116 protein-coding genes, 1 tRNA gene and 5 pseudogenes (2 of these 122 only partly in view) are annotated in these 111616 nt (G+C 68.5%); 71 read left to right on the top strand and 51 right to left on the bottom strand.

Annotation, left to right across the window (positions count from 1 at the left end; genetic code table 11):
• Together AMA02S_RS18040 and AMA02S_RS41885 are read left to right on the top strand one after the other, a co-directional pair.
• Positions 1-7 carry the end of a TetR/AcrR family transcriptional regulator gene (locus AMA02S_RS18040; protein WP_067459838.1) on the top strand. The gene continues 524 nt to the left of window position 1, outside the view, so only the last 7 of its 531 coding nucleotides appear in the window; its start codon lies beyond the left edge, outside the window; the stop codon is at positions 5-7.
• Positions 8-53: 46 nt separating this feature from the next.
• A complete protein-coding gene (locus tag AMA02S_RS41885; protein WP_218005014.1) occupies positions 54-230 on the top strand; it encodes a hypothetical protein in 177 nt (58 codons plus the stop codon).
• On the opposite strand, the gene ligA is transcribed toward AMA02S_RS41885, so the two are convergent.
• Both ligA and AMA02S_RS18030 read right to left on the bottom strand, forming a co-directional pair.
• Positions 227-2218, bottom strand: a complete 1992-nt coding sequence (gene ligA, locus AMA02S_RS18035; protein ID WP_067459835.1) for an NAD-dependent DNA ligase LigA — start codon at positions 2216-2218, stop codon at positions 227-229. The genes AMA02S_RS41885 and ligA overlap by 4 nt on opposite strands.
• Positions 2219-2356: 138 nt before the next feature.
• Positions 2357-2953, bottom strand: a complete 597-nt coding sequence (locus AMA02S_RS18030) for a MarR family winged helix-turn-helix transcriptional regulator (RefSeq protein ID WP_084265273.1) — start codon at positions 2951-2953, stop codon at positions 2357-2359.
• A 67-nt stretch (positions 2954-3020) separates the two neighbouring features.
• On the opposite strand from AMA02S_RS18030, the gene AMA02S_RS18025 reads away from it, so the two are divergent.
• A complete protein-coding gene (locus AMA02S_RS18025; protein ID WP_067459831.1) occupies positions 3021-3740 on the top strand; it encodes an SDR family NAD(P)-dependent oxidoreductase in 720 nt (239 codons plus the stop codon).
• A gap of 171 nt (positions 3741-3911) precedes the next feature.
• On the opposite strand, the gene AMA02S_RS18020 is transcribed toward AMA02S_RS18025, so the two are convergent.
• Together AMA02S_RS18020 and AMA02S_RS18015 are read right to left on the bottom strand one after the other, a co-directional pair.
• Positions 3912-4274 (bottom strand): hypothetical protein, encoded by a 363-nt coding sequence (locus AMA02S_RS18020; protein WP_157430665.1) that lies wholly within the window; start codon positions 4272-4274, stop codon positions 3912-3914.
• A gap of 262 nt (positions 4275-4536) precedes the next feature.
• On the bottom strand, positions 4537-4986 hold the full coding sequence (locus AMA02S_RS18015) for a YdeI/OmpD-associated family protein (RefSeq protein ID WP_067459826.1): 450 nt from the start codon (positions 4984-4986) through the stop codon (positions 4537-4539).
• Between the two features lie 313 nt (positions 4987-5299).
• Between AMA02S_RS18015 and AMA02S_RS18010 the strand changes: the two genes are divergently transcribed.
• Complete coding sequence (locus AMA02S_RS18010) at positions 5300-5806, top strand: MarR family winged helix-turn-helix transcriptional regulator (protein WP_067459823.1); 507 nt, start codon at positions 5300-5302, stop codon at positions 5804-5806.
• A 31-nt stretch (positions 5807-5837) separates the two neighbouring features.
• Positions 5838-6671 (top strand): alpha/beta fold hydrolase, encoded by an 834-nt coding sequence (locus AMA02S_RS18005; RefSeq protein ID WP_067459820.1) that lies wholly within the window; start codon positions 5838-5840, stop codon positions 6669-6671.
• A 175-nt stretch (positions 6672-6846) separates the two neighbouring features.
• Here AMA02S_RS18005 and AMA02S_RS18000 read toward each other — a convergent pair whose 3' ends face one another.
• Positions 6847-7185, bottom strand: a complete 339-nt coding sequence (locus AMA02S_RS18000; protein ID WP_067459817.1) for a TraR/DksA family transcriptional regulator — start codon at positions 7183-7185, stop codon at positions 6847-6849.
• A gap of 1520 nt (positions 7186-8705) precedes the next feature.
• Between AMA02S_RS18000 and AMA02S_RS43540 the strand changes: the two genes are divergently transcribed.
• Together AMA02S_RS43540 and AMA02S_RS17990 are read left to right on the top strand one after the other, a co-directional pair.
• The gene (locus AMA02S_RS43540) at positions 8706-8981 is read left to right on the top strand and encodes a MerR family transcriptional regulator (protein WP_067459814.1); all 276 of its coding nucleotides are present in this window, start codon (positions 8706-8708) and stop codon (positions 8979-8981) included.
• A gap of 380 nt (positions 8982-9361) precedes the next feature.
• Positions 9362-10846 carry an amidase gene (locus tag AMA02S_RS17990; protein ID WP_218005013.1) on the top strand — a complete coding sequence of 495 codons (1485 nt, stop codon included), beginning with the start codon at positions 9362-9364 and terminating at the stop codon, positions 10844-10846.
• Between the two features lie 261 nt (positions 10847-11107).
• Here AMA02S_RS17990 and AMA02S_RS17985 read toward each other — a convergent pair whose 3' ends face one another.
• Positions 11108-11839, bottom strand: a complete 732-nt coding sequence (locus AMA02S_RS17985; protein ID WP_067459811.1) for a DUF899 domain-containing protein — start codon at positions 11837-11839, stop codon at positions 11108-11110.
• A gap of 301 nt (positions 11840-12140) precedes the next feature.
• Between AMA02S_RS17985 and AMA02S_RS44245 the strand changes: the two genes are divergently transcribed.
• Together AMA02S_RS44245 and AMA02S_RS17975 are read left to right on the top strand one after the other, a co-directional pair.
• On the top strand, positions 12141-12362 hold the full coding sequence (locus AMA02S_RS44245; RefSeq protein WP_067459808.1) for a S8 family serine peptidase: 222 nt from the start codon (positions 12141-12143) through the stop codon (positions 12360-12362).
• A 529-nt stretch (positions 12363-12891) separates the two neighbouring features.
• Positions 12892-13116, top strand: a complete 225-nt coding sequence (locus AMA02S_RS17975; protein WP_067459805.1) for a hypothetical protein — start codon at positions 12892-12894, stop codon at positions 13114-13116.
• A gap of 126 nt (positions 13117-13242) precedes the next feature.
• On the opposite strand, the gene AMA02S_RS40425 is transcribed toward AMA02S_RS17975, so the two are convergent.
• The 3 genes from AMA02S_RS40425 to AMA02S_RS17970 form a co-directional block, all read right to left on the bottom strand.
• Complete coding sequence (locus tag AMA02S_RS40425) at positions 13243-13662, bottom strand: integrase core domain-containing protein (RefSeq protein WP_218005012.1); 420 nt, start codon at positions 13660-13662, stop codon at positions 13243-13245.
• 318 nt (positions 13663-13980) lie between these two features.
• A complete protein-coding gene (locus AMA02S_RS45030; RefSeq protein ID WP_169806843.1) occupies positions 13981-14235 on the bottom strand; it encodes a DUF397 domain-containing protein in 255 nt (84 codons plus the stop codon).
• A 149-nt stretch (positions 14236-14384) separates the two neighbouring features.
• A complete protein-coding gene (locus AMA02S_RS17970; RefSeq protein WP_067459802.1) occupies positions 14385-15032 on the bottom strand; it encodes a hypothetical protein in 648 nt (215 codons plus the stop codon).
• A gap of 417 nt (positions 15033-15449) precedes the next feature.
• On the opposite strand from AMA02S_RS17970, the gene AMA02S_RS17965 reads away from it, so the two are divergent.
• The 4 genes from AMA02S_RS17965 (at position 15450) to AMA02S_RS43530 (ending at position 19799) form a co-directional block, all read left to right on the top strand.
• Positions 15450-16319 carry a helix-turn-helix domain-containing protein gene (locus tag AMA02S_RS17965; RefSeq protein ID WP_067459799.1) on the top strand — a complete coding sequence of 290 codons (870 nt, stop codon included), beginning with the start codon at positions 15450-15452 and terminating at the stop codon, positions 16317-16319.
• Positions 16320-16990: 671 nt separating this feature from the next.
• Positions 16991-17836, top strand: coding sequence for a DUF1206 domain-containing protein (locus AMA02S_RS17960; RefSeq protein ID WP_245667628.1), 846 nt, complete (start codon positions 16991-16993; stop codon positions 17834-17836).
• Between the two features lie 766 nt (positions 17837-18602).
• Complete coding sequence (locus AMA02S_RS42920; RefSeq protein WP_067459793.1) at positions 18603-19046, top strand: hypothetical protein; 444 nt, start codon at positions 18603-18605, stop codon at positions 19044-19046.
• A 594-nt stretch (positions 19047-19640) separates the two neighbouring features.
• Positions 19641-19799 carry a hypothetical protein gene (locus AMA02S_RS43530; protein ID WP_218005011.1) on the top strand — a complete coding sequence of 53 codons (159 nt, stop codon included), beginning with the start codon at positions 19641-19643 and terminating at the stop codon, positions 19797-19799.
• Between the two features lie 195 nt (positions 19800-19994).
• Here AMA02S_RS43530 and AMA02S_RS43525 read toward each other — a convergent pair whose 3' ends face one another.
• The gene (locus AMA02S_RS43525) at positions 19995-20255 is read right to left on the bottom strand and encodes a hypothetical protein (protein ID WP_218005054.1); all 261 of its coding nucleotides are present in this window, start codon (positions 20253-20255) and stop codon (positions 19995-19997) included.
• 281 nt (positions 20256-20536) lie between these two features.
• On the opposite strand from AMA02S_RS43525, the pseudogene AMA02S_RS44240 reads away from it, so the two are divergent.
• From AMA02S_RS44240 to AMA02S_RS44235, 5 genes and pseudogenes are all read left to right on the top strand, one after another.
• A pseudogene (locus AMA02S_RS44240) lies at positions 20537-20743 on the top strand (tyrosine-type recombinase/integrase); the annotation flags it as partial.
• Between the two features lie 815 nt (positions 20744-21558).
• Positions 21559-22011, top strand: a complete 453-nt coding sequence (locus tag AMA02S_RS40405) for a peptidase inhibitor family I36 protein (protein ID WP_169806842.1) — start codon at positions 21559-21561, stop codon at positions 22009-22011.
• 4 nt (positions 22012-22015) lie between these two features.
• Positions 22016-23383 (top strand): NucA/NucB deoxyribonuclease domain-containing protein, encoded by a 1368-nt coding sequence (locus tag AMA02S_RS43520; protein WP_218005010.1) that lies wholly within the window; start codon positions 22016-22018, stop codon positions 23381-23383.
• Positions 23384-23469: 86 nt separating this feature from the next.
• On the top strand, positions 23470-23985 hold the full coding sequence (locus AMA02S_RS17930) for a hypothetical protein (RefSeq protein WP_067459782.1): 516 nt from the start codon (positions 23470-23472) through the stop codon (positions 23983-23985).
• Positions 23986-24099: 114 nt separating this feature from the next.
• Positions 24100-24207 (top strand): annotated as a pseudogene (locus tag AMA02S_RS44235) (transposase); the annotation flags it as partial.
• Positions 24208-24267: 60 nt separating this feature from the next.
• Here the strand turns inward: AMA02S_RS44235 and AMA02S_RS41870 are convergent.
• Positions 24268-24468 (bottom strand): annotated as a pseudogene (locus tag AMA02S_RS41870) (hypothetical protein); the annotation flags it as partial.
• A 711-nt stretch (positions 24469-25179) separates the two neighbouring features.
• Here AMA02S_RS41870 and AMA02S_RS17915 point away from each other — a divergent pair.
• Both AMA02S_RS17915 and AMA02S_RS44230 read left to right on the top strand, forming a co-directional pair.
• The gene (locus AMA02S_RS17915; protein ID WP_157430664.1) at positions 25180-26103 is read left to right on the top strand and encodes an RNA polymerase sigma factor; all 924 of its coding nucleotides are present in this window, start codon (positions 25180-25182) and stop codon (positions 26101-26103) included.
• Entirely contained in the window at positions 26103-27749 is a 1647-nt protein-coding gene (locus AMA02S_RS44230) for a cyclic nucleotide-binding domain-containing protein (RefSeq protein ID WP_245667627.1), read from the top strand. The genes AMA02S_RS17915 and AMA02S_RS44230 overlap by 1 nt, the downstream gene beginning before the upstream one ends.
• 258 nt (positions 27750-28007) lie before the next feature.
• On the opposite strand, the gene AMA02S_RS17905 is transcribed toward AMA02S_RS44230, so the two are convergent.
• The 3 genes from AMA02S_RS17905 to AMA02S_RS17895 form a co-directional block, all read right to left on the bottom strand.
• Complete coding sequence (locus AMA02S_RS17905; RefSeq protein ID WP_067459770.1) at positions 28008-28556, bottom strand: NYN domain-containing protein; 549 nt, start codon at positions 28554-28556, stop codon at positions 28008-28010.
• Positions 28557-28748: 192 nt separating this feature from the next.
• Entirely contained in the window at positions 28749-29093 is a 345-nt protein-coding gene (locus AMA02S_RS17900) for a hypothetical protein (protein ID WP_067459768.1), read from the bottom strand.
• Positions 29094-29134: 41 nt separating this feature from the next.
• Positions 29135-29518: a hypothetical protein gene (locus tag AMA02S_RS17895; RefSeq protein ID WP_157430663.1), complete on the bottom strand. Its 384-nt coding sequence runs from the start codon at positions 29516-29518 to the stop codon at positions 29135-29137.
• 25 nt (positions 29519-29543) lie between these two features.
• Between AMA02S_RS17895 and AMA02S_RS17890 the strand changes: the two genes are divergently transcribed.
• Positions 29544-30809, top strand: a complete 1266-nt coding sequence (locus AMA02S_RS17890) for an AAA family ATPase (protein WP_067459762.1) — start codon at positions 29544-29546, stop codon at positions 30807-30809.
• A gap of 61 nt (positions 30810-30870) precedes the next feature.
• Here the strand turns inward: AMA02S_RS17890 and AMA02S_RS43515 are convergent, their stop codons facing one another.
• Positions 30871-31338: an integrase core domain-containing protein gene (locus AMA02S_RS43515; RefSeq protein WP_218005009.1), complete on the bottom strand. Its 468-nt coding sequence runs from the start codon at positions 31336-31338 to the stop codon at positions 30871-30873.
• Positions 31260-31658: pseudogene (locus AMA02S_RS45345) on the bottom strand (helix-turn-helix domain-containing protein); the annotation flags it as partial. The gene AMA02S_RS43515 and the pseudogene AMA02S_RS45345, both read right to left, overlap by 79 nt.
• 62 nt (positions 31659-31720) lie before the next feature.
• On the opposite strand from AMA02S_RS45345, the pseudogene AMA02S_RS17875 reads away from it, so the two are divergent.
• From AMA02S_RS17875 to AMA02S_RS17860, 4 genes and pseudogenes are all read left to right on the top strand, one after another.
• Positions 31721-32945 (top strand): annotated as a pseudogene (locus tag AMA02S_RS17875) (IS3 family transposase).
• Positions 32946-32991: 46 nt separating this feature from the next.
• Complete coding sequence (locus AMA02S_RS17870) at positions 32992-33429, top strand: site-specific integrase (protein WP_067459756.1); 438 nt, start codon at positions 32992-32994, stop codon at positions 33427-33429.
• 35 nt (positions 33430-33464) lie between these two features.
• Positions 33465-34280: a site-specific integrase gene (locus AMA02S_RS17865; protein ID WP_067459753.1), complete on the top strand. Its 816-nt coding sequence runs from the start codon at positions 33465-33467 to the stop codon at positions 34278-34280.
• A gap of 237 nt (positions 34281-34517) precedes the next feature.
• Positions 34518-34970 carry a hypothetical protein gene (locus AMA02S_RS17860; RefSeq protein WP_067459750.1) on the top strand — a complete coding sequence of 151 codons (453 nt, stop codon included), beginning with the start codon at positions 34518-34520 and terminating at the stop codon, positions 34968-34970.
• Between the two features lie 739 nt (positions 34971-35709).
• On the opposite strand, the gene AMA02S_RS17850 is transcribed toward AMA02S_RS17860, so the two are convergent.
• Positions 35710-35785 (bottom strand) — tRNA-Lys (locus AMA02S_RS17850).
• Positions 35786-36567: 782 nt separating this feature from the next.
• Here AMA02S_RS17850 and AMA02S_RS40390 point away from each other — a divergent pair.
• Entirely contained in the window at positions 36568-37368 is an 801-nt protein-coding gene (locus AMA02S_RS40390; RefSeq protein ID WP_084265268.1) for a CHAP domain-containing protein, read from the top strand.
• Positions 37369-37518: 150 nt separating this feature from the next.
• Here the strand turns inward: AMA02S_RS40390 and AMA02S_RS17840 are convergent, their stop codons facing one another.
• The gene (locus AMA02S_RS17840) at positions 37519-38808 is read right to left on the bottom strand and encodes a cytochrome P450 (protein WP_245667626.1); all 1290 of its coding nucleotides are present in this window, start codon (positions 38806-38808) and stop codon (positions 37519-37521) included.
• Positions 38809-38814: 6 nt separating this feature from the next.
• Here AMA02S_RS17840 and AMA02S_RS17835 point away from each other — a divergent pair, with 6 nt between their 5' ends.
• Complete coding sequence (locus AMA02S_RS17835; protein WP_067460826.1) at positions 38815-39228, top strand: PaaI family thioesterase; 414 nt, start codon at positions 38815-38817, stop codon at positions 39226-39228.
• Positions 39228-39926 (top strand): dienelactone hydrolase family protein, encoded by a 699-nt coding sequence (locus tag AMA02S_RS17830; RefSeq protein ID WP_067460825.1) that lies wholly within the window; start codon positions 39228-39230, stop codon positions 39924-39926. Before AMA02S_RS17835 ends, AMA02S_RS17830 begins: the two co-directional genes overlap by 1 nt.
• A gap of 11 nt (positions 39927-39937) precedes the next feature.
• On the opposite strand, the gene AMA02S_RS17825 is transcribed toward AMA02S_RS17830, so the two are convergent.
• Complete coding sequence (locus AMA02S_RS17825; RefSeq protein WP_067459742.1) at positions 39938-42652, bottom strand: helix-turn-helix transcriptional regulator; 2715 nt, start codon at positions 42650-42652, stop codon at positions 39938-39940.
• A gap of 101 nt (positions 42653-42753) precedes the next feature.
• Between AMA02S_RS17825 and AMA02S_RS17820 the strand changes: the two genes are divergently transcribed.
• A complete protein-coding gene (locus AMA02S_RS17820) occupies positions 42754-43830 on the top strand; it encodes an alkene reductase (protein ID WP_067459739.1) in 1077 nt (358 codons plus the stop codon).
• Positions 43831-43932: 102 nt separating this feature from the next.
• Here the strand turns inward: AMA02S_RS17820 and AMA02S_RS17815 are convergent, their stop codons facing one another.
• The gene (locus AMA02S_RS17815) at positions 43933-44526 is read right to left on the bottom strand and encodes a C40 family peptidase (protein ID WP_084265267.1); all 594 of its coding nucleotides are present in this window, start codon (positions 44524-44526) and stop codon (positions 43933-43935) included.
• Between the two features lie 1165 nt (positions 44527-45691).
• On the opposite strand from AMA02S_RS17815, the gene AMA02S_RS17810 reads away from it, so the two are divergent.
• Positions 45692-46087 (top strand): SCO5389 family protein, encoded by a 396-nt coding sequence (locus AMA02S_RS17810; RefSeq protein WP_067459736.1) that lies wholly within the window; start codon positions 45692-45694, stop codon positions 46085-46087.
• A gap of 244 nt (positions 46088-46331) precedes the next feature.
• On the opposite strand, the gene AMA02S_RS17805 is transcribed toward AMA02S_RS17810, so the two are convergent.
• On the bottom strand, positions 46332-47180 hold the full coding sequence (locus AMA02S_RS17805; RefSeq protein ID WP_067459733.1) for an SDR family oxidoreductase: 849 nt from the start codon (positions 47178-47180) through the stop codon (positions 46332-46334).
• Positions 47181-47341: 161 nt separating this feature from the next.
• Here AMA02S_RS17805 and AMA02S_RS17800 point away from each other — a divergent pair, with 161 nt between their 5' ends.
• From AMA02S_RS17800 to AMA02S_RS17785, 4 genes are all read left to right on the top strand, one after another.
• Positions 47342-48115, top strand: a complete 774-nt coding sequence (locus AMA02S_RS17800) for an SDR family NAD(P)-dependent oxidoreductase (protein WP_067459731.1) — start codon at positions 47342-47344, stop codon at positions 48113-48115.
• Between the two features lie 8 nt (positions 48116-48123).
• A complete protein-coding gene (locus AMA02S_RS17795) occupies positions 48124-48903 on the top strand; it encodes a crotonase/enoyl-CoA hydratase family protein (protein ID WP_067459729.1) in 780 nt (259 codons plus the stop codon).
• A 239-nt stretch (positions 48904-49142) separates the two neighbouring features.
• Positions 49143-51989: a helix-turn-helix transcriptional regulator gene (locus tag AMA02S_RS17790; protein WP_067459725.1), complete on the top strand. Its 2847-nt coding sequence runs from the start codon at positions 49143-49145 to the stop codon at positions 51987-51989.
• A 292-nt stretch (positions 51990-52281) separates the two neighbouring features.
• Complete coding sequence (locus AMA02S_RS17785; RefSeq protein WP_067459722.1) at positions 52282-54102, top strand: M4 family metallopeptidase; 1821 nt, start codon at positions 52282-52284, stop codon at positions 54100-54102.
• A 150-nt stretch (positions 54103-54252) separates the two neighbouring features.
• Here the strand turns inward: AMA02S_RS17785 and AMA02S_RS17780 are convergent, their stop codons facing one another.
• On the bottom strand, positions 54253-55395 hold the full coding sequence (locus AMA02S_RS17780; protein ID WP_218005007.1) for a methyltransferase domain-containing protein: 1143 nt from the start codon (positions 55393-55395) through the stop codon (positions 54253-54255).
• A 382-nt stretch (positions 55396-55777) separates the two neighbouring features.
• The gene (locus AMA02S_RS17775; protein ID WP_157430661.1) at positions 55778-56353 is read right to left on the bottom strand and encodes a DUF6506 family protein; all 576 of its coding nucleotides are present in this window, start codon (positions 56351-56353) and stop codon (positions 55778-55780) included.
• Positions 56354-56549: 196 nt separating this feature from the next.
• On the opposite strand from AMA02S_RS17775, the gene AMA02S_RS17770 reads away from it, so the two are divergent.
• The gene (locus AMA02S_RS17770; RefSeq protein ID WP_067460822.1) at positions 56550-57278 is read left to right on the top strand and encodes a phosphotransferase family protein; all 729 of its coding nucleotides are present in this window, start codon (positions 56550-56552) and stop codon (positions 57276-57278) included.
• Positions 57279-57383: 105 nt separating this feature from the next.
• Here the strand turns inward: AMA02S_RS17770 and AMA02S_RS17765 are convergent, their stop codons facing one another.
• Positions 57384-57731 carry a hypothetical protein gene (locus AMA02S_RS17765; RefSeq protein WP_067459716.1) on the bottom strand — a complete coding sequence of 116 codons (348 nt, stop codon included), beginning with the start codon at positions 57729-57731 and terminating at the stop codon, positions 57384-57386.
• Between the two features lie 81 nt (positions 57732-57812).
• Here AMA02S_RS17765 and AMA02S_RS17760 point away from each other — a divergent pair, with 81 nt between their 5' ends.
• Together AMA02S_RS17760 and AMA02S_RS17755 are read left to right on the top strand one after the other, a co-directional pair.
• Positions 57813-58403, top strand: a complete 591-nt coding sequence (locus AMA02S_RS17760) for a TetR/AcrR family transcriptional regulator (RefSeq protein ID WP_067459713.1) — start codon at positions 57813-57815, stop codon at positions 58401-58403.
• A 376-nt stretch (positions 58404-58779) separates the two neighbouring features.
• Positions 58780-59625, top strand: coding sequence for a hypothetical protein (locus AMA02S_RS17755; RefSeq protein WP_157430660.1), 846 nt, complete (start codon positions 58780-58782; stop codon positions 59623-59625).
• A 213-nt stretch (positions 59626-59838) separates the two neighbouring features.
• On the opposite strand, the gene AMA02S_RS17750 is transcribed toward AMA02S_RS17755, so the two are convergent.
• The 4 genes from AMA02S_RS17750 to AMA02S_RS44720 all read right to left on the bottom strand — a co-directional run bounded on the left by AMA02S_RS17750 (position 59839) and on the right by AMA02S_RS44720 (position 61954).
• Positions 59839-60837, bottom strand: coding sequence for an IS481 family transposase (locus AMA02S_RS17750; RefSeq protein ID WP_067460821.1), 999 nt, complete (start codon positions 60835-60837; stop codon positions 59839-59841).
• A gap of 151 nt (positions 60838-60988) precedes the next feature.
• Complete coding sequence (locus AMA02S_RS40385; RefSeq protein WP_245667625.1) at positions 60989-61423, bottom strand: phosphotransferase family protein; 435 nt, start codon at positions 61421-61423, stop codon at positions 60989-60991.
• A 14-nt stretch (positions 61424-61437) separates the two neighbouring features.
• On the bottom strand, positions 61438-61803 hold the full coding sequence (locus AMA02S_RS44225) for a hypothetical protein (RefSeq protein ID WP_067459703.1): 366 nt from the start codon (positions 61801-61803) through the stop codon (positions 61438-61440).
• A gap of 19 nt (positions 61804-61822) precedes the next feature.
• A complete protein-coding gene (locus tag AMA02S_RS44720; protein WP_281181895.1) occupies positions 61823-61954 on the bottom strand; it encodes a hypothetical protein in 132 nt (43 codons plus the stop codon).
• A 227-nt stretch (positions 61955-62181) separates the two neighbouring features.
• On the opposite strand from AMA02S_RS44720, the gene AMA02S_RS17730 reads away from it, so the two are divergent.
• The 4 genes from AMA02S_RS17730 to AMA02S_RS17715 all read left to right on the top strand — a co-directional run bounded on the left by AMA02S_RS17730 (position 62182) and on the right by AMA02S_RS17715 (position 64776).
• Positions 62182-62772, top strand: a complete 591-nt coding sequence (locus AMA02S_RS17730) for a dTMP kinase (protein ID WP_067459697.1) — start codon at positions 62182-62184, stop codon at positions 62770-62772.
• On the top strand, positions 62769-63275 hold the full coding sequence (locus AMA02S_RS17725; RefSeq protein ID WP_157430659.1) for an HhH-GDP family DNA glycosylase: 507 nt from the start codon (positions 62769-62771) through the stop codon (positions 63273-63275). Before AMA02S_RS17730 ends, AMA02S_RS17725 begins: the two co-directional genes overlap by 4 nt.
• Before the next feature lie 167 nt (positions 63276-63442).
• Positions 63443-64351: a radical SAM protein gene (locus tag AMA02S_RS17720; protein WP_067459691.1), complete on the top strand. Its 909-nt coding sequence runs from the start codon at positions 63443-63445 to the stop codon at positions 64349-64351.
• Positions 64352-64464: 113 nt separating this feature from the next.
• The gene (locus AMA02S_RS17715; RefSeq protein ID WP_169806840.1) at positions 64465-64776 is read left to right on the top strand and encodes a MazG nucleotide pyrophosphohydrolase domain-containing protein; all 312 of its coding nucleotides are present in this window, start codon (positions 64465-64467) and stop codon (positions 64774-64776) included.
• 138 nt (positions 64777-64914) lie between these two features.
• Here the strand turns inward: AMA02S_RS17715 and AMA02S_RS17710 are convergent, their stop codons facing one another.
• Positions 64915-65226 carry a PadR family transcriptional regulator gene (locus AMA02S_RS17710; RefSeq protein ID WP_067459684.1) on the bottom strand — a complete coding sequence of 104 codons (312 nt, stop codon included), beginning with the start codon at positions 65224-65226 and terminating at the stop codon, positions 64915-64917.
• Positions 65227-65323: 97 nt separating this feature from the next.
• Here AMA02S_RS17710 and AMA02S_RS17705 point away from each other — a divergent pair, with 97 nt between their 5' ends.
• Positions 65324-65518 carry a hypothetical protein gene (locus AMA02S_RS17705; RefSeq protein WP_067459681.1) on the top strand — a complete coding sequence of 65 codons (195 nt, stop codon included), beginning with the start codon at positions 65324-65326 and terminating at the stop codon, positions 65516-65518.
• Here the strand turns inward: AMA02S_RS17705 and AMA02S_RS45025 are convergent.
• From AMA02S_RS45025 to AMA02S_RS17690, 4 genes are all read right to left on the bottom strand, one after another.
• Positions 65515-66219 (bottom strand): M48 family metalloprotease, encoded by a 705-nt coding sequence (locus tag AMA02S_RS45025; protein WP_157430658.1) that lies wholly within the window; start codon positions 66217-66219, stop codon positions 65515-65517. The two genes, AMA02S_RS17705 and AMA02S_RS45025, sit on opposite strands and share 4 nt — an antisense overlap.
• A gap of 350 nt (positions 66220-66569) precedes the next feature.
• The gene (locus tag AMA02S_RS17700) at positions 66570-66791 is read right to left on the bottom strand and encodes a DUF397 domain-containing protein (protein WP_067459678.1); all 222 of its coding nucleotides are present in this window, start codon (positions 66789-66791) and stop codon (positions 66570-66572) included.
• Positions 66792-66965: 174 nt separating this feature from the next.
• On the bottom strand, positions 66966-67157 hold the full coding sequence (locus AMA02S_RS17695; protein ID WP_067459675.1) for a DUF397 domain-containing protein: 192 nt from the start codon (positions 67155-67157) through the stop codon (positions 66966-66968).
• A complete protein-coding gene (locus AMA02S_RS17690) occupies positions 67154-67984 on the bottom strand; it encodes a helix-turn-helix domain-containing protein (RefSeq protein ID WP_157430657.1) in 831 nt (276 codons plus the stop codon). Before AMA02S_RS17690 ends, AMA02S_RS17695 begins: the two co-directional genes overlap by 4 nt.
• Positions 67985-68098: 114 nt before the next feature.
• On the opposite strand from AMA02S_RS17690, the gene AMA02S_RS17685 reads away from it, so the two are divergent.
• On the top strand, positions 68099-68542 hold the full coding sequence (locus AMA02S_RS17685; RefSeq protein WP_157430656.1) for an ATP-binding protein: 444 nt from the start codon (positions 68099-68101) through the stop codon (positions 68540-68542).
• 23 nt (positions 68543-68565) lie between these two features.
• Complete coding sequence (locus AMA02S_RS17680) at positions 68566-68910, top strand: hypothetical protein (RefSeq protein ID WP_157430655.1); 345 nt, start codon at positions 68566-68568, stop codon at positions 68908-68910.
• On the opposite strand, the gene arfB is transcribed toward AMA02S_RS17680, so the two are convergent.
• A complete protein-coding gene (arfB, locus tag AMA02S_RS17675; protein ID WP_067459663.1) occupies positions 68876-69301 on the bottom strand; it encodes an alternative ribosome rescue aminoacyl-tRNA hydrolase ArfB in 426 nt (141 codons plus the stop codon). The two genes, AMA02S_RS17680 and arfB, sit on opposite strands and share 35 nt — an antisense overlap.
• 89 nt (positions 69302-69390) lie before the next feature.
• Between arfB and AMA02S_RS17670 the strand changes: the two genes are divergently transcribed.
• Entirely contained in the window at positions 69391-70206 is an 816-nt protein-coding gene (locus AMA02S_RS17670; RefSeq protein ID WP_067459660.1) for an oxygenase MpaB family protein, read from the top strand.
• A 136-nt stretch (positions 70207-70342) separates the two neighbouring features.
• Here AMA02S_RS17670 and AMA02S_RS17665 read toward each other — a convergent pair whose 3' ends face one another.
• The 5 genes from AMA02S_RS17665 to AMA02S_RS17645 all read right to left on the bottom strand — a co-directional run bounded on the left by AMA02S_RS17665 (position 70343) and on the right by AMA02S_RS17645 (position 75569).
• Positions 70343-71287 carry a S1C family serine protease gene (locus tag AMA02S_RS17665; RefSeq protein ID WP_067459657.1) on the bottom strand — a complete coding sequence of 315 codons (945 nt, stop codon included), beginning with the start codon at positions 71285-71287 and terminating at the stop codon, positions 70343-70345.
• A gap of 267 nt (positions 71288-71554) precedes the next feature.
• The gene (locus AMA02S_RS17660) at positions 71555-73111 is read right to left on the bottom strand and encodes a sensor histidine kinase (RefSeq protein ID WP_084265263.1); all 1557 of its coding nucleotides are present in this window, start codon (positions 73109-73111) and stop codon (positions 71555-71557) included.
• Positions 73111-73842, bottom strand: coding sequence for a response regulator transcription factor (locus tag AMA02S_RS17655; RefSeq protein ID WP_067459654.1), 732 nt, complete (start codon positions 73840-73842; stop codon positions 73111-73113). The genes AMA02S_RS17660 and AMA02S_RS17655 overlap by 1 nt, the downstream gene beginning before the upstream one ends.
• 87 nt (positions 73843-73929) lie before the next feature.
• Positions 73930-74481, bottom strand: coding sequence for a peptide deformylase (gene def, locus AMA02S_RS17650; RefSeq protein WP_067459651.1), 552 nt, complete (start codon positions 74479-74481; stop codon positions 73930-73932).
• 71 nt (positions 74482-74552) lie between these two features.
• Positions 74553-75569, bottom strand: coding sequence for a DivIVA domain-containing protein (locus tag AMA02S_RS17645; RefSeq protein ID WP_067459648.1), 1017 nt, complete (start codon positions 75567-75569; stop codon positions 74553-74555).
• A 327-nt stretch (positions 75570-75896) separates the two neighbouring features.
• Here AMA02S_RS17645 and AMA02S_RS17640 point away from each other — a divergent pair, with 327 nt between their 5' ends.
• The 3 genes from AMA02S_RS17640 to AMA02S_RS17630 all read left to right on the top strand — a co-directional run bounded on the left by AMA02S_RS17640 (position 75897) and on the right by AMA02S_RS17630 (position 81150).
• The gene (locus tag AMA02S_RS17640) at positions 75897-76418 is read left to right on the top strand and encodes a gamma carbonic anhydrase family protein (protein ID WP_067460819.1); all 522 of its coding nucleotides are present in this window, start codon (positions 75897-75899) and stop codon (positions 76416-76418) included.
• Positions 76419-76536: 118 nt separating this feature from the next.
• A complete protein-coding gene (locus tag AMA02S_RS41860; protein ID WP_157430654.1) occupies positions 76537-80721 on the top strand; it encodes an AAA family ATPase in 4185 nt (1394 codons plus the stop codon).
• Positions 80722-80967: 246 nt separating this feature from the next.
• Positions 80968-81150 carry a hypothetical protein gene (locus AMA02S_RS17630; protein WP_067460818.1) on the top strand — a complete coding sequence of 61 codons (183 nt, stop codon included), beginning with the start codon at positions 80968-80970 and terminating at the stop codon, positions 81148-81150.
• 199 nt (positions 81151-81349) lie between these two features.
• On the opposite strand, the gene AMA02S_RS41855 is transcribed toward AMA02S_RS17630, so the two are convergent.
• Complete coding sequence (locus AMA02S_RS41855) at positions 81350-81511, bottom strand: hypothetical protein (protein WP_157430653.1); 162 nt, start codon at positions 81509-81511, stop codon at positions 81350-81352.
• Positions 81512-81729: 218 nt separating this feature from the next.
• Here AMA02S_RS41855 and AMA02S_RS17625 point away from each other — a divergent pair, with 218 nt between their 5' ends.
• On the top strand, positions 81730-82347 hold the full coding sequence (locus AMA02S_RS17625; RefSeq protein ID WP_067459642.1) for a DUF47 domain-containing protein: 618 nt from the start codon (positions 81730-81732) through the stop codon (positions 82345-82347).
• Entirely contained in the window at positions 82344-83507 is a 1164-nt protein-coding gene (locus AMA02S_RS17620) for an inorganic phosphate transporter (protein WP_439951601.1), read from the top strand. Before AMA02S_RS17625 ends, AMA02S_RS17620 begins: the two co-directional genes overlap by 4 nt.
• Before the next feature lie 78 nt (positions 83508-83585).
• On the opposite strand, the gene AMA02S_RS17615 is transcribed toward AMA02S_RS17620, so the two are convergent.
• Positions 83586-85265, bottom strand: coding sequence for a bifunctional metallophosphatase/5'-nucleotidase (locus AMA02S_RS17615; protein ID WP_067459639.1), 1680 nt, complete (start codon positions 85263-85265; stop codon positions 83586-83588).
• Positions 85266-85383: 118 nt separating this feature from the next.
• Between AMA02S_RS17615 and mshD the strand changes: the two genes are divergently transcribed.
• The 5 genes from mshD to pstB all read left to right on the top strand — a co-directional run bounded on the left by mshD (position 85384) and on the right by pstB (position 90513).
• Positions 85384-86223, top strand: coding sequence for a mycothiol synthase (gene mshD / locus AMA02S_RS17610; protein WP_245667624.1), 840 nt, complete (start codon positions 85384-85386; stop codon positions 86221-86223).
• A 389-nt stretch (positions 86224-86612) separates the two neighbouring features.
• A complete protein-coding gene (pstS, locus tag AMA02S_RS17605) occupies positions 86613-87719 on the top strand; it encodes a phosphate ABC transporter substrate-binding protein PstS (RefSeq protein ID WP_067459634.1) in 1107 nt (368 codons plus the stop codon).
• Positions 87720-87811: 92 nt separating this feature from the next.
• A complete protein-coding gene (pstC, locus tag AMA02S_RS17600) occupies positions 87812-88795 on the top strand; it encodes a phosphate ABC transporter permease subunit PstC (protein ID WP_067459631.1) in 984 nt (327 codons plus the stop codon).
• On the top strand, positions 88792-89688 hold the full coding sequence (pstA, locus tag AMA02S_RS17595) for a phosphate ABC transporter permease PstA (RefSeq protein ID WP_245667623.1): 897 nt from the start codon (positions 88792-88794) through the stop codon (positions 89686-89688). The genes pstC and pstA overlap by 4 nt, the downstream gene beginning before the upstream one ends.
• Positions 89689-89736: 48 nt before the next feature.
• Entirely contained in the window at positions 89737-90513 is a 777-nt protein-coding gene (gene pstB, locus AMA02S_RS17590; protein WP_067459628.1) for a phosphate ABC transporter ATP-binding protein PstB, read from the top strand.
• Between the two features lie 63 nt (positions 90514-90576).
• Here pstB and AMA02S_RS17585 read toward each other — a convergent pair whose 3' ends face one another.
• Positions 90577-91290: a winged helix-turn-helix transcriptional regulator gene (locus AMA02S_RS17585; protein WP_067459625.1), complete on the bottom strand. Its 714-nt coding sequence runs from the start codon at positions 91288-91290 to the stop codon at positions 90577-90579.
• A 210-nt stretch (positions 91291-91500) separates the two neighbouring features.
• Here AMA02S_RS17585 and AMA02S_RS17580 point away from each other — a divergent pair, with 210 nt between their 5' ends.
• From AMA02S_RS17580 to AMA02S_RS17540, 10 genes are all read left to right on the top strand, one after another.
• A complete protein-coding gene (locus AMA02S_RS17580) occupies positions 91501-91761 on the top strand; it encodes a MoaD/ThiS family protein (RefSeq protein ID WP_067460815.1) in 261 nt (86 codons plus the stop codon).
• A gap of 149 nt (positions 91762-91910) precedes the next feature.
• Positions 91911-92621 carry an LmeA family phospholipid-binding protein gene (locus AMA02S_RS17575; RefSeq protein ID WP_067459622.1) on the top strand — a complete coding sequence of 237 codons (711 nt, stop codon included), beginning with the start codon at positions 91911-91913 and terminating at the stop codon, positions 92619-92621.
• Between the two features lie 39 nt (positions 92622-92660).
• Complete coding sequence (locus AMA02S_RS17570; RefSeq protein ID WP_067459619.1) at positions 92661-93185, top strand: sigma-70 family RNA polymerase sigma factor; 525 nt, start codon at positions 92661-92663, stop codon at positions 93183-93185.
• On the top strand, positions 93182-93907 hold the full coding sequence (locus tag AMA02S_RS17565) for a zf-HC2 domain-containing protein (protein WP_067459616.1): 726 nt from the start codon (positions 93182-93184) through the stop codon (positions 93905-93907). The genes AMA02S_RS17570 and AMA02S_RS17565 overlap by 4 nt, the downstream gene beginning before the upstream one ends.
• Positions 93908-94014: 107 nt before the next feature.
• Complete coding sequence (locus AMA02S_RS17560; protein ID WP_067459612.1) at positions 94015-94434, top strand: TlpA family protein disulfide reductase; 420 nt, start codon at positions 94015-94017, stop codon at positions 94432-94434.
• Positions 94435-94550: 116 nt separating this feature from the next.
• On the top strand, positions 94551-94616 hold the full coding sequence (locus AMA02S_RS45020; RefSeq protein ID WP_360610734.1) for a putative leader peptide: 66 nt from the start codon (positions 94551-94553) through the stop codon (positions 94614-94616).
• Between the two features lie 75 nt (positions 94617-94691).
• On the top strand, positions 94692-95135 hold the full coding sequence (locus tag AMA02S_RS17555; protein ID WP_067459609.1) for a DUF4395 domain-containing protein: 444 nt from the start codon (positions 94692-94694) through the stop codon (positions 95133-95135).
• 41 nt (positions 95136-95176) lie between these two features.
• Positions 95177-96016: a sulfurtransferase gene (locus AMA02S_RS17550; RefSeq protein WP_067459606.1), complete on the top strand. Its 840-nt coding sequence runs from the start codon at positions 95177-95179 to the stop codon at positions 96014-96016.
• 46 nt (positions 96017-96062) lie between these two features.
• Positions 96063-96371, top strand: a complete 309-nt coding sequence (locus tag AMA02S_RS17545) for a DUF1416 domain-containing protein (RefSeq protein WP_067459603.1) — start codon at positions 96063-96065, stop codon at positions 96369-96371.
• 107 nt (positions 96372-96478) lie between these two features.
• Positions 96479-97786: a hypothetical protein gene (locus AMA02S_RS17540; protein ID WP_067459600.1), complete on the top strand. Its 1308-nt coding sequence runs from the start codon at positions 96479-96481 to the stop codon at positions 97784-97786.
• Here AMA02S_RS17540 and AMA02S_RS17535 read toward each other — a convergent pair.
• The 3 genes from AMA02S_RS17535 to AMA02S_RS17525 are packed head-to-tail and all read right to left on the bottom strand — an operon-like array spanning position 97677 to position 99567.
• Entirely contained in the window at positions 97677-98264 is a 588-nt protein-coding gene (locus AMA02S_RS17535) for a hypothetical protein (protein ID WP_067459597.1), read from the bottom strand. The genes AMA02S_RS17540 and AMA02S_RS17535 overlap by 110 nt on opposite strands.
• Positions 98261-98860, bottom strand: a complete 600-nt coding sequence (locus tag AMA02S_RS17530; RefSeq protein ID WP_067459595.1) for a hypothetical protein — start codon at positions 98858-98860, stop codon at positions 98261-98263. The genes AMA02S_RS17535 and AMA02S_RS17530 overlap by 4 nt, the downstream gene beginning before the upstream one ends.
• A complete protein-coding gene (locus AMA02S_RS17525; RefSeq protein WP_067459592.1) occupies positions 98857-99567 on the bottom strand; it encodes a hypothetical protein in 711 nt (236 codons plus the stop codon). Before AMA02S_RS17525 ends, AMA02S_RS17530 begins: the two co-directional genes overlap by 4 nt.
• Positions 99568-99700: 133 nt before the next feature.
• On the opposite strand from AMA02S_RS17525, the gene AMA02S_RS17520 reads away from it, so the two are divergent.
• Together AMA02S_RS17520 and AMA02S_RS17515 are read left to right on the top strand one after the other, a co-directional pair.
• Complete coding sequence (locus AMA02S_RS17520; RefSeq protein WP_067459589.1) at positions 99701-100861, top strand: S8 family peptidase; 1161 nt, start codon at positions 99701-99703, stop codon at positions 100859-100861.
• A gap of 90 nt (positions 100862-100951) precedes the next feature.
• The gene (locus AMA02S_RS17515) at positions 100952-101407 is read left to right on the top strand and encodes a YbaB/EbfC family nucleoid-associated protein (protein WP_169806839.1); all 456 of its coding nucleotides are present in this window, start codon (positions 100952-100954) and stop codon (positions 101405-101407) included.
• Positions 101408-101470: 63 nt separating this feature from the next.
• Here AMA02S_RS17515 and AMA02S_RS17510 read toward each other — a convergent pair whose 3' ends face one another.
• The 4 genes from AMA02S_RS17510 to eccCa all read right to left on the bottom strand — a co-directional run bounded on the left by AMA02S_RS17510 (position 101471) and on the right by eccCa (position 107096).
• Positions 101471-101980 (bottom strand): hypothetical protein, encoded by a 510-nt coding sequence (locus AMA02S_RS17510; RefSeq protein ID WP_067459585.1) that lies wholly within the window; start codon positions 101978-101980, stop codon positions 101471-101473.
• 61 nt (positions 101981-102041) lie between these two features.
• Positions 102042-102704: a WXG100 family type VII secretion target gene (locus AMA02S_RS17505; protein WP_067459583.1), complete on the bottom strand. Its 663-nt coding sequence runs from the start codon at positions 102702-102704 to the stop codon at positions 102042-102044.
• Positions 102705-102718: 14 nt separating this feature from the next.
• Positions 102719-103030, bottom strand: a complete 312-nt coding sequence (locus AMA02S_RS17500) for a hypothetical protein (RefSeq protein WP_067459581.1) — start codon at positions 103028-103030, stop codon at positions 102719-102721.
• 91 nt (positions 103031-103121) lie between these two features.
• Positions 103122-107096 (bottom strand): type VII secretion protein EccCa, encoded by a 3975-nt coding sequence (gene eccCa, locus AMA02S_RS17495; RefSeq protein ID WP_067459578.1) that lies wholly within the window; start codon positions 107094-107096, stop codon positions 103122-103124.
• A gap of 169 nt (positions 107097-107265) precedes the next feature.
• Here eccCa and AMA02S_RS17490 point away from each other — a divergent pair, with 169 nt between their 5' ends.
• Together AMA02S_RS17490 and AMA02S_RS17485 are read left to right on the top strand one after the other, a co-directional pair.
• A complete protein-coding gene (locus AMA02S_RS17490; RefSeq protein ID WP_067459575.1) occupies positions 107266-107718 on the top strand; it encodes a YbaB/EbfC family nucleoid-associated protein in 453 nt (150 codons plus the stop codon).
• Positions 107715-108170, top strand: coding sequence for a hypothetical protein (locus AMA02S_RS17485; RefSeq protein ID WP_157430651.1), 456 nt, complete (start codon positions 107715-107717; stop codon positions 108168-108170). The genes AMA02S_RS17490 and AMA02S_RS17485 overlap by 4 nt, the downstream gene beginning before the upstream one ends.
• A 29-nt stretch (positions 108171-108199) precedes the next feature.
• On the opposite strand, the gene AMA02S_RS17480 is transcribed toward AMA02S_RS17485, so the two are convergent.
• Both AMA02S_RS17480 and AMA02S_RS41850 read right to left on the bottom strand, forming a co-directional pair.
• Complete coding sequence (locus AMA02S_RS17480) at positions 108200-109135, bottom strand: hypothetical protein (RefSeq protein ID WP_067459568.1); 936 nt, start codon at positions 109133-109135, stop codon at positions 108200-108202.
• Positions 109135-109605 (bottom strand): hypothetical protein, encoded by a 471-nt coding sequence (locus tag AMA02S_RS41850; RefSeq protein ID WP_157430650.1) that lies wholly within the window; start codon positions 109603-109605, stop codon positions 109135-109137. The genes AMA02S_RS17480 and AMA02S_RS41850 overlap by 1 nt, the downstream gene beginning before the upstream one ends.
• A gap of 316 nt (positions 109606-109921) precedes the next feature.
• Between AMA02S_RS41850 and eccD the strand changes: the two genes are divergently transcribed.
• Complete coding sequence (gene eccD, locus AMA02S_RS17470) at positions 109922-111319, top strand: type VII secretion integral membrane protein EccD (protein ID WP_067459563.1); 1398 nt, start codon at positions 109922-109924, stop codon at positions 111317-111319.
• A 9-nt stretch (positions 111320-111328) separates the two neighbouring features.
• Positions 111329-111616, top strand: the 5' end (the start) of a protein-coding gene (gene eccB / locus AMA02S_RS17465; protein ID WP_067459560.1) for a type VII secretion protein EccB. 1122 nt of this gene lie beyond the right edge of the window; only the first 288 of its 1410 coding nucleotides appear in the window; the start codon lies at positions 111329-111331; the stop codon falls past the right edge of the window.

Raw genomic sequence — 111616 nt, 5'->3', positions numbered from 1 at the left:
CCGATAGCGGTATTGATCGGCCGGGAGGCGGATGTGGGCTCCACGACCGTGCGGTGCTCCGCGGCGCGTGCCGTCCGCGCGTGCACCGGGCGCTGGCCGGAGAGGCGTTGCCCACCGACGTGCAGCGGGCGGAGAACCTGCACGTCCGGCGTTTCCGGGCCCAGTTGCACAGACTGCTGGACGCTCTCAACGGGACCGCGGCCCTGCGGCAGGGAGCCCCCGGTCTCTAGATGACGCCGGCGTCGGCGAGCCAGCGCCAGAGTTGGTCCTGGTCGACGACGGTGACTCCGAGCTTTTCGGCCTTGCCGGTCTTGGCCGCGCCGACGTTGTCGCCGGCGAGCAGGTAGTCGGTGCTGGCCGAGACCGACGACGCGGTCGTCGCCGCCATCTGCTCGACCAGGCGCGTGACGTCCGGACGGCTGATCTTCGCGCCCGAGCGCGGGTCGGTGAACGCGCCGGTGATCACGACCGACTTGCTCTTGAGCGGCGAGTCGACCGCGGCGGCCGTGTCGACCGGCCGGTCCGTATCCAGTACATCGAGGTTCACGCCGCGCTCACGCAGCGCCGCGATCTCCTCCTGGATCTCCGTGCGGGCGAAGAAGGCCACGATGCTCTCGGCGACCTTCGGCCCGATATCGCGGATCGCCACCATGTCCTCGACCGTCGCCGCCGCGATGTCCTCGATGCGCTCGTAGCCGGCCAGGCACAGGCGCTTGGCCGTGCCCTCGGAGGCCATGGGGATCGCCAGCCCGATCAGCGCGCGACGCAGGCCCATGTCCTTGGCGGACGCGATCGAGTCGACCATGTTGTTAGCGCTGACCTCGCCCATTCGCTCGTAGCCGAGCAACTGCTCGGCCGTCAGGTCATAGAAGTCGCTTCGGCGTTTGAGCACGCCGTCCTCGGCGAGCTTCTCGATCCAGACGTCGCCGACGCCCTCCATGTCGGCGGCCTGCCGCGAGGCCCAGTGCATCAGCCGGCGCGTCGCCTGCGCCGGGCACTGCAGGTTCACGCACCAGCGCTCCTCGCCGGTGCCGCGGACCTCCAGTTCGGAACCGCACGAAGGGCAGTGCGCGGGCGGGACGATCTCGACCTCGCTCCCATCGCGCTCCTCCGGCAGCGAGCGGCCCGCGAACGGGATCACGTCGCCGCGCCGCACGACCGCCACCGTGTCACCGATCCGCAGGTCACGTTCACGGATCAGCCGCGGGTTGTGCAGGGTGATGTTCTCCACCGTCACGCCGCCGACGAACACGGGCGCGACCTTCGCGCGTGGCGGAACGCGGCCGATCTTGCCGACCGGCCACCCGACCGACAGCAGCTTCGTGAGCTTCTCCTCCGGCGGATACTTGAACGCGATCGCCCCGCGCGGCTCGGCGCTGTTGAATCCCGCCGCGTCGAAAGCCGCCGGGTGGTGCAGCCGCACGACCGCGCCGTCGATGTCGTAGTCCAGCCCGTCGCGGCGGCCACCGATCTCGTGAATCGCGTCCATCACCTCCTCGACACTCACGCACACGTACTGGGCGACCGGGTCGATGCCCGCCGGGACCTCCACCGCGACGCCGTCGCGATCAGCGCCGAACGCGAAGAACCGCAGCAGTCGCTTGGCCCGCGCGGCCGCCTCCGGGTCCTTCAGCACGAGCGTCCCGGCGGCGCCCGACCGCGGGTTGGTCAGCGTCCGGTCGGGGTGCGCTTCGTTGTAGGCGGCCCACACCGACCGCAGCATCACCGCCTCGCCGCGGACCTCGATGCGTCCAGGTGCCTGGATCTCGGCCGGCAGGCCCGGAATCACGTGGCGCACCTTCGCGGTCACCAGCTCGCCGAGTGTGCCGGTGCCGCGCGTGGCGACGTAGTCGAGCCTTCCGTCGATGTAGACGACGCTGAGCGACAGCCCGTCGAGCTTCTCCGACACGCGGAAGACCTGGCCGCCGAAGCGCCCACAGAAGGTGCCGATCTGTTCCTCGCTCGTCGCCTTCGCCAGCGAGAGCATCGGGCGCGCGTGGCGCACGATCGGGCCGGTCAGCTCCGCAGGCGCGTTGACCTTGCCGAGAGGGCTGTCGGCGGGCTCGAGGTCCGGGTGCTCGGCGACGAGCGCCGCCAACTCGTCCTTCAGCGCGTCATAGTCAGCGTCCGGCAGCGGGCTGTCGCCGGCGCCGTAGTACAGGTCGTTCAGCCGCTTGACCTCGGCGGTCAGCTCAGCGATGCGCTCTCCTACGTCCACCCCTCGATTAAACGCGGTGGCACCGACAACGAGTAGGGGCGACCACTGGGTGGTGTGCGCGGGCCTGGTCTGCTTCCCGAGACGGTCGGCCCTCGCTGCACCCACCTGACCTGCACGACGGAATTGTCGGGCATGGCTTCAGTCCTGCCCGACATGCGTTATCCGGTCGTCGCCGGCGCGATGCTGAACCTGCTGGAGAAGAACGCGGAGTAGCTCCGCGAGCTGGGTCTGCTGGTCGGATGTGAGCCCGCTGATCATTTCGGCTTCCCGGTGGAGGACCTGGTCAACGGTTGCCTCGACCACCTCGTGCCCGGTGGCCGTCAGCGTGACCTGAACCGTGCGGGGGCGCCCCTGGGCGGGGTGGCGTTCCACCAGGCCTTTGCGTTCGGCACGGGCGACGCGCTGCGAGATCGCTCCGGCGGTGACCAGGGAGCGCTGACTGAGCTCACGGGTGCTGAGCGTGTAGGGGGGACCGCTTCGACGCAGGACGCTGAGCAGGTCCAGGGTGGCGGCGTCCACCCCGGCGCGGGCGAGGATCCAGCGCCGATCGTCACCAAAGAGCTTGGCCAGTTGCCAGATCGGTGTGACGATTCGGATCGAGGAGACCGGCGTGCCTGGACGCTCCCGCTCCCAAGCGCCGGCGATTTCGTGGACGAGATCGCCGGCGGTACCGGCCTCCGGCAGCGACTGTGTCGCACCGTCCTCTGTGCCCTCTGTCCTGGCCCCTGTTGCCATGCGCTTCTCCTCGGATGCTATGTTTAGATCTAAATTTAGACCTAAACAACAATGAGGAGCTTAGCTTATGCCACGCAACATCCTGGTCACAGGTGCTGGTACGGGCATCGGCCGCGCCATCGCCCGCCGTTTCGCCGAGCGGCACGAGGCCGTCATCATCACCGGCCGCCGCCCAGGTCCCCTCAAGGCACTGGCGGACGAGCTCGGTGCCCGAGCCCTGGTGTGCGACCACACCGACCCCGAGGCACTCGTAGGAGTCGTGGCAGACCTGCCCGACAGGATCGAGGTGCTGGTCAACAACGCGGGAGGGAACACCGACTTCGACGCCGACGGCAGGTCGGACCTGGCCGCGTACGCCCGGGATTTCCGCGCCAACCTTGACGCGAACCTGGTCAGTGCCGCACTGACGACGAAGGCGCTGGACGAGCGTCTCGCCGCGGGCGGCGCGGTGGTCAGCATCGGATCGATCGCCGCCGATCAGGGCGCGGGCTCCTATGGGGCGGCCAAGGCGGGGCTCGCGGCCTGGAATCTGGATCTGGCGGGCGAACTGGGCGCGCGCGGGATCACCGCCAATGTCGTTTCGCCCGGCTACGTCGCGGACACAGAGTTCTTCCGGGACCGGCTGTCGGACGAAAGGCGTGCGAACTTGGTCTCCGCAACCGCGACCGGCCGCGCCGCCTCCCCGGACGACATCTCCGAGGCGGTGCTCTTCCTCGCTTCACCGGCGGCACGCCACATCACAGGGCAAGTGCTGAACGTGAACGGAGGTGCGCACAGAACCCGCTGAACCCGCCCGCCCGAGCGGAAGCCACAGGCCTCAAGGCGTAACCCCAGACATCCGAGGTAGCGGTTGAGCAAGGTGCGGAGAGCGCCAGCACGGACCGTCCCGGCGGGCGCTTTGTTCCGGCAGCCCGGCTGGAGAGAACCCGGGGCCGAACTGCCGGAACGCATCCGGGGGCTAGGTGGTCTGGTACTGCAGCAGCCAGCTCGCTGGGGCGTTGTCGACCATGTCGTTGGGGCCCCTCTTCACCCGGCCGATGCTGACCTTCTGCGATGAGGCGGGGAGCTGGTCACCGACGCGGGGGCCGCCGGCGGTGAGGTCGTAGGTCTTGACGGTGGTCCAGGTGCTGCCGTTGTGGACGGCGACCCGGAGCCGCACGTCCGCCCAGTCGCTGCCGAAGCTGATGTAGCCGTCGCCGGCCCAACCGCCCTGGTTGGCCATCGGGACGGCCAGGACGATCGCGTACTGGTAGTGGATGAGCCCACCGTTTTCGTTGATCGCGAAGCCGTGGGGGATCTCGCCGGTCTGGAATGCCTGCATCCTGCTCCTTTCGGTCCGGTGCGGGCGCGCCAGCCGGAGCAGGGCGCCGAGCACCGGTGAGGGGCGGCCCTTTCGATCAGCGGCCGACCGGGGCCCTCCCTCAGCCGCCCGCCAAGCAGATCGTAATCAGGCGGATGCGTAAAGTCAGATACATGGCGGTGAAATGGCCGGACACGCCAGCCATCTGTCCCGTTGCGGCAACCGCCGACCGGCGCCAGGTAGATCACGGACTTCACCGAATCCGGTGGACTCCAATGCCCTCTCAGCGAGGTTTGCCCTGGCTGAGTGTCCCGATGGACTTGGCGATGCGCCGCTGCCGGGTCTGTTCGGTCTCGGCACCCTCGATCTGCAGCACGTGGTAGCGCTGGTTGCTGTAGGACAGGCCGTCCCAGGTCTGCTGCGCCGCCGGTTCCGCGGCAAGGGCCTGCGCGAAGTCCTCGGGAACCTCGACCACGCGAGGCGAGGTGTCCAGTTCGAGGACGACCTCGATCTCCTCTCCCGCCTCGACACCCGCCCGGTTCCGATTGTCGGCGGCCAACGGCAGCATGTACCGGTCACCGTAGACGGCGACCGTACTGCGGTAGCTGTGCCCGCCGATGGTCACCTTCACCTTCGGCTTCTTGCCCGCCTCCAACTGCTGGACCACCTCGGCGGGAACCTCGAAGCCGGTCGCGGTCTTACCGCCCAGCTCGACTCTGGTCCGGAACTTCATCACCGCGCAATTCCCCCGATCGTCCACTCCTCCGGGCTCCGGGCGCCGGGGAGAGCCTCCTCCGTCGAGCATGGTTTTGTCATCTTTGTCCCGCTCAGAGCCTAGTTTCGTTGCCGTGACCTGCGCCTTCGCTGCGAGGTTGGCGTCGATGCCCCTGCGGGCGAGGATCTGCGGCTGGCCTGCCACAGCGCGTCCCGATGGCGGAGCGGGCGTTCTGGTCCTTCGCCGAGGTGGGAACGGTCGGGGCCACAGAGCTTGACTCATTTCGCTCAGCATATAGCTTACTAACTAAGCGATTAAGAGAGGGGTATCAGTGCGGACAGCGGGCGAGACTCCGGTTGAGCACGACCTCGTCGAGGAGATCGTCGGGCGGCTGGCCCGGCGGTACAGCACCGCGACCGTCCTGCTTCACCAGGCGGCCGCCGAACGGCTCGGTCTCGGCCCGGCCGACCACAAGTGCCTGGACCTGCTGCGTGAGCGCGGGCCGATGACCGGCAGCAGGCTGGCCGTGCTCACCGGGCTGACCAGCGGCGCGATCACCGGAGTGGTCGCGCGGTTGGAGCAGGCCGGGTACCTGCGCCGCGAGCCCGACCCGCACGACGGGCGCAAGCAGATCTTGCATCCGGTCCCCGACCGGATCGAGGACCTGTCCGCCGTGTTCATCCCGCTGCGCCGCGATATCGCCGCGCTGCTGGAGGACTTCGACGTGCCTCAGCTCACGGCCATCGCGCAGTTCCTGGCCCGTGCCGCGGACCACTCCCTCCGGCATGCGGCCCTGCTCCGGGCGGACACGCGCTCCGGTGCCCCACTCGAAACGTGACTGCTCACCGAGCCGACCAAGGAGGAAGCGCATGAGTGCCCTGGACGTCCCCGGAGCCCGGCTCTACTACGAATGCCGTGGGAGCGGCCCCACCTTCGTCCTGGTTCCCGGGGCCAACGGCGATGCTCGGGTGTTCGGCAAGGTCGCCGAACACCTGGCGGAGCACTACACCGTCATCACCTACGACCGGCGCGGGTTCTCCCGCAGCACCCTGCACGGAGCGCAGGACTACGAACACCGGCTGAAGACCGACGCCGATGACGTCCGGCGGCTGATCGAGCACGTGGGCGAAGGTCCCGCGACCGTGTTCGGCACCAGTTCCGGAGGTGTCATAGTGCTGGAGCTTCTGGTACGGCATCCGTCGGTGGTCGCCACACTCGCCCCCTACGAGCCGGCGGCCATGAAGCAGTTGGACGACGCCCAGCATTGGCTGGATCTTCTTTTCGGCCTGTACGACCTGTACCGCCGATCCGGCATTGAACCCGCCTTGCAGGACTTCCGTGAGCTGTTCTCCGAGGCGGATCGTCCCATCATGAGCAGGGCGACCAACCGCGAGCTCAACGAGCACGCGCACGCCAACGTGACCTACTGGTTCGAACGCGAACTGCGCCAGTACACCACCGTAGACCTCGACATCGACGCGCTCACCCCCCATGCCGGCCGGATCGTGCTGGTCTCGGGCGAGCAATCACGCGGCTACCCCAATTACCGCGTCAACCAGGAACTCGGCCGGAAACTGGGACGCGAGGTGATCGAATTGCCCGGCGGCCACACCGGTTTCGCCGCCCACCCCGCCGAGTTCGCCCGCAGACTCCGGGACGCCACCATCCTGCCGCCCCATCACGACGTCACGTCCCAGCCGTGAACTAGCCTCCAAATTCTGACCTGCGCATTCTTCGCACCCACCCCGGACACCCTGTTCCAGCACTTAGGGTGTCCACTCCGCAGGGGAGGGTGCGGTAGAGGAGTTTGGCATAGGAGGCTATAGGTGATGGCCTGTTAGAGGAGGACCGAGGCATGCTGGCGGTGCCGGGAGTGGGTCAGGTATTGGCGCAGGCGAAGCAGGTACGGGTAGACGGCCGGGCGGCCAGGCGCTCCGCCCCGATGGGGCCACCGCATTGTTCGCAGGCTCCGTAGCTGCCCTCACAGAGTCGGTGCAGTGCGGCGTCTATGTCGGCCAGACGTGCGCGGGCACGGGCCAACGATGTCTCGACTTGGGCGCGTTCAAATGCGATGGTGGCGCCCTCCGGGTCGTGCTCGTCGTCCGTATTGGCCTGAGCCGAAGCCTCAACGACACCGTCCCAGTCCCCGTTCAAGGACGCCAGGAGCTTAAGAGTGCTGGCACGGTCAGCGATCAGGCGTTCCTTCGCAGTCGCCATATCAGTCACTGTGCCCCCACGCTTCTTTCACATCGGACCGGCCGCGACGCCCTGCTGCATGCGAGCACGCGCTCCTTGTCAGCACAACCGCAGGCCGCCCAGGCTGTGTTCCCAGGTTCCCGACGTCCGGCACGACGTCCACCGCCATCGCCGTACCGCCGCACACGCACTCGGGCATTGCGCGCCCGATGAAGCCACACCCGCTGCGAGCGACCTTGAACAAGAGCCGGAGGGGGAACTTTCGTCGCCCAGTCTCCGGTCATCGCGGCTAACGGACCCGGTGAACGGGTGGTGGTCCTCCAACTGGGGTGAGACCGGAACCCCGTGGGCGCCTACGACGGCGGTATCTCATTGGGCCTGGCGCCCCTTCCCAGCCGCCGCAGGGTGCGTGTCCAGGGGCGGCTCAGCACAGCGGGGGTCGCCGTTGTTGGGTGGGGTGGACGGGCTGGCCGCTGGAGTTGGCGGACCAGGGGGTGCGGGGGCAGCCCCGGGCAGCGCTGGCCCTCAAGCCTGCCCGGACCAGCCTTGTCTGCGGGTGAACAACCTCTTGATCTCCTCATTCAGGCGCTTCCGCCGCTGCTCACGGCGGGTGGGCCTGTGGTTGATCGACTGTAGAACCAGGACTGGGAGACCCCCAAGGCCCCGGAAGGCGATCGCATGCGGGATACCGAAGGCGGGTCCTCTGGGACGCGCGGCGGATGATCCTGGAGGAGTTGCAGATCGAGACCGATGCCGCCGACCCCATCCCAACGCAGCGCACGCGTGCCACCGTGCATCGCGCTGTCACCCGCCTCATCTGCTGAAACCGCCCACCACACGGCCCCGGAGACCCGAACTCGGCGCGTGTCTACGCACCGGCGGCAGACAAACGCACCAGCCGATCCCCGAAAATCTCTGCCAGTCAAGGTAGATATTCGCAGCGACGTGGGGTACTGTTCCTGACATCGACGAAGAACAAGTCCATGAGACGTGGCAGATGACGAACTGCCCGCACGGATGGATGGCGCGGGCCAGGCGTGTCGAGGTCAACGCAGTGAAAGGGACCCCGGCAGCTGGCCGCGCGCCCGGCGGCCAACAGGCCGCCGGTGATGTGAAGGCAAGTGGCAACAGCGCAGGAAACGCAGGTAAGGAAGATACGGAAGGAGGTTGGCGGCACCATCGGGATCGCCCGTCGCAGGCTCCAATCACGCCGCGCGGGTACCGCAGCCCCACAGATTGGACGGTGGTCTACGGTCACGCATCCGCGATCCCCGCGCCCCCGCCTCCGGCGGCTGGCGTGGAAGCTATCCGGCCGCAACGCCGGATAGATGGTGTTGTACCTCATGGCCCCGGCGCCGCCTTGGCGCCGGGGCCCGTCGTTTCCCCAGAACGCATTCGGCACCTATGACAGTACGGAAGGTTTTGTGAGAGCACCTCAGCCGGCTGGGTCCGGCACCCACCCAGCACAGGATGGCCCCGGCACCGAGCTCGACACCAGGCTGGACGACAAGCTAGACGATGAGGACTACCCCGCCTACAGCATGGGCCGTGCCGCCGAAATCCTCGGCGTCACCCCGGGGTTCCTGCGCGGCCTGGACGTCGCCAAGCTGTTCGTCCCGCAACGCTCGCCCGGCGGCCACCGTCGCTACTCCCGCTACCAGCTGCGCTTGGCCCAACGCGCCCGCGACCTGGTCGATCAGGGCACCGCGCTGGAGGCGGCCTGCCGCATCATCATCCTGGAAGACCAGCTCGCCGAAGCCCAGCGCATCAACACCCAACTCCAACAGCGCATCAACCAGGACGCCGAACGGGACTGATCGGCCATGGGCCCCAGCACCAACGCCTCCCGACACCGCCGCTCCCTCGATCCTCGCGATATGTGCGCTTGGTTGGGCTTGCGTGCACGGCCGCGCAGGGCGCCGCGCCGCATGAACCGTGCGCCCTGCGGCTCGTCACGACCGGCTGGGCCGAACGCACACCTCGCGTGCTGTACGTCGAGGCGCCAATCGGTGACGAGGAGGCCGATGTGGCAAGACGAAGGCGGAACCGGCACAACCGAGCAGCGGCCTTAGCGGCCAGTATCGTCGTCCTGACGGCGCCTGTGATCACAGCCGGTGCGGCAACGGGTAACGGTGCCGCGCCTGGCGGCGCAGGCAACCGGGCGACACCGGCCGACATCGCTGAATGGGTGGTGACCATGGACGCCACCAGGTTGCGCGAACTACTGGCGAGCGGCCAGGTCACCTCGGTCCGATTGGTCAAGGCGTACCAGGCGCGCATCGATGCCTACGAGGAGGCCTACGCTGACCAGCCCGGTGTCAACGCGGTCATTCGCAGGGACCCGGCGGCGATCGCCGATGCCGCCCGGCTCGACGCCGAACGCCGCCAGGGGCGTGTCCGCGGCCCGCTGCACGGCATCCCGCTCCTGATCAAGGACAACTTCGATACCGAGGACCTGCCCACATCCAACGGCTCGCTGGCGCTGAAGCACTGGCGCACCGCCGATGACGCCGAGCAGGTCGCGCGGCTGCGCGCGGCTGGCGCGATCATCGTCGCCAAGACCAACCTGCACGAGTTCGCCTCCGGCGTCGAGACCATCAGCTCGCTCGGTGGACAGACCCGCAACCCCTACGACCAGACCCGCAACCCGGGCGGCTCCAGCGGCGGCACGGGTGCTGGCATCGCAGCCGGCTTCGGCGCCGCCGGCCTGGGCTCAGACACCTGCGGCTCCATCCGCAGCCCGGCGGCCCACAACAGCCTGGTCGGGTTGCGGCCGAGCCAGGGTCTGTCCAGCCGCGACGGTATCGCGCCTCTCTCCGACACCCAGGACGTCGGCGGCCCCATCGCCAAGTCGGTCAGCGACATCGCACTGATTCTGGACGCCACTGCCGGATACGACCCGGACGACCCGTCCACCAAGGCGTCCATCGGACGGATCCCCCGCACCTACACCGCCGCACTGCACGACACCGCTCTGGTCAACGCCCGCATCGGCGTGTTCACCCCTTACCTGAGCACGTCGGGGCCCGCGCAGACGACGACAACGCTCGTCCGGACGGCCGTCCAGGACATGGCCTCGCAGGGCGCGACCATAGTCGATCTGCCGGCCCAACCCGCGCTGGTGTCGGCAGTGGACGCCTCCAGCGTGTTCACCGACGAGATCGAACGCGACCTCAACCGCTACCTGGCGACACCAGGCTCACGATTCCCGCGTTCGCTGGCCCGGCTGGAGCCACCGGCTCACATCGTGACCCTGGCCGACATCGTCACCTCCGGCCAGGTCACGCCCACGGTCCTGAAGCGGCTCAAGGAACGGCTGGGCACCTCGACCGGCCCGCAGGACGCCTACCACCAGCGGCTGGCCCGGCGCGCACAGGCGCAACGGCTGCTCCACAAGCTGTTGAGGGACAACGACCTGGACGCATTGGTCTACCCGGCGGTCTCACAGCAGGCCGCGCTGATCGGGCAGCCTCAGGAGGGGCTCAGGGTCTGCGCGCTCGCCGCCAATACCGGTTTCCCCGCCCTGACGATCCCAGCCGGCTTCACACCCGACGGAATGCCGGTAGGAGTCGAACTTCTAGGACGGCCGTTCAGCGAACCGAGACTGCTCGGGCTCGGGTTCGACTACCAGCGAGCGACAGATCACCGCCGACCACCGGCAAGTACCCCGCCCCTGAACTGATCCCGCCGTCGCAAACGCCTCTGCGCCAATGTTGTGCACAAGAGGTGTTGAGTTCGCGCTCGCTTCACCGCCTCACTGAGGAGTATCGAAGATACGAGCATATGCAGTGGTCGCCTCCGCGGGTTCGGTAGATGTGCGTGTGATCGTCCGGCCGTACCTGCTGCCATTGCGCGGGTCACGCCGCCAGTGCCAGGCGGAAGCCCAGGTTATCCGGGCGGCAAGCCGGTGGCGCGCCTTCATCTGACCCCACGGTTCACATCGCTAGGACACAGCAGACCTCGCCTGCCTCGCATCGGTGTCTCCGTCCGGGCCGTAGAGCCGGGCGACGTCGGGAGAGTCGAGCCACTTGGAATAGGTGGGCGATTTCGGCCAACCCTCGGGTGAGTCCTGCCATTCCTCCTGGCGGCCCCACGGCAGGACGTCGATCAACGCGAAGCTGTAGCTGAGCTGTTCGGTACCGCGGCCGTCGGTGTGCCAGGTGCGGTAGACCTTGCCGCCGTCGCGAAGGAACACGTTCACCGCGAAGCCCGCGCCGGGGGGCGCGCCCACGTCGGCGCCGAACGGGCTTTCCGACGACGAGTACCAGTCCATCGTGTTGCCGACCTTGGCTTTGTAGGCCAGCGCTTCTTCGATGGGCCCGTTGGTGACGATGACGAATCGGGCATCGTAGTTGTCGAGGAAGCCCAGCCGGACGTACTGCGACGTCAGTCCTGTACAGCCGCCGCACTGCCACTCCGCGCCATCGGACCACATGTGGTTGTAGACGATGAGTTGGGAGCGCTCGTCGAATACGTCGACCAGTCGGATCGGGCCGTCCGGACCGATGAGCGTGTAGTCCGGGAGCTCGACCATCGGCAGTCTGCGGCGCTGCGCAGCGATCGCGTCGAGCTCACGGGTGGCGGCCTTCTCCCGCAAACGCAGATCGTCGAGCGCGGTCTGCCAGGTCTGCCGGTCGACGACCGGGGGTAGGGCGTTGGTGATCTGCTCGCTCACGGTTCCTCCTGGGCTCGGATGGATCTGCTCTGATGTGTTGACCAGCGACGGCCGCGGAAGTCATCGCGCTCGGATCCGGTCGTTTGAACTTCGTGCCGATCCGGCCAAGCGGCTGCTGCGGCACCAGATCACGGTGCTGGAGCGTCAGGTGCGCGGGAAGCGGGTGCGGCTCGCCGGAACAGGGCCGGTACGAGCTCACCGCTGTCAAATCGGGTGACACCTACGCTTACACCCATCGCACAGGGCACGCCTGGGGGGGGCGGGGCGGCGCGCGCCGACGCTCCGGGCATGCCCGTGTCGTGTGCGTCATCGCGAGGCGGCGGCGGCCGCCAACTTGCTGCTTGCGGGGGATCTCAACGCCGCAAAGATCGGCGGCGCCGACGCGGAGTGGGGGAACCTCAGCGGCAACTCGACCACGATGAGCGGCACGTCGATGGCCTCGCCGCACGCGGCGGGGGCCGCCGCCCTCTACCTGTCAGCGCACCCGGGCGCACCCCGCAACAAATCCAGGACGCACTGGTGAGGACAGCAGAGTCCGGCAAGCTCAGCGATACCCGCAGCGGTTCCCCGAACCTGCTGTTGAACGTGGCCAAGCTCGGCTGAGAGATTCGGCGGCGGCGACCGCTGAGGCCAGGCTCACCCAGGTGGCCGCACCCGTGAGCCTAGCCTCCGGGCACATTCCCACAGGACCCAGCAGCCCTCGTGCCGAGATCGCACTGGGCAATATGCGCACGTACCTGGCACTCCCAGACTTGAGCCCATCGGACTGCGGCCATCGTGATGACGCCGCCGCGGCTCTGGTGGGAGGTCGTGCTCGGCGACCCGCGCACGCCGCGAAGGACGCCGTCCCCAACGCAGGGACTGCCGATGCGATTGAGGACCAGCTACATCGTGGCCCTCAAGCAGGATCTCCGAGTCGCGTGTCCGAAAGTTGGGTGGCGCTACCTACCCCGGCTTGTTCCGGTCTGCTGTTCACCCGATCATGGAGGCCGCAATGATCTTGAATTTGAACTCACCTGCTCTCACGTCCCGATCTCCCTGGGGATTTCACGATGCGCTCCACGAGCAACTCCACTCTCACCGCCAAGACACAACTGGAAAGCGATTTCTCCGAGTGGAGGTTTCTGATCTCCGACCGCCGCCGCTGGTGGGCATTGCGCGGCCCGCTGTCCAGCGAGCAGGTCAACGAGGTCGATACGGTGGATGCCGATACCCCTGAAGACCTCCGAGCCCAGCTCGCACGGATCACCTCGAGCTCGCGCGGCCAGGGAAGGTGAGGCTCTCCGAACAAGGGAAAGATCATGCGGATGCCGAGGATGAAGCGTTGGGTGCAGACCTGCCGCCTGTGGGGCTTCAAATTTAGATTCTGGCTTTGAGTTGCGTTTTCGTGGATGCGTTGATCGTTATGAGGCATTGCGGTATTCGTTGATCACGCCGCCGAGGAGTCGTGTCCGGCGAACGGTGGTGTTGACCTTGATGGGGATCGGTTCGGGTGGGGGAGTAGGCGGTGGTTCTCCCAGGGAACGATGTGGACGATGGCCGTTGAAATGATCGGCATAGGTCTTCAGCACGGCTTGAAGAGGGTTCCGAGAGAAGATCAGTAGCCGGTCGGTACATTCGCGGCGGACGCTGCCGACCCACCGCTCGGCATAAGCATTTGCTCGTGGGGTCTGCGGTCGTGTCCGCGGGACGGCGATGACGGCCGCAGTGAAGACGGCGTCGAAGGCGTCGGTGAGCTTGGTGTCCCGGTCGCGGACGAGGAAACGAAAACGCTGAGCGCTCTGGTCCAGGTCCGTCAGCAGATTCCGGGCCTGCTGCGTCACCCACGTGCCCCTCGGGTTGCCGGGAACCCGGCACGTGGACCCGGCGGGTGGCGATCTCCACCACGAAGAACACGTTATCCGCTGGAGGAAGACGGTATCAACGGTGAAGAAATCGCAGGCCAGAACGCCTGAGGCCGGGGCGCGCAGGAACGTGATCCAGGACGTGTCGGTCGGCACCTCGACCGAGCCGAGTCCTATCGCGGCCGTCAGGTGCAGCAACTTCAACTGGCCCGCGACATGCTCTCACCCGGAGGCCCGGAAGCCGCCCGATGTAACCTTCCGGGCCTCTGCAATTCTCAGAAAGGAGGGGTGTTTCGTCTATCTGAGGTCAAGCTGTCCGGCTTTGATACGCCCGAGGAAGCTGGCCATGACATCTCGGTCGAGTATGATGACAGGACTCGAATCGTCGAGGACACTGTCGCGGACGCCGGTCATTCCGGTACCCAGGGCGCTCACTTCGAGGCAGCCGCTGGTCGCCCCGCAGAACCGGCTCTTGCGCCACCTGTCTCGCTTCGAGTCCGGACCTGCCGGGTGGGTGTATGACTTTGATGGTTCGGTGTCTGCGGCTGCCATGTGCATGCGAATCCTCTGCGGGGATGACCTGATCTGAAGTGGACAAATGCGACCACGCTCCCTGTCGAGAGCGCTGTTGCATTCGCTACTAAGAATGTCGGACCCATGCAAGAGGTTTTTGGTGGAACAAGCGAGTCATAGTAAAATCGTTACGTACTTTCCGTAAGCACACGGAGAGAGTCGAGCGCAACCGATTCGTCGGCACCGGGGATGTGAATCCAACCGTAACGGGTCAGCCCGCAGACGTTGACCTCGACCGCGCGCTCGTACGACTGCGGACATAAGCCGGAGTATCCGTGGATGACGATCGCCTCATATATCTGCTGGGAGACGACCAGTGCGAGAGGCACGCTCGTCTCGCGTAGAGCGGAGCGGACCGCGTCGGCGTTGAGGAGGCGGAAGGCCGCGTCGATCTCCGCGCCGAACGGCCCGTGGTCGTCGCGGAGCAGATCACCCGCGTGGACGACCGCACGCATGCGCAGCCGGTGGGCGGGACGGTCGGCGGGCGGCAATGCGGTGTTGTAGTCGACCAGCAGGCGCGTAAGCGCGGGGATGAGCGGGTCCAGCAGGCGTGACCTCGGCACCTCGTCGGTCGGCTGGATGAGGACGAGGGCGCCGTCACCACGGTCCTCGATGGGCTCGCAGGACTGCTCATCGATGCCCGCCGCCTGCATCGCCTGATGCAGCAGCAGATAGAGCTGGTTCCGCAGCTCGACCTTGATCAGATCGGTGCGGGTCGACGAGCTCTCCAGGTCGAGCGCGAGGATGCTTCGGTGAAGGGGGCCGCAGAGGGGCAAGGTTTCGTCCTCCCATCCCCAATCGGCGGACGAGTCGTCCGCGACGCAGAGGTCGCCACCGCCGAGGTGGCATGTCCCGACACCGCGCCATCGCGATCACGGGCACTCGACACAGTGCTTTGCCTCGGGCGGTTGAATCCGAGGCGACCTACTCCCCTTGGGGCCAATCATGCCCGCCTCCTGGCGCTCGTGCACCATGCACGGCTTGATTCACTTGGCTAATCATGCAAATCTATCCATGTGGTGACACGCTGTTTTCGGATTGCCCTCAAGTTTGGACAAGTCCTAGAGTAATATGTGCGCTGCAACATGCATCGAGGGTTTCACGTGGAGATAGCCGATCGTTCTCCGACAGCTCAAGATCCGTGACGCCAGGTGGCCTTCGCCATTCCTGGCCGCCCTTAGGAAGAGTGGGCCGTGCCGACATCTCAAGCTCCGTCCGTGCGGCGCAGACGCCTGGGTGTCGCGCTGCGTCGCATGCGTGAGGACCGTGGTCTCAGCGCCGAGACGGTCGGACGGCGTCTGCGTTGGTCGGCCAGCAAGGTTTCGCGAATCGAAACAGCGCGGATCGGTGTCCGGGAGCCCGACATCAAGCGCATGCTCAAGCTCTACCAGGCCGAAGACCGCGCGCTGACCGAGCTGCTCGCCCTGGCGCGCGAGGCGGCGAGCCCTGGTTGGTGGGCCCGCTATGTGGGCTTGCCACAAGATCAGGCCGCCTACTGCGCGCTGGAGGACGAGGCCGACGTCGCGCTCGCCTATGACCCTCAATGGGTCACGGGGCTACTGCAGACGGAGGATTACGCGCGTTGCATGATCCTGGGCTGGGCGGAGATCGTTCCCGCACCGGCGACAATCATTGAACGCGATCTTCAAGTACGTTTGAAGCGCCAGGAACTTCTGCGGGCACCGCGTTCTCTGCGGTTGTCGGTGATCTTGGATGAGGCCGTGCTCCTGCACCGCGTAGGAGACGCTAAGATCATGCATCGGCAACTGGAATGGCTGGTGGAAATTGCGGCTCTGCCGAATATGGAATTGCGGATACTGCCGTTGGATGCCGACCACAGCGCTGCTCTTCAAGCGTTCACTCTCCTGGAGTTCGCGCCCTCCTTCGAGGTCACCTTTCCCGCTGTCGTGCACAGTGAGAGCCATCCGCTGAGCCTCGTCCAGGACGAGACGGTCACGCACGAGCATCGCCGCGTCTTCGACTGGCTGACGCAACGGAGCCTCGCTCCTGCGGACTCCGTTCACCTGATCGAGCGGACCGCCGCTCGCGCCTGGCGTGTCTGAAACGCCTCCGGATGTGCCGGAAGGCCGTAGAGGCGAGGCATAGCGCGGCGACGTTTCGACCAGGCCATGCAGTCCACGCGAGGCACGGATCCGCGAGCCCGGGAGGGCCTGCTTCTTCCCTGCGCGAGTACGCCGGACGCCCTAAGCCGACGGGCTGATCGGGGAGATCGGGGCGGTATCAAGGGCTGCGGTGCTGGCGGCTGGAGTTGCCGGCCGAGGCCCGGTCTCCGAATGTGCGACCAGCCCATCCTCACAGTCATAGCAGTCGCCGATCGAGCCCATCAGCCTGGACGCCTTGGCGCGCTGGGTGAACACCCAGGAGGTGAACTGGCGTCCCGCCTTGACCGATCCAGCACCTTCCGGCGGAAACTCAGGGGATAGCTCCGGCGCGTCCTGGGCCTCTCTCCAAGATCGAGGGCATCAGGATTCCAGCAAGCCGACCCCACCGAACCCGAGGTACATCACGGCTTCACCGAAGCCGGGAGACTCCAGCCGAGGAGGAACTGCTGCGGCTGCGCCGGGCCCACTGGTCGGCCGTTGACGGTTGTGGGCGTACTCGTTGGAGCACAGAGGTAGGTACGGGTAAACGTGCAGAGCTGATCACCCTGTTTGCCGTGGTTTGACCCTCGAAGTGCTGGGCACAGGCGCGCCGACGTTGAGGAGGGCGACCGATGACGCCGAGTATGACGCGGAGCAAGGCGCAGCGGGCCGGGCGGCAGGCCGCGGGACACGGCCTGTTCCACGCGCTGTCCCGCGCGGGACTGGCGACCCATGGGATTATCTATCTGCTGATCGGATGGCTCGCGCTCCAGATCGGGCTAGGCCGCGGCGGGGCGGATGCGGACAAGAAGGGCGCGCTGCAGACCGTCGTCGACAACCCCGGCGGCATGGTCATGCTGTGGCTGCTGGTGGTGGGGTTCGCCGGGATGGCGCTGTGGCGGTGCTCGGAGGCGCTGTACGGCCAGCCGGTGCCGGACGGGAACAAACCGACCAAGCGGCTGGCCTCGCTCGCCCGCGCTGTGATCTACACCGCGATCTTCATCAGCGTGCTGCTGTACGCGCTGGGGCGGGGCGGCAAGTCCAGCGACGAGCAGTCCAAGAGTTTCACCGCCCAGGCGATGGCCGAGCCCGGTGGGCGCTGGCTGGTGCTGGCAGTCGGCCTGGGTTTCCTCGCCTACGGCATCGCGAACATCATCAGCGCCGTGCGCCACGAGTTCCTGGAGGAACTGCGCACGGAGCAGATGAGTCGGAGGGTCCGTACCGGCGTCAAGGTGCTCGGCGTGATCGGCACCAGCGCCCGCGGCCTGGTCTTCGCCGGGATCGGCGTCTTCATCGCGCACGCGGCGATCACCTTCGACGCCGATAAGGCCAAGGGCCTGGACGGCACCTTGCGCGAACTGGCCGACACACCGGCAGGCCCGTGGCTGCTGGTCGGCGTCGCGATCGGCCTGATGCTCTACGGCGCGTACAACTTCTGCGAGGCCCGCTGGCGCAAGGTCGAAGCCGTCCGCTCCTGACCGGCGGCACGGCAGGTACGGCGCCAGCACGCACCAGCCGGGATCGTCGGTCAAGGCGACCTTGGCCTTGCCCTTCCCCCGGCCCGCGCACGACGAGGACCAGCCACTCGCAGAGGCGGCCCCAAAAGGCCAGAAGAAACTCTGCACGATTATCTATACCCGCCTCTGCACCTCTTGGAGTACCCGACAACGGTGGCTGGATGGCTGGCACGGTGGCTGGAGAGCCATCCCGGGGAGCCATGCCGGGGCGGCGTCGACGGTGGCCGGGTATGGCGATCATGTCCGCCGGTATCTGGAGCCGCTGCTGGGCGATCTGCTGGTGGCGGAGGTGTCGGTCGGGCATGTGGACCAGATGTTGGCCGCCATCGTCCATGACCATCAGCAGGCGGGCCGCCGGTTGACGGCGGCGACGCTGAGCCGGATCCGTGCGACGTCGCGGGCGGGCGTTGAATGCCGCACTGTGGGCGGGGTTGATCGAGGAGAATTCGGCGTCGTTCAGCAACCGGGTGGTCGCGCTGGACCGCACTACCGTGGCTGCGCTGCGCGCGCACCGCACCTGGTAAGAGGCCGAGCAGGCGGCGTTCGGCGACGGCTACCGCGACAGTGGGTATGTGTGCACCAACCTCAACGGAGAACCGATCTCTCCAGGCTGGCTCACCCACCAGTTCCAGAGGCTGATCGCCGAACAAGAGATGCCACCGATCTGGTTGCACGATCTGCGGCATGGCGCGGCGACTCTCGCCCTGGCGGCGGGGTGGATTTGAGAGTGGTGCAGGAGATGCTGGGCCATTCCAGCATCGTGCTCACCGCCGACACCTACACCAGCGTCCTGCCCGAGGTCGCCCATACCGCGGCGGAGAAGACCGCCGCACATCTCCTGCATGCCGCGGGCACCGTTCCCGGCACCAACCGCCGACGCGGCAAGGGCCCGGTCCGCCGCAAACGGCGCGCCCCACGCAACGGCCCGGCCCGCCTGCCACTACCCGAACGGAGGGCCACAGCCCGTCGCGTCCTCGGGCCCGACCACCCGGGTGACCCGGCGCGTCCCCATCGGCTCGACGCCGCGTCTCACTTCAGAGCCTCGGCTCCCCGCATACCGGATACCCGACTCAGGAAGGCCAACCGCATACAGTTGCCGCACCGGCCAAGCCAGTCGGTGCGCGATCCAGCCTGCCTGCTCCAGACCTACGAGGAAGACCAGTGCCCATAGGGCTTTGTCTCAAGGACTCGCCCCCAGGTGGTCCTCATCCCGGTCTCAGGCACGATCGACCGCGGGTGGTGTGAAGCCTGTTTGTGCTGGTCAGGGGTGGTGGGTCGCGTGGGACTCGACCCCTGCGCTTGCCGATAATTGCGGTCACGCAGGTGAAAGGCGTGGATGGGTGCTCCGGGTGCCGCGCTTGATCAGCTGCGAAACAGGCGGCGGCAAGGCGGTCGCCGCGGGATGATGGGCGGCTGTGTTCTTGTGACTGGCCTGCTTGACCGCGGTGAGCACCTTCGCGGTCCTGTGTCTCCTGCCGATGACCGATCGGGAGAAGGACGCCAAGATTTTGGTGCTGCGGCACCAGATCACCGCGCTGGAGCGCCAACTCGGCGGCGCACGGGTGCGGTTCACCGTCCCCGACCGGGCACTGCTTGCGACGCTACTGCACCGAGTCCGTCCCAGTGTCATTCCGGCGGATGCGGCTCGTGGTGCGGCCGGACACGGTGTTGCGCTGGCACCGCGACCTGATTGCGGGCTGGCATGCCGCCCGATCCAAGCCCAAGCGGCCCGGGGCGCCCACCGACCGTCCGCTCCATCCGCACGTTGGTACTGCGCCTGGCGCGGGAGAACCCTAACTGGGGCTACCGGCGAGTGCACGGCGAACTGCTGGTGCTCGGCGTCACGGTGGCGCCTTTCACGATCTGGGAGATCCTCAAGGACGCCGGTGTCGGTCCGGCGCCCGAGCGTTCCGCCACCACCTAGGCCAGCTTCCGGAGTTCCCATGCCGAGGCGCTGCTGGCGTGTGACTTCCTTGGAGACCGTGAGCCTCACCAGCGCCCGCATGTACGCTCTGGAGGTCATCGAGCACCACACCCGCCGTGTCCGCGTTCTGGGCGTCACCGCTCACCCCACCGCGGCGTGGGTGACCCAGGCGGCCCGGAACCTGGTCATGGACCTTCAGGGGGCGCCGGCTGCCGGGCGCGGTTCCTGCTCGGTGACCGGGACCGCAAGTTCCCTGACCTGTTCGGCACCGTCCTGGCCGATGCCGGCATCCAGACGGTGCTCACCGGGGTGCGGATGCCGAGGATGAACGCGGTGATGGACGGGTGGGCGCAGACCTGCCGCGAACTCCTCGACCGGACTCTGCTCTGGAACCAGCGGCACCTGCTCCACGCCCTCCGCGAGTTCGAGACCTTCTACAACGAGCGTCGGCCTCACCAGGGCATCGCCAACGCCCGCCCGCTGAAGCCACTGCCTCCACCGATCACCGAACCAGACCAGACCGCCCACCTGAACATCCGAAGAACGCAACGTCTGGGCGGAACCCTCAACTACTGCCGCCGCTTCTGGAACAGCTCAGAGAGCACAGGGCTGTACAGGAGGCTGAGCGTGACCGGGCGGGAGAAGGTTGGGAGGATTGGGATCTTGTTTGGTGCCTGCCGACCGGTCGCCCGATCGAACGGCGGTCGGACTGGGGAAAGTGAAAGGCGCTTCTCACGGCGGCCGGTATCCGAGTTGACGCCTACCGGCTGCACGACGCGCGGCACACGGCCGGCACATTGCTCGGAGAGCAGGGCGTAGACATTCACGTCATTCAGCGCATCCTGGGGCACGCCCAGCTCAGTACGACGCGCCGGTACACCCACCCCACGGACGGACTCACGGCTGGCGCCATGGGACGCATGGGGGATGCTCTCTGGGGCTGATCTGGCCGGAACCGCAACCCAAACCGCAACCCGGACGGGTCAGGATGGGCGTCGCACCTGGCGTTTGCCCTGGTCAGGGGTGGTGGGTCGCGTGGGACTCGAACCCACAGCCTACGGATTAAAAGTCGGCTACCTACGTATCGGCCCGGCATTATCAGTGTCGGCCTGTGTCGTTCTGTCCGCATCCAGCCCGATCTCCGTGCCACAAGATGCCGCCGTATACCGATCCGTTTCGGAACCGCCGAGCCGACAACGAGCCAACATGGTCTGTTGGCGATCTTGTAGCTTCCTCGCTGGCACCCCGCCTGACCCACCCAGACTGGTTTTCGGCATTCGTGGAGTTCGAGACCTTCGGAATCCTCAAAGAGTACAAGCGTGCAGCGTGACCTGCACGGATGGAGCTTTGGCATACGCAATGCTGTGCTTCCTCGTTTCATGGACAAGGCGACCAGCCGCAGAGTAGCCGATATAGTTGAAAACTAAAGTACTAATGATTGCAGATCCTGATCGCGAATACTTTAGATATCAAGCAGATTATCTTCGGTGGGTTTCGATCGAGTGCGGTGAAAGAAATCTTCGTCGGCTGTCACCTGGGAAGTTGCGGCAGACAGTGCATTGACTGTGGCCAATGACGATCAAGTAAAGAATACTTTACTCATCAAGATCTCAGATTACTTGATCTCGGCGGTATGAGCTCCTATGTTTTCCGTAACCCCGCATTCCAACTCCCCCAATCGAGAGGGCAAGGAATGAGGATCAGAACGGCCGCATGTGGCTTGGCGGCTTTAGTCGGGGCAGTAGCAAGTTCCCTCCCAGTGCACGCCCAGGCAATTTCGCCAGATCCCGCGCGACAAGGCGTTCAGATTCAGATCGACGAACAACTCGCCAAGTATCCAGGCGGAATGCAAACAGGAACAAACGAGGTCTCTTACGCCGACGGAAAGGTGACCATCACGTTCGTGTCCTCCGCAGATGCCACGGCAGCCAGCTGCGCCACCAGTGCGTACTGCTTCTACGACGGAGCCAACTTCACCGGCCGCAAACTGACCTTCCGTGACTGCGGCGGAAACCAATCGCTCACCGACTACGGATTCGGGAACAAAACCTCCTCCTGGGAGAACAAGACCAGGCACACGGTGGAGGTCTACGACAGGGACGTCGATCCTTTCCGGACCCTGTGGCGCGAGGCGCCCACATCGGCATCCGCGCGAGTCGCGGACGACACCTACAACAAGGCCGATTTCTTCCACACCTACTGCGGGAGGTGAGGGAGTGCGCTCAATCACCCTGGTCCTGGCCGTCGCAGGCACCCTGCTGCTGAGCGGGACATCAGCGTTCGCTGCTCCGACACCCCGCAGCAACTGGATCAAGTACACCACCACGGCCTTCGCGGTCGATGAGACCGCCGAGCAGGCCAGGCGCGGACCCAGCAACACCACCTACGGGACCGACGCCAACGACGTGCTGCGCAAGTCCGCCGCAAACGACTACGACTACATCAGCCCGGCCGAGTGCGGCACCAAGGATGAGGCCGACGACCTGGGCGGCTGGATCAAGAACCGCTTTGCGTGGTGCAAGCGGGACTACAAGACGCTCTCGGAAGCCAAGGCATGCGATCCGCAGCGACCGGACGTCTGTGTCATCCAAGGCACCCTGACGACGACGTTCACCCTCATCGGCTACGGGGAGCACACCCAAGACCCCGATCGCCCCAGCAAGACCGACCGGTACATGAGCTTCACGTTCTTTGTGACCTCAATGGTGGCTCACGGGGTGTTCCAAGCCAACTCGGAAGCCAACTACCGTCTCAGCATGGGGTGCTACACCAACAACTCCCCAGACTGCACCGCACCTAGCGCCAACGGCGCCCTCAAGACAGTGCCGCAGTGGCAGACGGACAAGAACGCCAAGGTCGAGTTCATCTCACCGGGCAAAACACCCGAAAAGCAGAACGGCGACCAGTTCACCCACGGCGAGGTAGTCGTCTTCTCCCGCGGCGAGGTCCCCGGCTATCCAGGTGCCCAGCAGGCCGAGCACCCGGCGACCAGTATCCGGTTCGACTCCTCCTGGTATAACGGAAAGGCAAAGCGTGGTTCGATCTTCTACGTGCCCGATCCGCCCGGCGAGGCCAAGCCGCACCCGTACCTGAAGTTCAGCAAAGCCAGCGACAGCGGGTACAAGCAGGTCGCGGATCACCTGGACCAGGCGCTGAACCGGGCGACGGAGACCATGCCCCCCTTCTCCGACAAGCAACTACCGGGCAAATCAATCAAGAACCCGTTGCATCGCCTGGTCCAGTCCTACGACGAACAATCCAAGAAGCGCGTCAAGGATAACCGCTACTACGCCAAATCGTTGGGATGCAATCCCTACTTCAAAGACTGGAACAAAGAAATAGATTACCCACCCGAATACCCGCAGGGACGGCCGAAGAACGAGTGCGACGAGTACCCCTTTGCTTCCACCTATGAGGGAGCTGCCCGCTTTAAGTATGACAAGGACGGCGAAAAATTCAAAGGCATGTTCTCCGCCAAGCCCGTCCACTGGCGGCATAACGGCGCAGCCGGCAACGTGCTCCTCGCGTGGTACAACTGGGACCGTATCGCCCAGGGCGACGCTTACTTCATCAAGGTCGAGTAACACGGCCGTGTCGATGTGATAGAGCCGGCAGGTGCGCAACCCCGTACCTGCCGGCCTGTCCCGACCAAGGACAGCAGGAGAGCTTGATGAGCGCCATGATGATCGCAACCGATGACTGGCTGGTACTGCCGTGGTATTCGCAGGTGTACGTCAACGGTGATGACCCGCCGTCGGACACAATCCCGGCAGCCGAGCCGATGTCCTCCAGCGCCTGCGAGGGATCCACATTGCTGATCTTCCCAAGCGGCAGTGACGTGGAGATCCGCGTCCGCGCCGAGTCCTGGACCACCGAGCCCCTCACCGGCGATCCACGATTCGATCTCGAAGCGGCCACCTGGACACTGCACTGCCCCGCCGGCAAGCTCACCGTCAGCAACGGCGGCCACGGCAGCTCCTGGTCATTCCCACTGCCCGATCCCGGCTCCTACCAAGTGCGCATCAACGCCTTTCACACCGATACCCGCCAGCTGTACGACCAGGCCCTGGAACGCTCAACCGACTCCGACGACCCCGCCTTTCAGATCGAGGTGGCGAAGCTGACCGGCCGGGAGCTGTGGCTGCTGCGGCTATGGCCGAACAAGCGCCCACAGGATGTGGCCTGACCGGTCTCACAGGGTGAGCCCAAACCAGAAGTTGATGCTGGTCATCTCGGTCCTTCCCCCTGAATCGTGGCCACCCTGAGTCCTGGATCATGGTGTCCGGGGTGGAGGGTCTGGATGGCAAAGGAGAACTACTCGGAGGAGTTCAAGGCCGACGCGGTGGCGTTGTTCTTGTCGACTCCGTCGGCGACGTATGTGTCGGTGGCCCGGGATCTGGGGGTCAGCCTGGGCGACCACCTCGCGGGGTGTCCGGCCACGCTTGAGCTCCAGGACGTGCAGGTCGCCAACCTCGTCCATGCCCAGCAGATCGACAGTGCCGCCGTTCGCCGTCGGGACCTGACGGCCGATGATCAGCAGCGGATACCCCAGGATGGCCGGATCCTGCTCGATCAGGTCCTCCAGTTGCTTCTCCAGCTCGATCCCGGCCGAGTCGATCTGCTGAGGCCTTCCGCTGTCGACCCGCCACAGCCCCACTTCGACCGGCATAATCTCTCCCTCACTCGCCAGGGCGGCCGCTGCCAGGCTGAATGCGCCCTGGAGGCCCACCCTGAGATCGCTGTTTACGCCGTCTCATGCTGTCGGGGCGAGGGTCGGTGACGGGCGCTGTGGCCACAACCGGTTCGGCTCCGGCACTCGATGAGGAGTGCACGGTCAGGACTGCCCGGGACGGTTGCTGTAGATCGTGTACAGGAGGCCGACCGCACCGACGCCGACCCCGGCAGGTAGCCCGATGGCCGGAACGAAGGCGGCCAGGCTCGTCATCACCGCACCTGCGGCCAAGATGCCTATCCAGGCCAGCACTGCGGGGGACGGGCGGCGTCCCGCCCGTCGGTCACGGGGCTGACACTGGTCGTTGAGAGCGCTGGGTGATGCGGCGAGGTGAGCCCCCGGAGCGTTAGCAGCCGGCTTGGGTGCTGATGGTGGGGACGTCGGTTGTTCGGTCATGGGTGTGTTCCCTTCTGGTCGGACCCTCGTCGCAGCGTTATAGGCCGCCGACGCCGGGTGCCCTCGTGACCGGACACGGTCACTTGCACCGGGAGGGGATGTGGGGGGCGGGGTTCTATAACGCCTACAGGCTTCCCCGCCGCGAGGAGATGACCATGACGTGCCCCATCACGGCCGCGAGACCGCCAGCCGGTGCCCGACCCTCAGGAGGAAATGCGTGGCCTTGGGCCGCGACGCTGGCGTGACTCCCGCATGTCCCGCGATCAGCAGCATGACCCCGGTCCCTCGCATTCGCCCGGTGACGAACCGTCTACCGATGGCGAAGTCGCCCAGGCCATCGCCGATGCTGAGCAGGCGCTGCAACCGGGCCGAGCACCCGTCGTTGACCCCGGTGTGGGATTAAGTGCGGACTCACCGCTGGTCGATACCCAGGGTGGCTGCCCTGACAAGGTGGGGGCCGCGGAGGCCGGGGCCGCCTCTCGGGATACCGCGGGCGCGGCGCACGGCGATGCGGTCGTCGTCGCGGCCGTCTTGCAGGAGGGGCTTGGTGGTCGCAAGCACGCCTATCTGGAGGAGCAGCTCATCATGTACGCCCTGCCGGTGCTGACCAGGCTCATCCTGGATGAGCAGATTCTGGGGCTGTGCGCCAGGCTGGGCCGGCCGTTCACTCCAGGGCCCGCTGCGCTGGCCCGCCTCGAAGGCGACACTGTCAACGAACTGGTCGCCGACATGATCGCCTCAGGACTACCGCTCTTTCGCCGCTGGGTGTTCACCTCGCGTGACTGGTCCCCGGACAAGGGGGCCTCATTGAGCACGACGTTCGTCAACGCCTGCATCCTGCAGTTCCCCGCCAAGTTCAAACGCTGGGACCGGCAGCGGGAGCGCGAGGTCTCCACCAGCGTCGAAGACCTGGATCTGCTGCGCGCGTTGTTGAACGAGGTCAACGACCCCGAGACCCAGGTGGTGACGCTCATGACGGCCAAGGACGTCTTGGACGCTATTACCGACAACCTCACCAGCGGCCTGCTGCGGAAGATGGCCACTGGCCTCAGTCAGGCTGAAGCCGCCGAGCAGATGAATATGACCGCCAAGGCGGCCGAGGGCCGCATCGGCCGAGCCCGCAAACGCCTGCGTGACCGCGAACGCCGCCCCGGGCAGGAAGGGGAGCACGCCTGATGTCCGATCTGATGTCCAACGTGGCGGCCGACCGCACGCCCGAGCGCGGCACTTTGGTCTTTCGTCTCCTGTTGGCCGTCGACATCCAGGGCTACAGCGCGCGGGATCCACATGGACAGTTGCTCGCCCAAAGCAGACTGCGTGATGCGCTGGACCTGGCCGCTCGCAATGTCGGGCTGGACCGCGGCGCCTGGCAGCAGCAGACCAGCGGAGACGGTGAACTGGCGGTCCTGCCCGAGGATGCCGACATCCCCACGATGGTGGGCGACTACCCGATCGCGCTGGCCGCAGCGCTCACGAAGATCAACGCTGTTGCACCCGGTGCCGAGAGGCCACTGCGGGTGCGGCTCGCTCTGCATCATGGCCCGCTGCGAGGGGGTCCCTTCGGCCCAGTCGGCGATGCGCCCATCGTGGTGTCGCGGCTGCTGGACGCCGCCCCGTTGCGCCGACTGCTCGACACCAGAGACCTGGCGTACGTGATCTCAGACTCGCTGTACGACGACATCGTGCAGCCCGGCTTCTGCTCGCTGCGCCCCGCCGAGTTCCACGGCATCAAGGTCCTCGCCAAAGGCCTGGAATACCGCGGTCACATGCTCACCCGTCAGGTGGAGGAAGCACGCCGCAGCCTCAGTCCCCGCATGCCCTTCCGAGACCTGGTCGAACAATCCTCACTCGGCACATCCACCGCCCGGCACATCCGTTCATTGAGCAGCCTCGAGCGGGCTGCGGCCATCCGCGCCCGCGCGGGTAGCGAACCGGCCGTCCGCAGCGCTCCACCTCTGCCGCCGCAGGACCATTTCCGGCCGCCTGCGTCACCGGGCCCATCTCTACCGCGGCATCCAGCAGACACTGAGAGTTCGGCTGATTCCTTGACCCAGCACAGCGGCACCGCAAGCGAAGCGGCTCCCGCTGCCAGCCCGGAACACGCGACGACCGCTGGTCGGTACACGGGGTTCTGGGAGGCTCTATCTCCCAATGAGCGCGCGGCCTTGCGAGAGGTGGCTCGCCCTCGGGCCTTCGCTCCCAAGGTGCCGCTGTGCTACCAGGGAGACCAGTCAGATCACATAATGATCATCGAGCAGGGCTGGGCCAAGGTCACCGCGTCGACTGACGATGGCCACGAGGTTGTCCTGGCGGTCCGGGGACCCGCCGATCTGATCGGTGAAAGCGCGGTCCTAGGCGGGCGACAGCGATCTGCGACGGTGGTCGCGCTGGGGCCGCTGCACGCCCTGGTCGTGCCGGCGGCAGACTTCACCGAGTTCCTTGACGAAAACCCCGGCGTGTGGCAGCTGCTCAGCAGGACCTTCACACGGCGGCTGGACGACGCGGACCGGCGCCTGGAATCCCATGTGTCTGCCAACGGCACGAAACGGTTGGCCCTGCTGCTGGCTGAACTCGCCGAAATGTCGGCTCATTTCGCCCCGTCCACTGACGGCGGCGGCATCCGCATCGCACCACCACTGTCACAGGAAGAGCTCGGCAGCTGGATGGACGCCTCCCGCGAAACCGTCGCTCGCGCTCTCCAGACCCTCCGTAGACGCGGCCTCATCCGCACAGGATGGCGCCACGTCACCGTGACAGACCTGCCGGCCCTCCGGGCATACGCAAACGATGAAGAAGCGGCCACGCTGGCAGAGCAGAACTGATGTTCCTGCCCTAGGCAATGAGCCGTACCTGGTTTGAGTGCGAGGACTGCCCGCCGTTGGTGAACTGGGTATACGCCCATAGGGCTCAGCGCTCGGCGTGAACGCGGCCGAGCGGATCGCGGCGAAGAACCGAACCCGCGCCGTCCCGGCACCAACGGCGTGGACGAGCCAGTAGGCAAGGGGCTGCGGTTAAGTCGGTCTCGCCGCTCAGGCGCCCGCCCTGGGGAGCCAGCGTGGCGCCAGAGCCGATCTCTGCGGTCATCGGGAGACGGTAAGCCAGTGGAAGAAGGGGTTGAGGGATAGGTATTCGTCGGCGTCTTCCCGGAGGTCGCGGCTGCAGGCATGGTCCCAGCTCAGCACCCGCACCCGAAGGCCGCGTCGGTGTAGTGATCTTAGTGTGGGTTGGAAGTCGCCGTCGCCGTCGCCGGCGACCAAGACCGCAAGGTCGCCGCGGGCAGGGTCCATGTGCTCGTGGGAATCGTCCAGCATGATGGTGGTGAGGCTGGTGTCGACGCGCTTTTCCTTGTTCGCGGCGTTGCGATCGTGGACCTCTACCTCGAAGCCCTCGTTTCGGGCCCGGTCCCAGACCGAGTCATTGGGCGGTGGGCGTGAACCGACTAGGAAGGAGCGGCCGACCATACTGCCGGACGGGCAGGCGAGCTCGTACAGCCGTCCGAAGTCATATTGCCAGGGGGCGGTGATTCCGCGCTTCATCGCGTCACGCTCTGTGCGGGCCTGCCCGAGCTCAACCGCCTGTACACGCTGCCCTTCGATCCACACATTGGAGTTGTCGACGTAGGCGAACACTCGACCCGGGGCGGGCAACGGTTGAGGACGAGGAGGAAGCGGACGGGGCCGAGTCAGTCGGGCGGCCAGCGCGGCTGGCGATGGCACCCCTGTCGTTGATGGTGCCGTACTGGCAGGTGAGTTGTCGGCCGTTGGCATCTGTACTTCTCCTCGTTTGCCCAGCGTCGTCTGCCGCGCTGGGAGAACGTGAACTTACTCGCAGACGAGTTCGCGGATCTGCTGTAGCAGTTCGTCAGCTCTGGAGGTTCCGAGCCTGCGGAGCGATCGATCGCCCCTGTCGCTGGGGTGCAACACCGCATTGACGATGTCGGCCACTGCCGACCCGAGAAGGAACAGACGCACCTCATCCTCTTGGTTGGGGGGAAGCTGTGCCGGCAGGTGCCCCATGCCGTGCGAGGCGAGCTCACGACTGATGGCGTCCCGCACGTGAACGCCCAGCCGTCCGGCACCCTTGATGGCTTTCAACTCCGCCATCGTGGCCTGGAAGATGCCCTCGTTGGCCACGACTGCATCTCGCAACCCCTCGTAGCTCGTCAACCAGCTCTCCAGAGATTAATCCAGAACATTATTAATCTTTACTATAGATGATGCCGGGAGAAGATCGCTAGGTGCTGTGGCCACTGGCCAGCCTGCTGAGCGTCCGGGCGGAGCATCTGGACCAGGAGGCCGACGACCGCGTCCGGGACCGGCTCGCCCGGCTGGAGACCGACCTGGAGCTGGAGCGGCAGAACTCCCTCGGCCATCGGCGGCAGCTCGACGCCATGCGGGGCCTCGTCGAGCGGCGGGCCGCCGAGCTGGCACGGTACGAGACGGCCGAGGCCGAGCTCGGCGGTCGGCGGGGGCCGGAGCTGGCCGAGGAGCTGCGGCGGCTGCACGCCGAGAATCGTGAGCTGCGGATGGCCGCGGCGGCGAGCCCCGTCCAGGACCGGGAGCGGGTCGAGGAGCTGAAGTCCGCCCACCACGACCTGATGGTCGAGCGGGAGGAGCTTGCTCCGCCAGAACGCCGAGCTGCGCCGGCACGTCACCGCGTCGATGATCTCCGCCACCGAGCGCGAGAACGCCCGCATGATCAACCAGGCGCTGCAGCGGCAGAACGACACGCTGACCTCGGAGATCGACCAGCAGTCGGCGCGGCTCATGCAGATGCAGGCCATGGTGAAGGACAGCCCGCCGTTCCCCGCCTGCACCGCCATGGACGACGAGGAGCGCTACGGGTTCCGGCCCGAGCTCGGCGACGAGCCCGTCCGGCTGCGCGACTTCGTCGAGCGCGTGCGCGGGCGGATGGTGCTGGACCTGGGGCTGTACTACTCCGGCGCCGACCTGCGGTGCTTCGTGGCCGGGCTGGCCTCCAGCCGGCTGCACCTGCTGCAGGGCATCAGCGGCATCGGCAAGACCCGGCTGCCCGAGGCGTTCGCCCAGGTCATCGGCGCCGGGCGGGAGACGGTCGCGGTCGCCGCCGAATGGCGCAGCCCACAGGACCTGCTGGGCTACTACAACGCCTTCGAGCGCAAGTTCTACGAGTCGGAGTTCACCCAGAGCCTCTACAAGGCGCAACTCCCGCTCTTCCGCGAGAAGCCGTTCATCGTGGTGCTGGACGAGATGAACCTGTCGCACCCCGAGCAGTACTTCAGCGATCTGCTGTCGGCGATGGAGCGCAAGGAGGGCGATCCCGGCGCACCGGCGCTGCTCCCGCTCATGACGGCGCCGGTCTCCCCGGCGCCCCGGCTGCTGCGCGACGGCCGCGCGCTGGAGCTGCCCGGCAACGTCTGGTTCATCGGAACGGCCAACAACGACGAGACCACGGTCAGGTTCGCCGACAAGACCTACGACAGGGCCCACGTGCTGGAACTGCCGCCGAGGCCCCGGGCCTTCGATCCGGGGGAGACCCATCCGCTCGCGCCGGTCTCCTGCAAGGCGCTGACGGACGCCTTCGACGCCGCCGAGGCCCGGCACGGCGGCGAGACGGACAAGGTGCTGAGCTTCCTCGACGGCAGGCTGGGCGAGCGGCTGCGGGACGGATTCGGGGTCTCCTGGGGCAACCGGCTGGAACGGCAGGCCAGGCGCTTCGTGCCCGTGACGATCGCCGCCGGGGGCCTGGCCGGTGAGGCCGCCGACCACCTGCTCGCCACGAAGGTCCTGCGCAAGCTGATCGGCCGGGTCGAGATCGCCCCCGGCGACCTGCAGCAGCTCCACAAGGACATCGAGGCGCTGTGGGACCCCTGTGAGGCTTCAATATTCGGATTATGGCTTTGAGGTGCGGCTTTGCGTGGTACTGGATGTGGTGATGGTTATGCGGCGTTGCGGTATTCGTTGATCACGCGCCGAGGAGTCGTGTCCGGCGAACGGTGGCGTTGACGTTGATGGGGATCGGTTCGGGTGGGGGAGTTGGCGGTCGTTGTCCCAACGAGCGATGCGGACGGTGGCTTTTGAAGTGATCGGCGTAGATCCTCAGTACGGCTTCCAGGTGGCGCCGGGAGAAGATCAACAGCCGGTCGGTGCACTCGCGGCGTACGCTGCCGACCCATCGTTCGGCGTACGCATTTGCTCGTGGGGTCTGCGGCGGTGTCCGCAGCACGGCGATGCCGGCCGCTGCGAAGACGGCGTCGAAGGCGTCGGTGAACTTGGCGTCCCGGTCGCGGACGAGGAACCGAAACCCCTGGGCTCGGTCGTCCAGGTCCATGAGCAGGTTCCGGGCTTGCTGTGTCACCCATGCGCCCGTCGGGTTGCGGGTGGAGCCCAGCACGTGGACCCGGCGGGTGGCGATCTCCGCCACGAAGAACACGTAGATCCGCTGGAGGAAGACGGTATCGACGGTGAAAAGTCGCAGGCCAGTACGCCGGAGGCCTGGGCTCGCAGAAACGTGCTCCAGGACGCGTCGGCCCGCCGCGGGGCCGGCTCCACACCGGCGCGCCGTAGGATCCGCCACACGGTGGCCGCCGACACCCGGTAACCGAGCCCGACCAACTCACCGTGGATTCGCCGGTAGCCCCAGCCGGGGTTCTCGCCGGCCAGTTGCAGCACCAGCCGGCGGATCTCCCGCCGCAGCGGTGGCCGGCCGGGCACCTTGTGTGGGTAGGTCCACTTCCTGGCAACCAGCTCCCGGTGCCACCGGTGGAGCGCCCTGGGTTGGTTGGAGGCCCTTGAACCTGGAAGGGTGAGGGGTTATGGCACCCCCGAGGAAGTACTCTCCTGAGCTGCGTGAACGCGCAGTCCGGATGGTCTTTGAACTGCGTGAACAGACAGGTGAGAAGACCGGGTCGATCGCCCGGATCGCCGACCGGCTCGGGGTGCATCGTGAGGCGTTGCGGACCTGGATCCGGCAGGCTGAGGTCGATGGCGGGCAGCGTCGGGGAACCACGACCAGTGATGCGCAAAGGATCGCTGATCTGGAGCGCGAGAACCATGAGTTGCGGCGGGCGAACGAGATCCTGAAGGCCGCGAGCGCCTATTTCGCCCGGGAACTCGACCCGAAACCGCCGCGCTAGTCGAGTTCATCGATTCTCACCGGGGACAGTTCGGGGTGGACCCGATCTGCGCTGTGCTGGAGTGTGCGCCGTCGACGTATTGGGCGGCGAAGAAACGCGAGGCCGAACCGTCGGCTCGTGCGGTGCGTGACGAATGGTTGAAGAAGGAGATCGTGCGGGTGTGGGAAGGTCCGGGCCGGTGCGTCTACGGTGCGCGGAAGGTGTGGAGGCACCTGAATCGTGAGGGTGTCGAGGTCGCCCGGTGCACGGTGGAGCGGCTGATGCGCGAGCTGGGCATTGCTGGGGCGTGTGCGCCCCGAAAGCGGCCGCGCACCACGGTGGCGGGTGTGGACCGGCCTGGTGACCTGCTGGAACGTGACTTCACCGCAGAGGCCCCAACAGGCGGTGGGTGGCTGATATCACCTATGTCGACACCGCGGCGGGGTGGGTGTACGCCGCGTTTGTTCAGGACTTGTTCTCCCGTGCCGTTGTGGGATGGCAGGTCGCCGGTCACCTGGGCGCCGAACTGGCCTTGGACGCGCTGGAAATGGCAATCTGGTCGCGGAGCGGTATCGACGACGGGCTGGTTCATCACAGCGACAGGGGCGTGCAATATACGGCGATCCGGTATGCCGAGCGACTGGACCAGATCGGCGCGGCCCGTTCGGTCGGCAGCAAGGGTGATTCATTCGACAACGCCGCCGCCGAGTCACTCAACAGTCTCTATAAGAAGGAACTCATCAACTTTCGAGGGGGCTGGGAAGATGTCATGGACGTGACGCTCGCCACGATGGAATGGGTGGCGTGGTACAACACCGAAAGGATACATTCTTACTGCGGGAACATTCCCCCGCGCGAGTATGAGGAAGCGTTCCACCGGTCACGTGGCATAGCGTCCCAGGCCGGCCGAGAACCAACGATCTGAGCCTCCAACATCGCCGGGGCGGTCCACCCAGATCGCCGATCTGATCGTGGCCACCGTCCGCCAGACCCGGTCCCTGCCGGTCCCGGGAGAGGTGCGCCGCAAGGTCGGCACCGGCCAGGACCTGGACCGCACCATCACCGTCGGGGAGTACCTGCAGGGCTGGCTGGCCGGGCGCAAGAACCTGCGGGAAGGGACCCGCCGCAGCTACGCCGACCACATCCGCCTCTACCTGTACCCCACCCTGGGGACCATTAAGTTGGACCGGCTTCGCCTCGGCCATGTGGAGGCGGTGTTCGAGGCGATCGATGAGCTCAACGACACCATCACCCGCGCCCGCGACTCCGGCGACCTGCGGTTGCGCGCCCGGGTCAAAGGGCGGCGGCTGATCGGCCCCGCCACCAAACAACGCGTCCGCGCGACGCTGCGGGCCGCACTGAACAAGGCCATCAAACAGCGGCTGATCGAGGTGAACGTGGCCGCCTAGTCGAACTGCCGTCCGGCCGCCCACCCAAAGCACTGGTGTGGACCCCCGAACGCATCACCGCATGGGAGAGCGACTTCGCCGCCCACACCGAGACGATGAACGCACGCCGCAAACACCAGGCCGCGCTGGAGCCGCACAAGCGGATCGGAGAGAAGATCAACCGGCTGGACGCCTACATCGGCGCCCCACGCCCCTCACCGGTCATGGTGTGGACCCCCACCCTGACCAAACAGTTCCTGGACCGGGCCCGCGGCCACCGCCTGTACGCCCAGTACCACCTGATCGCCTTCCGCGGCCTGCGCCGCGGCGAATCCTGCGGGCTGCGCTGGAGCGACCTGGACCTGAAGAACGGGGTCGCGGCGATCCGGTGGCAGATCACCCAGATCGGCACCGACACCTTCGAAGGCAAACCCAAATCAGACGCCGGCGAAGCCACCATCAGCCTCGACACCACCACCGTCAAGGAACTGCGCGCCCACCGCGCCCGGCAGAACACCGAACGCCTCGCCGCCGGAGCCACCTGGATCGAAACCGGCTACGTCTTCACCACACCCACCGGCCAACCGGTCAACCCCGCCGACGTCACCGAACAGTTCGAACAACTGTCCATGGAAGCGGGCCTGCCGCCGATCCGCCTGCACGACCTGCGCCACGGCGCCGCGACCTTCCTGCTCACCGCCGGCTACGACATGAAGGTCGTCCAGGAAACCCTGCGGCTGTCCTCCATCACCATCGCCGCCGACACCTACACCAGCCTGCTCCCACAACTGGCCCACCAATCAGCCGAAGACGCCGCCGCCATCATCCTGCAGGCCGACCAGCAACATCCCCGACGACGCCGACCTTCCTGAACGAACACCACCGGGCGCGGCAACCGCAAACCAGGAAACGGGGACTGCGCCAACGGGACAACCCCGGCCCGACGACCCGCCGCCGCGGCGGGCAGTGCATCTGGCTCGTCAGCGCCGTCACCAGCCGCCGCGCGGCCGCTCACCATCGGCCGTGCCTTGTCGCGCGCGGTGCAGGCGAGCCATCGTGCCCTGCCCGCGACCACTCGCGGCCACCACACCAACGACAAGGGGAGACTCATGATCGCCCACTTCGCACCCGAACCGGCGGCACACCCGGTCAGGCCCGAACCACACCCGGCGGCGGTCCCGGTCCCGGTCGCCGTCGTCAGGACGGTTCTGGAGCACCTGCGCGCCCACCCGGACACCGGTGACACGCCCGACCCCGACACCGTCCAGATCCTCACGCCACACGGTCTGGTCGGGATCCGCACCTACCATCCCGGCCTCAGCGAGTCGTACGAAGCCTGGGGCGGCGACCTCGACTGGGCCGTCCTGGTCCTGTGCCCCTCTCACGGTGAACCGGAGATCTACCTGTTCCCCGCCCGCGACTTCGTCGCCGGCGACCAGGCCGCCGTCCTGCAGCATGTCGACTATGTCAGCCCCAACGAACCCGGCGTCTTCTGGACCGACCTGGACCAGGACGCCCGCGCTGGCCGCTACAACCGCCTGGCCGGCTACCGGCTCACCTGACACCCGCGAAACGGCGGGATGAACGGGTCACCCGGGAAGGCCGCGCCTCCCGGGTGACCCTCGCCTCGCGTGAGGAAACCGCCCAGCGACACGATGCCGCAGATACCTCCAGTGCCGATCTGTGCGGCCGCTTCGCCCCTGCGGGGCTCATTCTTTTGCGCGCGTCACGACATCTCTGCCTCAGGGACGCGATGGACTTCGACGTGCGGGACCGGTCGGTCAACCGGGGGCGTGGGGAGCTTCCCCACGCCCCGCTGGCCCCCTGACAGACGGGGGACCGCGCCCATGGCCGAGAACCCTGATGGTGGCGCGAGGCAGCACGTATGGTGCCGACCGGCTACGACATGGGTGCGACTACGTTGACCAGGACAGCGAGGCCCCTTTGCGTTGGGCAGTTGTCAGGACACGGTCTTCGAGGCGTCCAAGACGAGTCCTTGTGTGCCTTGGGCCTGTCGTCGTTCGATACAGAGGTGCTCGGCGGCCTCGTGAACAGCGTTGACCAGCTCGCCTCGAGCGTCTCCCAGACCTGTGGTCTGTTCGCGGAGCGGGGGCAGACGGCTGCCTAAGGTGACGGTCGGGCGGCTTCGGCGATCGTCCATGGGGGTGCGCTGGGCGAAAAGAACAGGGTGGACAGGCCCGGTTCGTGCCCGCGAGCCAACATGGAGCCGACACGGGATCATACCGGGACGAAGCGGGTGGGGGGCAAATCAGGCATTCTCGCGTTTGTGCAGGTCAGGGGTGGTGGGTCGCGTGGGACTCGAACCCACAGCCTACGGATTAAAAGTCCGGAGCTCTGCCAATTGAGCTAGCGACCCTCGATCTGCGGTTGTCCAGTCCGGTTCGAACGTGATCGATCGTACATGGGTGCCGCAGTCTTGGAATCCGGCCCGTCAGGGCTGTCACGAGTGTAGAGGGCTGTCCTGGCTCCTCGCATCTCGGATATCGGCGGGGCCGCCGCGGGTGGTGGTGGGTGGTCCGAGGGGGACGCTGGGTCGGCGTGTCCGGTGGGGGCGGGCGGAGGTGTGGGGCTCGATGTTGTGGGTACATGCGGCCGGATCGGGCTGGAGTTGTTCTTCGGAAATAGGTCGGGTGTTACCGCGGCGGTCACCGGCATGTGTCGGCATTGCCGCCTCTCACTCTATGGATGGGGTCTGATAACGGCGAAGTCCGGCGACGGGACGGGCTCTTCTGTGAAACTGGTTCTTGTCCGAGCTACGCGGAGATTCGGGGGGTGGCTCGCTCCGTAGTGGCGCGGCGCGGCGGGCGGGGGCGATCGCGACCCCTGGGGTCGTCCCGCATCGGTCACTGAGTTGACCTGGTCGATCGCGATCTCTTCAGGTATCCCGAGCGGTGTCCGCATGGCGGTCATCGAGTAAGGAGGTTCTGTTGGCTCACCTGCACATGTCCATTCCGGCCGACGCTCTGGAGGAGCAGTGACCCCCCGGTCGAGAAAAGATGAGAATGAGGCGGCCTATATGGATCGGGTCGATGTCCATCCTGATGTCCATAGGGCCACCGAGGCCGATGAAGAGCAGATCTTGAGGGAGTTGTACGGCGAGCCGGATCCCGATGGTGTCTTCCGAGGGGAGGGCTCCTGATGGGCACGGCGGCGCGGATGCTGGTCGAGGCCCGCAAGTCCCTCGGGATGTCGGGACGGCCCAACAAGATCACGCGGGAGTACGCGTCCCGGCACGGGGACGAGTTTCTGCGCGCGTCCTGGTGTGACATGGCCGTCACCTTCTGGGCTCGGCACAGTGGCAACGCGGATGCGGTTCTGCTGAGTGGTGATCGTGCCTACACCGTGTGGCACGCCGAGGACTTCCAGAGGGCGGGACGCTGGCGCAAGGGCACCACGGCCGAGGTCAACCGCGCCAAGCCCGGCGACATCGTGTTCTTCGACTGGGGCGCGACCAACTCGGTCGACGACATCGATCACGTGGGTGTGGTCGAGAAGGTCCTCGGCGGTGGACGGCTCCAGACGATCGAGGCGAACACCGGGGACGCGTGCCTGCGCAGGGTGCGCAGCGCGAATGTGATCGCGGGCTATGGACGGCCCGCCTACAGCGAGGAGGACGACATGCCCCTGTCCAGCGACGATCTGAAGAAGATCCGCGACATCGTCTGGAACACCGACACCGCGCCGGCCCCGGCCGGGTCCGCGGCCGACAACCCGACGTGGCGGCACATCAACGTCCTGCGTGACACCTACTCCAGCGTGCAGGAGATCAAGGCGGCCGTGGTCCACATCGTGCAGCGGTCGCCGGAGGCGGACGAGGCGGAGATCGCTCGGCTCGTCCTGGCGGGCCTCAAGCCGGACTCGATCGCCGCGGCGATTCCTGACGAGCACGCCGAGCAGGTCGCGACCGCGCTCGGCAACCGGATCACCCCGCGGGACTAGGGCGTGGACCCGTCCCGCGTCAGGTCGAGGGCCGGCGGCGGTTCGTGATGGGCACCCGGCCGGCGCGGGTAGTCTCCGGTCGCCGGCGGGTGGGGAAGCCCGACCGGCAGGGGCGCCCCGTCCTTCTTCAAGGGCGGGGCGCTTCGCCTGTCACGGGGTGATGCGGACGGGGAGGTGTTTGAGGCCGTTCTGGAAGTTGGAGGCCAGCCGGACGGGTGCGCCGGTGCGTTCGATGTGGCGGGGGAGGAGCTCGCGGAAGATGGCGCGCATCTGGGTGCGGGCCAGGTGGGCGCCCAGGCAGAAGTGGGGGCCGAAACCGAAGCTGACGTGGTCGTTGGGGGTGCGGGTGATGTCGAACCGGTCGGGGTCGGGAAAGACGGTCTCGTCGCGGTTGGCGGACGCGTGGTAGACGACGACCTTCTGGCCTGCGCGGATGGGGCGGCCGGAGAGTTCCAGGTCGGTGGTGGCGGTGCGGCGGAAGTCCATGACCGGGGGCCAGTAGCGCAGCATCTCCTCGATCGCGGACGGCAGGAGGGACGGGTCGGCGCGCAGGCGGGCCTGCTCGGACGGGTGGTCGAGGAGGGTGAGCAGGCCGCCGGGGATGCCGTTGCGGAGGGTCTCGTTCCCGGCCACGGCGAAGAGGAAGAACATGTTCTCGAACTCGTGGCCGGTGAGGCCGCCTTCGAGCATGCGGGACATGATGTCGTCGGTGGGGTCCTTCTTCTTGACGGCGGCGAGGGCGTGGGCGTAGGCGAACATGTCCGCCAGGGCCGCGTGGGAGCGGGGGTTGACGGGACGGCCGTCGGGGTGGGTGGTGGCCGGTTTGTGGTCCAGGGCCTTGCGGGCCATGGGGCTCAGGGTGGTGGCGGTGGAGAGGCCGGCGTACTCGTCGTCCTGGTAGCCGATGACGCGGGACGCCCAGTCGTAGAGGAGGCGGCGGTCGCCGTCGGGGACGCCCATGATGTGGGCGAGCGTCCAGACGGGCAGGTCTGCGGCCAGTTCGACGAAGTCGGTCGGCTCGCCCAGGGCGGAGGTGATCAGGGCGCGGGCCCTGGCGTCGATGGTGTCCTCCAGCGCGCGGACGGCGCGGGGTGTGAAGGCGGCGGCGACGATGCGGCGGAGGCGGGAGTGGGACGGGGGGTCCTGGTTGAGCATCATCGCGCGGACGAACGCGAGGTCCTCGGAGGTGTCGGGGTCGCGGATCTGGGTGGCGCCGAGGTGGGAGGAGAACAGGTCGGGGGAGCGCAGGACGTGTTTGACGTCCGCGTGGGAGAAGACCGCCCAGTAGCCCGTGCCTGGGGGCCAGGGGCCGACGGCGGGTTCCGGGATCCACGTGACGGGTGATTCGGCGCGCAGTTTCCGGAAGGTGTCGTAGGGGACCCCGGTGGCGTAGGTGGCGGGACTGAAGACCTCCTCGTACATGCCTTCAGAGTGCATCATGGCGGGGTGACGTTGAAGCCCGCGGACGGCGACGAGATCTTGCGCGAGAACTTCGCGCCCTGGGTGCTCGAACTGGGCCTTGTGGTGGAGAAGGTGGGGGAAGGTTCGGCAGTGCTTCGGTTGCCATGGTCTGACCGGCTTGCCCGAGAAGGGGGCGGTCTGTCTGGGCAGGCGATGATGGCGGCGGCCGACACCGGAGTCGTCGTGGCGGTCGCCGGGGCGCGGGGCGGGTTCGTTCCGATGACCACTGTGCAGCTCAACACCTCGTTCCAGCGGCCCGTGATGGGACGGGACGTCCTGGTGGCGGTGACGATCAGCAAGCTGGGCCGGACGCTGGCGTTCGCGGACGTGACGCTGACCACGGACGGGGACTCCGCGACGGTGGCCCAGGCCAGCGCCGTCTACGCGATCATGGGGTGATGCGTATCGAGAGAGTGCGTGTCGCTGACGGGGAGTTCTCGCTCCATGTGTGGGCACCGGAGAGGCCGGGACCCGGGATCCTGCTGGTGCAGGAGATCTTCGGAGTCGGGGACTACGTGGAGGCGGTGGCGGAGGATCTCCTTGCGCTGGGCTATGTCGTAGCGGCGCCCGACATGTTCTGGCGGATCGAGCCGGATTGGGCCGTCCAGCATGAGGAGCAGGCGCTGCCCAAGGCGATGTCGATGGTGTCGGCGTTCGACTGGGAGAAGGGGCCGGAAGACCTTGAGGCCGCGCTCGCAGCGTTGCGGGGTCTTCCTGAGGTCGACGGACGGGTCGGCGTGCTCGGGTTCTGCTTTGGTGGGACGCTCGCGTACCTGTTGGCAGCGCGCGCTGAGGTCGATTCGGCAGTGTCGTTCTACGGTTCCGGGGTGCCAGGTGCACTTGGGCTGCTTGAGCGTGTCCGGGCACCGTTGCAGCTCCACTTCGGTGGGTCCGACGCCTATATCTCGCGTGAGGACGTCGCGGCCGTAGAGCGGGCGGTGGACGGGCGGGACGGCATCGAGATCCACGTCCAGGAGGACGGCGGGCACGCCTTCCACAACCGCAAGGCCCCGATGTTCTACCAGCCGGAACCGGCGGACCGGGCCTGGCGGCTCACGGAGGAGTTCTTGGCCCGCACTCTGCCCACCGGGGTTTAGCTGGTCCTCCGTCAGGGGGCGGCGAGGCGGGACAGTTCCTTGCGGGACGAGATACCGAGTTTCGGATACGCCTTGTAGAGGTGGTACTCGACCGTCCGCGGGCTGAGGAAGAGCTGCGCGGCGATTTCGCGGCTGCTGGTGCCGTCGGCGGCGAGCCGGACGACCTGGAGTTCCTGCGGGGTGAGGCGGTCGAGAAGGTCCGGCGCGGTGGGTGTGGATGTGGTGCCCGCCTCGCCGGTGGCCCGGAGTTCGGCGCGCGCGCGGTTGAGCCAGGGCGTTGCGCGGAGTCGCTCGAAGATGTCCGCCGCGGAACGAAGAGGGGTACGGGAATCCGAGCGGCGGCGGCTGCGGCGGAGCCATTCGCCGTAGAGGAGCTCGGTGCGGGCCCGTTCGAACGGTCGCGCTGACTGCTCATGAAGAAGGATGGCCCGCACGTACGGTTCCTCGGGATCGTCAGCGTCTTCCAAGAGCGCCTCGCAGCGCAGTGCCACCGCGAGGGCCCAGGGCTGCTTTCCGGCCTCGGCCCATGCGCGGAACCGGGCGAAAACAGGACGCGCCTGGTCAGCACGTCCGGAACGTACTGCCGCCTCGATCTGGTCAGCGGCGGACAGCATGACCTCCGCGCTGTACCGGCGCGGGCCCTGCACGATCTCGTCCAGGTGCCGCAGCGCGTCGTCGTACCTGCCGAGGCCCAGCTCGAGCAGGGCGAGCGCGTTGCTGGCGAGCCCGCAGTGCGGGGGCGGCGCCTTGTCGATCAGCTCGTGGAGGCGCGCCTCGTCGCCTTCGATCGCCGGGATCCGCGCCAGCACGGCGCCGAGCCGTCCCTCGCGGCGGGACAGGCCGGTGTCGTGGGCGAGCGCGATGGCCTCGGCCACGATGGCCTCGGCGTCGGCGTGCCGTCCCGCGGCGATCCGCGTCTGCGCCTGGGTCTGGAGGACGTTCGGCAGCGCGCCGATCAGGCCGTGCCGCCGGCAGCGTGCGGCCTCGGCGTCGGCGAGCGCTAACGCGGCCTCGTCGTCGCCGAGGATTAGCGCGAGCTGGGCGGCCTGGAACCGCCCGGCCGGGTCCAGCGGACGTCCGTGCGGCTCGGCCTCGCCCGGCGCGCAGTCCGCCCAGTCGTCCCGGCCGCCGGTCGGCTCCGGGCTCGCAAGGACGGATCGGGCCTCGCTGACCAGGGCGGACAGGAGGGGGACGCCGCGTTCGTGGTCGCCGTCGACCAGGTGGGCGAGGCCCTGGACCGTCCGGTCGCCGGGAAGCAGGGCCGCGGCGCGCAGGACGGCGGGGGCCTCGCCGGACGTCCAGGCGTAGGCGGCGCCGGTCCGCAGCATGGCGATCCGGTCGTCCGGTGCCGCGTGGGCGGCGTGCTCGACCATGAGGCGGGCGGCGGCGCGCGGGTCGCCGCGCTCGTACTCGACTGTGGCGCGGACGCGGCCGAGGCGCGCGTGCTCCTCCGGGTCGCCGGTGAGCTTCGCGGCCATGGCGGCCAACTGCTCGGCCTCTGTGGGGTGCCCGGCTTGAAGGATCGTCTCTGCCGCCGCGCCAAGACGCGCAGCGCGCGCGCCTGCGGTGGGCGTCAGATCTGCGGCTTGGCGGAAGAGTGCTGCCGCGGTCGCGTAACCGGCGCGGTCCCGCGCGCGCTCTGCCGCGGCCTGGAGGTCGGCGGCGACTTCCTCGTCCGGTGCCATGGCGGCGGACGCGCGGTGCCGCGCACGGCAGTCCCCATCGTCCGACGAGTCGGCCAGGGCCTGGTGGACGGCGATGCGCTGCGCCGCGACCGCGCCCTGATAGGAGGCAGCCCGGATGAGCGGGTGGCGGAAGGTGATCGTCCTGCCTGTCACCTCGACCAGCCGGGCTCGCTCCGCCGCCTCTAGGTCGGACAAGCCCACGCCCAGCGCGCGCGCCCCGCCCAATAGGCTCGGCATGTATCCGCGTCCTTCGGCTGCGGCGATGAGGAGCATCAACCGTGTCTTCTCCGGAAGCGCGCTGATCTGGTTCCGGAACGACGCGACGACCTGGTCGGTGACCGGCAGTGGGCGCGTACCGTCCTGCAGCAGGTGACCGGCGGCGCCGAACTCCAGCAGGGCGAGCGGGTTGCCCTTCGATTCCCGGACGATCCAGTCGCGGACGGCGGGCGGCACATGCCGCGCGGCGGCGAGGCGCCTGGCATCGTCGGGGTTCAGCCGGTCGAGGCGCAGTTCGGGCAGGCCCGTCCTGGCGAACGACTCGTCCCGCGCGGCGAAGAGCATCACCACCCCCTCGGCCGCCAGCCGTCGCGCCGCGAACAGCAGCGCCTCGGCGGTCGCGGTGTCGAACCACTGCGCGTCGTCCACGACGCACAGGACGGGACGGTCCTCGTCCGCGAGGTCGGCGAGGAGCGTCAGCACGGCGAGACCGGTGGTGAAACGATCCTGCGGCGCCGTTTCGGTCGCGCCCGGACCGCTGAGCGCCGACCGCAGCGCCGCCGCCTGCGCGTCCGGGAGGGCGTCCAGCCGGTCGCGGACGGGCCACAGGAGCTGGCTGAGCCCGGCGAACGCGATGCCGGACTCCGCCTCGATCCCGACCGCGCGCAGGACCCGCGGGACGCCGTCCGCCGCCTCTGCCAGCAGCGCGGACTTGCCGATGCCGGCTTCGCCGCGCAGGACGAGGGCGCCGCTGCGTCCGTCGTCGCGCGCTCCCGCGAGCAGCGAGGAGATCCGCGTCTGTTCGGTTTCACGCCCGTAGAGCACGCCTCCAAACTACGGGGCCGACTACCGAATCCTTACGGATTCGCCCCGTAGCGGACGCTCCGTACCTTCGTGGCGAGTTGGCACGCCATGAGGAGGACGTCGTGAAGGGATTGTTCGAACCGCTGTCGGACGGAAAGCTGGAGTTGTCCAACCGCCTGGTGATGGCGCCGATGACCCGGAGCCGGGCCGTCGAGGACGGGAAGGTGACCGAACTGACCGCCGAGTACTACGCGCAGCGCGCCTCCGCCGGGTTGATCATCACCGAGGGCACGCAGCCGAGCGTCCGGGGGCAGGGTTACATCTGGACGCCGGGCCTGCATTCGGACGGCCAGGTGGAGGCGTGGCGGGCCGTCACCGGCGCGGTGCACGCGAAGGGCGGCCGGATCTTCGCCCAGCTGATGCACGCGGGCCGGGTGGGCCACCCGGCCTTGTACCCGGACGGCGCGCTGCCGCTGGGCCCGTCGCCGATCGCCAGCGGCGAGCAGCTGTTCACCCTGGACGGGATGCTCGACCACCCCGAACCCCGCGAGATGACCTTGGACGACATCGCGCAGGCCGTCCAGGAGTTCGTGGACGCCGCCCGGAACGCCGTCGCCGCCGGTTTTGACGGGGTGGAACTGCACGGTGCGAACGGGTACCTGATCCACCAGTTCCTTACGGACGGAAGCAACAGGCGGACGGACGCCTACGGCGGGACGGTCCAGAACCGCATCAGGTTCGGCGTGGAGGTCGCGCGCGCGGTGGCCGAAGCGATCGGACCAGAGCACGTGGGTTTCCGGGTGTCCCCGGGCAATGACGCCAACGGTGTCAGTGAGAGCGACACCCCTGAGCTGTACACGGCCCTGGTGACCGCATTGGCGCCGCTAGGGCTGGCCTACCTCCACATCATGGAGACGGGTCTGCGGGATCTGACCCGCACGCTTCGCGCCGCCTGGCCGGGAACGTTGATCCTGAACCCGCATCCGGTCTCCGGAGACATCCAGGCCGGTCCGGAAGACGGCGCGGAGGCGTTGCGCGAGGGCCTGGCCGATGCGATCTCGTTCGCGAGGCTGTGGCTCGCCAATCCCGACCTTCCGGAGCGGATCCGGGCCGGCGGTCCCTACAACGAGCCCGACCCGGCGAGCTTCTACGGCGGCGACCACCGCGGATATACCGACTACCCGCTCCTTGCCGTCTGACCTCCCTGGAGGCTGTACTTTCCTAGCCGCCGAGCAGCTGAGACGTGGCGAGGGCCCCGTGCCGGACGTCCGGTACGGGGCCTCACGTCATCTATGGCCGGTTCAGTAGCCGGGGCGGACGCCGCCGCTGAAGTGACGCTTGTAGTAGCCCGCCAGCTTGACCTTCTTGACCCGCTTGCCCGAGCTGGGCGCGTGGATCATGTAGCCGTTCCCGACGTAGATCCCCATGTGGGACTTACCGCCGTAGAAGAAGAGCAGGTCGCCCTTGACCGCGCCCTTCCAGGAGACCTTGTACTTGACCGCACGGTAGATCTGCGTTGTCGTGCGGGGTAGCTTGACCCCGGCCTTGCGCCAGGAGGTGCCCGCCAGTCCCGAACAGTCCCACGAGCCGGGCCCGTTGCCGCCGTAGCGGTACGGGTCGCCGATCTGCTTGTAGGCGAACTTGACGGCGACGGCGGCGCGCTTCTTCTGCCGCGCCTTCCTGGACGCAGAGATCTTGGTGGCCGCCACGTTCGTGGCCGCCACCGCCTGTGCCGGGGCCGCGGCCCGCGCCGGTGTCGCCTGTCCGGGTACCGCCACCAGGAGTGACACGCCGAGGGCGGTCGCGGTGGTGAGCACGGTGCCGCCGGCGAGCGAGGTGCGGGCGATGCGGGTCTTCAGGGGGTTTCGAGGGGTATGCAGGATGACTCCAGACATCGCGGATGGTGCCTACCGGGCAGCCCTCGCCGCAGGCGGGACTACCGCTCTGGCGTTTTCGGGATGCCACGGCCATCGGTTTTCCGGGTGTCGTCGGGACACCACGGACATGGCCGCGTTTCGGCTCCGTGCCTCATGACTGCACGGACTCGGCGATCGACCGCGGTTCTTCGGCGGCGGCTCCGCCCGCGGGATGACCTGCCGGGCCCGCACCAGGGACCCGTGTCATCCGGGGGACGGCCTCAGGCCTGAGAGGGGCCAAGTCTGAGACGCACCGCAACCGCGCATCGGATTGCGTGTTCTGTTATCTGGGGCGGCGTGCTGTGCCGCATGAACCGGGCAGGAACGTAGCCAGGGTCTGGCTTGCCTGGCAAATGTGAAGCCGATTTTCACATGTTGCGAGTACCTGACTGGCAGTAACGGCAGTCGCGCTGCCTGCGCCGATGATGACCGAATTGGCATAATTGTGATGTGGGTCACAGTTCCTTGGAGAGTCGAAATCGGGGCCATCTCTCCGAACGCACCGTGAGTGATTCTGTGCATCCCGTGATGACCATTCTTGGAACTGTGGGCGCAGATCACGGGCCTGGGCACCCCGATCGGGGGTCGTTTCGAAGATCGTTTGACGTGCTCCGGAAACCGCACAGCGCGCCGGCAAAAGAGATCTTGGACGGCCCTCCGGGGGTGTGGTTTATTTATTCCAGCGTGATATGCGACACAGCCCGGTCGCTGGTCGTTACCGCCCGGACAGGGGCGATCGACGTCTCGGTGAGGTGCATATCACGGTCGTGTCACCGGCCCTTACTTTCAGGGGATTCTTCATGCCTGGGGAGCCTTGGGATTGCCGGATCCGGTCATATGCGAGCCTTCGACGTCCGTTCGTCGCACACTTTTGGAGAGCCGAACTGTCCGCCGAATCGGACCGCAGGGGGCGCGGGCCGATGACCGCATCCGACCGCCGAATCCATCTCTCCGACCCCCGTCAGGGCGCCGGCCGGGGCGCGCCCTCGGGCGACATGTGAAGCCTCTGGCGACGGCCGCGCGACGCCGAAACCTGGCGCGATGTCCTAAATGGCAGAACACTCCCGCTTCAGGCTATGGAACGAATATCGTTTTCATGCGACGCTGTCTCCTGTCCCAGAACCGGTGAGAGGGGAGAACGATCATGTCCCTGACTGTCGACGATCGGCTGCTGGAGAAGGCGCGCCAGGGAGAGGTGGACGACGCGTCGTTTGTCGCGTGCGTCCGCGACTCGCTGCCGTACGCGTGGGAGGTCATCAGCGGTGTCATCGCCCGGATGCGTGACGGTGACGCCGGGTTCGCCGACAACCAGATCCCGCCGCCGGACGAGCAGTCCCGCGGACAGTTGCTGCGCGTCCTCGCCAGCGACTCGATGCGCGGGGCGCTGGAGCGCCACTTCGGTGTCCGCCTGGCGTTCCAGAACTGTCACCGCGTCGCGGCCTTCGACTTCGCCGTCGAGGGCAACGCCGAACGGCACGAGCGCTTCATCTCGCCTCGCGCCCAGCTCCTGAATCAGTCTCCGGAGTTGGTCGACTGCTGATCCGGCTCTGACCTGTCACATCCCCGACCCCCCGCCCTCGCCCGGTGCCGGACGTCCGGCGGCACCGGGCGGAGGTGGGACGTGACCGAAGTCCCGGCGAACACGGAATGAGGCCCGGATCCCCGGATACCGGCACGGCGAACACCCGAAGCCAGGGAACGCGTGTCGAGCCCCAGGGAGATGACGAAACCGCGACCGTGCGAGCGGCCGAACCCGGGTTCCGCCGGGTCGCTGCGCCGCGGGGTCATCCCGGGTGGATCTCCCCTCCGGCGGGAACGAGCGTCTGGCCGGTGTAATAGGACGACAGCCGGTTCGCGGCGAAGAACACATAGGACGGCGCGACCTCGTCGGGGTCGGCGGCACGGCCCATCGGCGCCTGCTTCCCGAAGTCCTCGACCCGCTCGGCCTCGAAGGTGGCGGGGATCAGCGGCGTCCAGACCGGGCCGGGCGCGACGCAGTTGACGCGGATCTCGCGGTCCATGAGGTTCTGGGCCAGGGATGTCGTGAGGGCCATCGCGGCGGCCTTGCTGGCCGAGTAGTCGATCAGGGTCTTGTTGCCGCGCAGCCCGTTGATGGACCCGGTGATGACGATGGACGAGCCGGGCCCCATGTGGTCGAGGGCCTGCTGGACCGTCCAGAACAGCGAGAACACGTTCACCTCGAACGTCCGGCGGAGTTGTGCCTCGTCGATCTCGCGGACGTCCGTGACCGGCGTCTGGGTGCCGTGGTGCAGGACGAGCACGTCCAGCCCGCCGAGGTCGCGGACGGCGTGCTCGACCACCTCGCGGCTGTGCCGTTCCTCGGCCAGGTCGCCGCCGAAGGTGGGGCAGCGGCGGCCCTCGGCCTCGACGAGGCCGGCGGTGTGCCGGGCGTCGTCGTCCTCCTCCAGGTAGGTGATCGCGACATCGGCGCCCTCCTTGGCGAACGCGACCGCGACCGCGCGGCCGATGCCGGAGTCGCCGCCGGTGATCAGCGTCCGCCGCCCGTCCAGGAGGCCGCTCCCCGTGTAGCCGCGCATCTCGTCGCGCGGTTCGGGTGCCATGTCCGAGGTGCGGCCAGGGTAGGACTGGCTCTGTGCGGGACGTTCGCTCATCTCCGGCGGGTGCCCGGGGCAGGGAGGGGCAAACATCCCCGTATTGTGACCCACGAGTAACATCGTGGCTCCGTGATCGGTGGGGTGTGCGCGGAGCGCGCGATGGCGACTGAGTACCATCACCCCGAACCACATTCGGTCCCTCACGTAAGGTGCTGCTTATGGACCTGAACGGAGTTTCCGCCGTCGTATCCGGCGGCGCGAGCGGTCTCGGTGAGGCCACCGTCCGCACGCTGGCCGCCGAAGGCGCCAAGGTGGTCGTCGCCGACCTGAACGAGGACAGGGGCAAGGCCCTCGCCGACGAGGTCGGCGGCGTCTTCGTCAAGACCGACGTGTCGGACGAGGGGCAGGTGCAGGCCGCCGTCCAGGCCGCCGTCGACACCGGCGCCCCGCTGCGCGTCATCGTCAACAGCGCCGGCATCGGCTGGGCGACCCGCACCGTCAACCGCGACGGCAGCCCGCACGACCTCGCCTCCTACGAGACCGTCATCCGGGTCAACCTGATCGGCACCTTCAACCTGATGCGCATCGGCGCGGCGGCGATCGCCAAGACCGAGCCCGCCGACGACGACGGCGCCCGCGGCGTGGTGATCAACACCGCGTCCATCGCCGGTATCGAGGGACAGACCGGGCAGATCGCCTACTCCGCCTCCAAGGGCGGCATCATCGGCATGACGCTGCCCGCCGCCCGCGACCTCGCCGCGATCGGCGTCCGGGTCAACACCATCTGCCCCGGCATCATCGACACCCCCATCTACGGCGAGGGCGAGGGCGCCGAGGCGTTCAAGGCCAAGCTCGCCGCGCCCGTCCCGTTCCCGAAGCGGATGGGCAAGGCGTCGGAGTTCGCGCACCTCGTCAAGTCCCTCATCGAGAACGACTACATGAACGGCGAGACCATCCGCTTCGACGGCGGTATCCGCTTCCAGCCGAAGTGAGGCCTTGAATGTCCGAAGATGTTCGCACCGACGACGTGGTCACCGAGGAAGACGGCGCGGTCCTCGTCATCACGATCAACCGTCCGCGGTCCCGTAACGCCATCAACGGCGCGGTGGCGCAGGGGATCGCCGCGGCGCTGGACGAGCTGGACTCCCGCAAGGACCTGTCGATCGGCGTCCTGACCGGCGCGGGCGGCACGTTCTGCGCGGGCATGGACCTCAAGGGCTTCCTGACCGGCGACAACCCCATCGTGGACGGACGCGGGTTCGCCGGGATCGTGGAGCGCCCGTCCGCCAAGCCGCTGATCGCCGCCGTCGAGGGTTATGCCCTGGCCGGTGGCTGCGAGGTGGCGCTGTCCTGCGACATGATCGTCGCCGCGCGGGACGCCCAGTTCGGGCTGCCCGAGCCGAAGCGCGGCCTTGTCGCGGCGGGCGGCGGCCTGCTCCGGCTGCCGCGGCGCATTCCGTTCCACATCGCGATGGAGATCGCCCTCACCGGCGACAAGTTCCCGGCCGAGCGGATGGCCGAGCTGGGGTTCGTCAACCGGCTCACCGAGCCGGGCGGCGCCCTCGCCGCCGCGAAGGAACTGGCCCTCAAGGTCGCCGAGAACGCACCGCTGGCGCTCGCGGCCACCAAGAAGATCATCGTCGAGTCCGCCGACTGGACGCCCGAGGAGGCGTGGAGGAAGCAGGGCGAGATCACCCTGCCGGTCTTCACCTCCAAGGACGCCCAGGAAGGGCCGGCCGCCTTCGCCGAGAAGCGCAAGCCGAACTGGACGGGCGAATAGCCCCGGCGCCTGGACGCCCGGTGGCCCCACGCGGCCCCGGGCGTCCGCAGCTTGTGACGAAGTCGACGGGCCGGATTTGGGAACGGTGACAGCGCGGTGTATCGGTGCAGGTCACCAGATTGTCCCCCAAGATGGTCTCCTTCATCGCGTATTTCGGGTGAAGGGGACGGGCGTTGTGAACGGTCCCGCGGGTGGTTATTGTCGATGTGGCGTCCGATTCCTCCGGAAGGGAGTGAGTTATGGACGTCGGTGCGGCGCCGTCAGTAGCCCTGAAGGCAACGCCGCCCTCCTTGGTAGGGCGCTCCGCGCCGGTCGCGTCCGTGGAAACCTGCATCGCTGCCAATGGCAGCGCCATCCTGACCGGTCCCAGTGGCATCGGGAAGACGGCGCTGCTCGAAGCCGTCGGGGCCGCTGCCGCCGCGCGCGGCGAGCTGGTATTGCGGGTCGCCGGGACGGAGACCGAACGGTGGGTGCCCTGCTCGGGCCTCGCCGAACTGCTCGACCAGCTTCCCGGGACCCTCACCGCGCAGTTGCCGCGGGAGGAACTGTCCGGGTTGCCCGCGCCGCATCCCACGCCCTCGGACGGGCGGCCGCTGGACCGGTCCCCCCTGGACCACGCCGCGTGCCGCCTGGCGTTTCGCGGGCTGCTCGCCCGGTGTGCCGAGGAACGCCCGGTGCTGCTGCTCATCGACGACGCGCAGTGGCTGGACACCGAGTCGGTGCACGCCATCCGCTACGCGCTCCGGCGGCTCGCCTCCCGGGGCGTGCGCGCCGTCGTCGCCGGGGGATGGCCGGACGGTCTCGCCGCGGGTGAGGGAGGCAGCGCCCCCTGGATGCCCGTCCCCGACGCGCTCCACCTGCCCGTCCCGCCCCTCGGACCGGACGAGCTGGCCGAGATGTTCGACAGCTACGGGCTGCCCGTCCGCGTGGTGAACACCCTGCACTCCGACTCCGGCGGCAACCCGTATCTCGCGTTGGCGCTGGCCGGAGCGTTCACCGACCGCATTCCGCGGCACTGGCGTCCGGCACCGTTGCCGCAGCGGGTGCACGCCGTGATCGTGGAGCGGCTGGCGCGGTTGTCGGAGCAGGCCCGCGAGACGCTGCTGATGGCGGCGCTCGCCATCCGTCCGACGGCCGATCTGCTGCGCCGCGCGGGACGCACCGAGGCCGCGCGGGACATCGGGCAGGCGGCCGACCTGGGGCTGCTGATCACCGAGGGGGGCGGTGTCCGTTTCACGCCGCCCGCCGTCGGCACCGTGCTCGCCGAGTCCGCCGGGGCCGCGCATCTGGCGCGGGCGCACCGGGCGCTGGCCGCCGTCGTACCGGACGCGGCCGGACGTGCCCGGCACCGCGCGCTGGCCGACTCGGGACCGAACGCCGAGCTGGCGCACTCGCTGGTCACCGCCGCCGAGCAGGCCGTCCGGCAGGGCTCGCACCGGATGGCGGCCGAGCTGTACCTGCTCGCCGCGGACCGTTCGCCGGCCGAGCCCGCCACCGAGCGGCTGGAGTGGCTGGTCGCGGCGGCCGAGACGGGGGCCAACGGCGGTCTGCCCGATCTGGTGCACCGGGCCGCCGAGGCCGTCCTCGCCTCCGACGCCAGCCGCGCCCAGCGGGTGCGGGTCAGGCTCGCCGTCCTGGACCTGTCCGGGCAGGGTCTCGCCGAGATGGGCGAGGTGTTCGCCGCCGCCTTGGTGGACGCGGACGGCGACCCGGCGCTGCTCGGCCCGCTGCGGCTGCGGATGGCGCTCGGCGCCCTGCTGAACGGCGCGCCCGAGCGCGCGGAGCACGAGGCGAACGGCGCGCTGACCCACGCGCGGGAGGCGGGGGACACGGCGCTGGAGGTCAAGGCCCTGACCGTCCGGGCGAACATCGCGCTGATCGAGGGACGGGACGACTACGGCACCGACCTCAGGCGTGCCCGGCGTCTGCCGGAACCGCCGCTGGACGGCCAGCTCCACACCACGCCCCGGTACCTCGCGGCCTACTGCGCCATCTTCGAGGACCGGCTGACCGAGGCCCGCGAGGAGCTCCTGCGGATGCTGGCCCTGGTGGAACGGGGGTCCGGCGAGGAGGTCGTGCACGTCCTGCGCAACCTGTCGGAGGTGTCCGTCCGGACGGGCCGATGCCGCGAGGCGCTCGACTTCGCGGACCGTGCCATGCGCATCACCGAGGAGGCCGCGCTCAGCCCCGGCCCGGCCTGGTACCACGGCGCGCTGGCGGAACTCTCGGGCGGCAGCATCCGCCGTGCCATCGCGCTCGCCGAACGCGGGTTGCGGGCGTCCGAGCAGGAGAACGACCTCATCTTCCAGAGCCGCCTGCTGCACGTGCTGGGCATCGCGCGGATGCGCGGCGGCGACGTCCGCGCCGGGGTGGACACCCTGTGGCGCATCGAGGGGCTGGGCGAGGGGCACGGGTTGCGGTCCCCGATGGTCCTGCGGTGGCGCGGCGACCTCGCCCACGGTCTCGCGGTGCTCGGCGACACCGACCTGGCCGACGAGGTGGTCCGCGGGACCCGCGCCGCGGTCGGCGACCGGATCCGGGGCGTCGGCGTCACCGGACGGCTGGACCGCGCGGAGGCCGCCATCCTCGCCGCACGCGGTGAGCACGACGGCGCGGTCGCGCTCCTGCGCCAGGCGGCGATGCTGTTCGGACGGCTCGGCCAGCCCCTCGAAGTGGGGCACTGCCTCCTCGAACAGGCCAGGGTCGAACGGCGGCGCCGCCGCGGCGGGCCGGCGCGCAAGGCGGCCGCGGAGGCATTGGAGATCTTCCTTCGGTGCGGTGCGCGGCCCTGGGCCGAGCACGCGCGGCACCGGCTCGCGCGCCTGGACATGGGTCTCCAGGACGGTCCCGCTCCGCTCGGCGCCACCGCCCACGCGACCCTGACGGAGGGCGAGCAGCGGATCGCCGTCCTCGTCGGCCAGGGCGCCACCAACCAGCAGGTGGCGAACCGGCTGTTCCTGAGCGTGAAGACGGTCGAGGCTTCCCTCACCCGCATCTACCGCAAGCTGGGCATCCGCTCGCGCGTGCAGCTCGGTTCCCTGCTGCACGGGGGTCTGGACGGGCCGGGCGCCTCCCTGCCCTCGTAGGCACCGCCTCGTCGAACGCTTCTTTCGTCGGGGCCTTCGCCCCGGAGCCCGTCCCGCTCTGGTGCACCCTCGTCCACCCCTACCCGGTGTAGGGATTCCCCTTGCGCTGGAACCGATGTCCCTACGGATGCGTCCAGCGGCGGACTAACCGGTGACATGCGTACAAACCACGTGCGATTGTTCCTCAGTCAACCGCCTTCCGACACTCCGGAGCTCCGGGGCGCCACCGCGCCGTTGGAGCGCTCCCCCTCGGCCGTTTCCCCAGAGACGGTCGGCAGACAAGGAGTCCGCGTTGAGATCCACCACCCCCGGACGCGTCAACCGGCGCGTCACCATGAGCACCGCGCTGGTCGCCGTCGCCGCCATGGCGGCGATCGGCATGCAGGCGGGACCCTCCGCCGCCGCCCCCGCCAAGGCGGCCCCGGGGAACCCCGGGCAGATGCCCGCCCACCTGACCGCCAAGCAGTACAAGGCGCTCGTCAGCCAGGCCAAGGCGCAGGAGGACAAGACCGCGTCTGAGTTGCGCCTCGGAGACAAGGTCGAGCTGAAGGTCAAGAGCATCGTCCAGGACAAGGACGGCACCACCCACACGCACTACCTGCAAACCTATGACGGCCTGCCCGTCCTCGGCGGCGACCTGATCGTCCACCGCGCCAAGTCCGGCGAGCTCCAGCGGGTGTCCAGGGCGGACGTCCGTCCGCTGAAGGTGGATACCGCCCCGAAGACGTTGGCGTCTACCAAGCCGGCCACGCCGAAGGCCAAGAACAGCGTGGCCCCGCGCAAGGTCGTCTGGATGGACCGCAACGGCGCGTCCGTCCTGGCCTGGGAGACCGTCGTCGGCGGAACGCAGAAGGACGGCACCCCCAACCTGCTGCACGTCATCACCGACGCCACCACGGGCAAGAAGATCACCCAGTGGCAGGGCGTCCACACCGGCACCGGCAAGAGCATGTACTCCGGGACGGTCGAGCTGGGCACCTCCGGCTCCGGTAGCAGCTTCTCGCTGCGCGACGCCGGGCGCGGCGGCCACGACACGACCAACCTGAACGGCGGCCAGTCCGGCCGCGGCACCCTGTTCACCGACGCCGACGACAACTGGGGCGACGGCACGCCGAACAACGCCCAGACCGCCGCGGTCGACGCGGCCTACGGCGCCGGGGAGACCTGGGACTACTACAAGACCGTTTATGGCCGGTCCGGTATCCGCGGTGACGGCGTGGGCGCGTACTCGCGCGTTCACTACGGCAGCAGCTACGTCAACGCGTTCTGGGAAGACAGCTGCTTCTGCATGACGTACGGCGACGGGTCGGGCAACCGCAAGCCGCTGACCGAGTTGGACGTCGCCGGCCACGAGATGACCCACGGCGTCACGTCCAACACGGCCGGCCTGATCTACGAGGGCGAGTCCGGCGGCCTGAACGAGGCCACGTCCGACATCATGGCCACCGCCATGGAGTTCTGGGCCAACAACGCCGCGGACGTGGGCGACTACTACATCGGCGAAAAGATCAACATTTCCGGCAACAACGCGCCGCTGCGCTACATGGACCGTCCGAGCAAGGACGGCGCCTCGCTGGACAACTGGTCGCCGAACGCCGGGAGCGTGGACGTCCACTACTCCTCCGGCATCGCCAACCACTTCTACTACCTGCTGTCGGAGGGCAGCGGCGCCAAGGTCATCAACGGCGTCAGCTACAACTCGCCGACCGCCGACAACAAGCCCGTCACCGGCATCGGCCGGGAGAAGGCCGCCGCCATCTGGTACAAGGCCCTCACCACCGAGTTCCGGGCGAACACCGACTACAAGGGCGCCCGGGACGGCACGCTGAAGGCGGCCGCCGCCCTCTACGGCCAGACCAGCGCCGAGTACACCGCGGTGGCGAACGCGTGGGCCGGCGTCAAGGTCGGCAGCCGCGCGCAGGACCCGGGCGACCCCGGCCCGGGCGACCCCGGCCCCGGCGACCCCGGCAACACCTCGTGGGCCGAGGGCAAGTCCTACAACACCGGTGACACCGTGGTCTACGAAGGCGTGACCTACCGCTGCCTCCAGCCCCACACGTCGCAGCCGGGCTGGACGCCGCCGAACGTTCCCGCCCTCTGGGAAGCAGCCTGACCCGTCCCTGACGCCGCGGCGCTCCCGCCGAGCGCCGCGGCCATGGGAAGCGAAACCGGCGTGTCCCGTCCAGAGCTTCGAGGCTCTCCCCGGCCCTGCCGAGGACGGGACCGCCACTCCCATCACCGCATGTAGGCCGTCCGGACGCCTCTACGGCGTCGACGCCTCCGCGACCGGCTGGCCGGGGTCGTCCAGCCACGCGGCTTCCCCGCCCGGCCCGGTGGAGAGGCCGAAGCGGGCGTGGTCAGGCCGTCCCTGCTGATGCCACCACTCGTGTGCGGCCTGCACCTCGTCCCAGAGGCGTCGGTCTCCACCCTGGTGGTAGACCTCGGCGTCCTCGAAGAACACCGCGGCCCACGAACGCCCGCGCAGCGAATAGAGCCACGCGGTGTCGTTCTCGACGGTGTGCACCACGCCGGGCACGGTCAGCCCGATGACGAAGGCGAACATACCCGTCAGGTCGCGGAGGCGAAGCTCCGTCGAGGATTCCGCGGTGCCCTCGGGCCAGCCGTCACCGTGCGGGACATAGTCGGTATGGGACGGCCATACCTGGCGCTCCGCCCGCGACTGCATGAACTCGGCCGGACGGATGAAACGCCCCGAAGCGGCACCGTCCTCCACCACGAGCTCGACCACGGCGCCCTGATGCGTGAACCGCGTCCGCCACGGAGCGACGATCACCCCGCCGGGGCGCGTCTGCGTGACCCATGCCGGAGGTATGCGCAGCACCCCGTAGGTGCACTGGACACGGTCATAGGGCGAGCCTGCGGCGAACCCATCGCCGCCATCCCCCACCACGATGCGTGCATGTACGTTCGCGGCCGCCAGCCGTCCGCGCGCCGCGGCAGCCACCTCGGCGTCCCACTCGACGCCGACCACCGTGCCGGCTCCGGCGCGGACGGCGAGGAGCGCGGTCGTCCAGCCCGTCCCGGCACCGACGTCCAGGACACGATGGCCCGGATGCACGTCGAGGTCCGCGAGCATCTCCATCACCAAGGACGGTTCGGATGCCGAAGAGGTCGGCAGACTGCCCGGCTCCGGCCCGGTGTGCCCGCAGTCGTCCCACTGCGTCACGATCGGAACGTCCGCGTCTGCCCAAGCCGTCCAACCCGCGGGGTCCTGCGCTCGGTCGACCGTCAGGTAGAGCCCGTTCCCGGCGTCCAGCGGCCAGATCAGATCGGGGAGGAACAGGTGCCGGGGCACGGCCCCGAGCACCTGCTCCCAGCCCGTCGGCAACCGTCCTCGCCGGAACAAGGGCGCCGCCCACTCCGGCACGCCGTTCGCAGGACTCACTTCTCTCGCGTCCCACCCCCCGGAGTGGTGCCCTTGTCGGGATTCGGAGGCGGGGGCGGCTTCGGATTCTCCGGCGGCGGCTTACTGTGCTTGCCCAAGTGATCATCACTCCTCGGACGATGTGTACAGACTCTCCGTGAAGGAGAGTTCCCTCAGAGTAATCGTTCAGTGGTGTGGCCGTCCGGACAATCGTCGTCTCGTCAGGTCTCCCGCCGGGTGGCGTCCGCTTCGTCGATCCTGAGGGGAGCATCGCAGTCCGCACAACACGCGTAGGTTCCGGACGAGCCCCGGTCAGACAACTGGCGGGGGAGCCCCCAGGAGCAACCAAACGCCTTGTGGGCGCCCTGCCGGAGCGTCAATGCCAGGTAGATGACGCCGCGAATCAGCGACGGCCGTAAGCGCTGACGCCGACGGGTACTCGGCCGTCCACCGCCCGGATGACCGGCGCGGCGCCCTCAGGTCCGGACGCGCCGTACAGCTCGATCAGTTGCAGTTCGGTGGCCATCCTCCCGGCCACCTCGCCGGCGCTGGTCTCGTCGGGCACTGCCACAAAGGTCGTCCTGCCGCCGTCGGCCTTCTCGTGAACCACCACGTCGACCGAGGGGTCGGAACCTTCGTGCACGATGATGAACGCTTCCGACAGCACATCGCCGGCCTCGAAGCGTGTCTTGTACGACGCGACGCCGGTGAGTGACTCGAACCCGTAGTAGATGGCCCCCACGGGTACCTTCCCCTCGGTCGCCCGGCCGGCCGCGGCGTGCGGCACCGCACCGAATCCGCCGCAGAGCTCTATCTGTGTCACCCCTTCGCCGACCAGCCGGGAGACCAACTCGACCATCTGCTCCGGCTTGTCGACGGCCCGTACCCGCGTGCGTCCGCTGCGGTTCTGGACGGTCATCACGTCGATCCGCGGGTCGGCTCCGGTCTCCTCATAAATGATCACTTTGTCTTCGCTCATGTTCAGGACATTGCCACCTCAACCGAACTAGAGGTCAACGAGACCGGCACCACGAAACGCTTCTGACCGGGAAGACGACAAGATGCGCGAGCCGACCGGGCGATGCCGCTCCCGCACCGCCGCCCGTGCGACCTTTCGGAAAGCACGCGATAAACCCGTGGCGATGTGCGGTGGTCATCCCGCGATAATGACCGGCGTGCAGGAGGTCGAGGTCGTCGTCGCGCATCATGAGCGCGCTACCCTGCGCGTCGGCGAGGTGTTCCTGAAGGTCGACACTGATCAGACGCGCACCGACGTCGAGGTCGAGGCGATGGCCCTGGCGCCGATCCCAACCCCAGAGGTGCTGTGGCGTAGACCGCCCGTGCTCGCGCTAGCAGCCCTCCCCGGGACGGCACTCGGCCGCCTCGGCGAGCCGTCGACCGCGCCGCCGGCCGCGTGGGCAGCGGCGGGTGCCGCCGCACGGATGCTGCACGACGCGCCGCTGCCGCCATGGCCCGGCCGCAGCCTTGCGGAGATCGCTTCGCACCTGGACGGCGAATGCGAGTGGCTCGTCACCAACGACGTCCTTGCCGCCGACGTGGTCACCCGCAACCGCCGGGTCGCCGAGGCCGCGCTCCGGCCGTGGACCCCGGTGTTCATGCACGGCGACCTCCAGGTCACCCACGTGTTCCTCGACGGGGACGAGATCACCGGCGTGATCGACTGGTCCGAGGCGGCCCAGGGCGACGCCCTGTTCGACCTGGCCACCTTGACGCTCGGACACCCGGAGCACCTTGACGACGTCGTCGCCGGCTACGGCACCGACGTCGACCGAGAGGTGATCCGCGCATGGTGGTCACTGCGCAGCCTGCGGGCGGTCCGCTGGCTGGTCGAGCACGGCTTCGACCCGTGGCCCGAAGTCGCCGTACTGAGATCCCAGCTGTGAGCCGCACGACCCCGGGACCAGTAACTCCCTCGAATACACCCTGGATGAAACACCTACTCCGGCGGGATGCAAGTCCGGGTGTAGCGCCACCTATCAACGACCGAATCAACCGTGCTGGTCGCCTGGTGTGCCCTGGCTCGCCGACACGGACGGGTTGGCGCGGCCTGTGGCGGTGTTCAGCCAGAAGGCGCCGCGCAGGCTGTGGAAGGCGGCCATGACATAGGCGCCGATGGCGGCGGAGACGGCGGCGGTCCATGGGTGGCTGGGCATATCGGCCCAGAATGCGAAGAGGGCGGCCAGCAGGATCCCGGTAACGCCGACAAGTGCGTTGGCCAGGGGCGAGTTTCCTAACACGGTCGGGAACTCCTCGCCGAGGATGCCCTTGATCAGGTGTGGCAGCGCGTTGATTCCCATGAGGCCGGTGAGAAGGGAGAGCGCGATGGTCTGGATCATGATGCCTCCAATTCAGTCAACGTCAGTTGACTGAAATCTAGCTCCGGTCCGACATAAAGTCAACGCATGTAGACTGAATCAATGGGTTCCACACCTGTTTCCCGAACTGAGCAGCGGCGCCGTACCCAGGATCGGATCCTGGTGGCGGCACGGAAGCTGTTCGCTGAGCACGGCTACGACCGGACGACGATCCGCGCGATCGCGGCCGAGGCGAAAGCCGATCCCGGTCTGGTCATGAGGTACTTCGAGTCGAAGGAGAAGCTCTTCGCCAGGATCGCCGTGGTCGACCGGCAGGAAGCCCTTGGTGGAAGCCCTGAGCAGGTGGCCGAGTTGCTGCTGGCGGCACTGGGCGCGAAGGTCACGGCGGAACCGGCCGGAGCGCTGGCCGTGGTCCGGTCGATGTTCACCCACCCTGAGTCCGCCAAGGAGGTGCGCGAAGCGATGCTCGCCGAGCAACACCAGGCCGCCGACGCGATATCGGGTGAGGACGCGGACCTGCGGACGGCGTTGATCGGCGCGCTGACGTTGGGGACTGTCATCGGCCGGTACCTGTTGGGTCTCGACGGGCTGCGGGACGCGTCGCCGGAGAAGATCACCGCACTGCTGCGCCAGCCGTTCCATTCGATCCTTCATGGTGATCCAGAGCCCGATCCCAGCGAGCGTCCTCAGTGAGGTAGCCGGGTGCCGCCGAAACGAGGGACCTTCTCCGCAGGCGGCCTCCTGCTGTGCCGTTCGTTCAGCACGTCGGCAGTTTCGGACTGGTCGCGCGATGACGTCACCCCACGGGTCGCTCCACACGTCAGCACGGCTCCAGAGGGGCCGTAACCACCCAGGGTGGGCCAGAGTTTCAGATGGCGGCGAAGGCCAGAAATTCGGAGCCCTTGGCGACGCGGGCAGGCGGTGAGACGCTCACCGCCGACCGGATCTTCACAGCGGAGTCCGGCAGCGGTGCCTTCCCGGAAAGGAGACCGTTTTGCTGTCTCGCCGCTCCCTCACCAGCCTCCCAGCCCTCTGCCACCCCGGCAGTCCGCGGGCACGCCGCCGCGCCATGGCCGCCGCACTCGCCGCGACCGCCGCCGCAGCCATCGCCGGCGCCTCGCCCAGCGCCGCCTCGCCCGTCCTCGCCACGGTCGCCCCGGCCTCCGGCGTGAGCGCCCCGCACCGCTTGTCCGACGTGGAAGTGGTTGAAGAGAGCGGGACTGTCTCGCCCTACGAGGCCAAGATCGCCCACTGTCCCGAGGGCAAGCAGCCCCTGGGAGGCGGCTTCGACCTTCCCTATGGGCACACCGTGGCCGCCTCCTACCCCATCGCCGGCACCGGCTGGCTGATCAAGGCCCGCTCCACCACCGGCAACCCCGCCCCCTTCGAGATGACCTGGTACGCCGTGTGCGCCACCCCGTCGCCCGGCTACAAGATCATCAAGGAGACGAAGACCGTTCCCAACCAGCAAGGCTTCACGCTGACCTGCTCGACCTTCAAGGTCCCGTACGAGCACATGGTGAACGTCGGAGCCGAGGCCAAGGGCCCCACCGCAGCGCTGACCGGCAGCGACATGCGGACCAACCCCTCCAGCACAATCACCTACGCCAGCGCGAGCGGCACCCGAAGCGATGCCGACACCGTCGAGATCGACCTCTACGCGATCTGCACTACCGCGTACGACGGCAGCACTGGCTGGTACAGACAGGGGCAAAGTTCCCATGCCAACGATGAGGGACCCCTCTGGGCTTGCCCGGCCGACAAGAGCAGCGTCGGTGTCACGTTCACCTCGAACGCCTCCCTGAGATCCAGCAAGCCTCACACCATCAGCGACAGCGACTGGAGAATCACCGCCATCCACACCGGCGCCAACGGCTACAACATAAACGGGGGCGTCATATGTGCCCCCGGCTGATCCGGCTACTGACCTCTCGGGCCACCACCAACCCCAACGGGCAGCGAACCCTGGAAGGCGGTGCCCGGGTGCGATAGAGGGGAGCGCTTGGGTACGTCGTCGCCTAACCCGCATGGCTCATCTGGCACGGAAGGCCCCGAGCCGGACGCGTTGACTGCTCGACCTAGGAGCCGCCAGGGACGGGCGGTGACGAACGTGAGTGTGGACGGTGGGCTAGATGTTCTGTCCCGTGAGGTTGGGAACGCGGCTGGCGGGTGGGAGGCCGCCGAGTGCGGTGTGACCGCGGTGGTGATTGTAGGTGTGGAGCCAGTGCGGGAGTGCTGTGCGGCGTTCGGTCTCGCTGGTGTAGGGCTGGTAGTAGGCCCATTCGTCGAGCAGGGTGCGGTTGTAGCGTTCGACCTTGCCGTTGGTTTGTGGCCGGTAGGCGCGGGTGCGTTTGTGGGTGATCCCGGCCGTGGTGAGGGTGTCGCGCCACAGGTGTGAGCGGTAGCACGAGCCGTTGTCGGTCAGCACGCGCTGTACCGTGATGCCGGCGTTGGCGAAGAACGTCTGTGCCCGCTGCCAGAACGCGGTGGCCGACTCTTTGGTCTCGTCGGGCAGGATTTCGGTGTAGGCCAGGCGGGAGTGGTCGTCGACGGCGTTGTGTAGGTAGCTGTAGCCCAGGTTGGGGCGGCCGTGCACGGTGCGGGGGCGGGCGGGGTCGCGGTGGGCCGAGGAGTTGCGGGTGCCGGTGGCGCGGCCGTGCACGCGGTGTCCGCCGCCGTCGGGGATGTTGCCGAGTTTCTTGATGTCGACGTGGACCAGGTCGCCGGGTGCGTGGTGTTCGTAGCGGCGGATGGTGTGGCCGGTGGCGCGGTCCAGGTGCCGCAGGCGGGGCAGGCCGTAGCGGGTCAGTACGCGGTGGACGGTGGAGGGTGGCAGGCCCAGGAGGTAGGCGATGCGGGCCGGTCCCCACCGGCGCAGGACCCGTACTTTGATGATGCGCCGCTCGGTGCGGGTGGGGGTGCGGCGGGGGCTGTGGTGGGGGCGTGAAGAGCGGTCGGCCATCCCGGCTTGGCCCAACTCGCGGTAGCGGGTCGCCCACCGCTGGGCTGTGCTGACCGAGACCTGGAATCGTTCGGCGGCCCGCCGCAGTGGCCAGCCGTCCTGGACCACGCAGCGGGCCAGGCGCAGGCGTCCGGTCTCGGTCAGTGGGGCGTTACGGTGGGGCATGAGGGCCTCCTGGCGTCCGGTGGAGATGTCGCAATCCACACCGAACCCGGAGGCCCTCCCTCATTGCAAGATCATCCGACCGTGCCGCGGCGTTCCCAACCTCCGTGGTCAGTACAGCTAGAGGAGGTCGTGTGCACCGGATTCCCGATCTTTACGAGACGGGCCCGGCTTGGCGGTGGTCGGCCCACTGCTGCCCCAAGGCAGCCAGTTCGGACTTCCAGGTGGTAGCAGGATCGGCGGCGCTGCGCCGCCGCCAGGTTTCGGCAAATGCCCAAGCAAGTCGGTCGATGGAGGCTGGGGCGGTTTGCGCCCAGGAGGGGAACCGGCCCAGCCACTGCGCCACCTGGCCGGGGCTGTGCCCGGCTTTGAGCAGCCACGGGATGAGAAGGCCCAGTTCCACCCAGGCGGCCCCGCGCGAGGTGAACGCCCAGTCCACGACGTAGACGCGTCCACCAGCAGTGATCAGCAGGTTGTCGGGATTGAGGTCCGCGTGAAGCAATGTGCCGCCGGCCATGGCGGACACGTCATCCAGGACTGGTTGCCAACGCCACTCCACTTGGAGCACCACCGCATCGGGGGCGGGCATCGCCTGGAGCGACTCTATGGTCTTGGCCAGCAGAGCAAGGTCTGGGGAACCAGGCGTGTAGTCGGCATGGCGAGCTCGAACATACTCAAGGCCCAGGAGCAGCCATCCCGGTCGATGGTCCAGAGGAGGCGAGGGGCGAATGGCTGCACGTGCGGGTTGATCCGGGCCTCGTTGCGCAGTGCCGCGACCTCCGAACCGTCCCGGTCGGGTTCCTTGCGGGCGCCCTTGACGAAGACGGGGCCGGTCAGTGTCGTGAGCTTCCCAGCGAAGTGGGCGTGGTTGCCCGCTGGCGGCCGTGTCACCACGGTCACCTCGCCGGTGCGTGCTTGGACGGCATCCCTCACCCGCTCAGGCAGGTCGGCCCATGCAGCGTGCGTCATCGACAGCCTTCCTTGTAGATCAGATGCAGGGGTTTTCGGGACAGCAGGTTTCACCGGTGGACCAGAATTCCACGTCCACGGGGTAGCCGATGGCACGAAGCGCCGGAATGGTCCGCGCCATGGCCGCACCGGAGCTGATGTCCTCGATCATGATCGGGACGTGTTGGATGAACTGCCCGGCGACGCGCTCGCAGTTGGTGGGTGAACCGCAGGGTGTTGTGGCCGGGTGTTCATCGCGGTCCGGTATCGCGCGCAAGAGACCCTTGAGGAGCGTTTGGGGTCCTCGAACTGGCTGGCAGGTTAGGGGACCGGAGCCGTTACCTACCGAGAGAATCTGGATTCTGTGGGAATCGCCTTTCGTGTAAGCGGAGGTGCAGGGTGTTCGGTGGCCGGTTCATCGCGTTGGAGGGTCCGAAGGCGGCGGGTAAGACAACGCTGATCACTGCGTTGGCCGACCGGCTGGAAGGGGCCGCCGCGGCGCCGGTGCTGACCAAGGAGCCGACTCCGACATTCGATCTGTCCCTGGAACAGCGAGTACAGGGCGTGGGGTTGGCGTCGGCGATTGCTGAAGATCGGCGGCGGCACGTCGCCGACGTGATCGCGCCGGCGTTGGCACGGGGCCGCGCGGTGATCTGCGACCGCTACCTGCTGTCTTCATATGTGTTCCACACTGCTGACGGTGTCGGTGAGAGCGTCATCGAGCAGCTGAACCGCGGCTTTCCGCTGCCCTGCGTGAACGTGGTGCTGCGCGTGGGCGCCGCCGAGTTGGACCGCCGTCGCGTGGGAAGGGCGCGGGCGACGCGTCTGCAGCGACAGGACCCTGCGGCGGAGACGGCCGCCTATCTCTACTACGCCGGAGTGATGCAAAGTCGGGGTGTGACGAGCGCGGTCGTCGATAATTCCACGATGACCGATCACTATCGCCTGCTCGACTGGCTATGCGAGCACTGCCGCAAGGGTGCCCAGTGAGCCCCGACTTGCCCGATCTCGATGCGCCCGCCGGGGACCTGGCGTTTCTGCTGGGGGTGCTGTTCAACCAGCAAATCCGCGCCGAGACTGCCTGGAAGGGGCCGATGCGGCTCGCCGAGCGGCTCACCAGATCGCCCGGGCTTAGCGGGCTGGACGCCGCCGTGCTGGCGGTCGCCGATCCGGTCTGGTTGGCCCAGGTGATGCGGCAGCCGCCCGCCGTCCACCCGTTCGCCACCTCGATGGCCCGCCACGTCACAGGGATCTGTGGGCAACTCGTCGACGACTACGGCGGCCGGGCCCGCAACGTGTGGGCCGGAGAGCCGCGCGCGGCCGTGCTGCTGGCCCGGCTTACCGGCTTTCCCGGTATCGGCCGCCACAAGGCCGGCGTTGCCATTGTCTTGCTGGCGCACGAGTACGGCGTGCCGCTGACCGGCCCAGCCGACTCCATCACTGACCAGGCACTCAGCTCGTGCCCACGCCTGCGCGAGGTGCTGGTGACCTAGCACCGCAATGCACTGCCGACATGGAAGGGCCCGCTATGACACAGCCGTCTGCCGCCCCGGTCCACGCGCACCCGGCGGGTGGTATCCCCAAGACTCGGGAACTGCCCCGGTCAGCCAGTTGCCGGGGCAGCTCCTACAGGCCACCTGCGGGCGCGCTGCCGTCGTTGGTGTTCGACGCCGACAAGCAAAGCTTCACTGCCCCTGGCGGCGAGGAGACCGCCGGGCTGGTCCAACAGATGGACCGGCCGCTGTCGGTAACATTCCAGCTCACTCGCGACTGTAACTTCTCCTGCGCCTACTGCTCGGAGCCGCCCGGCATCACCACGCGTACCTACCCCGAGGTCCTGGCTATGCTCGACAAGCTCGCGGGGATGCGGCGGATCATCCTGTCGGGCGGCGAACCTATGCGCTACACGCACTTCTGGGATGTCCTGGAGTACTGCCAGCCCCGATTCGAACAGGTCGTGCTGTCCACCAACGCCTCTATGATCACCCGAGACGGTGCCGCGCGGCTGCGGGAGCTGGTCGACTACATCGACATTACCGTTGACGGCCCGCGCGGTCCGCACGACCGCATTCGCGGGAACTACGACATGGTGATCCGCGGTCTGCGGCGCGTGGCCGAGGAGGGGATCCCACTTTCGGTGATCTGCGTCTACATGGGCTCCAACAAGAGGAAGATCCACTACATCTGCCAGACCGGTGACATCTTCGACGCCAAGAAGGTCAAAATCCTCACCACGATTCCTAAGGGCTACTCCCGGAATCTGTTCGAGGATTTCACCACCGGTGAGGAACTCAACGAGCTGGAGAGGTTTCTGAAGACCGAGCGACAGGCGTGCGGATGGCGGCCACGTATCACCATCGCCGACTGGATAAAGATCGGCGCCGGCCACGCGATCCTGATAGAGCCCGACGGACGCACGGTGGCCTCCCCGGTCTGGCAGAAACCCGACTGCATCGATCCCTTCGCGGATCTGCACGCCCAGACCGTGCAACAGGTGTGGGCCTGCTACCCCTACAAGGGGGCTCACCTGGATAAATACCTGGAAAGGACCATGGTTGTCCTGGACTGACCGCGACCAAGACCAGGCCACATGAACTGCGGCCGCCGCCGGTGATCGGCTGCTAGCCTCAGCACCCCATTCGTCCCACCTACATCATGGGGTGACAAGCTGGTATGGACCCCTTGGCCCAGAACACGTCCCTGCGCGATCTACAGACCTACGTGGCAAAGCTAGAAGTCGAACGCGGGTTCGATGGGCGTTCGACCGAGTCGCAATGCCTAAAGCTGTGCGAGGAGGTCGGGGAACTCGCCGGCGCGGTGGGGGCCTTGACCGGACAGCCACAGGACGTGCGGCGGCGAAGAAGCGCCGACGTCGGCGACGAAGCCGCCGACGTGCTGCTGATGCTGTTGGCCGTGGTCAACCGCAGCGGTGTTGACCTGGAGGATGCGCTCCGCCGCAAGGAAGCCCGCAATAACACCCGCCAATGGCGATGACAGGGGACCCGCCCCGCTGCGCAGCGCCAAGGGTCGGCGGTGCTGCCCGTCGCGGACGAAGGTAGGCCGTGGTCAGGCTCCTGAGGATGGTCGCCTGCACGGTTTGGCGATCCTCAAGGTGAGGGTGCGGGGAGCCTGTCAGGTGCTTTCAGGGAGGGTTCCGAGGTTGCGGGGCGAGCGCTTGGTGCGCTGAGCGGACTCGATGGCGGTGCGGGCTTGTTCCATGCCGTCAGGGGTCATCCGGTAGTAGCGCCGCGCAGGCCGCTTCTCGTCGCGGGGATCGATGTCCTCCCAGCGGCTGGCCACCCAGCCGAGGTGTTGGAAGCGGGCCAGGATCGGATAGATGGTGCCAGGGGCGAGATCCGTGAGTTCGGCCAGCTCAAAGCCGTACAGCTCTTGTCCAGGGTCGTGAAGGAGTGCCTGGAGCACCCGCACTGTCGTCGTGGTCATGCGCGGACCCATGTCTGTACTCTACCCGGCCCCTCATCTATACTCTACATTGCTAGGCTAAACTCTACATAGGTCCGCTCGGAGATCGGCAGGACGTATGAGCCAGAACGCGATCATCAAGGCCCTTCTGATCACGGCAGCCCTCCAGACGGGCATGATCTTCTCTCTCGTCGCAGGTATCGCGTCCCGCATCGCGGGCTCTGCCATGCCAACAGCGGTCGGCGCGGGATTCGGCACCTTCTTCGTGTCGATCACCGTGGCTTTGGCGATCATCACTTTCGCCCGCAGTTAGCCGATACGCTTCCATGATTGCCCAGGTGATCGTCTTGAAGTTCGACGGGCAAACCAAAGGCGAACTTCGAGTGGGGGACTACTCGTTCTCAAGGCTATGACGGTGTTCCGCAGCTGACTCCCGGACCCGCCTCTCCAAAATGAGACCATCGTTCGCTGAAAGGCGTCATTGTTTGTCTCGCTCAGGGCAAGACGATCGGCACGGAGTTCGAGGAACCACGTCGTGACGGTCCGTATGATCGGCAGCAGCAGGACCATCGGTAGGCCCCGCAACTGGAAGGAAACCAGGTCGGCCGGGCTTAGAGTGGATGTGAGAACCATCCCTGGCATGATTATCAAGTAGAAAGCAAGTAACATGCGGGTAAGGGTCAGTGGCGAGGACAGTGGAACAAGCTGAGCGAAAAATCGGTCTCCGGACCGGGTGTGAGCGAGTTCATGGAGAAGCACACACCGCGCTGCCTCTCGATCCGTTCGCCAGAGGCGGGTCATCGGAAGGAATACCGCGATCCGTCGCCCAAATGAATAGGAAATGCAGAGCCTTGATGAACTGAAGCTGAAGCGTAGGCCAACTCCGGGTGCATGCTGTTCGACGAATTGCTGTATCTCCTTGAGAATCGGCCGCTCATCGATAGGAAGCAGGGTAAACCGTCTGTCAGCCCAGCGAGCAAAGAAGTTTGCGCGCTGGCGCCGCTCGCGCGCCACTCGTCGGCTGAGCTCGATTGACCAGGCAACCCAGATCGTTTGGGGCGCACTCAATACATAACTGCGCCGATACCGGGCCCTCTTGTCCCTCCGAGCCTCGGCCAGGATGCCCCGTGCCTCCCGTAACCACTCGGAACGACAAGCTGCTGGCAGGAAAAGCGCTATCAGGCCCAGGAGCGACGGCCTTCGATTCCCTACCTGCGTCCACCGGCCCACGGTCAGAGTGTACAGCCCTATCCCATACTCAACATAGGCTCAGCCTCGTCTCGTCCTGGGCCATCCCACCTATGCAGGGTGGTGTGGACGCGGTGGGAGCCCCGAGGGGGCCAGGGCTCGGTGTGCGCAGGGAGTTAGAGGTTGAGTTCGTCGCGCTTCGCTCGGTGGAGGAGGCCGAGGTCTCCGCGTTTGGCTTGGGTGACGAGGGTGGAGAAGGCTCGGCGGGTGAGGGCGAGGTGGCCGTGGTCGGGGTCCTTGCTGTCCCGGATGCCGGTCGTCCGATCGGGAAGGCCGGCTACCTCAACGCAGTCCCCTTGTTCAGGGCCGCTGTGACTCGATTTGCGCCAAGTGGACATCTGGTTGCTCCGAAAGTGGCTGCTGGTCGCGTCCTGGTTCTGTCTGGGCGCCTTGTGTGGGGCTTGACCATGAACGCGTCGTCCGAAGCGTCCGGATGTGGACGTGCGAGGCATGGCAGTGGACGAACATATCGGAGCCCCAGCGTGGCCAGGGCTCCGTTATGTGAGGAGGTATCAGAAGCTGAGTTCGTCGTGCTTCACACGGGCGAGGAGGTCGGCGAATACCTGAGTGGGAAGCGTGAGGTGGCCGAGGTCGGGGTTCTTGCTGTCGCGGATGCCCACGCCGGAGGTTAGGTTGGCGACTTCGACGCAGTCACTCTGCTCGGGTCCGCTACGGCTGGATTTGCGCCATGTTGGAAGGATCATTGAAACTCCTCCATGATCTTCTGTATCAGCTCGAAGGATGCGCCTTCGTCCAGGGCCTTCGCGCTGATCCGCTCGTACCGTACGCCATACGATCTCACGTCGGCCGGAGATGACACCAAGCGTCCTGTCCCGGGTGAATCGGTGTAAGCGACCTCGCCGAAGTCGTCGCCGTTCATGAGCTTGAAGGACCCTCCGAGGCCAGCGTGTGCCCCTGTGCCCCAAGACCTGGGTAGGGCTCTCAGTATGACGTTGAGCTTTTGGGCCATCTCTTGGAGATGGACCAATTGCCCACGCATGATCGCGGGGGAGCCCACGGGCCAGTCGAGGGCGTTCTGAGAGAGGAGCGCCGTGATGTGCGGGGGAGGGTCTCGGAGGAGCAGGTTCTGTCTGTCGAGACGATCTGCGAGGACTTGATCAGGGTTGACCGCAATCCCTGATCGCAGGAGCGCCTCCGCGTACTCAGGCGTCTGGAACAGTCCGGGGATGACGTTCGCTTCGTAGATCCTCAGTATCTCCGACTGCTGCTCGATTTCTACATGTTGCGCGAACCACTGTGGGTCGTGGCCGATGGAGGCGTACCAGACAAGTATGGAGAAAAGACCTCCCGTGCCCCATGCCTTGTCGAGGAGGGCGGCTTGGGTGCTGTCCAGGCGTTCCTCACCGGTCTCGATTCGGGACACCGTTGACTTCCCGGCTTGGATGATGCGGCCCAGGGCCTCGCCGGACAGGCCCCGCTGGTTGCGCTGGAACCGCAAGTAGTAGGCGATGAAGTCCCACATGCTGTTCTTGGGCTGTGGGAGTTCGTCCGGTGATCGTTTCGCGCCCATCGCGTTCCCCTTCGTCCCGGAGCTTCCCGAGTAATAAGCGTACGCACGACATCGCGGCCGCGTCCGGGGATTCTGTGGCTTAGTTCACGGAGTTCGGAAAGGGGAGTGGTGGGCGTGAGTGTCATAGAGCAAAAATCGGGTGTTTCCTGGCGAATGCTGGCCTCTCCGGTGGTCGCGGGGTTCGCGCGGGAACTGGTTTCCGGGGTTCTGTGGGAATGGGGGCTGCCATTCCTGGTGCCGGACGCGGTGCTCGTCATGGGGGAGCTGGCGGCGAATGCGATCGAGGCGTCCGGGCGGCAGGACGTGATCAAGGTTCATGTCGAGCTCGGGGTGGGGGAGGTCGTCCTTGCTGTTTGGGACGGGTGTGCCGCGCAGCCGGTGGCGCAGGACGTCGAACTCTCCCTTGAGACGCTGGATCTGCGGGAAGAGAACTTCGACGCGAATGGTGGGTGGGGGCTTTCCATTGTGGAAGGGCTCGCCGAGCGGTACTGGGTGGATCACACCCGGCCGGTGGGCAAGTGGGTTTGCGCGGCCATGAAGACGAGTGGCCGGGCGTGAGGCGCTGCTTTCTGCGGTGGCGGATGCGCAGGGGACGCGCGGTCGCGGCCCGGTATCTGGACGGGCTCGTCGCCGAACTCGAGCCGAGGGGGTGGCGGTTCGTGCGGCTCTATCGGATAGCGGGGTTCACGGTTCCTCTGCTCTGGGTCTATGCCCGTGGCGTCGAGGACGTGGGGATTGTGGTGAGCGCGGGGCCCTCTGGGGGAGGGACGTGGGCCTTTTACGAAACCCAGCGGGGGCGTTACGGGTATCTGCATCCCTGTGGGGACGTCGTGGTGGCGGCCGAGAAAGTGGATCGGCTGTTGAAGCGTCGGATGTTCCCGGAGATGGGGGTCAGTCCCAGCGGCGGCGGGAGCGGGAGCGCTTGACGTCGGAGCGGCGCTTCTTGTTCTCCAGGCGGCGTTCGTTGATGCCACGTGGGATCTTCTTGGGAATGCGCTTCTTCGGGGGAGGGGCGATGGCCTCGGCGAGAAGTGCGGCCAAGCGCGCGCGGGCGGCGTCTCGGTTCCGGAGCTGGGAGCGGAATTCTTCCGCGCGGATAGTGAGGACGCCGCGGACGAGGCGTCCGGCAAGGCGTTCCAGGGCGCGTGTCTTGTAGGGCTCCGGGAGGGACGACGCGGCGACGTCGAAGGAGAGTTCGGCCGCGGTCGCGCTGGTGTTGACGTGCTGTCCGCCCGGACCCGAGGAGCGTGAGAAACGCCAGCTCAGCTCGGACTCCGGGACGGAGACCGAGCCGCGGATAGGGATCTGGTCGGACATGTCCTTGATTATTCCGGTCGGCGGGAGAGCGTGTCGTCTGGATTTTAGTGGGTGGCGCAACAAGCAAGTGGTTACTTACACTGCCCGCCATGACCGATGGCTTGTTCCAGGACGGTGACCTGATCCGTGTCATCACGCGGGAGGGCGCGCTCATCGCGGCGGGCGGGGCCGCGTCCTTGCTCCAGACCGCGCACCCGAAAATCGCCCAGGGCGTCTACGACCACAGCCACGGCGCGGACGACCCGCTGCGGCGCCTGCGCAACACCATGGGCTGGCTCTACGCGGTGCAGTTCGGAACGAGGGATGAGGCGGAGGCACTCAGCGCCCTCGTGCGCAAGGGCCACGAGAGGGTGACCGGGCCCGGATACGAGGCGAACGATCCGGAGTTGCTGGTGTGGGTCGCGTCCACACTGTTCGCGGTCAGTGTGCAGTTCTATCAATTGCTCTTTCGGCGGACGTTCACGGAGCGGGAGCTGGAGGAGTTCTACCAGCAGGCGAAGATCTACGCGACGATCCTCGGCTGTCCGGATGATCGGATGCCTGCGACATATCCGGAGTTCCGCGACTATTACGCCGGAATGATCCACGGTCTGGAGATCACGGACGCGTCGCGGACCATTGCCGAGCAGGTGCTGTATCCGCGGCTGCCGGGCGGGCCGGCGGCGGTACCGGGGCTGATGGCGATCCGGCTGATCACGGCGGGTTTGATGCCCGCGCCGATCCGCGAGCAGTACGGGTGGAGGTGGGACGCGGGGCGGGAGCGGCGGTTCCGGCTGCTGATGGCGTCCCTCGCGGTCGTGTATCCGCGGCTGCCGGTGCGGGTGCGGACGCTGCCGCGGGAGTACTACCTGTTCACGTCCCGGCGGATGCTCGCCAAGGCCACGCGGCGTCCGGCGCTCGGGTGACGCGAGAGCGGCCGCGTGGCCCCCGAAGGAGACACGCGGCCGCTCGCGGGGGCTTCCCCGGCCCGGGAAGGCCCCCTGGAACCGGGCGCCGCCCGCCCGCCCGCTCCCCCCAGAGCTTGGACGGACGGCGTCCCGGTCAGACCTGGGCGCCGGCGATGATCTGGTCGGCGACCTTCTTGGCGTTGTTGCTCGGGATCGCGAAGCCGACGCCGATGTTGCCCGAGCTTCCGGACGTCGCGATGGCGGTGTTGACGCCGATGACCTGGCCCGCGGCGTTCACCAGCGCGCCGCCGGAGTTGCCGGGGTTGATGGCGGCGTCGGTCTGGATGGCGTTCTCGATCACGGTCTGCTGTTGCTGGGAGAGCTGCCCGCGCAGGCCGGGCGGGAGGTTCTCCTGGCCGCCGGAGTCGCCCTCCTTGATCTGCCGGCCGAGCGCGCTGACGATGCCCGAGGTCACCGAGCCGTCCAGCCCGAGGGGGCTGCCGACGGCGAGGACCTGGTCGCCCACGGCGAGGGCGGAGCTGTTGCCGAGGGTCGCGGCCTTGAGGCCGGAGACGCCCTCGGCCTTGATCACGGCGATGTCGTTGCGGGTGTCGGCGCCGAGCACGCGGGCGGGAGCGGTCTTACCGTCGCTGAACTTCACCGTCACCTGCTGGGAGCCGGAGACGACGTGCGCGTTCGTCATGATCACGCCGTCTGAGCGCAGGACGACGCCGGAGCCGCCGGAGGTGCCCTGCTGAGTCTGCGCCGAGATCGAGACGACGCTGGGCTGGACGGCCGCCGCGACCTGGGCGACCGTGCCCGCCTTGGCGGAGGCGCCGGAGACGGCGGTGGGGCTTGAGTAGACGGTGCGGTCACCCGCGAGGGCCACCGCGACGGCGGCGCCCGTGCTGCCGGCGCCCACGGCGAGCGCCAGGGCGGCTCCCAGGGCGACGACCTTCCGGCGCGCCGACCACAGCGGACCGGGTTGAGCTCCAGTTTCGGGTGCGGGCGGTACCGGCGGCACCGGTGGCCCGGACCAGGCTTGCCCGTGCGGCGCGAAGTCCGGACGGGTCTGCTCCCACGGCTGCTGGGCGGTCATGTCCTACCCCCTCGTTGTGTCACCCCTGAGCCTGCGTCCCGGGCCTGCATCCCGCCTGGAGCGAACCTGAAAGTGTGCTGAATGCCGTTGAGGCATGAAAAAGGCCGTGGTCGAGGAGGCGTGCGGCGTGCGCCTCCTCGACCACGGCGCCGAGAAGCTGGCCAGGGCGCGTACCCCCGGCCCCCGTCGGGGTCGGGCCGCGCCCTGTGCCGTCCACCCAAGCGCACTTTCCTGAACGGAGGCTGAATGATCGCTTCGGGATCCCGGTCAGTCGGTGTCGAGGGGCAGGACGACGCGGAAGACGGCGCCCTCGCCCGGCGTGGAGTCGGCCTCCACCAGGCCGTTGTGGGCGGCGACCAGGGCGGCGACGATGGCGAGGCCGAGGCCGGTGCCGCCGTCCTCGCGGGAGCGGGACGGGTCGGCGCGGTAGAAGCGCTCGAAGACGCGCTCCGCCTGCTCGGGGGCGAGGCCGGGCCCCTCGTCCACGACCTCGACGACCGCCGCCGGGGCGTCGCGAAGCGTGCCCGGGGACAGCTTGACCTGCACCGGCGTGCCCTCCGGGGTGTGCGCCCTCGCGTTGGACAGCAGGTTGCCGAGCACCTGCCGCAGCCGTGGCTCGTCCCCCCGCACCTGGTAGGCCAGACCGCCTTCGACGGTGAGGTCGATCGCCCTCTCAGGTGAGAGGACTCTGGCCTCTTGGACGGAGTCGGCGGCGACGGCGAGCAGATCCACCGGGCGGCGCTCGATCGGACGTTCCCGGTCGAGCCGGGCGAGCAGCAGGAGATCCTCGACGAGCAGGCCCATCCGGGCGGCGGTCTCCTCGATCCGGCCGATGAGCCGGGCGATCTCGCCCGGATCGCGGGCCGCGCCCTGGCGGTACAGCTCGGCGAAGCCGCGGATCGCGGTGAGCGGCGTGCGCAGCTCGTGGCCCGCGTCCGCGACGAACCGGCGCATCCGCTCCTCGGAGTGGCGCGCGGTCTCCTCCGAGCGGCGCGCCGCGGCCTCGGACTGAGCCCGAGCGCCGAACGCCGACTCGATCTGGGCGAGCATCGCGTTCAGCGACTGGCCGAGCCGCCCCATCTCGGTCGCCGGATCCGCCTCCGGCACACGTCTGGACAGGTCGCCGGCGGCGATGGCGCCGGCGGTCTCCTCGACGGCGGCGAGCGGCCGCAGCGCGGCCCGCACCACCAGCACGCCGAGGACGACCAGGACCGCGAGCACCAGCAGCCCGACGATCACGTCGATCGCCACGAGCCGTCCCACGGTGCGCTCGATCTCGTCCATGCTGAGCCCGAGGATGATCACGCCGCCGTTGGGCAGCGGCTGGGCCAGGACGCGCCAGGGCGAACCGGACCCGCTGCCCGTCACCGTGAACGGCTTGCCGAGGTGGTCGTCCAGCTTCTTCGGGAGCCTCGGATACCCCTCCTCGCCCCAGGGCGAGTCCTGGTCGACCGGCGCGCCGCGGCTGTCGCGGATCTGCACGGTCATCTCGCTGGGGATGCGCACGTCGATCTGCGGCTGTCCGGTCTGCAACTGCGGCACGACCTGCGTGACCGTGCGCTGGACCCAGCCCTGGAGCTGGTCGTCGGCCCGGCCCACCAGGTAGTCGCGCAGCACCGAGGTGCTCGCCGCACTCATGATCGTCAGCCCGAGGGTGACCAGGACGAGCATCCCGGCGATCAGCTTCACGCGCAGCGGCGTCCGCCCCCAGAAGGAGCCGAGCCGCCACGTCGGCGCCCCGCGTCCCCCGGAGGTCACCTGGGGGAAATCCGGGCGGGTGGACGGCCCGGACCGCGTGCCGGACGCCGGGAACCGCGTGGCCATCAGCCCGGGGCGGGGGGCTCGCGCAGCACATACCCCACGCCGCGCAGCGTGTGGATGAGCCGCGGCTCGACGTTGTCGACCTTGCGCCGCAGCGCGGACACGTACGACTCGACGATCCCCGCGTCGCCCCGGAAGTCGTAGTTCCACACATGGTCGAGGATCTGGGCCTTCGACAGGACACGTCCCGCGTTGGCCATGAAGTAGCGCAACAGCTTGAACTCGGTCGGCGACAGCTGGACGGCCTTGCCGTGCCGCCACACCTCGTGGCTGTCCTCGTCCAGCTCGATGTCGGCGAACACCATCCGGGCTGGCGGCTCGGCGACGCCGCCCCGGAACCGGCGCAGGACGGCGCGGATGCGGGCGATGACCTCCTCCAGGCTGAACGGCTTGGTGACGTAGTCGTCGCCGCCGATCGTCAGGCCCTTGATCCGGTCCTGCACCGAGTCCCGCGCGGTGAGGAACAGCACCGGCGTGTGGTCGCCGCCCGAGCGCAGCCGCCGCGCGACGTCGAACCCGTCGATGTCGGGCAGCATCACGTCCAGGACGATCAGGTCCGGCCGGTGCCGCCGCGCGGCCTGCACGGCGTCGGCGCCGTTCGTCGCGGTGACCACCTCGAAGCCGGTGAAACGCAGGCTTCCGGAGAGCAGCTCCAGGATGTTCGGCTCGTCCTCCACGACGAGCAGCATCGCCTCGGCGGTCCTGCCGCCGGCGGTCCGTTCACCCAATGACATCGTGGTCCCCCTCCACAATCCTTGCAGAGGGTCTCATCCGAACCTGAACGTCCCCTGAATGTCCGCCGAGAGTCGGCGGGAGGCCGGTCAGCGGCCCAGCGACCGGATGGCGCGCATCGCCTCGCGGCGGGTCTCGCCGGACAGGACGTCGATGTAGACCTTCCCGTCCAGGTGGCCGCACTCGTGCTGGAGGCAGCGGGCGAAGTACCCGGTGCCCTCGACGCGGACGGGCTTGCCCTTGACGTCCACGCCCTCGACGACCGCGTGGGCGTACCGGGCGGTGTCGAAACGCAGGCCGGGCAGGGACAGGCAGCCCTCCGGCTCGACGAGCGACGCGCCGTCGGCGGTCACCAGCACCGGGTTGACCACGTGGCCGACGTGCCGGCGGCCGTGATCGTCCTTGCAGTCGTAGACGAACGCGCGGAGCGGGACGCCGACCTGGTTGGCGGCGACGCCCGCACCGTCCTCGTCGTACATGGTGATGAACATGTCGTCGATCAGGCGTTCCAGCGACGCGTCGAACGTCCGGACGGGGTCGCATCCGGTGCGCAGGACGGGATCGCCGAGGAGCCGGATCGGCCGGCCGGTCCCGCGGCGCCGTCCGCGGCGGTCGGGGCTCGCGGCAGTCTTCTTGCTCACCCCAAGATCCTATAAAACGGCGGCGGCGCCGCCCGGCGAGAGAGCCGGGCGGCGCCGCCGCGTGCGATCGGTCAGCTCGGCTCCGCCGGGCCGCGCGGCGGCTGCGGCGGGATGGGGCTGTCGGTGTCCTCCAGCGGACGCGGCGCCCTGGCCTGCTGCGGGACGTGCGTGGACGGGGTGTCGACGACGGTCGGCTCCGGCTCGGGCTTCTTGATGGACGGGGTGCTCGGCGGCAGCGGGGTCGCCGTGGGGGGCTTGGTGACCGCCGGGGACGGCTTGGCCGCCGGGGCGGGCTTGGCCGGGGTGGCGGCGGTGGCGCTGCTCGCGGGGGTGGCCGGGGTGGCGGCCGGGGCGGGCTGCGCGGGGGGCGGCTGCTTGCGCGGAGAGGTCGACCGGACGGCGTCCTCGACCATCTTCTCCAGCGGGCCCGCCTCGTTCTCGGCGGACAGCAGGCGGTGCAGGGTCTCGCTGATCTCGGTGAGGCGCTGCAGAGCCTGGGTGTGGTTCTTGGTGAGCGAGGTCAGCCGCTGCGTCGCACCCTCGTTGATCACGCTCGCGCGACGTTCGGACGCGGTGAGGGTGCGCTCGGCCTCCAGCCGGGCGCTGGTCACCGTCTGCTCGGCCTCCTGCTTGGCTGCCGACAGGACGCTCTCGGACTCCTTCTTGGCGGACGCGAGCACGTGCTCGGCCTTGTCCTGCGCCTGGCCGAGGTTCTTCTCGGCGTGCGCGCGGGCGTCGTCGATGATGCGCTTGGACTCCTGCTCGGCGTCGGCGCGGATCTCGGCACCCGCGGACTCGGCCTCGGCGACCTTGTCGCTGGCCTCGTCCTCGGCGAGGTTGATGATCTGACGGAGCCGGTCGCTCAGGTCGTCACCGGTCGGCTTGCGCGCCTCCCGGACTTCGGCCATCTCGCGGCGGATTCGTTCGGCGTCGTCTTGGGCGCGGGCGAGCCGGGCCTCGAGTTCGCGGTGCTTCTGCTGAGCACGGGCGATGTAATCGTCGACCTGGCGGCGGTTGTAGCCGCGCATGACGATCTCGAAGGACTCTTCTTGGAGGAGGTTCGGCAGGATTTCGGCTTCGTTGCTCATGGTGCCTTGGGGGGTCGTTGGCGGGGGTCATCACCCCGTCAGGGTCGGCTGCGACTCTCACCCGCCTGTGAGCGGGCCCACATTAGAAACGTCAGGATCGACTCTTGTCCGGTCCACCCCTTTCGCGCAACCGGAACACTCTTCTCGCTGCCGTTTCTTCACCTGGGTAGGGCCGACAAACTATCTAATTTCAGGAGAATTCGCGCTAACTTGGACCCGTGTCGCGCAGACCAGATGCGGACTGGATCCGGACTGGTCGCGGCCTGACCGCCGCGAGGCACTGCCCCGCCCGCGGCTTGCGCGGTGTACGCGCTTAGCATCGGCGCCATGAGCTACGTGGGTTCGTTGGATGAGGATCGGCCGAAAATCCACCCGGACGCGTGGGTCGCGCCCGGCGCGGTCGTCGTCGGGCGGGTGACGCTGGGCCGCGCGTCCAGCGTCTGGTACGGCTCGGTGCTGCGCGGCGAGGACGAGGACGTCGTCGTCGGGGACGAGTGCAACATCCAAGACCTGTGCTGCCTGCACTGCGACCCGGGCCTGCCCGCCGTCCTGGAAGACCGCGTCAGCCTCGGCCACAAGGCGATGGTGCACGGCGCCTACGTGGAGACGGGTTCGCTCATCGGGATCGGGGCGATCGTGCTGAACGGCGCGCGCATCGGCGCCGGGACCCTGATCGCGGCCGGCGCGCTGGTCCCGCCGGGAAAGAAGATCCCCTCGGGGGTGCTCGTCGCCGGGACGCCGGGGAAGATCGTCCGGGAGTTGACCGACGACGACCGGCTCGTCCTGGAGAACACCCCGCCCATCTACATGGAGAAGGCCCGGCGGCACCGCGAGGCAGCCTGGGACTAGAACGGACCCGCCGGCACCAGCAGGGCGCAGCGAATGATGGCCTTCTGACCTGCGGGAACGAATCTTCAGCGGTGCCGGGGGGAGCCTGGGGGTCACTCGGCTGACTACCATGACCTGCGTGGTGTGGGGACCGGGCTATGGCAGTGCTCAGCCGCCCAGCCCCCGGATGGGCCAGGATCCGTTCGCGGAGGCGGAGCGGGACACGAGGGCGATGGTGGCCGCCGCATGGTGGCCGTCGGCGCCTCCACAGCAGCGCCAGCACGCCATCGGCGGACGCATGCTCGTCCTGCCCGACGGGACGTGGTGGCTGTTCGGCGCGTGGGCCCGCTGGTACCGGCTGCACCCGTCCGACGGGCAGTGGTACCTGTGCCCGCCGCCCCGCTCGCCCGCCGTCCGGATGGCCGCCCGCCCCGCGCAGGGAGCCGCGCAGGTCCCCACCCTGCCGCCGCACGTGGTCCCCGCTGGGCCGGACTTCTCCTTCGACCCGCCCGCCGGGCTCCCGTTCGTCGGACACGGCTTCGCGACCGAACTGACCTCGCGTGTCCGCGCGACGGTCGAGTCCGCCGCCGCGCTGGCCGCGCCGGAGTACCCGCACTGGTGGTCGCAGTTCACGCAGGAAACGCCGTCCACCGTGGCGGTGGCCTGGGGCGTGATGCTGTGGTGCGCGTCCGCGCCCGCGTTCGACGCGCGGCTGGACGCGCAGATGCTCGACCTCTGGAAGCCGTACCGCGCCAAGCCGCTCCCGGACGTGGACGGCCCGCGCTGGCTCACCCCGCCCGCGCTGGAGACCCTCGTCGGCCTCTACTCCGAACGCCTGCGCGCGAGCCGCGTCGACGCGGCCGTCGTCGTCCTTCGCACGATGTGGGCCGTCGCCAGCGCGCTTCGCGAAGACCCCCGGTTCCAGATCCGGGCGGACGCGCTGCTCGCCATCCTCGGCACCACGCTCAGCAACCCGACCGTCGACTACGGCGCTCTCCCGTACGGGGACCAGGCGCTCGTCCAGCAGTGGCTCACCCGCTGCCCGCCCAACCTGGTGCCCGCGCTGCGGAACGAGAGCTCACCCGGCGACAACTTCCGGCACGCGTTCTACACGCTCAGCGAGGCCATTGCCGACCTGTCCGGTGACCCTGCCGACCCCGCGTTTGTAGAACCGCGCCTAGTGGCCGCCGCCCTGCTCGCCGCCGACCTGGGTGTCGTCCGCAAAGACATGGCCGGTTCCATCGTCCCTTGGCTGGACCCTGAGATCCGCTACACGGTGCAGGCGGTGTCGGAGCAAAAGGGCCATCCGTTGCGTCGGCTTTGGCCGGACGACATGCGCCTACCTGAGCCCCTACGCTCCGCGGCAGGGTCCGGGCCAGGTGCCGAGACACTGCTCGCTGCCATGTACGAGGTGGATCTGGCCTGGTGCCGCCTGGGTGGGATGCCCGCGCGCCCCCGCGGCTTCCCCGTCCCGACGGCCATCATCGCCGGGATCATTGGACGGAACCGCGCGCGCGCCACCGCCGCCGTCCCGACCCAGACGCCGCCTTCCAATCCAGCACCCCCGCAGCCGTCCCCGTTCAGCATGCAGAGCCAGCCTGGGCTGGCGCCCGGGGCGTCCCCGCAGACTCCCGGCCTACCCGCCCAGCCTGACCGGCCCTTCGTCCAACCGCCCGCACAGCCCGGATGGGAGAACGCGCCAGGCCCGGCGGGCCAGATGCCGAGCGTCGGACAGCAGGCCGCGTTCGCACCGCCGGACCCGCTGATGGGCTCTCCCGCCCATGCGGAGGAGGAGAAGGACGAGGGGAGTGCAGCGCCGCCCTACACCGAGCTGGGTTTCCAACGCGCCGGTCTCCCTGGAATGCCGCAGCCTGGCCAGCAGCAAGCGGCGTTCGGTATGCCCGGTGCGCCAGGGCAACCCCAGTACGGCGCCCCGAACCCTGGGCAACCGCAATACCGCGCCCCCGAGTCCCCGCAACCGCCGTACGTAGCGCCGGAACCACCGAAGCCTGCATACGAACCACCGAAGCCTGCGTACGAGGCGCCCCAGCCGTCCTACGAGCCCCCGCAACCCTCGTACGAGCCTCCGCAACCACCGCAGCCCGCGTATGCCGCGCCGGAACCACAGCGCAGTGACTTCGCCCCGTCGGGGGAGGAGAACCAGCAGGACGAGAACTTCGCGCCTCCCTACACCCAACTCGGTTACCAACGTCCAGGCGCAGGTCCCCCTGCCCAGGGGCTTCCCCCTGGGGCGAACGTTCCGCCAAGCCCTGCCGTCGCGGCGTCCACGCCGAGCGGACCTCCACCCCAAGGGCAACCACCTCAGGCACAGCCGTCACAGGCTCAAGCACCCCAGCCTCAGCCCCAGGCATTCGATCCGAACGCCACCCGCATGGAGGACCCGGTGAGGTCGCCGCACGGCGGCGCGCCGATGCAGCAACCGGCGCAAGCGGGTCCGCCCGGCACGCGTGTCCTGAGCCCGGACGACATCGGCGGCGACGACCCGGCCGGTGGTGCGAGTGGTGGTGCAGGTGCCGCGAGTGGCGGCGGCCGGGGCGCATCGCCGGGCCCCGGGACGCGCGTCATGTCCGAGACGATGGTCGGCGACTTCGACTTCCTGGACGACACGCCGTCGCCGGAGCGGCCCGTCCACGAGATCCCGCCGCCGGAGGACCGCAGCCAGCGCCGGACGCTGGAGCGGTTCGGCATCAGCTACGTCTCCGGCGAGTACGACGCGACCCGACTGCTGGACGACCTGCGCGCGCAGGTCGAGGCGTGGAACGCACCGGCGGGCGGGGGCGCCGAGCAGACGCGCGTGGACGGGGCGCCCAGCTCGATCCGCGCCGGCGTGCCCGGCGTGCTGCTGGTCGGCAACCCGCACTCGGGCCAGCGGCGGCTGGCCCGGATGATCGCTCTGACGCTGGCCGACGCGGGCGTCGGTGACGGGGCGATCCGCGCGCACGACGCCGAGGACGTCCGGGACGCGCCCGCCGAGCGGCTGGCGCAGGTGCTCGCGCAGGAGGGCCCGGCGATCCTGTTCGAGCGGCTGGACGTGGCGATCACCTCGGCGCTCGACCCGGTGGCCGCCGCGGGCGCCGTCCGCCGTGCCCGCCGCGACCCGGTCAACACGACCCCGGTGATCGCCACATGCGAGCCGCGCGCCTACAAGCGCCTGCTCCAGGACCACCCGAAGCTGGTGCAGGCCTTCCGCGTCCACCGGATGCCCGACCTCAGCGACCTCGACAACCGGATGACGCTGCTGCACCTGCTCGCAGAGGAGCGGCGCGTCACGATCGGCGCGTCCGCGCTGGAGGTCGTCCGCGAGGACCTGGAGCGGCTGCGCGGGCCCGGCGACCTCGTCAACGCCCGCCTGGTCGAGGCCTACCTCGACCAGGCGTGCCAGCGGCACCTGGAGCGCGCCGGGGCGTCCCGGGACCGGCTCGTGCTGACCCCCGACGATCTGGCGGGCGTCGCCGAGGGTATCGAGCCGGCGTTGCGACCGCCCGGCGACATCGGCGGCTACCTGCGGCGTCTCGACCAGCTCATGGGGCTGGAGGAGGTGAAGGCGGCCGTTCACGAACTGGCCGACGAGGCGGGGGTCGCGGCCGACCGCGCTCGGTACGGGATGTCCGCCGACGACGGCCGCCATCTGATCTTCACCGGGCCGCCGGGGACGGGCAAGACGACCGTGGCCGGGCTCGTCGGCGGCATCTACGCGGCGCTCGGGCTGCTGGAGTCGGGGCACGTCGTGGCGTGCCGTCCGGTGCACCTGGCGGGACGCGACCCGGTCGACACCGAGAACCGGGTGGCCAGCATGATCGAGCAGGCGCTCGGCGGCGTGCTGCTGATCCAGGAGGCGTACCGGCTCGACCGGAGCCCGGCGGTGGTGAGCGAGCTGCGGCGGGCGATGCACGACCGCGGCGCCCGGTTCCTGGTGGTCTGCTCCAGCCCGGTGGCCGAGATGGAGGGTTTCCTCGCGGGCAACCCCGGCTTCCGCGGCGAGTTCGGCAGGGTCCTGGAGTTCACCGGGATGGGCGACCGCGACATGGTGCAGCTCTTCCAGAACTACGCCGAACGCGACCTCTACATGCTGGACGAGGAGCTGCGCGTCGAGCTGCTGAACCGGTTCGAGCGCATGCGCGACGAACCCGCGTTCGCCTACGCCCGGACCGTGCGGGCGCTGTTCGAGCAGACGGTCGCGCGGCAGGCGGCCCGGCTCGCCGGTGCCGACGTCAACGCGGCGACCGTGGCCCGCCTAACCCCCCGTGACCTGCCCGAATCCGCGTTGGAACAGATGCTGGGCGACTTCCGGTCGGGTGGCTGAAGGCTGCTTCGAGGGTCGCTCGGGGTCGCTCGGGGCTGCTCCGGGACGGTCCGGTGGCGGGCGCGCGGCGGTGTGCCGAGGTCCCCCCGCGTCCTCCCATGGACGGGACTTTCGCATCATGTCCACCTCACCCGGGAAGACCAGGGGGGAGAGTGGCCCTCGAATGGTCCTCTTGGGTCATGTGCCCGTCGGGGTGGGACGCGTAGCCTCGACTGTGGGTGTGGGGAACGAACGGAGGTGGACGCGGTGCGCCAGTATCTCGACCTGCGCGTCCACGACCGCGTTGCGCTGGACGAGATCGAACTCTATGCCGAGATGCTCAGCGCGGTGGCGGCGGCCGAGCGGCCGCTGACCGTCGCGGAGATCGACATGGTGCTCGGAGTGCGATCCGACGACGCCGGTCGTCGCGAGCTGACGCCACAAGACTAGCCGAGGCCCGCAGCAGGCACCGGGGACGCCGAATATCGGGCGTCCCCGGTTCGCGTTAGAGGCCCTCCGTAGCGGCATCGCCGATGGGCCGACAGTGGCCCCGCCGATGTTCCGGAACACGCGAATGGCCCGTTCCACAGCGCGTGGAAAAGCGGTTCCGGCCCCCCGCGTCGTCACCGGTCCCACCGGTGGCGACCCGTCACGCGGCGCCGTCCAGACCAATGCCACGGACGGTGACCACGCGGGCGGCCACATCCGTGGACGCCTCGCCGAACCCGACGCCCCATCCGACCTCCCCGTCCAGGGTGTGGACACAGCGACCGCGACGGTTCCGGCGGACGCTGTAACGAATCTCACTCATGATCGCGGTCACTCCCCGTAAGCTCGTGTCTCCCCGTCGAAAGGGCGGTCCATCGCTGCAGATAGGGGGCTGTGGCGGGGGTATGTACCTGGTGATCCGGGGCAATCTTGTAGGTGAGAGGATGGCGGACACCAGCGGAAGCTAGGGCAAAGGTTCTTTTTACGGCTGGTTGCGCCTACGATCCTCTGCGGACTGTTCCGGCACATCAGGAGAACGACGTGCGCTTGCGTCTCACGCCGCGTGAGGACAGCTTCTACGACATGTTCGCCGACTCGGCGAACAACCTGGTCACCGGCGCCAGGCTGCTCGTAGAGCTCATCAGCGATGGCGCCGACCGGCCCGCCATCGCCGAGAAGATGCGCGCCTGCGAGCATGCGGGCGACGAATGCACTCATGCGATCATGCGTCGGCTGAACGAAACGTTCATCACCCCCTTCGACCGCGAGGACATCTACCGGCTGGCCTCGACGATCGACGACGTGATGGACGAGATGGAGGAGGCAGCCGACCTCGTCGTCCTCTACAAGATCGATGAGTTTCCCAAGGGCATCGTCCACATGGTGGAGGTGCTGGAGCGGGCCGCCGAGCTCACCGCCGAGGCCATGCCGAGGCTGCGGTCGATGAAGGAGCTCAACGAGTACTGGATCGAGATCAACCGGCTGGAGAACCAGGGCGACCAGGTCTATCGCAAGCTGCTCGCGCACCTGTTCAGCGGCGAGTACGACCCGCTGACCGTGATGAAGATGAAGCAGATCATCGACCGGTTGGAGGAGGCGGCCGACGCGTTCGAGCACGTCGCCAACACGGTCGAGACCATCGCGGTCAAGGAATCATGAGCACGCCGGGGGACCCGGGTACGACCCTCGTGCGTGAACCATCGACCGGAGTCGAGCCGACGCTGGGCGAGCAGGCCACCCGGCGCGTGACCGGACGGGCATGGCTGCTGCTGCTCGCCGGCATCCTGCTGGTCATGGCGGCGGGAGCGGTCGGTCTGCGCTCGGACGCGCAGGCCGCGGTGCTCGTCCTGGTCGTCGTGATCTCCCTCGTCTTCGACTACACCAACGGGTTCCACGACGCGGCCAACGCCATCGCCACGGCCGTGTCGACGCGGGCGCTGACCCCGCGCGTGGCGCTGCTGATGGCCGCGGTGATGAACATGCTGGGCGCGCTGCTCGGCGTCGAGGTCGCCAAGACCATCAGCGACGTCATCACCCCGCCGACCGGTCTGCACGGGCTCACCGTGATCGCCTCCGGCGTCCTCGGAGCGATCACCTGGAACCTCATCACCTGGTACTTCGGGTTGCCGTCCTCCTCTTCGCACGCGCTGATCGGCGGGGTGGTGGGGGCGGGCATCGCGTCCGCCTCGTCCGTCAACTGGACGAGCGTCGTCGACAAGGTCGCGATTCCGATGGTGGTCTCTCCGGTCGTCGGGTTCCTCCTGGCCTACTCGGTGATGATCGCGATTCTGTGGATCTTCCGGCGGTCGCATCCAGGCCGGATCGGCCGCCGCTTCCGCATCGCCCAGACGCTCTCGGCCGCCTCTCTCGCGCTCGGTCACGGTTTGCAGGACGCGCAGAAGACGATGGGGATCATCGTCCTCGCGCTGGTCACCACCGGCCACTCGAACGGCGACTCGGTGCCGACCTGGGTGATCGTGGCGTGTGCGGGTGCGCTCTCCCTTGGTACGTACGCGGGCGGCTGGCGGATCATGCGGACGCTCGGCCGGAAGGTGATCGAGGTGGATCCGCCGAAGGGCTTCGCGGCCGAAGCGACGGCGTCCGTCGTCCTGTACGTCACCGCCTACTTCTGGCACGCTCCAATTTCGACCACCCACACGATCACCTCGGCCATCATGGGCGCCGGCGCGACGAAGCGGCTGTCGGCGGTGCGCTGGGGGATGGCGGGCAACATCGTCCTCGCGTGGGTCCTGACCATGCCGATGGCCGCCGCCGTGGCCGCCGCCGTCTACGGGATCATCCACTTCTTCGGTGCCTGACGCCCCACCACTCCACCCGTCCTCGTGAGGGCCCGCCGTCTCCGGTTCGTCCCGGAACGGCGGGCCCTGCGATTGCCGCTACCTGCCCGAGATGCGGTTCAGCGGCGGAGGCGAGATCGTGCCCTGCGCGCCGAAGTAGGCGACGAGCCCGTCCAGGTCGATCGGGCCGAGAACCTGGTCCTTGCCCTGGGTGAAGACGCTGAACCCGTCACCGCCGCCGAGGAGGAAGTTGTTGGCCGCCACCTTGTAGGTGGTGGCCGCGTCCACCGGCGTCCCGTCGATCGTGATCGCCGAGACGCGGTCGCCGACCGGCCTGGAGCGGTCGATGGTGAAGCGCAGGCCCGCCGACGGTTGCAGGATCTTCTCGCCCGCCGACGTCCACTGCTGCTCCAACAGTGCGTCGAGCTGCGCGCCGGTCAGCGACGTCACGCCCATCACGTTGCTGAACGGCTGGACGGTGAACGCCTCCCCGTAGGTCACGACGCCGTCCCCCTCCGGGCCGCTGGCCGTGTAGGTGAGGTCCGCCCGGACGCCGCCCGGGTTCATCAGCGCGACCTGGGCGCCCTTGTCCTTCATCGAGGCGAGCTGCGCGTCCGCGACGACGTCACCGAGCGTGGTCTCCCCGGCCGGCGAGGGCGCGCGGGTCAGATCGGCGGTGATCTTGCCGATCGGTTTGTTCGCGATCGCGGCGACCCGGTCCTTCCAGGTCTGGACGAACATCACCGTCGCCGGGTCCGGCGGCACGTCCCGCGTCACCACGTGGTTGTCGCCCTTCAGCGACGAGCGGACGATGTCGCCCGTGCGCGTGTTCACTTCGAAGTCCACCTGCGTGATCACCCGCCCGAACGACGAGCCGGAGGAGTACAGCCGCGGCTGCCCCTTCGGGTCCGGCACCGAGCAGACGTACTGCTGGTGCGTGTGCCCGGACAGCACCACGTCGATCTCCGGGTCGGCGTCCCGGGCGATGCGCGTCCCGGCGCCGGGCACCGTGCCGCACTCGTCCGGCCGGTTCCCGGCCTTGACCTGGTCGCCCTCGTGGACGAGCAGCACCATCGCCCGCACGCCCCGGCGCTTGAGCTCCCGCGCGGACCGGTTCGCCGCCGCCACCTCGTCGTCGAAGGTCAGCCCCTTGATCCCGTCCGCGGTGACGATGGTCGGGGTCGTCTTGGTGACCACGCCGATGAACCCGACCTTCACGCCGTTGATCCGGCGGACCGTCCACGGCTTCAGGACGGGTTTGTTCTTCTTCTCCAGCAGGACGTTCGCGGCGAGGTAGTCGAACTTCGCGCCCTTCCACCTGCCCGCGGGGGAGCAGCCGTCCACGGGGTGGCAGCCGCCGTTCTGGATGCGCAGCAGTTCCCGGTATCCCTCGTCGAACTCGTGGTTGCCGACCGCCGACGCGGTCACCCCCACGTTCCCGAGGAACTGCACCGAGGGCTCGTCGTGATAGGCGGCGGAGATCAGCGGTGACGCGCCGATCAGGTCGCCCTGCGCGACGGTCAGCGTCCGCCGGTCGGCGAGGCGCTTCAGGTGCGCGGCGACGTAGGCGGCGCCGCCGGCGGGAACGGCGTTGCCGTTCTCGTCGATCGCGGTGCCCGAACTTCCGGTCGGCGCCTCCAGGTTGCCGTGGAAGTCGTTCAGCGCGAGCAGCCGCACGGACGCGGTGGGCGCGGGCCGTGCGGCCGCCGGCTGCGCGGCCACCGCCACCGCAGTCAGCGCGGCCGCGGCGCAGGCCAGGAGGGTGCGTCGTCGAGTCATCTTGCGAACGGTAGGACAGCCCGGCATACGGATCTCGGCGACTCAGTGACGTTCGTGTGACGTTTCCATCAGGACCTGGCGGGCGGTCCCGCCTGTTCGGGCGCCTAATCTGGTGATCGTGAAGCAGCCCGAGATCGCCGCCGTCCTCGCCGCCGTCGAGGCCACCGCCAAGGCCGATGGTGTCGCCCCCTTGTCCGAGCACGCGATGCTCGCGCTCCGGGCGGGCCGTCCCGCGCTGACCGTCTCGGACGGCTCCACCGTCGTCGGCTACGCCCGCCTCGACCCGGCGACCCCCGACGAACCCGCCTCCGGCGAGCTGTTCGTCCATCCCGGGCACCGCCGGCGCGGCCACGGCCGCGACCTCCTGCGCGCCCTGCGCGATGAGGCCGCCGGCCCCCTGCGCGTCTGGGCGCACGGCGACCTGCCCGCCGCCGCGGCGCTGGCCTCCGCCGAGGGCATGACCCGCGCTCGCGCCCTCTTCCAGATGCGCCGCCCCGCCGCCGCGCCGCTCCCCGACCCGAAGGCGGTCGAGGGCGTCGGCATCCGCACCTTCCGCCCCGGCCAGGACGAGGGCGCGTGGCTCCGGGTCAACGCCAGCGCCTTCGCCTCCCACCCCGAACAGGGCTCCTGGACGATCGACGACCTCCGTGCCCGCGAGTCCGAAGCCTGGTTCGACCCGTCCGGTTTCTTCCTCGCCGAACGCGACGGTCGCCTCGTCGGCTTCCACTGGACGAAGGTTCACCCGGACGGTCTCGGCGAGGTCTATGTCGTGGGGGTCGACCCGTCCGCCCAGGGCCTCGGTCTGGGCCGCACCCTCACCCTCACCGGACTCCACCACCTGCGCGACCAGGGCCTCGCCGAACTCATGCTGTACGTGGACGAGTCGAACCGGCCTGCCGTCCACCTCTACGAGACACTCGGCTTCACGCGCCACACCGTGGACGTCATGTACGCGTAGTTCATCGCGGTCCTTTCATCGCGGTCCCTTTCATCGCGGTTCCGGTTCATCGCAGTCCCGGCCCAGAGCCGCGCTCGGCCGGGTCAGGTAGCGCGCTCGCGCGGCGGCGGGAGCGCGTCCCCAAAGTGATGGGACTCAAACGCGGTTGACCAAATGCGGAGCCGGGTTTGGGGGGTTTGAGCTGCGGTGTTAACCCGGTAGACATGCCAAATCGGGGCATTCTTCGCAGCTCTGCCCGTCTCAGTTCATCCCTCGTTCACCTGGATCGGGGCGGCTGGTCACCTGGTCTGCTTAGCGTCGCATCCGACGGCAACCCCGCCACCTGGCCGAACCCCGCCAGCGTGACGGTCGGGGGACGTGCCCGACGAAACTAACGAGGAGACCCTCCGGTGAAGAACGGTTCTCGACTCGCCGCCCTGGGCGGTGTGGTCGTCGCGGGGGCGATGGCCCTGTCGTCCTGCGGGAGCGACGACAACACGTCGGCGGCGAGCGCCAGCAACGCGCCGTCCGGCAAGATCGACTGCGCGAAGGCGAGCGTGAACGCCGCCGGGTCCAGCGCCCAGAAGAACGCGATCGAGGAATGGACCAAGCAGTACGCGCTGCAGTGCGCGGGGGCCAACCTCAACTACAACCCGAGCGGCTCGGGCGCGGGCATCCAGGCGTTCACCTCGGGGCAGGTGGCGTTCGCCGGCTCGGACTCGGCGCTCAAGCCCGAGGAGGTCGGGCCGGCCAAGCAGCGCTGCCAGGGCTCCAACGCCCTGAACCTGCCGATGGTCGTCGGACCCGTCGCGGTGGTCTACAACCTCCAGGGCGTGGACGGGCTGAAGCTGTCGTCCGAAACGATCGCCAGCATCTTCTCGGGGAAGATCAAGACCTGGAACGATCCGGCCATTGCGAAGGAGAACGAGGGCGCCAAGCTCCCCTCCTCGCCGATCAAGCCGATCTACCGGTCCGACGAGTCCGGCACCACGGACAACTTCACGAACTACCTGCACACCACGGCGCCGAAGATCTGGACGTGGGAGAAGGCCAAGAAGTGGCCGAACTCCACCGGCCAGGGCGCACCGAAGTCCGACGGCGTGACCAGCCAGGTCAAGAGCACCGCGGGCGCCGTCTCCTACGTCGAGCTGTCGTACGCGACGAACAACAAGCTCCAGACGGCCCAGGTCAAGAACGGCGCCGGTGAGTACACCACGCTGTCGCCCGAGAGCGCCTCCAAGGCCGTCGCCGGCGCCAAGGTCGTCGGTACCGGCAACGACGTCGCACTGAAGATCGACTACGCCACCACGGAGGCCGGGGCCTACCCGATCGTCCTGGTGACCTACGAGATCGCGTGTGAGAAGGGGCTGCCAACCGAGCAGGCCAAGTTCGTCAAGTCCTTCCTCACCTACACCTCCAGCGCCGACGGCCAGAAGATCCTGACCGGCCTCGGCTACGCGCCGATCCCGGACAGCGTGCTGACCAAGGTCCAGACGTCGGTGAAGGCACTGTCCTGACGGCCGACGACGACTCCAGCAGCCCCGCCGCCGAGGAGTTCGGCGGCGGGGCCGATCTGGGTTCCGCCGAAGTGATCCAGGGAGGACCCCCCGTGACCAGCGATTCCGGCGTCGAGGCGACCGCCGGCGCAAGGCATCGCGCCACCGGCAGCCTGCGCATGGGCACCGGCCGGGCCGGTGACAAGATCTTCGTGTCGGCGGCCCGGGGCTCCGGCATCATCGTGCTGGCGATCATGGCCGCGATCGCCATCTTCCTCATCTGGAAGGCGATTCCGGCGCTCCAGGACAACAAGGCGAACTTCCTGACCGCCGAGGAGTGGAACCCCAACGCGGTGCCGCCGCGGTTCGGCATCGCGCAGCTGGCGTTCGGGACGATCGTGTCGTCGCTGCTGGCGATGCTCATCGCCACGCCGGTCGCGATCGGCATCGCCCTGTTCATCTCGTTCTACTCGCCGCGCAAGCTGGCCTCGGGCCTCGGCTACGTCGTCGACCTGCTCGCCGCGGTGCCCAGCATCGTGTACGGGCTGTGGGGGCTGGCGTTCCTGTCCCAGCACATGGAGGGGATCAGCAAGTTCCTCAACAGCGTGCTCGGCTGGATCCCGCTGTTCGGCGGCGACTCCCCGGGCAAGAACTCGATCTTCACCGCCTCGGTGGTGCTGGCGATCATGATCCTGCCGATCATCTCCTCGATCACCCGTGAGGTGTTCCTCCAGGTCCCGCGGGCGAACGTGGAGGCCGCGCTGGCACTCGGCGCGACCCGCTGGGAGACGATCAAGCTTGCGGTGCTGCCGTACGGGCGGTCCGGCATGATCGGCGCCTCGATGCTCGGCCTCGGCCGCGCGATGGGCGAGACGATCGCCGTCGCGATGGTGCTGACCTACGTGCCCGGCATCAACATCCACCTGCTGGAGAACGGCGGAGCGACGTTCGCCTCCAACATCGCCAACAGCTTCGACGAGGCGACGACGACCGGCCGCGGGGCGCTGATCGCCTCCGGCCTCGTCCTCTTCGCGATCACCCTCGTCGTCAACATGGCGGCCCGGGCCGTGGTGGCACGCCGCAAGGAGTTCGTGTGAGTACCCTGACCAACTCCCCCCGATCCTCGCTCGGATCGGTGTCGCTCGCGCGCAAGGTCAAGGACAAGCTCGTCCAAGGGCTGGTGTATCTGGCGTTCGTGCTGGCGCTGATCCCCCTGGTGTCGGTTTTGTGGACCGTCATCGGCAACGGGGTGAAGCGGCTGGACGCCGACTTCCTCAACCGCTCCATGAACGGTGTGAGCGGGCGGGACACCGGCGGCGGCGCCTATCACGCCATCGTCGGCACCCTGGAGCAGGTCGCCATCGCCAGCGTCATCGCGGTGCCGATCGCCGTACTGACGGCGATCTACCTCGTGGAGTACGGCGGCAACGGCCGGCTCGCGCGGACGATCAGTTTCTTCGTCGACGTCATGACCGGCATCCCGTCGATCGTCGCCGGGCTGTTCGTGCTCGCGCTGTGGCTGCTGACCTTGGGCTTCGGCTTCTCCGGTCTCGCCGGCGCGCTGGCACTGACCATCCTGATGATCCCCACGGTGGTGCGGGCGACCGAGGAGATGCTGAAACTCGTCCCCAACGAGCTGCGGGAGGCGTCGTACGCGCTGGGCGTCCCGCGCTGGCGGACGATCATGTTCGTGGTGGTCCCCACCGCGCTCACCGGCATGATCACCGGGATCATGCTGGCGGTGGCCCGCGTCATGGGCGAGACCGCGCCGCTGCTGCTCACGATCTTCTTCACCAAGGCGATCAACACCGACCCGTTCTCCGAGCCGCAGGGTTCGCTGCCCACCTTCATCTGGGAGCAGGCGAAGGACCCGAGCCAGAACTCGATCGACCGGGCCTGGACGGGCGCGCTCGTCCTGATCCTGATCATCATGCTGCTCAACCTGGTCGCCCGGCTCATCGCCGGACGGCGCAGGCCCGCCGGCCGCTGACGCACCGGCCATCCCCGGCCTGATCACCCCACAAGGAGCATTCACCCCATGGCCAAGCGGATCGAAGTGTCCGGACTGCACGCCTTCTATGGTGGCGTCCACGCCATCGAGGACATCTCGATGACGGTTGAGCCGCGCTCGGTGACGGCGTTCATCGGGCCGTCGGGCTGCGGCAAATCGACGTTCCTGCGCACCCTCAACCGGATGCACGAGGTCATCCCCGGCGCCCGCGTCGAGGGCAAGGTGCTGCTGGACGACGACGACCTCTACGCATCCTCGGTGGACCCGGTGGCCGTCCGGCGCGTCGTCGGCATGGTGTTCCAGCGCCCGAACCCGTTCCCCACGATGTCGATCTACGACAATGTGGCGGCGGGCCTGAAGCTCAACGGCGTCCGCCGCAAGAGCCAGCTCGACGAGATCGTGGAGAGCTCGCTCCAGGGCGCCAACCTGTGGAACGAGGTCAAGGACCGGCTCGGCAAGCCCGGTGCGGGCCTGTCCGGCGGTCAGCAGCAGCGGCTGTGCATCGCCCGCGCCATCGCCGTCCAGCCGCAGGTGATGCTGATGGACGAGCCCTGCTCGGCGCTGGACCCGATCTCCACGCTGGCGATCGAGGACCTCATCGGCAAGCTGAAGAGCCAGTACACGATCGTCATCGTCACGCACAACATGCAGCAGGCGGCCCGTGTCAGCGACCGCACCGCCTTCTTCAACATCGCCGGAACGGGCCAGCCCGGCAAGCTCATCGAGATCGACGACACCAGCAAGATCTTCACCAACCCGGAACAGAAGGCCACCGAGGACTACATCACCGGTCGTTTCGGTTAGGAGCGGGTCATTTCGTTGACGGCCGGGGTGCGGGCCGATGTGGTCGAGTGCGTCTGCGACCGGCTACGTCCGCGCCGTGGCCTTCTCTTCCGATTCGCCGGGGTGCTGGTGCGGGACGAAGCGGTAGCCCACGTTGCGGACCGTGCCGATCAGGGATTCGTACTCGGCGCCTAGTTTGGCGCGCAGGCGGCGGACGTGGACGTCCACGGTGCGGGTGCCGCCGAAATAGTCGTAGCCCCAGACCTCCTGGAGGAGCTGGGCGCGGGTGAAGACCCGGCCCGGGTGCTGGGCGAGGTACTTCAGCAGCTCGAACTCCTTGAAGGTGAGATCGAGCACGCGGCCGCGCAGCCTCGCGGTGTAGGTGGCCTCGTCGATCGTGAGCTCGCCGCTGCGGATCTCGCCGGGGACCTCATCGGTGTCGGTGTCGGCGGCGCGCCCGGCGGCGAGCCGGAGGCGGGCCTCGACCTCGGCGGGGCCGGCGGTCTGCAGCAGCACATCGTCCAGGCCCCATTCGGGGCTGAGCGCGGCGAGGCCGCCCTCGGTGACGATGCCGAACAGGGGCGCGTCGAGACCCGTGGTGCGCAGCAGCCGGCACAGGCCCTTGGCCTGGACGAGGTCGCGGCGCGCGTCCACGATCACGATGTCGGCCGGTGGCGCGTCGAGCAGGGCCGAGCCCTCCGCCGGGGCGACGCGCACCGAATGCAGGAGAAGCCCCAGCGCGGGCAGGATCTCGTCGGAGGGCTCCAAAGCGTTGGTCAGCAAGAGCAAGCTGCTCAAGTGCCGCCTCCTCGTCCAAAACAGACGTAGGACCCAGGCGGCTCATCGTCGAGCCCCGCGGACGGCCAGCGGCTCGAAGACGAGGTGACCATGACGGCTGTCGGATGAACTCCATGGCCTCGTCGCCCGGATCCCTCGGCACGAGCATATCCGAGCCCCTCCCCAGGGCAACGGCACCGTCACGGGTCGGGGAGATGAGACGCTGTGGTCATGGCCAAGGGAACGATCCGCTACTGGGCGGCCGCAAAGTCCGCGGCGGGGACCGACGAGGAGCCGTACGACGCGGCGACGCTGGCGGAGGCGATGGAGGCCGCCCTCGCGCGGGACGGGCGGGGCGGCGAGTTCCGGCGCGTCGTCGGCCGCAGCTCGTTCCTCGTGGACGGTGATCCGGTCGGTGCCCGGCCGCACGCGTCGATCATCCTGCCGGAGGACGGTGTCGTGGAGGTGCTGCCGCCCTTCGCGGGCGGCTGATCCATCTGGCCGGGGCCGGACGGGCCGTCCGCGGGTCATGCCCCGAACCTACGAGCGTCCGCGGCGATCTCATTCCATGGCGCGACCCGTTACGGGCGGTTCGCGGACTATGGTGTGGCCGGTCGCGTGCCGTCGCCTGGAGGAGAGAGATGCGGAAAGTCCTGCTGGTACTGCTGATCCTGGTGGCCGGTGGTCTGATAGCGGCGGACCGGCTCGGCGTCCGCGTCGCGCAGAACGAGATCGGCAAGCAGGTGGCCGCACAGTACAGCCTCCAGGAGCGGCCAGATGTGACGATCCACGGCATCCCGTTCCTGACGCAGGCCGTCGGCGGCGAGTACGACCACATCGACGTGAAGATCGGCGACTGGACGGATCAGGGCATCACCGTCACCGACGTCCGCGTCGACATGCGCGGGGTGAAGGCGCCGCTGTCGGACGTGACCTCGGGCGATGCGGCCAACGTCACCGCCCGCACGGCGACCGCGTCCGCCATCGTCCCCTACGACGCGATCCAGAAGCGGGCGCCGAAGCAGGTCAAGAGCATCGCGCCGAAGGGCGACAACCTCGCCGTCGAGCTGACCGGGACGGTGCTTGGCGTCCCCCTGTCCGGCAGCGCGGTCGTCGCCGTCAAGCCCACCGGCAAGGGAATCGCCGTCACGCCGCTGTCGGTCGGGTCGACCGGCGCCCCGCAGATGCCGGTGGCCCTGGTGCGGCGGCAGCTGACCTGGCTGGTCCCGGTGGCGGACCTGCCCGTCGGCACCCGGATCAGCAAGATCGAACCCACCGAGGCGGGGCTGCGCGTCTCGGCGACGGCGACGAACGTCCGGCTGAACGACCTGGAGCAGCGGCAACCGAAATAACCTGCGTCTCCTTGTGAACCGGTCCGCGCAGGCGTACGTGTGAGAAGTGTGGGTCCAACCGCGGATGAGGGTTTGCTGCGCGCCTTGTACAGCGAGCATGGCGGTCCCCTCCTCGGTTACGTTCTGCGGCTGACGGGTGGGGACCGAACCCAGGCAGAGGATGTGGTGCAAGAGACGCTCCTACGCGCCTGGAAGCACCCTGAGGCGCTCGCAGGGCGTCCGGTACGGCCGTGGCTGTTCACGGTCGCGCGCAACCTTGTAGTGGACGCACATCGCGCCAAGCGCGCGCGGCCGCCCGAGACCGGCATCGACGAGCAGGTCATCATGACCGCGTCCGGCTCGGACGACATCGACCGGGCTCTGGAATCCTGGACGGTGGCCGAGGCGCTCGCCCAGCTGACACCATCGCACCGGGCCGTCCTGGTGGAGACCTACTACCGGGGCCGCTCGGTGGCCGAGGCCGCGAAGACGCTGGGCATCCCACCCGGCACGGTGAAGTCCCGCACCTACTACGCGTTGCGGGCGCTCAAGCTCGCGTTGGAGGAGCGGGGGTTGGCGCCATGAACGATTGCACGGACGTGCGCACCTCGCTGGGGGTGTACGTGCTCGGCGCGATCGAGCCCGGTGAGCGGAGCCGGCTGGAGGCCCATCTGGAGGGCTGCCCGTCCTGCCGGGACGAGCTCGCCGGGCTGGCCGCCCTGCCCGCGCTGCTTGGGCGGGTCGACGAGGCGCAGCTCAGCGAGGTCGCCGGTCCGCCGCCCGAACTCCTGGACGGGCTGCTCGCACGCGCGGCCGAGCGGCGCCGGGGATGGCTCGGGCCGCTGCGCCGACCGGCCGGTGGCCGCGGGCGGGCCTGGGCTCCGCTGGCCGCCGCGGCCTGCCTGCTGCTCGTCGTCGGCATGCTGTTCGGCGGGCTGCTGTTCTCCTCGGACGGGAGCGACCGTGCCACGCCGTCTCCCGCGACGTCCTCACCCGCGCCGACGGGCACGGCGGAGCGGATCACGGCGGAGAATCCCCGGAACGACATCAAGGGCTTCGTGATCCTCCGCAACAAGAAGTGGGGCACCGAGGTGGAACTACACCTGTCGGGCGTCCCGAAGGGGTCACGGTGCCGGCTGCTGGTGATCGCCAGGAACGGGCAGCGGGACGCGCTCGGCAGCTGGTACGTCCCCTATGACAAGGGCTACGGCGAGTACCGCGGATCCACGATGTTCCCCCGCGGGCAGCTGTTCTCCTTCGAGGTCGTCGGCCTGGACGGGGCGCCGCTGCTCACGATCCCCACCTGACCGCGCCCCGCCTCGGGTTCGGCCCTGCGGTTCCGAAAGGCGGGTTCCGTCCCGCTCCGCCGCAGGGTTCCGGAAGAATCCGGGGTGTGCTCGGGTTGTCACCTTCGATGGAAGGCGCAGTGATCGCGGTGGCGGTGCTCGCCGCGGCCACCGTGTTCGGCTTGGTCAGGCGGCGCCGCGACGGAGTCCTGCGCGCCCGGAGGGAGGACGGCGTGACCGAGATCCTCGGGCCGGGTGAATTGGGCGCCGACCTCGGTGACAGGGCCACCCTCCTCCAGTTCTCCAGCGCGTTCTGCGCCCCGTGCCGCGCGACCCGGCGCGTCCTCGGCGACGTGGCCGGCATGGTGGACGGGGTCGTGCACATCGAGCTGGACGCCGAGGCGCACCTGGATCTCGTCCGCAGGCTGAACATCGTCCGCACCCCGACCGTCCTCGTCCTGGACGCCGCCGGACGAGTCGTGCAGCGCGCCGCCGGCGCCCCCCGCAAGGCCGACGTGATCGCGGCTCTGGGAACCGCTCTTCCCTGAGTTGACCTTGCTGACCTGCGGGAAGAGGAATGTCACTGTCTCGCAAGGCGAGATGGATGTGACAGCGCGTGGATTGTCGGCTTACCATCGTGTCCGTGCGTTACTGGACAGAGCAGATGCTCACGAAGCGCCGCGCGGTGGACTTCTGCCGCCTGGCCGCCTCGCTCTGTCGTATGGCCTGAGGCATCGAGCCCTTCCGCCCCCGAGCAGCCCTTTTCCAGCTCGTACGCACGCTTCCTCCACTCTGGAGCACCCCGATGCAGGTTGATCCGCGTGGGCAGCGCTTCATCGCAGCCGTCACGACGGTGGTACTCATCACAGTTCTGGTGTTGGGGAGCGGGGCACTGCTCGCCGCCCAGGCCGTCGCGTTCGCCGTCGCGACCGTCTTCGGCCTCCGGTACGCCCCGTACGCACTGGTCTTCAGAGTGCTCGTCCGCCCCCGGCTCGCTCCTCCCAGGGAACTGGAGGACGAGGCCCCACCCCGCTTCGCGCAGGGTGTCGGGCTCGTCTTCGCCCTGGTCGGAACGGTCGGGTATGCGACAGGGAGCACCTGGCTCGGTATCGGTGCCACCGCCCTCGCGCTGGCGGCGGCGTTCCTGAACGCGGCGTTCGGGTTCTGCCTCGGCTGCGAGATGTATCTACTCACCCGGCGCGTTCGGGTCGGGGGACGAAGGGGGACGTCCCCTCTGGAGAAGTACTGATTCACCACCGCGAAGTTTCGCTCCGACAGGGAGGTTCCCGCATGAGCCGCTCCGACGTCCTGGTGGACGCCGATTGGGTGGAGTCCAACCTGGACTCGCCCGGCCTCGTTCTCGTCGAGGTCGACGAGGACGTGTCCGCCTATGACAAGGGCCACATCCGTGGCGCGGTCAAGATCGACTGGAAGACGGAGCTGCAGGACCCGGTCCGCCGCGACTTCGTCGACAAGACCGGTTTCGAGCAGCTCCTGTCCGCCAAGGGCATCGCCAACGACGACCTGGTGATCCTCTACGGCGGCAACAACAACTGGTTCGCCGCGTACGCGTACTGGTACTTCAAGCTGTACGGCCACGACAAGGTACAGCTCCTCGACGGCGGCCGCAAGAAGTGGGAGCTGGACTCCCGCGAGCTGGTCACCGACGTACCGTCGCGTCCTACCACGCAGTACACGGCCCAGGAGCAGGACCTTTCGATCCGCGCCTTCCGCGAGGAGGTCGTGGACGCGATCGGCAGCAAGAACCTGATCGACGTCCGCTCGCCGGACGAGTTCAGCGGCAAGCTGCTCGCCCCGGCGCACCTGCCGCAGGAGCAGGCGCAGCGCGCCGGGCACGTGCCCACCGCGCGCAGCATCCCCTGGTCGAAGGCGGCCAACGACGACGGCACGTTCAAGTCCGACGACGAGCTCCGCGAGATCTACGGCGAGGCCGGCGTCGACCTCAGCAAGTCGACGATCGCCTACTGCCGCATCGGTGAGCGTTCGTCCCACACCTGGTTCGCACTGCGTGAGCTGCTCGGCCTCCCGGACGTCAAGAACTACGACGGTTCCTGGACCGAGTACGGCTCGCTCGTCGGCGTCCCGATCGAACTCGGCGAGCCGAAGTAATCGTCCCCACCTCGACCCTTCCCGTGTGCACGGAGATGGAGGAGCAATGACCCAGGGCTGCGCAGCGCCCGCGCAGACGGCGCACCTTCCGGCGACCGTCGACCTCGACAACGAAGCCGTGATCCAGGGGACCGTCACCCGTGACGGCGCCCCGGTGTCCAGCGCCTACGCCCGCCTTCTCGACTCGACCGGCGAGTTCACCGCCGAAGTGGTCACCGGCGAGGAAGGCGTGTTCCGGTTCTTCGCCGCAGACGGCGACTGGACCGTGCGCGTCCTCGCCGCGGGCGGCGTGAGCGTCGACAACAGCGTCACGGCCAAGACCGGCGAAGTCGCCGGGCTCGAGGTCGCGATCTGAGCAGAGCCTTCGCGGGCCGATCGTCGGACCCCGCCGTCCCGGTTTACGGGACGGCGGGGTCCGTCGTTACGGGACGGGCCGGGGGCGCGCTGGATAGCATCAGCGCGATGTCCGTCCGGTTCGTCCCCTCCGCCCGCTCGCCGCTGATCCTGCCCTGGGCCGCGCTCAGGCTCGCGGCGCGGTTCGTCCTGCCCCTGACCCTGTGGTTCACGCTGGGGGAGTTGCTGCGGTACGGGGCGATGTACGGCGGTTACCGGCTCGGCGTCATGAAGGGCACGGCGGCGGCCGTCGCGCCGCTGCTCACCGTCGGCGTCCTCGTGATGATCACCCTCGCGGTCGCGGTCGCGATGGTGCACTGCCTGCGCGAGGGCCTGGACGTGGTGCACGCGCGCGAGGCGGACGGCGACCTGACCCCCTGGGCGGTCGGGAACGAGGAATCGGTCCTCGGCGCCGCCGGGCGCGCCGCCCTCCCCTTCGTGATCTTCTATCTGGGCTGGGGCCTACAGGGCGAGGACGCCCGCGAGTTCGCCGGCCAGGCCACCAGCCGCGGCTTCGCCGAGGGCGGGTTCGAGGGCCAGCTCAAGGGCCTCGGCATGCTCGTCTCGCTGGAGAAGCACGTCCCGCTGGCGATCGGGCTCACCGCCGGGTTCTTCACCGTCCGATTCCTGGTGGAATGGCTGTTGGCGGAGCGGATACCGCGCTCCGCCGGCGCCCTCGCCGCCTTCCTTGAGATCAACTTCGCGCTGTTCGCCATCTTCACGATCGACCACCTGCGCGGCGAGGGCGTGGACTGGTTCGCCCGGCGGCAGGCATGGACCTGGGTGACCGACGTGGCCGGCCCCGTCCTGGACCTGTGGCCGCCGTTCAAGGACGCGGTGCTCGGCGCCCTGATCTGGCTGGTCATTGCCGGGGTGATCCTCGGCCTGGACGCGCGGGACGAGCAGGTCGTGCTCGGCCGCGGCCGGGCGGCGGACCGGCTGGCGCGCGCCGGCGGGCTCGACCGGGTGAACAGCCCGCGCGAGATCCTCACCCGCGGCTTCCGCGAGATGTGGCTGCCCGCCTGGTACGGGCTGCGGCTCGTCCGCCGGTCGGGCATTCTGCCGTTCGCGACGTTCTGCCTGCTGTTCACCGGCCTGGACGTGGCCGAGGATGCCTCCCGCCGGCTCGTCTACGAGTTGCTCGGCCCGCACGAGGTGACCTGGTGGATCCCGCGGATGCCGTTCGTCGCGTACGGGACGGGGCTGCTCTTCCAGATCCTGCGGATCTGTCTGGTCGCGGCGGCGTTCAACCTCGTCATGGCCCGCGTCACGGCACGAACCGCAGCAAAGGCAACGGACCCTTCCCCCGCGAGTACGCCGGAGGGCGCACCTCCAGCACCAGCGAATCGGCCTTGGCTCGGGGCACCGTCCCCCTGACGGTCAGCCGCATCGCGACGCCCTGCCGCGGCGCACCGAGGGTCAGCCCGGACGCCGACCACACGCGCCGCTCGCCGCCGCCCTCCCGAAGGCGGTAGACGATCCCGTACGAACCGACCGTCTTGGCCCCCGCGGCGTCCAGCGGACGGACGGCGAGCGTGAGCCGCAGCTCGACCACGTCCGCGGAGGAGTTCGGGGGGGTGCCCGTGGTGAGGGGGGCCGTGGCCCGCCGGTCGACGACCTTCCACTGCGCGCCGCCGAGCACGCCGATCGCCCCACGCGGGACCGTGGTCACCTTCTCCTCCGGCTTGAGGTTGCTGTGCACGTTGTGCGTCTCGTCCACCCATTGCAGGACGAGGAGGACGGGCAGCAGGGTGGCGAGCGCGATCGCCTGGACGACGCGCCGATCGCGCGGCCGCATCCGGGACGGCCGGGGCGCCGGCGGATCGGGACGCGTCCGCGTGGGGTCCTCGCTCATGGGCGGGACCGCACGTCGTAGCGGTCGGTCGCGGTGCGGATCAGCTCGGCCGCGCGGGTCTCGCTGAGACCGAGGTCGATGTCGGCCGCGGCGGACAGCTGGGGCAGCAGCCCGCCGGTCCCCACGACCAGATGGGCCCCGGCGACCCGCTCCCTGGGCAGCTCGAACACGAACACGGTCGGGGTCCAGATCATCGGCTGGAACTCCGGCTGGACGACGTCGCCGGCGTCCGTCCGCGGCCCGGCTCGGAACACCAGGCCCCCGGAGGTCTCCAGCTCGGCGGACGCCAGCTTCAGTGGCGCGCGTCTGGTCGTCGCCCGCAGCCGCACCACCAGGTAGACGCCCTCCGATCCCACCGGCGGAGGGTCGCCCAGGGACAGGCTCGGCGCGAGCGACCGCGCGGCCTCCACCCGCTCGACGCGCACGCTGAACTCGTGGTTGCCGACCTCCTGCCCGATCCTGCCGCTGCTGCGGATCGGTTCGAGTTCCCTGGCCTCGACCTTCGGTTCGAGGGAATGCAGCCACATCGCGCCGGCCAGCAGGATCGTCCCGCCGGCCCCGGCGCCGCCCTGCATGAGCAGCCTGCGGATGTTCATCGCCGACCCGTCGGCTTCGGTGTGATCCTTGGCCGGGTCCTGGGCGTGGCACTCCGTGTCGGACGGGGCGTCACGCTCGGGCGGGGCGTCACGCTCGGGCGGGCGGGGGCGGCGACGGGCAAGGTCAGCCGCCCGGCGAACGAGCCGTCCTCCAGATCGACCTGCCAGCGGAAGCTGCTGTCGGTGAAGCCGTGACCGTACTCCCACCTGCGCAGGCCCACGACGAACTGGCGTGGCGCGTCCGCCGGGCCCATCTTCCACATCGCCGACGCCTCCACCGGCAGCCCCGGCTGCGTCGTGGCGGTCTTCGCGCCCCCGGCAATGCCCTCCATCTGGTCGGGTTTGACCCACTTGCCCGTCCTGGTGCGGGCGGCGATGCCGTCCGTCAGCCCGCCGATCCCGAGCGAGACGGTCTCCTTGCCCTGGTTGAGAACGCGGAGCCGGACGATCAGGAAGCGCTGCCGCCCGGTGCCGAAGTCCGCGGCGGCCCTGCCGACCCGTGCGTCCCGCACGACGACGCTGAACAGGCCGAGGTCGACGGCCTGCCCGGACGCCTTCGCCGGTTCCCGCGGCGTCTCGGCGAACCCTCCCGTGACCCACAGCACCGGCACCAGCACGGCCACCGTGCTCAGCACACACGCCGGCACCAGCCAGCGCCTCGGCGCGTGGCCGCCGGGGTCCGGGGGAACCGGTGCGGTGGACTGCACCCGCCGAATGGTAATACCTCTCCCGTGACGGAGATCATCGACTGCGACCGTTGTGTCGTATCGGCCGCCTCCACAACGCACACCGGCCGGTAATGTGCTTGTTGCTCATGCTCGGCCAGGCCCGGGAGGAAAAGTGCGGCGACGCAAGGCGACACTGGCGCTCACAGTGACCGCCGCGCTCGGTGGCACCCTCGTCCCGTTGCTGCACACCGCGCCCGCGCTGGCCGCCGCATGCGAGGACCCCCTCGTCTACGGCAGCCCCGCGAACCAGCTCCCGCGTCAGCTCTGGCCGCAGGAGCGCCTGAACTACGTCGACGCGTGGACGCACACCCGGGGCACGGGCGTGAAGGTCGCAATCGTCGACAGCGGCGTGGACACCAGCCACCCGCAACTGCGCGGGCACGTCGCGTCCTACGACGTCACCAAGGGCGGCCTGCAGGACTGCGTGGGCCACGGCACCCAGGTCGCCGGCATCATCGGCGGCCGGGACATGCGCGCCCAGGGCATCTCGTTCGTCGGCGTCGCGCCCGAGGCCCAGCTCATCTCGGTGAAGATGGCCACCAAGGCCCAGGGCAACGACTCGCGCTGGGCCCCGCTCGCCATCCGCAAGGCGGTCGACCTCGGCGCCAAGGTCATCAACATCTCGTCCCAGTCACCCGATCTACCCGAGCTGCGGAGCGCCGTCCACTACGCCCAGCAGCGTGACGTGGTGATCGTGTCGGTGGCGGGCAACCTCACCGACCAGACGAAGCAGACCCCGCAGAAGGCGTTCCCCGCCGGCTACCCGGGCGTGATCTCGGTGGGTGCCCTCTCCAAGGACGGGAAGCTCGCCGGTTTCTCCAACACGGTGACCCCGGTCACCGTGACGGCACCCGGCCAGGCGGTCATCAGCACCTGGCCGCGCAACGCCTACAAGGTCGACGACGGCACCAGCCTCGCCGCCCCCTACGTCGCCGGCACCGCCGCCCTGATCCGCTCCTTCAACCCGAAACTCACCTACCTCCAGGTCAAGGAGCGCATCGAGCAGACCGCGGACGGCGCCCAGGTGCAGGGCACCGGCTCGGGTGTGGTGAACCCCCTGCGCGCAGTGACCACCGTCTCCACCGGCGGCGCCCCTGCCGTCCTCCCCGGCGCCCAACCCGTCTCGCTCGACCAGCCGCCGCCGCAGGACGACCTGGGCAAGACCCTCGCCCTGTCCATAGCCGCCGTCGCCCTGATCGCCGCGCTCGGTGTGGGCACGGCCGCCCTGGTGATCCCCGCCGGCCGCCGCCGCAACTGGCGCCCCGGCAGCTGACCCTGGTCAATCCAGGGTATTGCGAAGATCAACGTTAGGATGTGCGCAGCACGGGATATGTGTGCAGCACAAGCTCAGGGTGGCAGGAGGATGATGAGCGCCGGACTAGGGGATCTCGAGAACATCGACCCGGACAAGGCGATCGCGGACGCGCAGCGGAAGGCCGCCAAGCTGTCCGGGATGCAGGAGGAACTGAGCACGGTCGTCGGCCGGGCGGAATCGTCGGACGGTCACGTCAAGGCCGCCTTCAGCGCCACCAGTGGGCTGACCGAGCTGGAGCTCAATCCGCGGGTCATGAAGATGGCGTCGGTGGATCTCGCCGAGAGCATCAAGAAAGTGATCCAGGAAGCCGCCCAGGACATGCAGGCGCAGTTGAACGCGCAGATGCGGAAAATGTTCGAAGGCGAGGGCGAGAATCCCATGGACTTCGTCACGGACCCGGAAAAGTCCGACGCGAAGATCAAGGAGATTCAGGACAGCCTCGGCAACGCGCTCAACGACGCGCTCACGGAAGTCGAGAAGATGCGTCGCAAGCTGGGGCTCTGACGGCCGCTCGCTCGTTCCCCTGGCCGTAGCCGAGTCAGGCCGGGAGACGGGCGGCTGCGGTCGTTATCCGTCGAGGGCGCGTACGAGGAACTGCGCCTCGGTGAGCAGAACGCGGGGCCGGTGCTTCACCTTCGCGTTCCACGTCTGAAGGAACCCCCCGTGGATCGTCCACGAGGAGGGGTAGCGAGTGTTCAAGGACGCGGTGAGCTGCGCGTTCCCGTGCGTCGCGGCCGGATCGACGGGCACCGCCCAGACGCTCACGGAGCCTCCCGCGTTGCCGGGGTAGCGGAAGATGGTCACATCGCGGCCCTGAACGTGCGCGCGGAGCACGTCCAGCGCCACGGTGTTGTCGAAGGTCTCCGGCAGCACGGGGGAGAGGCTGCGCGGCAGCCCCTCGTCCCGTTCCGCGTAGGTCAGGCCCTCGCTCGCGGCGAGTTCGGCGAAGGCGCGGGGCGAGGTGACCGCCCTGCTTCCCTTCACCGCGAACCACCCGAGGCTCACCGCCAGCCAGGCGAGACCGATGAGCAAGGCGATGAGCAGCACGCCGATGACGACGATGGCGACCAAAGCCATGATCGATCCACATCCGTTCCGCTGAGTCGGCTGATCCTTGATGCGGGACCCTCTTCCCGGTCTATCCCGGCGCCTCGGGCATCTCGACCGACGCCTGCGTGAAGTCCGGCTCGCCCACACCGAGGTTGACGAAGCTCATGCCGTAGGTGCCGCCGACCACGGCAGCGATCGTGCCGAGGAACGCGGCGACCACCGTGACGCCCGCCTTGAACGTGGCGATGGTCGGCAGGATCGCGGCGACCTTCGCGGCGACGGCCGCGTTGAAGCTGACGGCGACCGCCTGGCCGAAGGGCACGCACATGTACGCCCAGGCCACGACGGCCATGTAGAGCAGGATGATGCCGACGGCGAGCACGAGGATGTCGAGGAGGAAGTAGACCAGGGCCGCGCCGTGCATGACGGTCCCGATCATGTCGACGGAGTCCTTGAGCTTCTTGAGCTCGGACTCGTACTTGGTGACGGCCAGGTCGAAGGCGCGGCGGTCGTCGCCCGTCCAGTCGGCCTCGGGCAGCTTCTTGATCTTCTCCAGCTCGTCCTTGAAGCCGTCGAGCTTCTTGGCGACGTCCTGCCACTGGGTGCCCGCCGCGTCGATCTGCCCCGCGTTCGAAAGGGTCAGCAGAAAGGCGACGCTCAGCGGGATCCCGGCGGGCAGGATGGTGTTCGAGGCGATGGTCATGCCGAGGCCGGCGCTGTGCATCGGCAGACCGGCCGCATAGACGCTCATGGTGGTCGTTCCCGTCAGTTGGCCTGGGTTTCGGACTTGGACTCGGCGTTCTCCCAGGTTCTGGCCGTCTTATCGAGTGCGACGCGCCATGACTTTATCTGCGTCGATGCCTTCTCGATCTGCTGGGACGCCTGGTTCCCGATGACGGTGTGCGCCAAAGCGAGCGGAATACCGACGACACTGAAGCCCGGATAACCCACCCCGATACCGTCCAGCTGGGTTCTGGCCGGCTTCAGCACGCTGTCCGCAGATTTCTCGATATCGGCCCCCAGCTTCCGAAGTGCCGGGCCTTTAAATTTGATTTCCTTCTCGCTGGGGGGTGCCATACGGACTCCTCACGCGCGTGCGCAGTCAATCGTCGGGAGCGTTCCTGGGCGTAGATCATGCCACCGGGCCCGGCGGCGGAACAACCGGGCTCTACCGGCCGGCTTCCTCGTTGTGGACGGTCTGGATCAGGCGGGTGCCGGTGCGGCGGTCGATGTGGTAGCCGCGACCCGGGGGGAGCTTGTGGGGCTTGACGTTGCCGAGAAGTATGCCCTCGTCCTTGTTGCCGGACATCAGCAGCCCCGGTGAGGCCATCTCCTTGATGCGGGTGAGGGCAGGGTCGAACATGCCGCGTCCGGCGCCGCCCATGGCGCGGGCGAGGATGATGTGCAGGCCGATGTCGCGGGCCTGCGGGAGCAGCTCGACCAGCGGGCGCAGGGGGTTGTCGGACGTGGCGACCATCTCGTAGTCGTCGACGATGAGGAACAGCTCGGAGCCCGTCCACCAGGAGCGGGAGCGGAGCTGGTCGGGGGTGAGGTCGGCGGGTGGGAGGCGCTGCATCATCGCGCCGCGGATGTCGTTGACCAGGGACGTCGCGGCGGGCGCGGAGGCGCCGAAGCCGATCTGGTGCTCGGTGTTGGCGACGTCCAGCAGGGACCGGCTGTAGTCGATGAAGATGATCCGCGCCTGGTCCGGGGTGTAGCGGCTGGTGATGCCGGTGGCGATGTGCCGGAGCAGGTTGGACTTGCCGCACTCGGCGTCACCGAGCATCAGGAAGTGCGGGTCCTGCGTGAAGTCCAGGTAGACCGGCGACAGCGTGTCCTCGTCGATACCGATCGGAATGCGCATCCCGGTCTCGGCGGGGGACGGCAGCGACGACAGCGGCAGGACGTCCGGGAGCATCCGGACCTGCGGCGCGCGCTGGCCGTGCCATGCCTCGGTGATCGCCTGGCACATCTTCAGGACGCCGTCGTTCAGCGACTCGTCGGCGCCGCCGCCGTCGATGCGCGGGACGGCGGTAAGGAAGTGGAACCCGTCGCGGGACAGGCCCCGGCCGGGACGACCCTCGGGGACGTTGTCGGCGAGCTTGCGGTCGATCTCCGACTCGTACGGGTCGCCGAGCCGCAGTTCGAGCTTGGTACCGAGCAGGTCGCGGACGTTGCTGCGGAACTCCGTCCACTTGTTGGTCGAGGCGATCACGTGGATGCCGTAGCCCAGGCCGCGCGCCGCGAGCTGGGTGATGGTGTCCTGCATGGCCTCGTAGTCCTGGCGGAGCGTCAGCCAGTTGTCCACGACGAGGAACACGTCGCCGTAGCCGTCGCCGGGGTGCTCGCCGGACGCGCGCATCCGCCGGTAGGTCGCGATGCCGTCGATGCCGCGCTCGGCGAACTCCCGTTCCCGCTGCTCCAGCAGGCCGCTGACCTCGGCGACCGTCCGGCGGACCCGGTCGGCGTCCAGCCGGGTGGCGATGCCGCCGACATGGGGCAGTTCGGCCAGCGCGGCCAGCGCGCCGCCACCGAAGTCCAGGCAGTAGAACTGCACCTCGGCGGGGGTGTGGGTGAGCGCGAGCGACGCGATCAGCGTCCGGATCGTGGTGGACTTGCCGCTCTGCGGGCCGCCCGCGATGCCGACATGCCCGGCGCCGCCGGACAGCTCCAGCCAGTACGGGTCGCGGCGCTGGTGGAACGGCTTGTCGACGATGCCCGCCATCGCGTACAGCTTGCCGCGGCCCTCCCAGCCGGCCGTGGTGAGGCCGTGTTCCTGGGTGACCTGGAGTTGCGGCAGCATCTCGTTCAGCGCGGGCGGCTCGTCCAGCGGCGGCAGCCAGATCTGGTGGGCCTGCGCGCCGTGCCCGGCGAGCTGCCCGACGACCACGTCGAACAGCGACGCCTGGTTCTTGTTCTCCTCCGGCTTGGGCTCGGGCTCGGCCTGCTGCTCGATCACCTGCGGCCGGATGTAGCCCGGCAGATACGGGACGATCTGCGCGGCGATCTGGCTGCCCTGCCTGCCCTCGTCCTGCTTGGGCTGCTCGTCCACCGGGCCCGACACGTACGCGGCCTTGAACCGCACCATCGGTTCGGTGGCGAACTTCAGGTAACCGTTGCCGGGGGCCGGCGGCAGCTCGTAGGCGTCGGGCACGCCCAGCACCACCCGGGACTCCATCGCCGAGAACGTCCGCAGGCCGATCCGGTACGACAGGTGGGTGTCCAGCCCGCGGAGCTTGCCCTCCTCCAGCCGCTGCGAGGCCAGCAGAAGGTGGACGCCGAGCGAGCGGCCGAGCCGTCCGATCATGACGAACAGCTCGGCGAAGTCGGGCTTGGCGGACAGCAACTCGGAGAACTCGTCCAGGACGAGGAACAGCGTTGGCATCGGCGGCAGGTTCGCGCCGTCCAGCCGCGCCTTCTCGTAGTCGCGCAGCGAGGCGTAGTTCCCCATGGCACGCAGGTACTCCTGGCGGCGCACCATCTCACCGTGCAGCGCGTCGTACATGCGGTCGACCAGCGGCAGCTCGTCCTCCAGGTTCGTGATGACGGCCGAGACGTGCTCCAGGCCGTCCATCCCGAGGAAGGTCGCGCCGCCCTTGAAGTCGACCAGGACGAAGTTGAGGATGTCGGGCGCGTGCGTCATCGCCAGCCCGAGGACGAGCGTGCGCAGCAACTCGGACTTGCCGGACCCGGTGGCGCCGATGCACAGGCCGTGCGGTCCCATGCCGCCCTGCGCGGACTCCTTGATGTCGAGCTCGATGGGACGGCCCTCGGCGTCCAGGCCGATCGGCACCCGGAACCGGTTGCGCTGCGCGCGCGGCCGCCACACCCGCGCCGGGTCGACGGCGTAGGCGTTCTCGACGCCGAGAAGTGAGGTCAGCGTCATGTTGCCCGACAGCACGTCCTCTTCTTCGGTCGTGTCGTTCGCGCTCGTCCGGAAGGGGGAGATCTGACGGGCGAGGCTCTCGGCCTGCGGAATGCCCGCCTTGTCGGGTGCGCCGATCGAGGTCGGGACGTCCTTGCCCGCCCGGTCCTTGCGCAGCATGTGGACGCGGTCGGCGGTGACGTTCAGCCGCAGCGTCCCGGCCTCGGTGGTGTAGCCGACGGTCTGCGCGAGGTCGATCACGCAGACGCCCTCGATGCCGTCGGCGGCGATCTGCGAGTCGTAGGACGCCATGCCGCCGTCCACCACGATCACGTGCAGGGGCAGGTCGCTGGACGGGCGTCCGGCCACGAACCGGGCGCGGTCCTTGATCTCCTGGCCGAGCAGCACCTCCAGCTCCGTCATCGTCGGCGCGATCAGCCGGACCTGCCCGGCGGCGTCGTGCTCGGTGGGGTGCAGGGCGTGCGGCAGCCACTTCAGCCAATCCCAGTTCGGCAGCCGTTCCTGCGACGTGCAGACGCTGACGCGCACGTCATCGGGGGAGTGGAAGGAGGCGATCTGCATCAGCATCGCGCGCAGCATCCCCCGCGACGCGTCCACATCCCCGGACAGGAAGATGCGCGAGAACGACCGCAGGTTGATCGCAACCGGCAACGCGGGAACGGTCGAATGCGTCCGCATGAACCGCCGCAGCGCCCCCGCGCTCATCGGTTCGAGGTCCTCGATCGGCTTGGTCTCCGGCGCGATCAGCTGGACGGCCAGCTTCTGCGGCCCGGCACCCACCCGAACCTGCGCGAAGTCGGCATCGTCCGGGCGCCGCTCCCACAGCCGCGAGCTCATCACGATGGACCACAGCCGCGCCGGATCGGGGTTGTACCACTCCAGCGCCTCGCGCTGCTGCGCGGCGGCCTTGCGGACCTTCGCCCGGACCTGCCCGAGGTAGCGCAGGTAGTCGCGCCGCTCACCGTTCAGCTTGGACTTGCGCTCGCCGCTGCGCTGCCCGACCTGGCTGAACATCATGCCGAACATCGACAGGCCCATCATCCCGCCCGCCACCATCTGCAGCGGGTTGGAGTTGGGGTTCAGGAACATGAACGCCATCGCGCCCGAGCCCGCGGCCATGGGCAGGAACGTCAGCACATTGCGGAAACCGTCGGTGACGACCTCCGGCAACTCCGGCGGCGACTCCAGCAGGACCTCGCCCCGTGGCATCTCCGGCGGCTTGCGCCGTTCCTTCCGCCGGACCAGTACGGTGCTCACTGGCAGGGCTCCCCTCGTGGACGTCAGGCGTCGCGACCCGTCATCATACGGGTCATACGCCCCCGCACACCCGTGATCATCATCCTGTACGGCCGAGACGCCGTACACCCGATTATGGGACTATTTTCGCCACCGACTCGGCAACGGTAAATCCCGCGGGGAGAATCCAATGTTCGGACCAGAGGGCCTCGATCTCGGGGACCTGATGCGCCAGTCCCAGGAACGGATGGCCAAGCTCGCCTTAGTCCGCGAACAGATGGCCGGACTCCAGGGACGGGCCGAATCGGCGGACGGACGCGTCGCGATCACGAGCACCGCCGAGGACCCGCTCGCGGAGATCAGGATCGATCCGCGCGCGCTGCGGATGGGGGCCGAGGACCTGGCCGCCGCGCTCCAGGAGACCGCACGGCGAGCCCGCCAGGATCTCGACGCGCAGGTAAAGAAGATCACGTCCAGGGAGTACGGCGACACCACCGACCCCATGGACGCGCTCAAGGACCAGGACGCGCTGAAGAAGTCGCTCACCGAGATGCAGGGGATGTTCGAGCAGGTGGGGCAGCGCTCCCAGGCGATGATCGAAGAGCTCCAGCGCAACCTCGGCCTACCCCCCACCAGCCGATGACCGCGCGACCAGACACCACCCTGCTCCTGGCCCGCGCTGGCGCAGCAAAGACCTGGACGGCCGCAGGTGGAGAGAGTGTCACGGACAGGCCGCCGGTGGCCCTGGCGGCCGTCGTCATCGTGGTCGTTCTGGTCGGCGCCATCGTGGCCGGAATCCTGGCTTTCCAGGGCCGGTGGCGCGCCTGGTATCCCGACCGCTACAAGTCGCGATTCATGCCACTCGCCGTGCCGTGGCAGGCGGGCGCGGCGCTGCTGATGGTTGCGCTCGGGGGCTTGAACGCACTCCTCGATCCGGTGCCACTGTTGCTGATGGTTCCAGTCATCGGATTGGCGTTGTGCAGCCTCACTGTGGGCACCATCTATGCCATCCACCCCCCGATGCGCATGCTTCCGCGTTGGGTCAGGTGGCTGGAAGAAGACCCTGCGATCCTCAGTGACCCGGACCACGATTGATGGCGCCCGTGGTCCGGGCCAGGCCTGGTTCAGCGGTGCGGCTGGGTCTCGTCGACATATTTCCGTCCGGCGTCGTCCTCGCTGCCGTAGGAGTCGCCCGTGTTCGCCCAGGGAGTGGCCAGCACGTTCGATCCGTCGAGCGTGTCAGCGGTCCCCAGACCGGCGGCCAGTTTTTCGCCGGTGGTCAGCGGCGCGACCCGGGAAGAGAGTGGAACGCCCCATCGCGAGGCGGGGTTAGCCCCGAAGACCTCCGCGGTGCGCTTGGTGAGCAGGTATGCAAGCGCGCCCTTGAGCATGTCGTCCGCACCGTTCAAGCCCGCCTTCACAAAGGTCGTCAGGACGTCGGTGTTCCCGTTGAACGCCTGACCGGTCATGTTTATGGCGAGTAGCGCACTCCAGATGTACGCAACCCCTGTCGAGGTCTTCTCGATCACCTTCGAGCCGACGCTGAGGACGCGGTAGGCCATCGAGGCGAACTGGTTCGCCTGCGCTTCCAGTTCCAGTGCGGCCGGCGCGCCGACGATGGTGCCCGCGGCGATGACGATCGCCGTGGCGAAGATCGTCAGCAGCGTCATGATGACGAACATCAGGTAGATGAAGATCCCGATGAGGACGGCCAGGACGTACAGCGCCGCGATGACCGACCACGCCATCGCGATGGCGAAGTCGATCTGGTCGGAGTAGTCGTTCATCTTCTTCTCGAAGGCCACACGGTCGTCGCCCGCCCACTGGCTCTGGGCGACGAGCCGCGACAGCTCCTCGATCTTCTGCTGGGACTTCTCCAGCTGGTCGACCATGTCCTTCCAGCCGTCGGCCGCCCGCCACAGCTTCCCCGGATTGCCCTGGGCCTGGTAGATGATCGGCACGATCGGGATCGCCGCCGGGATGACCACGGCCACCCAGAGGGACTCGAAGTAGGCGGCCTTCGCGAGCCCTTCGGCGGCGTCGAGCGCCTCGGCGGACATCAGATGCCGCCGAGGGTGGACGCGCGCTCGGCCTCTTCCTGGATCCCGGCCGTCTTGACCAGCCGGTCGTTGATCTCCATGGCGTGCTTGCTCTTGTCGATCAGATCCTGGTCGGCGAACTCGATCATCTGCGTGTAGGTCAGCGCGGCGGAGATGGCGAACATCGTGTAGGCGTCGGGCTGGACGTCGCGGGGCTCGGCGTCGAGCTTGTAACGCGCCTGCTTGAACAGCTCCATGAGCTCCTTCTCGACGGCGGCGCCGAGCTTCTTCAGCTCGTCGGGTGCGAACCGCACCTCGCCGCTCGTCTTGCCTCCCCCGGTCGTCGTGGGCGTGGGTCCGGGAGTGGGGGACGGCGTCCCGCTTTTCGTTCCGCCCCCGCTGCTCGTCCCGTTGCTTCCCGGGGCCGAAGGTGAGGGGGCGAGGTTCGGGTTCGGGCCGTTCAGGAACTTGGCGACTTTGTTCTCGCCCAAGGAAAGTCTCCATTCCGGGAGGGGAACGCTCGATGGAGCCGGCTGCCTGACTCGACATTGACGGCCCTGTGCGGCCGGTCTGCAAGGCTACGGTAACGAGAGCAGAGGACACCGGAGAGTTATCCAGATCGCGGTCATTCGGACGCTGCACTACTCCGGTTTCGGCCGCTGCTTCGGAACCCGGAAGGCGCAGGCAACGTCGAACTGTGACGTTCGGGCCGGTCGCGGGGGCCGGGTCGAGCGGTCTATGTTGTTACGGTTCTCGCCGGTGTCCGGATGCTCCCAATGGGGCCGTGCCTACACGTGAGGAAGTTCAGTGGCTTCAGTCACCGGGGCGGAGCTGTGCAGGGTCACGGTGGTGGCCCCCAAGCGCCGCATCGATATCTCGCTCCCCGCCCATGTGCCCTTCGCCCAGTTCTTCCCGGCGATCCTGCACTACTCCGGCAGCCAGATGGCCGACGCCGGGTTGGCCCACGGCGGGTGGGTCCTGCAACGGCTGGACGAGGCGCCCTTCGACGGTGCGGCGACCCCCGCGCAGGCGGGCCTGCGTGACGGGGAGATCCTCTACCTGCGGCCGGGGATGTCACAGCTTCCGGAGCTGGCGTTCGACGACGTGGCGGACGTGGTGGCGACGGCCGTCAAGGACCGGCGCGACCGCTGGCGTCCCGAATGGACCCGGGCCTTCGCCCTCGGCGTCGGGGCGGGCGGGTCGGCCTTCGCCGCCGCCATCATCCTGCTCGCCGGACCGTCCTGGATCGTCCCCGCCGCGGCCGCCGGAGTGATCAGCCTGCTGCTCATCGTCGGGGCCGTGGTGGCGTCGCGGGCGGCGGGCGACGCGAAGGCCGGGACGGTGCTGGCGTTCGCCGCGCTGCCGCACGCCTTCCTCGCGGGGCTGCTCGGTCCGGCACGGGACCACGCCTTCACCGAACTGGACGCGCTCAACACCCTGGCGGGGTTCGGCGTCCTGGCGCTCGTCGCGGTGATCGCGGCCGTGGGCGTCACCGACGGGGCCTCGGTGTTCTGGGGCTCGGTGGTCGGCGGCTTCCTCGGCGCCGCCGGCTCCGGCGTCGCGCTGCTGTTCGAGAACCTGTCGGCGGCCGGGATCGCGGCGGTCGTGGTCGTGGTCGCGATGATGCTGACGCCGCTCACCCCCACGCTGGCCTTCCGGTTCTCCAAGGTCACGCTGCCGCCGGTACCGCAGAGCGCGGAGGATCTGCGCCGCGACACCATCATGGTGGACGGGCAGCAGGTGCTGACCCGCACCGGGCGGGCCGACCGGTTCATCACCGGCTTCACCGTGGGCCTTGGACTCGTGGGCATCCTCGGGCAGATCCCGTCGGCGTTCCGCGACGGGTGGCTCGGGCCGGTCACCGCCGCGGTCATCTCCGTCCTGTTGCTGCTGCGCTCCCGGTTGTTCCGCGGTCGCGTCCAGCGCCTGGCACTGCTGGTGCCCGGCATGGTCGGCCTCGGGGTGCTGGCCATCGCGCTCGCGTGGGACGCGTCCCCGCTGACCATGGCCGCCGGGGCGCTCCTTCCCCTGGTGGCGGCGACCACCATCGTGGTGGGGGTCGGCCTGTGGCTTCCGGGCCATCGGCCGTCGCCGTTCTGGAACCGCGCGGGCGACATCCTGGAGATGTTCCTGCTGATCGCCCTCATCCCGCTGGCCCTCGGAGAGTGCGGGCTGTTCGCGTACATGCGCGGGCTCGCCGGATAGGAGCGCCGCGTGCAGACTCGCAAGGACCTTCTGCAAGCACACCGCCTGATGAGCCAGCGAGCGTCGCTCGCGCTCGTCTCCGGCGAGCCCGACAATCCCGAACTCCCGCTGCGCAGGATGAACATCGCCGCGTTCAGTGGCATCATGATCGGGATCCTGTGCATGGCGGCTTTCGGCATTTTCGGAATCATCCGTCCGGGCGGCGCCACCGGGCTGGAGAAAGCGGGAATGCTGATAGTCGAAAAGGAGACCGGTGCGCGTTATGTATGGTGCGAGAACGGCAAGCTGTGTCCGGTA

This window comes from Actinomadura macra NBRC 14102, assembly GCF_001552215.1.
In the GTDB taxonomy this organism is placed as follows: Bacteria; Actinomycetota; Actinomycetes; order Streptosporangiales; family Streptosporangiaceae; genus Spirillospora; species Spirillospora macra.
The sequence above is the reverse complement of the archived record's forward strand: the minus strand, read 5'-3'. Positions and strand labels throughout refer to the sequence as shown.

Bases quoted from the DNA above. Each gene is read 5' to 3' on its own strand.
- AMA02S_RS17660 (WP_084265263.1), bottom strand. From the start codon at position 73,111: ATGGCCACGCGGTTCCCGGCGTCCGGCACGCGGTCCGGGCCGTCCACC.
- AMA02S_RS17695 (WP_067459675.1), bottom strand. From the start codon at position 67,157: ATGATCCTTCCAACATGGCGCAAATCCAGCCGTAGCGGACCCGAGCAG.
- AMA02S_RS17860 (WP_067459750.1), top strand. From the start codon at position 34,518: ATGATCGCCCACTTCGCACCCGAACCGGCGGCACACCCGGTCAGGCCC.
- AMA02S_RS17555 (WP_067459609.1), top strand. From the start codon at position 94,692: ATGCAGGTTGATCCGCGTGGGCAGCGCTTCATCGCAGCCGTCACGACG.
- AMA02S_RS17545 (WP_067459603.1), top strand. From the start codon at position 96,063: ATGACCCAGGGCTGCGCAGCGCCCGCGCAGACGGCGCACCTTCCGGCG.
- AMA02S_RS17755 (WP_157430660.1), top strand. From the start codon at position 58,780: ATGGCCGCCGCACTCGCCGCGACCGCCGCCGCAGCCATCGCCGGCGCC.
- AMA02S_RS18025 (WP_067459831.1), top strand. From the start codon at position 3,021: ATGCCACGCAACATCCTGGTCACAGGTGCTGGTACGGGCATCGGCCGC.
- AMA02S_RS17830 (WP_067460825.1), top strand. From the start codon at position 39,228: ATGCGTATCGAGAGAGTGCGTGTCGCTGACGGGGAGTTCTCGCTCCAT.
- AMA02S_RS17915 (WP_157430664.1), top strand. From the start codon at position 25,180: ATGTCCCGCGATCAGCAGCATGACCCCGGTCCCTCGCATTCGCCCGGT.
- AMA02S_RS17705 (WP_067459681.1), top strand. From the start codon at position 65,324: ATGAGCCAGAACGCGATCATCAAGGCCCTTCTGATCACGGCAGCCCTC.
- AMA02S_RS41855 (WP_157430653.1), bottom strand. From the start codon at position 81,511: ATGAGTGAGATTCGTTACAGCGTCCGCCGGAACCGTCGCGGTCGCTGT.
- AMA02S_RS17990 (WP_218005013.1), top strand. From the start codon at position 9,362: ATGGACGCCACCAGGTTGCGCGAACTACTGGCGAGCGGCCAGGTCACC.
- AMA02S_RS18000 (WP_067459817.1), bottom strand. From the start codon at position 7,185: ATGGCGACTGCGAAGGAACGCCTGATCGCTGACCGTGCCAGCACTCTT.
- AMA02S_RS40390 (WP_084265268.1), top strand. From the start codon at position 36,568: ATGGGCACGGCGGCGCGGATGCTGGTCGAGGCCCGCAAGTCCCTCGGG.
- AMA02S_RS17540 (WP_067459600.1), top strand. From the start codon at position 96,479: ATGTCCGTCCGGTTCGTCCCCTCCGCCCGCTCGCCGCTGATCCTGCCC.
- AMA02S_RS17515 (WP_169806839.1), top strand. From the start codon at position 100,952: ATGATGAGCGCCGGACTAGGGGATCTCGAGAACATCGACCCGGACAAG.
- AMA02S_RS44230 (WP_245667627.1), top strand. From the start codon at position 26,103: ATGTCCGATCTGATGTCCAACGTGGCGGCCGACCGCACGCCCGAGCGC.
- AMA02S_RS17690 (WP_157430657.1), bottom strand. From the start codon at position 67,984: ATGGGCGCGAAACGATCACCGGACGAACTCCCACAGCCCAAGAACAGC.
- AMA02S_RS17480 (WP_067459568.1), bottom strand. From the start codon at position 109,135: ATGTCCGCCGAGGCGCTCGACGCCGCCGAAGGGCTCGCGAAGGCCGCC.
- AMA02S_RS44720 (WP_281181895.1), bottom strand. From the start codon at position 61,954: ATGATCGAGGACATCAGCTCCGGTGCGGCCATGGCGCGGACCATTCCG.
- AMA02S_RS18005 (WP_067459820.1), top strand. From the start codon at position 5,838: ATGAGTGCCCTGGACGTCCCCGGAGCCCGGCTCTACTACGAATGCCGT.
- AMA02S_RS17620 (WP_439951601.1), top strand. From the start codon at position 82,344: ATGAGCACGCCGGGGGACCCGGGTACGACCCTCGTGCGTGAACCATCG.
- AMA02S_RS17750 (WP_067460821.1), bottom strand. From the start codon at position 60,837: ATGCCCCACCGTAACGCCCCACTGACCGAGACCGGACGCCTGCGCCTG.
- AMA02S_RS17530 (WP_067459595.1), bottom strand. From the start codon at position 98,860: ATGAACATCCGCAGGCTGCTCATGCAGGGCGGCGCCGGGGCCGGCGGG.
- AMA02S_RS17930 (WP_067459782.1), top strand. From the start codon at position 23,470: ATGAGCGCCATGATGATCGCAACCGATGACTGGCTGGTACTGCCGTGG.
- AMA02S_RS17500 (WP_067459581.1), bottom strand. From the start codon at position 103,030: ATGGCACCCCCCAGCGAGAAGGAAATCAAATTTAAAGGCCCGGCACTT.
- AMA02S_RS17790 (WP_067459725.1), top strand. From the start codon at position 49,143: ATGGACGTCGGTGCGGCGCCGTCAGTAGCCCTGAAGGCAACGCCGCCC.
- pstB (WP_067459628.1), top strand. From the start codon at position 89,737: ATGGCCAAGCGGATCGAAGTGTCCGGACTGCACGCCTTCTATGGTGGC.
- AMA02S_RS17840 (WP_245667626.1), bottom strand. From the start codon at position 38,808: ATGATGCACTCTGAAGGCATGTACGAGGAGGTCTTCAGTCCCGCCACC.
- AMA02S_RS17710 (WP_067459684.1), bottom strand. From the start codon at position 65,226: ATGACCACGACGACAGTGCGGGTGCTCCAGGCACTCCTTCACGACCCT.
- AMA02S_RS17815 (WP_084265267.1), bottom strand. From the start codon at position 44,526: ATGTCTGGAGTCATCCTGCATACCCCTCGAAACCCCCTGAAGACCCGC.
- AMA02S_RS17795 (WP_067459729.1), top strand. From the start codon at position 48,124: ATGTCCGAAGATGTTCGCACCGACGACGTGGTCACCGAGGAAGACGGC.
- AMA02S_RS17510 (WP_067459585.1), bottom strand. From the start codon at position 101,980: ATGGCTTTGGTCGCCATCGTCGTCATCGGCGTGCTGCTCATCGCCTTG.
- AMA02S_RS17580 (WP_067460815.1), top strand. From the start codon at position 91,501: ATGGCCAAGGGAACGATCCGCTACTGGGCGGCCGCAAAGTCCGCGGCG.
- AMA02S_RS17810 (WP_067459736.1), top strand. From the start codon at position 45,692: ATGTCCCTGACTGTCGACGATCGGCTGCTGGAGAAGGCGCGCCAGGGA.
- AMA02S_RS17615 (WP_067459639.1), bottom strand. From the start codon at position 85,265: ATGACTCGACGACGCACCCTCCTGGCCTGCGCCGCGGCCGCGCTGACT.
- AMA02S_RS17485 (WP_157430651.1), top strand. From the start codon at position 107,715: ATGACCGCGCGACCAGACACCACCCTGCTCCTGGCCCGCGCTGGCGCA.
- AMA02S_RS17645 (WP_067459648.1), bottom strand. From the start codon at position 75,569: ATGAGCAACGAAGCCGAAATCCTGCCGAACCTCCTCCAAGAAGAGTCC.
- AMA02S_RS17505 (WP_067459583.1), bottom strand. From the start codon at position 102,704: ATGAGCGTCTATGCGGCCGGTCTGCCGATGCACAGCGCCGGCCTCGGC.
- AMA02S_RS44225 (WP_067459703.1), bottom strand. From the start codon at position 61,803: ATGACGCACGCTGCATGGGCCGACCTGCCTGAGCGGGTGAGGGATGCC.
- AMA02S_RS17960 (WP_245667628.1), top strand. From the start codon at position 16,991: ATGACGCCGAGTATGACGCGGAGCAAGGCGCAGCGGGCCGGGCGGCAG.
- AMA02S_RS18030 (WP_084265273.1), bottom strand. From the start codon at position 2,953: ATGGCAACAGGGGCCAGGACAGAGGGCACAGAGGACGGTGCGACACAG.
- AMA02S_RS18020 (WP_157430665.1), bottom strand. From the start codon at position 4,274: ATGCAGGCATTCCAGACCGGCGAGATCCCCCACGGCTTCGCGATCAAC.
- AMA02S_RS45030 (WP_169806843.1), bottom strand. From the start codon at position 14,235: ATGGCAGCCGCAGACACCGAACCATCAAAGTCATACACCCACCCGGCA.
- AMA02S_RS17670 (WP_067459660.1), top strand. From the start codon at position 69,391: ATGACCGATGGCTTGTTCCAGGACGGTGACCTGATCCGTGTCATCACG.
- AMA02S_RS17560 (WP_067459612.1), top strand. From the start codon at position 94,015: ATGGAAGGCGCAGTGATCGCGGTGGCGGTGCTCGCCGCGGCCACCGTG.
- AMA02S_RS17490 (WP_067459575.1), top strand. From the start codon at position 107,266: ATGTTCGGACCAGAGGGCCTCGATCTCGGGGACCTGATGCGCCAGTCC.
- AMA02S_RS17640 (WP_067460819.1), top strand. From the start codon at position 75,897: ATGAGCTACGTGGGTTCGTTGGATGAGGATCGGCCGAAAATCCACCCG.
- AMA02S_RS40385 (WP_245667625.1), bottom strand. From the start codon at position 61,423: ATGCCCGCCCCCGATGCGGTGGTGCTCCAAGTGGAGTGGCGTTGGCAA.
- arfB (WP_067459663.1), bottom strand. From the start codon at position 69,301: ATGTCCGACCAGATCCCTATCCGCGGCTCGGTCTCCGTCCCGGAGTCC.
- AMA02S_RS17665 (WP_067459657.1), bottom strand. From the start codon at position 71,287: ATGACCGCCCAGCAGCCGTGGGAGCAGACCCGTCCGGACTTCGCGCCG.
- AMA02S_RS17760 (WP_067459713.1), top strand. From the start codon at position 57,813: ATGGGTTCCACACCTGTTTCCCGAACTGAGCAGCGGCGCCGTACCCAG.
- AMA02S_RS17800 (WP_067459731.1), top strand. From the start codon at position 47,342: ATGGACCTGAACGGAGTTTCCGCCGTCGTATCCGGCGGCGCGAGCGGT.
- AMA02S_RS17765 (WP_067459716.1), bottom strand. From the start codon at position 57,731: ATGATCCAGACCATCGCGCTCTCCCTTCTCACCGGCCTCATGGGAATC.
- AMA02S_RS18015 (WP_067459826.1), bottom strand. From the start codon at position 4,986: ATGAAGTTCCGGACCAGAGTCGAGCTGGGCGGTAAGACCGCGACCGGC.
- AMA02S_RS17575 (WP_067459622.1), top strand. From the start codon at position 91,911: ATGCGGAAAGTCCTGCTGGTACTGCTGATCCTGGTGGCCGGTGGTCTG.
- AMA02S_RS17700 (WP_067459678.1), bottom strand. From the start codon at position 66,791: ATGTCCACTTGGCGCAAATCGAGTCACAGCGGCCCTGAACAAGGGGAC.
- AMA02S_RS17655 (WP_067459654.1), bottom strand. From the start codon at position 73,842: ATGTCATTGGGTGAACGGACCGCCGGCGGCAGGACCGCCGAGGCGATG.
- AMA02S_RS43540 (WP_067459814.1), top strand. From the start codon at position 8,706: ATGGGCCGTGCCGCCGAAATCCTCGGCGTCACCCCGGGGTTCCTGCGC.
- AMA02S_RS17805 (WP_067459733.1), bottom strand. From the start codon at position 47,180: ATGAGCGAACGTCCCGCACAGAGCCAGTCCTACCCTGGCCGCACCTCG.
- AMA02S_RS17565 (WP_067459616.1), top strand. From the start codon at position 93,182: ATGAACGATTGCACGGACGTGCGCACCTCGCTGGGGGTGTACGTGCTC.
- AMA02S_RS17680 (WP_157430655.1), top strand. From the start codon at position 68,566: ATGCGCAGGGGACGCGCGGTCGCGGCCCGGTATCTGGACGGGCTCGTC.
- AMA02S_RS17550 (WP_067459606.1), top strand. From the start codon at position 95,177: ATGAGCCGCTCCGACGTCCTGGTGGACGCCGATTGGGTGGAGTCCAAC.
- AMA02S_RS17535 (WP_067459597.1), bottom strand. From the start codon at position 98,264: ATGAGCGAGGACCCCACGCGGACGCGTCCCGATCCGCCGGCGCCCCGG.
- AMA02S_RS17975 (WP_067459805.1), top strand. From the start codon at position 12,892: ATGCGCTCCACGAGCAACTCCACTCTCACCGCCAAGACACAACTGGAA.
- AMA02S_RS17775 (WP_157430661.1), bottom strand. From the start codon at position 56,353: ATGAGCGAAGACAAAGTGATCATTTATGAGGAGACCGGAGCCGACCCG.